This window comes from Croceivirga thetidis (genome assembly GCF_012272815.1).
Taxonomy (GTDB): Bacteria; Bacteroidota; Bacteroidia; order Flavobacteriales; family Flavobacteriaceae; genus Croceivirga; species Croceivirga thetidis.
Window position 1 is genome coordinate 908,339 of the sequence record NZ_JAAWWL010000002.1, and the last position, 115,343, is coordinate 1,023,681.

96 protein-coding genes and 1 riboswitch (2 of these 97 running past the window's edge) are annotated in these 115,343 nt (G+C 39.8%); of the genes, 65 read left to right on the forward strand and 31 right to left on the reverse strand.

Annotated elements, in window-relative coordinates; all coding sequences use genetic code 11:
• Both HCU67_RS11775 and HCU67_RS11780 read right to left on the reverse strand, forming a co-directional pair.
• Window positions 1-242, reverse strand: the 5' portion of a protein-coding gene (locus HCU67_RS11775; RefSeq protein WP_168552813.1) for a hypothetical protein. The gene continues 184 nt to the left of window position 1, outside the view; 242 of the gene's 426 nt are visible here — the first part of the coding sequence; its start codon is at window positions 240-242; the stop codon falls past the left edge of the window.
• Window positions 229-738 (reverse strand): RNA polymerase sigma factor, encoded by a 510-nt coding sequence (locus HCU67_RS11780; RefSeq protein ID WP_168552814.1) that lies wholly within the window; start codon window positions 736-738, stop codon window positions 229-231. The genes HCU67_RS11775 and HCU67_RS11780 overlap by 14 nt, the downstream gene beginning before the upstream one ends.
• Window positions 739-925: 187 nt before the next feature.
• Here HCU67_RS11780 and HCU67_RS11785 point away from each other — a divergent pair, with 187 nt between their 5' ends.
• The gene (locus tag HCU67_RS11785; RefSeq protein WP_168552815.1) at window positions 926-2,398 is read left to right on the forward strand and encodes a S41 family peptidase; all 1,473 of its coding nucleotides are present in this window, start codon (window positions 926-928) and stop codon (window positions 2,396-2,398) included.
• Between the two features lie 30 nt (window positions 2,399-2,428).
• On the opposite strand, the gene HCU67_RS11790 is transcribed toward HCU67_RS11785, so the two are convergent.
• Window positions 2,429-4,315 (reverse strand): TonB-dependent receptor plug domain-containing protein, encoded by a 1,887-nt coding sequence (locus tag HCU67_RS11790; RefSeq protein WP_168552816.1) that lies wholly within the window; start codon window positions 4,313-4,315, stop codon window positions 2,429-2,431.
• A gap of 65 nt (window positions 4,316-4,380) precedes the next feature.
• Window positions 4,381-4,597, reverse strand: a riboswitch (cobalamin riboswitch).
• A 49-nt stretch (window positions 4,598-4,646) separates the two neighbouring features.
• Between HCU67_RS11790 and HCU67_RS11795 the strand changes: the two genes are divergently transcribed.
• Genes HCU67_RS11795 through HCU67_RS11820 form a run of 6 tightly spaced genes read left to right on the forward strand, consistent with a single transcriptional unit; the run spans window position 4,647 to window position 9,896 of the window.
• The gene (locus HCU67_RS11795; RefSeq protein ID WP_168552817.1) at window positions 4,647-5,792 is read left to right on the forward strand and encodes an ABC transporter substrate-binding protein; all 1,146 of its coding nucleotides are present in this window, start codon (window positions 4,647-4,649) and stop codon (window positions 5,790-5,792) included.
• Window positions 5,792-6,811 (forward strand): FecCD family ABC transporter permease, encoded by a 1,020-nt coding sequence (locus tag HCU67_RS11800; protein ID WP_168552818.1) that lies wholly within the window; start codon window positions 5,792-5,794, stop codon window positions 6,809-6,811. Before HCU67_RS11795 ends, HCU67_RS11800 begins: the two co-directional genes overlap by 1 nt.
• Window positions 6,808-7,575 (forward strand): ABC transporter ATP-binding protein, encoded by a 768-nt coding sequence (locus HCU67_RS11805; RefSeq protein WP_246865772.1) that lies wholly within the window; start codon window positions 6,808-6,810, stop codon window positions 7,573-7,575. Before HCU67_RS11800 ends, HCU67_RS11805 begins: the two co-directional genes overlap by 4 nt.
• Window positions 7,576-7,624: 49 nt before the next feature.
• A complete protein-coding gene (locus HCU67_RS11810) occupies window positions 7,625-8,983 on the forward strand; it encodes a DNA recombination protein RmuC (protein WP_168552820.1) in 1,359 nt (452 codons plus the stop codon).
• On the forward strand, window positions 8,984-9,349 hold the full coding sequence (locus HCU67_RS11815) for a 6-phosphogluconate dehydrogenase (RefSeq protein ID WP_168552821.1): 366 nt from the start codon (window positions 8,984-8,986) through the stop codon (window positions 9,347-9,349).
• 1 nt (window position 9,350) lies between these two features.
• Window positions 9,351-9,896, forward strand: coding sequence for an acyl-CoA thioesterase (locus HCU67_RS11820; protein WP_168552822.1), 546 nt, complete (start codon window positions 9,351-9,353; stop codon window positions 9,894-9,896).
• On the opposite strand, the gene HCU67_RS11825 is transcribed toward HCU67_RS11820, so the two are convergent.
• A complete protein-coding gene (locus tag HCU67_RS11825; RefSeq protein WP_168552823.1) occupies window positions 9,893-10,228 on the reverse strand; it encodes a winged helix-turn-helix transcriptional regulator in 336 nt (111 codons plus the stop codon). The two genes, HCU67_RS11820 and HCU67_RS11825, sit on opposite strands and share 4 nt — an antisense overlap.
• Window positions 10,229-10,324: 96 nt before the next feature.
• Here HCU67_RS11825 and HCU67_RS11830 point away from each other — a divergent pair, with 96 nt between their 5' ends.
• Window positions 10,325-11,008, forward strand: a complete 684-nt coding sequence (locus tag HCU67_RS11830) for a hypothetical protein (protein ID WP_168552824.1) — start codon at window positions 10,325-10,327, stop codon at window positions 11,006-11,008.
• Window positions 11,009-11,052: 44 nt separating this feature from the next.
• Here HCU67_RS11830 and pgl read toward each other — a convergent pair whose 3' ends face one another.
• Window positions 11,053-11,763 carry a 6-phosphogluconolactonase gene (gene pgl, locus HCU67_RS11835; protein ID WP_168552825.1) on the reverse strand — a complete coding sequence of 237 codons (711 nt, stop codon included), beginning with the start codon at window positions 11,761-11,763 and terminating at the stop codon, window positions 11,053-11,055.
• A 37-nt stretch (window positions 11,764-11,800) separates the two neighbouring features.
• On the reverse strand, window positions 11,801-13,333 hold the full coding sequence (gene zwf / locus HCU67_RS11840; protein ID WP_168552826.1) for a glucose-6-phosphate dehydrogenase: 1,533 nt from the start codon (window positions 13,331-13,333) through the stop codon (window positions 11,801-11,803).
• 111 nt (window positions 13,334-13,444) lie between these two features.
• Between zwf and gndA the strand changes: the two genes are divergently transcribed.
• The 5 genes from gndA to HCU67_RS11865 all read left to right on the forward strand — a co-directional run bounded on the left by gndA (window position 13,445) and on the right by HCU67_RS11865 (window position 17,144).
• A complete protein-coding gene (gndA, locus tag HCU67_RS11845; RefSeq protein WP_168552827.1) occupies window positions 13,445-14,860 on the forward strand; it encodes an NADP-dependent phosphogluconate dehydrogenase in 1,416 nt (471 codons plus the stop codon).
• A 95-nt stretch (window positions 14,861-14,955) separates the two neighbouring features.
• On the forward strand, window positions 14,956-15,465 hold the full coding sequence (locus HCU67_RS11850) for a hypothetical protein (RefSeq protein WP_168552828.1): 510 nt from the start codon (window positions 14,956-14,958) through the stop codon (window positions 15,463-15,465).
• A gap of 12 nt (window positions 15,466-15,477) precedes the next feature.
• On the forward strand, window positions 15,478-15,843 hold the full coding sequence (locus HCU67_RS11855; RefSeq protein ID WP_168552829.1) for a TfoX/Sxy family protein: 366 nt from the start codon (window positions 15,478-15,480) through the stop codon (window positions 15,841-15,843).
• A gap of 106 nt (window positions 15,844-15,949) precedes the next feature.
• The gene (locus HCU67_RS16515) at window positions 15,950-16,726 is read left to right on the forward strand and encodes a hypothetical protein (protein ID WP_210423694.1); all 777 of its coding nucleotides are present in this window, start codon (window positions 15,950-15,952) and stop codon (window positions 16,724-16,726) included.
• A gap of 67 nt (window positions 16,727-16,793) precedes the next feature.
• Window positions 16,794-17,144: a ribose-5-phosphate isomerase gene (locus tag HCU67_RS11865; protein ID WP_168552830.1), complete on the forward strand. Its 351-nt coding sequence runs from the start codon at window positions 16,794-16,796 to the stop codon at window positions 17,142-17,144.
• Here the strand turns inward: HCU67_RS11865 and HCU67_RS11870 are convergent.
• The 3 genes from HCU67_RS11870 to rpmH form a co-directional block, all read right to left on the reverse strand.
• Entirely contained in the window at window positions 17,141-19,084 is a 1,944-nt protein-coding gene (locus HCU67_RS11870) for a hypothetical protein (RefSeq protein ID WP_210423695.1), read from the reverse strand. The two genes, HCU67_RS11865 and HCU67_RS11870, sit on opposite strands and share 4 nt — an antisense overlap.
• Before the next feature lie 1,071 nt (window positions 19,085-20,155).
• Window positions 20,156-23,008, reverse strand: coding sequence for a carbamoyl-phosphate synthase large subunit (gene carB, locus HCU67_RS11875; RefSeq protein WP_168552832.1), 2,853 nt, complete (start codon window positions 23,006-23,008; stop codon window positions 20,156-20,158).
• 100 nt (window positions 23,009-23,108) lie between these two features.
• Window positions 23,109-23,267: a 50S ribosomal protein L34 gene (rpmH, locus tag HCU67_RS11880; RefSeq protein WP_082433296.1), complete on the reverse strand. Its 159-nt coding sequence runs from the start codon at window positions 23,265-23,267 to the stop codon at window positions 23,109-23,111.
• A gap of 133 nt (window positions 23,268-23,400) precedes the next feature.
• On the opposite strand from rpmH, the gene HCU67_RS11885 reads away from it, so the two are divergent.
• A complete protein-coding gene (locus HCU67_RS11885; RefSeq protein WP_168552833.1) occupies window positions 23,401-24,294 on the forward strand; it encodes a DUF6263 family protein in 894 nt (297 codons plus the stop codon).
• A complete protein-coding gene (locus HCU67_RS11890; RefSeq protein WP_168552834.1) occupies window positions 24,295-24,840 on the forward strand; it encodes a DUF2892 domain-containing protein in 546 nt (181 codons plus the stop codon). It begins immediately after the preceding gene.
• Between the two features lie 2 nt (window positions 24,841-24,842).
• Here the strand turns inward: HCU67_RS11890 and HCU67_RS11895 are convergent, their stop codons facing one another.
• The gene (locus HCU67_RS11895) at window positions 24,843-25,799 is read right to left on the reverse strand and encodes a lytic transglycosylase domain-containing protein (RefSeq protein ID WP_168552835.1); all 957 of its coding nucleotides are present in this window, start codon (window positions 25,797-25,799) and stop codon (window positions 24,843-24,845) included.
• Between the two features lie 85 nt (window positions 25,800-25,884).
• The gene (locus HCU67_RS11900) at window positions 25,885-26,565 is read right to left on the reverse strand and encodes an alpha/beta fold hydrolase (RefSeq protein WP_168552836.1); all 681 of its coding nucleotides are present in this window, start codon (window positions 26,563-26,565) and stop codon (window positions 25,885-25,887) included.
• A gap of 145 nt (window positions 26,566-26,710) precedes the next feature.
• Here HCU67_RS11900 and HCU67_RS11905 point away from each other — a divergent pair, with 145 nt between their 5' ends.
• A complete protein-coding gene (locus HCU67_RS11905; protein ID WP_168553504.1) occupies window positions 26,711-27,007 on the forward strand; it encodes an N-acetyltransferase in 297 nt (98 codons plus the stop codon).
• A gap of 46 nt (window positions 27,008-27,053) precedes the next feature.
• On the opposite strand, the gene mtaB is transcribed toward HCU67_RS11905, so the two are convergent.
• Window positions 27,054-28,424, reverse strand: coding sequence for a tRNA (N(6)-L-threonylcarbamoyladenosine(37)-C(2))-methylthiotransferase MtaB (mtaB, locus tag HCU67_RS11910; protein ID WP_168552837.1), 1,371 nt, complete (start codon window positions 28,422-28,424; stop codon window positions 27,054-27,056).
• 372 nt (window positions 28,425-28,796) lie between these two features.
• Here mtaB and HCU67_RS11915 point away from each other — a divergent pair, with 372 nt between their 5' ends.
• From HCU67_RS11915 to HCU67_RS11925, 3 genes are read left to right on the forward strand one after another with little or no spacing between them, the layout of a single operon-like run.
• Window positions 28,797-29,255, forward strand: coding sequence for a MarR family winged helix-turn-helix transcriptional regulator (locus HCU67_RS11915; protein WP_168552838.1), 459 nt, complete (start codon window positions 28,797-28,799; stop codon window positions 29,253-29,255).
• A gap of 7 nt (window positions 29,256-29,262) precedes the next feature.
• Entirely contained in the window at window positions 29,263-31,197 is a 1,935-nt protein-coding gene (locus HCU67_RS11920) for a glycoside hydrolase family 3 protein (protein WP_168552839.1), read from the forward strand.
• A 9-nt stretch (window positions 31,198-31,206) separates the two neighbouring features.
• Complete coding sequence (locus HCU67_RS11925) at window positions 31,207-32,505, forward strand: DUF3500 domain-containing protein (RefSeq protein WP_168552840.1); 1,299 nt, start codon at window positions 31,207-31,209, stop codon at window positions 32,503-32,505.
• A 167-nt stretch (window positions 32,506-32,672) separates the two neighbouring features.
• Here the strand turns inward: HCU67_RS11925 and HCU67_RS16780 are convergent, their stop codons facing one another.
• From HCU67_RS16780 to HCU67_RS11940, 3 genes are all read right to left on the reverse strand, one after another.
• On the reverse strand, window positions 32,673-34,559 hold the full coding sequence (locus HCU67_RS16780; protein WP_168552841.1) for an ATP-binding protein: 1,887 nt from the start codon (window positions 34,557-34,559) through the stop codon (window positions 32,673-32,675).
• A 246-nt stretch (window positions 34,560-34,805) separates the two neighbouring features.
• Window positions 34,806-35,969 carry a GlmU family protein gene (locus HCU67_RS11935; RefSeq protein ID WP_168552842.1) on the reverse strand — a complete coding sequence of 388 codons (1,164 nt, stop codon included), beginning with the start codon at window positions 35,967-35,969 and terminating at the stop codon, window positions 34,806-34,808.
• Between the two features lie 162 nt (window positions 35,970-36,131).
• Complete coding sequence (locus tag HCU67_RS11940) at window positions 36,132-36,392, reverse strand: type B 50S ribosomal protein L31 (RefSeq protein WP_168552843.1); 261 nt, start codon at window positions 36,390-36,392, stop codon at window positions 36,132-36,134.
• Between the two features lie 153 nt (window positions 36,393-36,545).
• On the opposite strand from HCU67_RS11940, the gene HCU67_RS11945 reads away from it, so the two are divergent.
• The 9 genes from HCU67_RS11945 (at window position 36,546) to HCU67_RS11985 (ending at window position 44,533) form a co-directional block, all read left to right on the forward strand.
• Entirely contained in the window at window positions 36,546-37,064 is a 519-nt protein-coding gene (locus HCU67_RS11945) for a DUF4199 domain-containing protein (RefSeq protein WP_210423697.1), read from the forward strand.
• Window positions 37,065-37,106: 42 nt separating this feature from the next.
• Window positions 37,107-38,048, forward strand: a complete 942-nt coding sequence (locus HCU67_RS11950) for a glycosyltransferase family 2 protein (RefSeq protein WP_168552844.1) — start codon at window positions 37,107-37,109, stop codon at window positions 38,046-38,048.
• A gap of 54 nt (window positions 38,049-38,102) precedes the next feature.
• Entirely contained in the window at window positions 38,103-39,812 is a 1,710-nt protein-coding gene (locus HCU67_RS11955) for a phospho-sugar mutase (protein WP_168553506.1), read from the forward strand.
• On the forward strand, window positions 39,812-41,644 hold the full coding sequence (locus HCU67_RS11960; RefSeq protein ID WP_168552845.1) for an ABC transporter ATP-binding protein: 1,833 nt from the start codon (window positions 39,812-39,814) through the stop codon (window positions 41,642-41,644). The genes HCU67_RS11955 and HCU67_RS11960 overlap by 1 nt, the downstream gene beginning before the upstream one ends.
• A 184-nt stretch (window positions 41,645-41,828) precedes the next feature.
• The gene (locus tag HCU67_RS11965; protein WP_168552846.1) at window positions 41,829-42,371 is read left to right on the forward strand and encodes an RNA polymerase sigma factor; all 543 of its coding nucleotides are present in this window, start codon (window positions 41,829-41,831) and stop codon (window positions 42,369-42,371) included.
• An 80-nt stretch (window positions 42,372-42,451) separates the two neighbouring features.
• Complete coding sequence (locus tag HCU67_RS11970; RefSeq protein ID WP_168552847.1) at window positions 42,452-42,979, forward strand: hypothetical protein; 528 nt, start codon at window positions 42,452-42,454, stop codon at window positions 42,977-42,979.
• Entirely contained in the window at window positions 42,963-43,409 is a 447-nt protein-coding gene (locus HCU67_RS11975) for a hypothetical protein (protein ID WP_168552848.1), read from the forward strand. Before HCU67_RS11970 ends, HCU67_RS11975 begins: the two co-directional genes overlap by 17 nt.
• A gap of 109 nt (window positions 43,410-43,518) precedes the next feature.
• Window positions 43,519-43,869 (forward strand): DUF6515 family protein, encoded by a 351-nt coding sequence (locus HCU67_RS11980; RefSeq protein ID WP_168552849.1) that lies wholly within the window; start codon window positions 43,519-43,521, stop codon window positions 43,867-43,869.
• A 427-nt stretch (window positions 43,870-44,296) separates the two neighbouring features.
• Window positions 44,297-44,533: a hypothetical protein gene (locus tag HCU67_RS11985; protein WP_168552850.1), complete on the forward strand. Its 237-nt coding sequence runs from the start codon at window positions 44,297-44,299 to the stop codon at window positions 44,531-44,533.
• Between the two features lie 57 nt (window positions 44,534-44,590).
• Here HCU67_RS11985 and HCU67_RS11990 read toward each other — a convergent pair whose 3' ends face one another.
• Window positions 44,591-45,625, reverse strand: a complete 1,035-nt coding sequence (locus tag HCU67_RS11990; RefSeq protein ID WP_168552851.1) for a WD40/YVTN/BNR-like repeat-containing protein — start codon at window positions 45,623-45,625, stop codon at window positions 44,591-44,593.
• Between the two features lie 167 nt (window positions 45,626-45,792).
• Between HCU67_RS11990 and HCU67_RS11995 the strand changes: the two genes are divergently transcribed.
• Window positions 45,793-47,007: an RsmB/NOP family class I SAM-dependent RNA methyltransferase gene (locus HCU67_RS11995; RefSeq protein WP_168553507.1), complete on the forward strand. Its 1,215-nt coding sequence runs from the start codon at window positions 45,793-45,795 to the stop codon at window positions 47,005-47,007.
• Between the two features lie 44 nt (window positions 47,008-47,051).
• Here HCU67_RS11995 and HCU67_RS12000 read toward each other — a convergent pair whose 3' ends face one another.
• The 6 genes from HCU67_RS12000 to HCU67_RS12025 form a co-directional block, all read right to left on the reverse strand.
• Entirely contained in the window at window positions 47,052-47,825 is a 774-nt protein-coding gene (locus HCU67_RS12000; RefSeq protein ID WP_168552852.1) for a hypothetical protein, read from the reverse strand.
• A 67-nt stretch (window positions 47,826-47,892) separates the two neighbouring features.
• Window positions 47,893-49,476, reverse strand: coding sequence for a zinc-binding metallopeptidase family protein (locus HCU67_RS12005; RefSeq protein WP_168552853.1), 1,584 nt, complete (start codon window positions 49,474-49,476; stop codon window positions 47,893-47,895).
• A 156-nt stretch (window positions 49,477-49,632) separates the two neighbouring features.
• On the reverse strand, window positions 49,633-50,706 hold the full coding sequence (locus HCU67_RS12010) for a dipeptidase (protein WP_168552854.1): 1,074 nt from the start codon (window positions 50,704-50,706) through the stop codon (window positions 49,633-49,635).
• On the reverse strand, window positions 50,706-51,818 hold the full coding sequence (locus HCU67_RS12015; RefSeq protein ID WP_168552855.1) for a D-TA family PLP-dependent enzyme: 1,113 nt from the start codon (window positions 51,816-51,818) through the stop codon (window positions 50,706-50,708). The genes HCU67_RS12010 and HCU67_RS12015 overlap by 1 nt, the downstream gene beginning before the upstream one ends.
• Window positions 51,818-52,282: a RidA family protein gene (locus tag HCU67_RS12020; RefSeq protein ID WP_168552856.1), complete on the reverse strand. Its 465-nt coding sequence runs from the start codon at window positions 52,280-52,282 to the stop codon at window positions 51,818-51,820. The genes HCU67_RS12015 and HCU67_RS12020 overlap by 1 nt, the downstream gene beginning before the upstream one ends.
• Before the next feature lie 2 nt (window positions 52,283-52,284).
• Window positions 52,285-53,598, reverse strand: coding sequence for a gluconate:H+ symporter (locus HCU67_RS12025; protein WP_168552857.1), 1,314 nt, complete (start codon window positions 53,596-53,598; stop codon window positions 52,285-52,287).
• A gap of 98 nt (window positions 53,599-53,696) precedes the next feature.
• Here HCU67_RS12025 and HCU67_RS12030 point away from each other — a divergent pair, with 98 nt between their 5' ends.
• From HCU67_RS12030 to HCU67_RS12055, 6 genes are all read left to right on the forward strand, one after another.
• Window positions 53,697-55,346 (forward strand): SulP family inorganic anion transporter, encoded by a 1,650-nt coding sequence (locus HCU67_RS12030; RefSeq protein ID WP_168552858.1) that lies wholly within the window; start codon window positions 53,697-53,699, stop codon window positions 55,344-55,346.
• A 70-nt stretch (window positions 55,347-55,416) separates the two neighbouring features.
• Entirely contained in the window at window positions 55,417-56,121 is a 705-nt protein-coding gene (locus HCU67_RS12035) for a class I SAM-dependent methyltransferase (protein WP_168552859.1), read from the forward strand.
• A 50-nt stretch (window positions 56,122-56,171) separates the two neighbouring features.
• Window positions 56,172-56,666, forward strand: a complete 495-nt coding sequence (locus HCU67_RS12040) for a CIA30 family protein (protein WP_168552860.1) — start codon at window positions 56,172-56,174, stop codon at window positions 56,664-56,666.
• A gap of 66 nt (window positions 56,667-56,732) precedes the next feature.
• Window positions 56,733-58,955, forward strand: coding sequence for a carbohydrate binding family 9 domain-containing protein (locus HCU67_RS12045; RefSeq protein WP_168552861.1), 2,223 nt, complete (start codon window positions 56,733-56,735; stop codon window positions 58,953-58,955).
• Between the two features lie 102 nt (window positions 58,956-59,057).
• Window positions 59,058-62,816, forward strand: a complete 3,759-nt coding sequence (purL, locus tag HCU67_RS12050) for a phosphoribosylformylglycinamidine synthase (protein ID WP_168552862.1) — start codon at window positions 59,058-59,060, stop codon at window positions 62,814-62,816.
• A 76-nt stretch (window positions 62,817-62,892) separates the two neighbouring features.
• Window positions 62,893-63,537 carry a DinB family protein gene (locus HCU67_RS12055; protein WP_168552863.1) on the forward strand — a complete coding sequence of 215 codons (645 nt, stop codon included), beginning with the start codon at window positions 62,893-62,895 and terminating at the stop codon, window positions 63,535-63,537.
• 15 nt (window positions 63,538-63,552) lie between these two features.
• Here the strand turns inward: HCU67_RS12055 and HCU67_RS12060 are convergent, their stop codons facing one another.
• Entirely contained in the window at window positions 63,553-64,596 is a 1,044-nt protein-coding gene (locus HCU67_RS12060; protein WP_168552864.1) for an SMP-30/gluconolactonase/LRE family protein, read from the reverse strand.
• Window positions 64,597-64,669: 73 nt separating this feature from the next.
• On the opposite strand from HCU67_RS12060, the gene HCU67_RS12065 reads away from it, so the two are divergent.
• Complete coding sequence (locus HCU67_RS12065) at window positions 64,670-65,122, forward strand: GNAT family N-acetyltransferase (protein ID WP_168552865.1); 453 nt, start codon at window positions 64,670-64,672, stop codon at window positions 65,120-65,122.
• Here HCU67_RS12065 and HCU67_RS12070 read toward each other — a convergent pair.
• Window positions 65,119-66,348 carry a cytochrome-c peroxidase gene (locus HCU67_RS12070; protein WP_246865773.1) on the reverse strand — a complete coding sequence of 410 codons (1,230 nt, stop codon included), beginning with the start codon at window positions 66,346-66,348 and terminating at the stop codon, window positions 65,119-65,121. The genes HCU67_RS12065 and HCU67_RS12070 overlap by 4 nt on opposite strands.
• 201 nt (window positions 66,349-66,549) lie before the next feature.
• Between HCU67_RS12070 and HCU67_RS12075 the strand changes: the two genes are divergently transcribed.
• The 13 genes from HCU67_RS12075 to HCU67_RS12135 all read left to right on the forward strand — a co-directional run bounded on the left by HCU67_RS12075 (window position 66,550) and on the right by HCU67_RS12135 (window position 84,071).
• Entirely contained in the window at window positions 66,550-68,319 is a 1,770-nt protein-coding gene (locus HCU67_RS12075; RefSeq protein WP_168552866.1) for an AMP-dependent synthetase/ligase, read from the forward strand.
• Between the two features lie 30 nt (window positions 68,320-68,349).
• The gene (locus HCU67_RS12080) at window positions 68,350-68,604 is read left to right on the forward strand and encodes a hypothetical protein (RefSeq protein WP_168552867.1); all 255 of its coding nucleotides are present in this window, start codon (window positions 68,350-68,352) and stop codon (window positions 68,602-68,604) included.
• A gap of 103 nt (window positions 68,605-68,707) precedes the next feature.
• Window positions 68,708-69,157: a MarR family winged helix-turn-helix transcriptional regulator gene (locus HCU67_RS12085; protein WP_168552868.1), complete on the forward strand. Its 450-nt coding sequence runs from the start codon at window positions 68,708-68,710 to the stop codon at window positions 69,155-69,157.
• 15 nt (window positions 69,158-69,172) lie between these two features.
• Window positions 69,173-71,578, forward strand: coding sequence for a 3-hydroxyacyl-CoA dehydrogenase/enoyl-CoA hydratase family protein (locus HCU67_RS12090; RefSeq protein WP_168552869.1), 2,406 nt, complete (start codon window positions 69,173-69,175; stop codon window positions 71,576-71,578).
• Window positions 71,579-71,621: 43 nt separating this feature from the next.
• Window positions 71,622-72,812 carry an acetyl-CoA C-acyltransferase gene (locus tag HCU67_RS12095; protein WP_168552870.1) on the forward strand — a complete coding sequence of 397 codons (1,191 nt, stop codon included), beginning with the start codon at window positions 71,622-71,624 and terminating at the stop codon, window positions 72,810-72,812.
• Window positions 72,813-72,831: 19 nt separating this feature from the next.
• The gene (locus HCU67_RS12100; RefSeq protein WP_168552871.1) at window positions 72,832-74,643 is read left to right on the forward strand and encodes an acyl-CoA dehydrogenase family protein; all 1,812 of its coding nucleotides are present in this window, start codon (window positions 72,832-72,834) and stop codon (window positions 74,641-74,643) included.
• A gap of 87 nt (window positions 74,644-74,730) precedes the next feature.
• Window positions 74,731-76,158: a pyridoxal phosphate-dependent decarboxylase family protein gene (locus HCU67_RS12105; protein WP_168552872.1), complete on the forward strand. Its 1,428-nt coding sequence runs from the start codon at window positions 74,731-74,733 to the stop codon at window positions 76,156-76,158.
• Between the two features lie 101 nt (window positions 76,159-76,259).
• Entirely contained in the window at window positions 76,260-78,206 is a 1,947-nt protein-coding gene (locus tag HCU67_RS12110) for an ATP-binding protein (protein ID WP_168552873.1), read from the forward strand.
• Complete coding sequence (locus HCU67_RS12115; RefSeq protein WP_168552874.1) at window positions 78,203-78,838, forward strand: response regulator; 636 nt, start codon at window positions 78,203-78,205, stop codon at window positions 78,836-78,838. Before HCU67_RS12110 ends, HCU67_RS12115 begins: the two co-directional genes overlap by 4 nt.
• 107 nt (window positions 78,839-78,945) lie before the next feature.
• Window positions 78,946-80,721 carry a leucine-rich repeat domain-containing protein gene (locus tag HCU67_RS12120; protein ID WP_168552875.1) on the forward strand — a complete coding sequence of 592 codons (1,776 nt, stop codon included), beginning with the start codon at window positions 78,946-78,948 and terminating at the stop codon, window positions 80,719-80,721.
• A 53-nt stretch (window positions 80,722-80,774) separates the two neighbouring features.
• Window positions 80,775-81,194 carry a hypothetical protein gene (locus HCU67_RS12125; protein ID WP_168552876.1) on the forward strand — a complete coding sequence of 140 codons (420 nt, stop codon included), beginning with the start codon at window positions 80,775-80,777 and terminating at the stop codon, window positions 81,192-81,194.
• Between the two features lie 17 nt (window positions 81,195-81,211).
• Window positions 81,212-82,075 (forward strand): hypothetical protein, encoded by an 864-nt coding sequence (locus HCU67_RS12130; protein ID WP_168552877.1) that lies wholly within the window; start codon window positions 81,212-81,214, stop codon window positions 82,073-82,075.
• A 19-nt stretch (window positions 82,076-82,094) separates the two neighbouring features.
• A complete protein-coding gene (locus HCU67_RS12135) occupies window positions 82,095-84,071 on the forward strand; it encodes a leucine-rich repeat domain-containing protein (RefSeq protein WP_168552878.1) in 1,977 nt (658 codons plus the stop codon).
• A 4-nt stretch (window positions 84,072-84,075) separates the two neighbouring features.
• Here the strand turns inward: HCU67_RS12135 and HCU67_RS12140 are convergent, their stop codons facing one another.
• On the reverse strand, window positions 84,076-85,875 hold the full coding sequence (locus HCU67_RS12140; protein ID WP_168552879.1) for a glycoside hydrolase family 15 protein: 1,800 nt from the start codon (window positions 85,873-85,875) through the stop codon (window positions 84,076-84,078).
• 97 nt (window positions 85,876-85,972) lie between these two features.
• Between HCU67_RS12140 and HCU67_RS12145 the strand changes: the two genes are divergently transcribed.
• The 6 genes from HCU67_RS12145 to HCU67_RS12170 are packed head-to-tail and all read left to right on the forward strand — an operon-like array spanning window position 85,973 to window position 93,495.
• Window positions 85,973-88,186: a bifunctional alpha,alpha-trehalose-phosphate synthase (UDP-forming)/trehalose-phosphatase gene (locus HCU67_RS12145; RefSeq protein ID WP_168552880.1), complete on the forward strand. Its 2,214-nt coding sequence runs from the start codon at window positions 85,973-85,975 to the stop codon at window positions 88,184-88,186.
• A 3-nt stretch (window positions 88,187-88,189) separates the two neighbouring features.
• On the forward strand, window positions 88,190-89,371 hold the full coding sequence (locus HCU67_RS12150; RefSeq protein ID WP_168552881.1) for a nuclear transport factor 2 family protein: 1,182 nt from the start codon (window positions 88,190-88,192) through the stop codon (window positions 89,369-89,371).
• A 9-nt stretch (window positions 89,372-89,380) separates the two neighbouring features.
• Entirely contained in the window at window positions 89,381-90,004 is a 624-nt protein-coding gene (locus tag HCU67_RS12155) for a TMEM175 family protein (protein ID WP_168552882.1), read from the forward strand.
• On the forward strand, window positions 90,005-91,342 hold the full coding sequence (locus tag HCU67_RS12160; protein ID WP_168552883.1) for a M28 family peptidase: 1,338 nt from the start codon (window positions 90,005-90,007) through the stop codon (window positions 91,340-91,342).
• A gap of 2 nt (window positions 91,343-91,344) precedes the next feature.
• Window positions 91,345-92,970: a M1 family metallopeptidase gene (locus tag HCU67_RS12165; protein WP_168552884.1), complete on the forward strand. Its 1,626-nt coding sequence runs from the start codon at window positions 91,345-91,347 to the stop codon at window positions 92,968-92,970.
• Between the two features lie 3 nt (window positions 92,971-92,973).
• Window positions 92,974-93,495, forward strand: a complete 522-nt coding sequence (locus HCU67_RS12170) for a GNAT family N-acetyltransferase (protein WP_168552885.1) — start codon at window positions 92,974-92,976, stop codon at window positions 93,493-93,495.
• A gap of 2 nt (window positions 93,496-93,497) precedes the next feature.
• On the opposite strand, the gene HCU67_RS12175 is transcribed toward HCU67_RS12170, so the two are convergent.
• Window positions 93,498-96,878, reverse strand: a complete 3,381-nt coding sequence (locus HCU67_RS12175) for a ThuA domain-containing protein (protein ID WP_168552886.1) — start codon at window positions 96,876-96,878, stop codon at window positions 93,498-93,500.
• A 191-nt stretch (window positions 96,879-97,069) separates the two neighbouring features.
• On the opposite strand from HCU67_RS12175, the gene HCU67_RS12180 reads away from it, so the two are divergent.
• Window positions 97,070-97,642 carry a YdeI/OmpD-associated family protein gene (locus HCU67_RS12180; protein WP_168552887.1) on the forward strand — a complete coding sequence of 191 codons (573 nt, stop codon included), beginning with the start codon at window positions 97,070-97,072 and terminating at the stop codon, window positions 97,640-97,642.
• Here the strand turns inward: HCU67_RS12180 and HCU67_RS12185 are convergent, their stop codons facing one another.
• A complete protein-coding gene (locus HCU67_RS12185; protein ID WP_168552888.1) occupies window positions 97,643-100,882 on the reverse strand; it encodes a S41 family peptidase in 3,240 nt (1,079 codons plus the stop codon).
• A gap of 73 nt (window positions 100,883-100,955) precedes the next feature.
• Window positions 100,956-102,218 (reverse strand): MFS transporter, encoded by a 1,263-nt coding sequence (locus tag HCU67_RS12190; RefSeq protein WP_168553509.1) that lies wholly within the window; start codon window positions 102,216-102,218, stop codon window positions 100,956-100,958.
• 86 nt (window positions 102,219-102,304) lie between these two features.
• Between HCU67_RS12190 and HCU67_RS12195 the strand changes: the two genes are divergently transcribed.
• The gene (locus HCU67_RS12195) at window positions 102,305-103,270 is read left to right on the forward strand and encodes a sugar phosphate isomerase/epimerase family protein (RefSeq protein ID WP_210423700.1); all 966 of its coding nucleotides are present in this window, start codon (window positions 102,305-102,307) and stop codon (window positions 103,268-103,270) included.
• Between the two features lie 20 nt (window positions 103,271-103,290).
• Here the strand turns inward: HCU67_RS12195 and HCU67_RS12200 are convergent, their stop codons facing one another.
• The 3 genes from HCU67_RS12200 to HCU67_RS12210 all read right to left on the reverse strand — a co-directional run bounded on the left by HCU67_RS12200 (window position 103,291) and on the right by HCU67_RS12210 (window position 106,087).
• The gene (locus tag HCU67_RS12200; RefSeq protein WP_168552890.1) at window positions 103,291-103,806 is read right to left on the reverse strand and encodes a hypothetical protein; all 516 of its coding nucleotides are present in this window, start codon (window positions 103,804-103,806) and stop codon (window positions 103,291-103,293) included.
• Window positions 103,807-103,975: 169 nt separating this feature from the next.
• A complete protein-coding gene (locus tag HCU67_RS12205; protein ID WP_168552891.1) occupies window positions 103,976-105,592 on the reverse strand; it encodes a GMC family oxidoreductase in 1,617 nt (538 codons plus the stop codon).
• A gap of 33 nt (window positions 105,593-105,625) precedes the next feature.
• On the reverse strand, window positions 105,626-106,087 hold the full coding sequence (locus HCU67_RS12210) for a GNAT family N-acetyltransferase (protein WP_168552892.1): 462 nt from the start codon (window positions 106,085-106,087) through the stop codon (window positions 105,626-105,628).
• A gap of 137 nt (window positions 106,088-106,224) precedes the next feature.
• Here HCU67_RS12210 and HCU67_RS12215 point away from each other — a divergent pair, with 137 nt between their 5' ends.
• From HCU67_RS12215 to HCU67_RS12250, 8 genes are all read left to right on the forward strand, one after another.
• Window positions 106,225-109,455, forward strand: a complete 3,231-nt coding sequence (locus tag HCU67_RS12215) for a WD40/YVTN/BNR-like repeat-containing protein (protein ID WP_168552893.1) — start codon at window positions 106,225-106,227, stop codon at window positions 109,453-109,455.
• A 6-nt stretch (window positions 109,456-109,461) separates the two neighbouring features.
• The gene (locus HCU67_RS12220; RefSeq protein ID WP_168552894.1) at window positions 109,462-111,384 is read left to right on the forward strand and encodes an alpha/beta fold hydrolase; all 1,923 of its coding nucleotides are present in this window, start codon (window positions 109,462-109,464) and stop codon (window positions 111,382-111,384) included.
• Complete coding sequence (locus HCU67_RS12225) at window positions 111,385-112,095, forward strand: DUF2490 domain-containing protein (protein ID WP_168552895.1); 711 nt, start codon at window positions 111,385-111,387, stop codon at window positions 112,093-112,095.
• 44 nt (window positions 112,096-112,139) lie between these two features.
• Window positions 112,140-113,360, forward strand: a complete 1,221-nt coding sequence (locus HCU67_RS12230; protein ID WP_168552896.1) for a bifunctional alpha/beta hydrolase/OsmC family protein — start codon at window positions 112,140-112,142, stop codon at window positions 113,358-113,360.
• Window positions 113,357-113,845: a YdeI/OmpD-associated family protein gene (locus HCU67_RS12235; protein WP_168552897.1), complete on the forward strand. Its 489-nt coding sequence runs from the start codon at window positions 113,357-113,359 to the stop codon at window positions 113,843-113,845. Before HCU67_RS12230 ends, HCU67_RS12235 begins: the two co-directional genes overlap by 4 nt.
• Before the next feature lie 55 nt (window positions 113,846-113,900).
• Entirely contained in the window at window positions 113,901-114,710 is an 810-nt protein-coding gene (locus HCU67_RS12240) for a hypothetical protein (protein WP_168552898.1), read from the forward strand.
• A 94-nt stretch (window positions 114,711-114,804) separates the two neighbouring features.
• On the forward strand, window positions 114,805-115,335 hold the full coding sequence (locus tag HCU67_RS12245; protein ID WP_168552899.1) for an RNA polymerase sigma factor: 531 nt from the start codon (window positions 114,805-114,807) through the stop codon (window positions 115,333-115,335).
• A protein-coding gene (locus HCU67_RS12250) for an anti-sigma factor (protein WP_168552900.1) crosses the window boundary here: on the forward strand, window positions 115,336-115,343 show its start. Its footprint extends 778 nt past the window's final position; only the first 8 of its 786 coding nucleotides appear in the window; it begins with the start codon at window positions 115,336-115,338; its stop codon lies off the right edge, out of view.

Below are 115,343 nucleotides of genomic sequence, written 5' to 3' on the forward strand. Positions count from 1 at the left end.
ATAGATGCTGCCAAGGATAGCCTTCTAAAATTCACTTTTCTTCTAGGTGTTAATGGCTCCTGCGATGAATACCGCTCTTCTTTGGCTACAGAAAAGTAATGGAACATCGGACGGTATTGTTCTAAATGTGAAGCCACATTATCAGTGGCAAAATAAGCCCTAAGTTCTTGCTCTTCAGCTTCTGATGTAGTCGCTTCAAAGTACTTTTCCAATAGTTTTTCTATGTAATTATGCAATTCCATATGTATGCTTTTCTAGTAGTTTTTCTCTTACTGTTTTTCTAGCCCTTGATAAGGTTACCCTAATCGCTGTAGGCTTCATGTCCAACATTTCTCCAATTTCTTCATAGTCGTAATCCTCAATGTCCCTAAGCTGCAAGACCATTTTTTGTTGTTCGGGCAATTCATCCATAATTTTCTCTACCCAATTAACACTATCTTGAGCCTCAATCTTTTTCTGAACCGAAGTGCTTTCATCACGATAGTTACTATGTACTAACTTCAGGTTACCTGCTTGCTTCGATTTTAGACGGTCAAGACAAAAATTCTTTGTCATTGTCATCGCAAAGGCCTCAATACTTCTGTATTTGGAAATACTTTCATTGTTCGACCATAATTTCAATAAAACCTCTTGTACGGCGTCTTCAGCTTCTTCTCGCGATACCAATAACCTTTTGGCCATTCTGTAAAGCTTGTCCCTAAAGGGCATTACAAGATTTATAAATTCGTTCTGTTGCATTTTTTGATTGGTTCAACAAATCAACTTTTTAGCTGCTGTTATTAGGATGACGACATACATCGAAAATTGTTACACAAAGATTTTTATTTAGTTGGAATGTAAGTATTTTAGGGTTTTTTAAACTAAAGTTGTTCCAGTATAAACATATTGGAACGGTTCTTGACCCCAATAGAAAAAAATACTTGCAATGAAAAAATTATTCTATCTCCTTTTTGGTTCACTATTATTTTTGGCATCATGCAACAATGATGATGACGGCTTAAATATCGACGGCAACCCTGACCCAACAAATACTGATGTCACCGTTCAGAATTTTATCTGGCAAGCGATGAACTTGTGGTATTTCTGGCAGCAAGACGTTCCGGATTTAGCGGATAACAGATTTAGTACCGATGAAGAGTATACGACGTTCCTAGCTGGAACTTCTGACCCAGAAGATTTCATTCAAAGTATCCTTTTTCAAGAGGATAGGTTTACATTCTACAATTCAGATTATACCACTTTGGTTAATAATTTAAATGGGGTCTCAAAAAGTAATGGTCTAGAATTCTCGCTAAGGTTTACGGATGCTTCGCAAAACGAAATAGTGGGTATTGTTGAATATATAGTTGAAGGTTCTGATGCAGCCACCAAGGCAATACAACGTGGTGATATTTTCACTCGCGCCGAAGGGCAGGTTTTAACCATCAATAATTATATCGATTTGCTGTTCGAAGGTACCGACACCTATACCCTAACCTTGGCTGAATTTCAAAATGGAACCCTGGTTGAAACCGGTGAAGAGGTTACCTTAACAAAATTCGAAGGTTTGGAAGAGAATCCTATTTTGATAGCGGATACCTTTGATGTTAATGGAACTACAGTTGCCTATTTAATGTATAATCGTTTTAATCGAAACTTCAATTCAGAATTGAATGATGCTTTTGGCCAGTTTATAGCCGCTGGTGCTACCGAATTAATCGTAGATTTTAGATACAACCCTGGTGGATCGGTCAATACTTCAAGACTTCTTGCTAGTATGATTTATGGTACGAACACAAACGAACTATACATCAGACAACGATGGAATGATAAATTGCAAGAAGCATTTGAAGGCAATCTTGAAGATTTCTTTGCAAATAATGTTAACGGTCAAACCTTAAACTCAATGAATCTTTCTAAAGTCTATGTTATTACATCGAGCGGCACGGCTTCTGCAAGTGAATTGGTAATAAACGGTTTAGAACCTTATATAGATGTAGTTATTGTTGGTGAAACTACAAGGGGTAAAAACGAATTCTCGATAACATTGGTTGACGATCCAGAGAGAGAAGGTTCACCTTTTGTATATACAAGTTCGAGAGAAGACCAAATAAATCCTGATAACAGCTGGGCAATACAACCCTTAGTTGGTAGAAATGAAAATGCAGATGGGTTTTCGGATTACACGAATGGAATACAACCAGACATCGTACTGGAAGAGGACATTACAAACCTAGGTGTACTTGGTGATCCAACAGAACCATTATTAGCGCGTGCATTACAAGAATTTGATGGTGGTCTTGATAGTAAACAGAATTTTGAAGTTAAAGTATCCTCACGCTTTTTTACCTCTTCGAAAATGGAAGGCCCGTTGAAGGATAATATGTTCTACGATATTCCGAAAGCATTTTTTGAATAAATGAAAAGGGCCGCTAGTAGCGGCCCTTTTTTATAGATTAAGGTTGAGTCCAAAGTTGAAGTTTCGACCTCTTGTTGAATATCCTATTATCTCTTCATACGCAGTGTCAAATATATTGGTGACACCAGCAAATACTTTCAATTTTTTATTCTTGAATTCATGTGAAACATTTAAGTCCCATAATGAGTACGGATCAAGCACAACATCTTGAAAAGTGCTAAAATCGGTATCCATTCGGCTACCTACGTATTGATAGTTCAAAAGAACCATCGTTGATTTCAAGGCTTGAAAGGAAATATTGGCATTAGCTCTGTGCTTTGGTAAACGCACCCTATACCCCTCTTTGAATTCACTGAATGAATAATTGGCTTGCACAGTTAATCCTTCAAAAAACTGTGACGACAATTCTACTTCAGCACCCTGAATTTTCGCATCTTCTTCTGCATTTAAATATTGTGAGATAAAATTAACCGGGTCTACTAATGTGAATAAAACCGTATTTTCTTCATTTCTGTTAAAATAAAGGGCACTGAATCGAATTTTAGATCCCAAATTCCACTCAAATCCGGTTTCAAGCGTACTATTTTCCTCAGGCTCCAATTGGGGATTGCCGAATGTATTATCAAACAATTGAAATAAACTCGGAGCAATAAATGAGGTACTATAAGAACCAAAAAACTTCCCATATCCAGACCCTAACTGAAAAGTATAAGATGGATTGAAATTGTAAATAAACTGACTGCCGTATTCACTATGATTGTTCAAGCGCCCGCCAAGGTTTAGGTTCAAACCAAAATCGGTGATATAGACCATGTTGGCATATGGATCATTAGTGGTAAATGTCACCTCTTCAGAAAAATCAGTTTTACTGTTCTGATGGTTGAATCCAATAATTGTGTAAAACTTATCATTAAAAACATACTTGTTAAAAGCGTCTACAACGACCCCACTCGATTCAAACGAAGAAGGAAAATCAGAAACGGTTTCGCGTTTTATATTCAAATAACCTGCATTTATCTTGAAGCTTCCATTTTTATAGGTGAACTCTGGCGAGATAGCTACTCTCTTTTGATTTGAAGTTGACCTATCGTCCGTATCTGAAAAAAGAAACAATGGTGCCGGAAATCCGTCAATCGCCGTATTGAATTTACTTTGACTACCAAGAACATCAATTTTAAAATTCTCAGAAAATTGGTAGCCTAGTTTTACATCTGTAGTAATTCTAGAAAATGGGTCATTTTCTGAATTCTCGCCTGAAGCTGCTGACATACCATCGGCATATTGGCTTGCAAAGTTCACTACATAAGAGAATCGATTAACCGTTCCATTTAGGGAAACTGAATTTGTAAAGTTTGCAAGCGGTTTATTTTCCTGGTTCTGAACTGCATTGGTACTAAAGAAAGTGCTGGCCGATAACCTAATTCCATCTTTAGCTGCTTGCTTAGTAGCTATGTTGATAACTGCAGTAGCTGCAGAATTTCCATACAACGTACTCGCCGCGCCTTTAATGATTTCAATTGATTCAATGGTATTGATATCAAGTAACCGCAAATCAAAATCATTCGAAATTTGTGAGGGGTCATTGACTTGAATACCATCGATGAGCACTAATACCTGACGATTATTTCCCCCTCTAATAAAATAACCTAAGTTCTGACCTGCAACACTACGTGAACCGTTGATTTCTATACCACTTTTGGTATTTATGATATCAGCCACAGTCCTACCAATATTTTGCTGTAGTTCTTCACTGGTAATTTTGATGACGGTCTTACCAGAATTTTCGCGTTTTAATTGAAATCGCGAATCACTAAGTACGACTTCTTCAAGATTTTGAACTTGAATGGAGTCTTGTTGTGCAAAGCAATAAAGATTGCAAAGCAGCAGTACCAAAGGCACCAAAAAAGATTTTCTCATTAAAAATTAGTTGCTCGGAAAAGCCATATGTCTATCATATGCAAACTTCTATCCCGAAAGTTTAACACTGTTGTTTGAATGTGGCAGGTCTCCTGACTTTTCAACTTTTCTTTGTCTTCCCACGAATATGCAGTGACGTTGCAGCAAGAAAAGTCCCCTTTTTAAGAGGTACCAACAGAAGTCGGTATGAATTTACAGTTGCGGGAACAGTTCCAGATTTACACTGGATTCCCTTTTAATTCCATGAACAAAATCATGAAAACCAAATTCGGGGCGAAGCTACTCTTTTTGTTTAACTTTTGAAGCTTTTCTAAATAATTTACTTTTGAAGATGCCAAAAAATATTATACCAGTTTTTGCTTTCCTTTTTATCCTCCTGGGCTGCAAAAGAGAGGTCTCGAAGAACGAACAAGAAAATCCATCGGATACTTATACGATAGAATTCGCCAAAGGTTTTTCAGTTAAACAATTTGATAGCTATACGGTTATTGAAGTTTTAGAACCTTGGCCTAATTCCGATAAGACCTTAAAGTATCTGGTGGTTGAAAAAGAAAAATTAGCTGCATTAAGCTTTCCAAAAGATGCCTACGATGCCATTGTTACAACACCGATTTCTAAATTGGTGGTTACCTCAACGACCCATATTCCTGCCTTGGAATCCTTAGAATCGTTAGACAAATTGGTTGGTTTTCCGAATACCCAATACATCTCCTCCCTTCCAGCGCGTAAAGGAATCAAAGAAGGAAGAATCAAAGATTTGGGGCAAAATGAAAATTTGAATACGGAAATGACCTTGGCACTCCAACCTGATTTGGTTGTTGGTTTTGCGATTACAAATGAAAACCAAAGCTATGATGTACTTAAAAGGGCAAATATCCCTGTCGTTTTTAATGGCGATTGGGTAGAACGGACACCTTTGGGTAAAGCTGAATGGATTAAATTTTTTGGGGTTTTATTGAATAAGGAAAAAGAAGCAAGCGAGCTTTTTGAAACTATAAAAAGTGATTATCAGAACGCAAAAAGTCTAGCGTCACAAGCCACATCCAAGCCGAAAATTTTGAGTGGTGCCTTATACAAAGATGTCTGGTATGCTCCGGCAGGTGGTAGCTGGGCTGCCAGGTTTTTGAAGGATGCAAACACCGAATACCTTTATGAGTCAAGCGAAGGTGCTGGTAGCCTTTCATTAAGCTTAGAGACCGTTTTGGAAAATTCCGACGAAGCTGAAATATGGATTTCCCCCTCTCAGTTCACAAGCTACAATGAAATGGAAAATAGCAACGAACATTATACCCAATTTAGACCGTTCAAAAACAAAACCATCTTCACCTTTGCGGCCACCAAAGGACCCACTGGGGGTTTGCTATACTATGAATTGGCACCACAAAGGCCTGATTTGGTTTTAAAGGATTTGGTAAAAATCACCCATCCTGAATTACTTCCAGACTACAGTCCTTTCTTTTTTACACCTTTGCAATAATGCAAAGAAGGCTGTCTTTCGGAATTCTAACCACATTTCTGGTTTTGGCTTTGCTGAGCTGTTTGCTGGTGAACCTTTCATTAGGCTCTGTAACCATTCCTTTTAAAGAGACCATAAGCATACTTACCGGTGGGAATTCACTTAATGAATCATGGAATTACATCATATTAAACTATCGCTTACCTAAGGCGATTACCGCTATTCTAGTTGGCGGTGGGTTATCGGTTAGTGGTTTATTAATGCAAACACTATTTAGAAATCCGTTGGCAGGACCATTTGTTCTAGGCATTAGTTCAGGTGCCAGTTTGGGGGCTGCCCTTTTATTGATGGGTTCATCGTTTTTGGGTCTTGCCTTTATCGGTGATATATCATTGGTCATGGCGGCAAGTATTGGTGGTTTTCTGGTTTTGCTCATTGTGTTGGTAGTTGCTAACCGCGTTAGGGATACCATGGCCACCTTGATTATTGGTTTGATGTTTGGAAGTATTACTGCGGCTGTGGTAAGCCTATTGGCTTATTTTTCAGAAGCCGAACAACTACAACGTTTCATTTTTTGGTCGTACGGAAGCGTTGGAAACCTTTCTTGGAATCAAATTGGTTTACTCACCTTAATCATTTGTTTCGGATTGGTGGTAAGTCTTTTGAGTACTAAGGATTTGAATTCGCTATTACTAGGAGAACGCTACGCCCAAAGTCTTGGGGTCTCGTTGAAAAAAACAAAATACCTAATAATCATTGCCACAGGATTATTAGCTGGTAGTATAACGGCTTATGCCGGACCCATTGCTTTCATAGGCCTTGCGGTACCCCATTTGACCCGTCAAATTTTTGACACAACAAACCACAAAATCTTATTACCGACCGTGTTTTTGTATGGAGCCATTTTGCTTTTGATTTGTGATACCATTGCCCAACTACCTACTTCTGATAGTGTATTACCCATCAACGCCATTACCTCTTTGGTTGGAGCTCCGGTGGTAATATGGTTATTGGTACGAAAACGAAAAATGCTATTTTGAGCCAATTACTGCACATAGAGAATCTTAGTGTCGGTTATAAAAATAAAGCTATAATCGAGGCTGTTGAATTTCAACTTAATAAAGGTGAAATCTGTGCCATAGTCGGGGTGAATGGCATTGGTAAATCAACCTTATTACGCACTCTTGGCAAATTACAGCCAAAGATTAACGGGAGTATACAAATTGAAAATCGAGAACTGGAAGCTTATTCCCCTATTGATTTAGCAAAGCAAATCGCTTTAGTGCTAACAGATTCCATCGCTTCTAAAAATTTAAGGGTAAAAGAACTACTGGCTCTTGGTAGACAACCACATACGAATTGGATTGGAACGCTCTTAAAAGAAGACCAGGAAATTATACGGGAAACACTTCAAAATTTTCAGCTTGAAAACCTGAAAGACAAAAAATGTCATGAATTGAGTGATGGGCAATTACAGCGTGTATTAATTGCCCGAGCAATGGTGCAAGACACGCCTTTGATACTGTTAGATGAACCTACCACCCATTTAGACCTTTCCCATAAAGTTGGCATTTTTAAGTTACTTAAAGACTTGGCACACGTGCATAAAAGAACGGTTTTGTTGACTACGCACGAAATAGAATTGGCAATACAACTTGCAGATAAGATGTTGGTGTTAAATGGAAAGGAGAATCCTTTTGGAACACCCCAAGACCTAATTTCAAAGGGCTATTTTGATGAACTCTTTCCGAAAGATGTCGTACAATTTGACGCAAAGACAGGCACCTTTAGAGTAAAGAATTGATTAGAACTGGAAAGACAATTCGACTATCTTTACGTTTAGAATACACTTTATGAGCGCTGAATTAATTTATGTCTTCGTAGGATTGGGTTGCCTGGCAATTGGCACATTCTTAGGAATGTATATCCAGAAATTAAAAACGAAATCGAATGAAAGTGTTTGGATAGAACGTGAAAGTCAACTGAACCAATCCATGTCCTCACTGCGTGATAGCTTGAGCACAGAAACAGAGGACAAAAAGCAGCTGCAACAGGAAAAAGAACAATTGGGCAATCAAATTGTTCGTTACCAAGCAGATCTAGAAAACCTACAACGCCTTAATTCAGAACAAAAAGAAGAAGTTGAAAAGCTTCAAGAAAAATTCACCAAAGAGTTCGAAAATCTTGCAAACAAGATTTTGGATGAGAAAAGCGAAAAATTCACCAAGCAAAATAAGGTGAACATAGAAAATATACTGACCCCGCTCGATAAAAAAATAAAAGAGTTTGAAAAGAAGGTCGAAGAAAATCAAAAACAAAGTTTTGGTATCAATGCCGCTTTGAAAGAACAACTTCGATTGCTACAAGAACAAAACCTCAAGATTACCAAAGAAGCTGAAAACTTGACCAAAGCGTTGAAAGGCGACAGTAAGATGCAGGGTAATTGGGGCGAATTGGTACTTGAACGGGTCTTGGAAAAATCCGGTCTTGAAAAAGATCGCGAATACAGTGTGCAGCAAAGCTTTAAATTGGAAGATGGGTCTCGCGTAATGCCCGATGTTATCATTCATCTACCAGATGGCAAAAAAATGGTTGTCGATTCAAAAGTTAGCTTAACAGATTATGAGCGGTATACCAATGCCAAAGATGAAGACAAACCAAAATATCTGAAAGACCACATAAACTCCCTCAAAAAACATGTCGAGCAACTTTCTGCCAAGAAATATGAGGATTTGTATGAAATGGAAAGCCCCGATTTTGTTTTGTTATTCGTGCCTATAGAGCCTGCTTTCGCCATCGCCATTAATGAAGACAATGCGATTTACAACAAAGCCTTTGAACAAAATATTGTAATCGTTACCCCTTCAACGTTACTGGCTACCCTTCGCACCATTGATACGATGTGGAGCAATGAGAAACAACAACGCAACGCCATTGAAATTGCAAGACAAGCAGGAGCGCTTTACGACAAGTTTGAAGGTTTCGTTACTGATTTAACCAAGGTCGGCAAAAAAATGGATGAGGCTAAAACGGAATATCGCGGTGCCATGAACAAATTAGTTGAAGGGCGTGGTAATATCGTAACCAGTATCCAAAAATTGAAGAAAATGGGTGCTAAAGCAAAGAAGTCAATTCCAGAACCCATTTTGAAAAGAGCTGAAGAAGATGATGATTTGGAGTTGACGCAAGAACAATCAAAACTTAAGCTCTAAATGAAAAAAATATTCCTTTTAATCTTCGCCTTTTTCGTTTTAGGCCTAGCTGGCTATTTTGCATTCATCTATTATGTACCATTCAGTGAAGGGTATCGGTCTGGTGAACTCATTAAATTCAGTAACAAAGGTGTCTTGGTAAAAACTTGGGAAGGTGAAATCAGTCAAGGAATTTCAGGGGCGCAGATTTTTACATTTTCGGTGGAGGATGGTGAGCAAGAGGTCATCAAAAAATTAATCGAACTACAGGGTAAATACGTAAAATTGACCTACAAGGAACGTTATGCCACCTTTTTTTGGTTGGGCGATACAAAGTACTTTATTCAAGAAGTAGTCGAAGAAGAATCACCACATTTTGGCAATTAAGATGAAAAAGTATAAATCCGCCAAAGAATCTAGGGTTTCCATTACAGAATTAATGCTCCCCCAACACTCCAACTTTGGAGGGAAAGTACATGGTGGACATGTTCTAAATTTGATGGACCAAATTGCATTTGCTTGTGCGAGCAAACATTCTCAAACCTACTGCGTTACGGCCTCAGTCAATCGCGTAGATTTCTTGAATCCAATAGAAGTTGGTGAATTGGTTACACTAAAAGCAAGTGTAAACTATACAGGCAGAACAAGCATGGTGATTGGGGTACGTGTTGAAGCTGAGAACGTTACCACAGGAAAGCTACGTCACTGCAACTCTTCTTATTTTACCATGGTGGCCAAAAGTAAAGACGGCAAAAATGCAAAGGTGCCAGGTCTATTAATCAAAAACAAAGAAGAACTAAGGCGTTTTGCACGAAGTGTTGAACGTAAAATGGCAGTTTACAAAAGGGATTCGAAATACGATTCCAAAAAAATTAAGGCAGATGAATATCTTGAATATTTAGAAGGGGAAAATGTTAAGCTTAGTCTGGATTAACAAGCTAATTCCATATCCTTAAGTCCCCAATCCTGCATCGTGTCAATTACTGGCAACAATGTTTCGCCATATTTAGATATGCCATATTCTACCCTGGGAGGAACTTCCGCAAAAACCGTTCTATCCAAAATGCCATCAGCCTCCAACTCCCGTAATTGATTTACCAGCATTTGTTTACTAATATCTGGAATGGCTCTTTGCAGCATTGAAAATCGATTACAATCCTTTCGAATTAAATAAATAATTACAGGTTTCCATTTGCCTCCAATCTTATTTAGACAGTGAGTCACAGGGCAACCATTTGGATTAAAATCTTTGTTTTTCCTTACCATACTCAATAGTCTATTTTTTTATACTATAACTAATAATAATGACTAGTACTGCTAATTAGACAAAAGTCGACAATTTAGCCAATAAATTCAATGATAATGAATAAAACAATTTGGGTTTTGGCCATGACAGTCAGCATAATTGGTCTTCAATCCTTAAAATCACAAAACATGAAATCAATACGAGAAAAAGCAAAATGGATGGTGCAAGAACCCAAAACTTTGGAAGAGGTAAAGGAATATGCAATTGGAGAATGGAAAAGTATTTCTGTGGAACTACGCCCGACAGAAGATAGAACAGGTAGTGGCACCATTCAGCCGACTTACTTAAAAAGGCACTTTAAATATTTTGAGGATGACAAGTTCGTGGGCACAATAACTCTTTATGGGGATAACTACGGTCAAATGCCTCTTATGGAATTTGAATTCAAGGGAGATTTGGTCTGGGGAGTTGAGCATCCCATCGCTGAAGGGGCATGGAAAATTGACTATGTGCTGAATGAGGGTTTTGCCGTAACACCCTTAAATGAACAAACGGTACAAATGCTCAATACCGGGCTCCCTGAAGGTATGTCGCCTTTTGAAAACAATGTCAAAAAAGACATCTTGGGCAAGGCTTTTCCTATGTTTCATATTGAAGAAGGTCAGATTGTTTCCGATTATGACCTCATTTATTTTAAAAATGGTCTTTTGTTCATGGGGGCAAAGCATGTGGATGGAACTCCCTTTGACAAAGTGGAAAATAGACCTCATCAACTTCAGATTCCCCTGGAGCGGATTTAGTTTTTTAGATTGATGGATAAACCTCTTCTAAATGGAGAGGTTTTTTACAATTTGGAAGCTGCTGCCTCATCCATGAAAAAAACCAATTGTCCTGAATCTGGATTGACCAAAGAGGCTGGATACTTTTCAAAACCTGCTTTTTTATGGTGAATTTCATCTACTTTTTGTGCTTTTGATGACCCGGTGACCAAGAACACCACTTCTTTTGAGCAATTAATAACCTTACCGTTTATAGATACCCGTTTCTGTCCAGAATCAGGATGAGTGGCCACAACACAATGGTCGTTTGAATTCCAAAGAGCTATTTCATGTGGAAATATTGAGGCCGTATGACCATCATCACCCATACCCAAAATCACCAAATCAAATTGGGGAACACCCTCTACCCTATCCAGATTTATTTCCAGCAAATTGGCATAACGCATGGCTTCGCCCATCGGGTCAGCTTCACCAAGAACTCTATGGATGTTTTTTGACGGAACATCAATTTTCGAAAACAGATGTTCAACGGTCATTTTATAATTACTCTGGTCATCTGAAGGAGGAACGCAACGTTCATCACCCCAATAAAAATGAATTCTTGACCAGTCAATTTTATCGCCATAGTCAGCAGCAAGAACATCAAATACTATTTTGGGAGTACTGCCACCAGATAGGGCCACTTGAAAAATTTCTTTTCCTTTTACCAATTCTTTAAAGTATGCCGAAAATTTATGGGCAACTTCATTTTTATCCTTGAATACTTTTACTTCCATTTCAAAAACGTTTTTCTCTTTTTCCTATTCAATCATCCTAACAAATCACGCAGAACCCGGGGTCATCGGTAAGATTGTCTCCAGGATTTCTCCAGAACCCGACACCTTCAATTAAATCATCAGCGTTTTCAGGACCCCAAACACCAGCTGAGTAACCGTACATGCGAACATCTTTACCCGTATTCCAATATTGAAGTATGGGGTCTACAAATTCCCAGGCAGCCTCTACTTCGTCTGCTCGTGCATAAAGGGTGGCATCGCCCTGCATGGCATCCAATAATAACCGCTCGTAGGCCTCCATTACATGGGTCTCCACCAAATCTGAATAATAAAAATCCAAATTGGCGCGCTCTACCTTAAATCCTTGCCCAGGAACTTTAACACCGAACTTGACCAGAATTCCCTCATTGGGTTGTATCCGTATTACCAATTTATTGGCCTTTTCCCCCATTTGCTCATCTTGAAAAATCTGGTGATGTGGTTTTTTAAAATGAATCACCACCTCAGTAACCTTTGTTGGCATTCGTTTCGCAGTCCTTACATAGAATGGCACATCACGCCATCGCCAATTATCCACAAAGAATTTGATAGCGGCATAGGTTTCAGTTTTGGAATCCGGGTCCACACCATCTTCTTCTCGGTACCCGTTCACTTTTTTACCATCAATTGTTGATGACATATACTGCGCACGGATGGTATGGTCAAACAAGGTTTTGTCATCTTTCATGATTCGTAGAGACTTCAGCGCTTTGACCTTTTCATTACGAATCTCTTCGGGGGCATCACCAATCGGAGGCTCCATAACCACCAATGAAACAATTTGTAATAGGTGATTTTGGAACATATCTCGTAGCGCTCCAGATTTGTCATAATACCCACCTCTTTTTTCCACACCTACACTTTCAGCATTTGTGATTTCAACATGGTGTACGTAATTCCGATTCCACAAAGGCTCAAAGATGCTGTTTGCGAATCGCGTTACCAGAAGGTTCTGCACGGTTTCTTTACCGAGGTAGTGATCAATTCTAAAAATCTGGGGTTCCTCAAAATAATTCTGAAGGCCAACATTCAAATCTTTGGCCGTTTCAAGACTCGTACCAAAGGGCTTTTCAATTAGTAAACGTCTCCAACCTTCAAATTGTAGGTTCAAATTTTGTTCCGCCAATCTTGCTGCTATGGTCTCGTACAATTGAGGTGGCGTCGACAGGTAATAGATTTGATTGCCATCGGTTCGATACTTCTGGTCCAAATCCGCAATGCGTTTGGCCAACTTTCCGTAAAAGCTATCGTAGGAATCTCCTAAGTCTTGGTAAAAGAAGAGCTTCGCAAAATTATCGACATGTTCTTTTGATTTTTTTGCCAGTCTTTCCTTTAGATAATTGCTATTGTATACAATTCGATCACGAAATTGATTATCGGTAAGATTGCTTCTGCTCGCTCCGAGAACAACAAAATTATCGGGCAAATGTCCTTCAACATATAGATTGTAAAGGGCAGGCACCAATTTTCTTGCCGTTAAGTCACCTGAGGCTCCAAATATGACAAGCAATTGATTTTCCGTTTTTTTCATGTGATTCTCGGTATTAAATTTTTGAGCAAAACGAATATAACGTTTAAATTATCTGTATGCAGGTGAAATTCGATTACTTAGTACTATCTTAACCTGCCTAAATTGATTTTAATGGCTACAGAAAAGTACGATTTCGGTATGGTAGGGCTCGGTGTGATGGGTCGAAACTTTATCTTGAATGTTGTAGACAATGGCTTCTCTGCTTATGGTAATGATCTAGACCCTGAAAAAGTGAAGGCTTTGATTGATGAAGGCGGTGATCTCGATAAGGTTAATGCCAGTTCCGACGCCAAAACTTTTGTAGATGCTTTAAGTACTCCTAGAAAAATCATGCTTTTAGTACCAGCCGGGAAAATCGTGGATGCTGTTATTGAAAGTCTCATACCCTTGCTTGATGAAGGTGATATTATCATTGATGGTGGAAATTCTTTTTATACCGATACCGATAGACGTGAAGCCTATTTAAAACAGAAAGGGATAAACTTTTTTGGCTCTGGGGTATCCGGTGGTGCGAAAGGCGCTCGAAAGGGCCCTAGCATAATGCCCGGTGGTTCTCGAAAGGCCTACCAGCATGTTAAACCAATCTTTGAGGCTGTAGCGGCCAAATATAAAGGAGAGCCCTGTGTTACCTATTTGGGACCTAAATCAGCGGGAAATTATGTAAAAATGGTGCATAATGGCATTGAGTACAGCATGATGCAGCTGACCTCTGAAATCTATGATTTACTAAAAAAGGCAGGAAAGTTGACCAATGAAGAACTTCATCAAACCTACTCCAAATGGAATGATGGTCGTTTGCAATCCTTTTTGGTCGAAATTACGGCTGATATTTTTTCACAAAAGGATGAACTCACCGATGGTGATTTGGTCGATATGATATTGGATAAGGCCAAACAAAAAGGAACCGGAAAATGGACCTCGCAGAATGCAATGGATTTGGGTATACCCGTGCCAACCATCGATATTGCAGTAAGCATGCGCCAAATCTCCGCCTTAAAATCTGAGCGCATAAAAGCTGATGAACTTTACGATAGGCCCACACCTTCACCAATAGACAAAGAAGAACTGATTGAAAACTGTGAACAAGCATTGTTCTTTTCTTTCATTATGTCCTATGCCCAAGGTATGCACCAATTATCGGATGCCAGTGTGGAATATGGTTACGAATTGGACCTTGGGGAAATCGCTAAAATTTGGCGTGCGGGTTGTATTATACGCGCGGCCTTGTTGGCTGACATAACAGAGGCCTATCAAAATGAACCTGAATTGGAAAATCTGTTGCTTTCAAATTCTTTTGTTGGCAAGGTGCAAAGCACGGTTGGCGCTGCCCGAAAAGTGGTGGCTTATGGCGCTGCCAATGGAATTCCACTTCCAGGGCTATTTAATGCGCTCACCTATTTTGATGCGTACACTTCAGAAAGGCTGCCTTTAAATGTAATTCAGGCGCAACGCGATTACTTTGGCTCCCACACCTACGAGCGTATTGACCGTGAGGGTATCTTCCATACGGAGTGGGAAGAGGATTAACCGATATTCTGTTAAAAAGGAAGTCAGCATATTGGTCTGTTCAAAAATTGATTACCTTGAGGGGACACTACAGTTAACACAAAAATTCCTTCATCATGAAAATCGAAAAGCACTTTAGAAATCTCCGACACAATCTAGCCTTAACCTTGGTCATTGTTTTTTTAACCATTACCAGTTGCAGTTCTGACGAGACTGATAATCCAGTTGATGAAACTGAGCAAATGGGAGAAGAAGGGACTTTAGACTTCAATTTATTGGTTGATTCTTGGGAGGCCCAAAACTTTATTTTTGAGAGCCCAAACAACACAACACCTGACACTGATGTTAAGGCAATTGGCGGCTCCGTAGATTTGAACGTTATGGAAGATGGCACTTTTGTTTTTGACTTCACCTTTACAGATTTTCCGGCATTCATGAATTCAGGCGAATTTCGAATTGAGGACAATACACTACAAGCCCGGTTTGAAACCGATATGGATTTTCGTGATTTAGAAGCTGAATTAAATCAACAATTACTAAAAATCAAAGGCGAAGGCCGTTTTGATTTAAGTGGGGAAGGCTCCAATGTAACCAGTGGATTTGTGGCCTCCTTCGTTAGAAAATAAGTTGTCTTCGAAATGGCATACGACGAATACTTAGCCGATAGAATTCGAAATCAATTCCGTGACCTGAAACATCATTTTGAAGAAAAGAAAATGATGGGTGGCCTTTGTTTCATGGTGGATGACAAGATGTGCTGTGGAATCCTAATTGATAAGAATACCAATGATTCGCTATTAATGGCACGTGTCGGACTCTATTTTTATGAGGAAGCCTTAAGTAAAAAGGGGGCACTAACTATGGATTTTACGGGTAGGCCAATGAAGGGTTATGTGTTTGTTGGTTCAGAAGGCATTGATTCAGAACCAGAATTGCAATTCTGGATTCAGAAGTGTCTTGATTTTAACCCACTTGTCAAAACAAGTATAAGAAAGAAGAAATAGTATTTTCCAAATTCTACTTCATCAGCCAAGTTGCTGATAACGTTTGTTTTAAAACTTTTTATCTTAAATTTAGTAAAACTAAAAGTTAACCGTAAAAACTAACCAAATGACTAAATCTAAAAACTTCTTTTTTTTATTTCTATCTATTATTATCGCTTCTATTCACAGTCAGGACTTAAAAAACGTTAGACTGCAAAATCATAAACCTTATACAAGTCCGAATGGTAAATATGGATTGGTCATGCAGGACGATGGCAACCTAGTTATCTATAATCAAGGTCTTGGGACTTCAAGATGGGCATCTAATACCATGAATAAAGGTGGGAATTACGCTCAAATGCAAAATGATGGTAACCTTGTAATTTATAAAAACGACGGTACTCCAGTTTGGAGTACTGGTACTCATGGAAATACTGGTGCGACGCTTAAGATGCAAAATGATGGTAATCTCGTTATATATTCTTCAGAAAGCGTCCCACTGTGGAGTAGCAACTCTCAAGCAAGGCCCGGAAATTTCCCAATTCGAGTAGCACCAAACTGCAATCGAATTGCTGGAAAGTCATGGAGGTGTTGTGGACAAGCTACTTTAACGGAAGAAGGGGTATTGTCAGCAGATATTAAGACTTCCTCGAATAACCTGCGGGGGTTCACTGGCGGAATTAAATTTACATTTTACGACATAAAATATAGACCAATTTACTTTGTCTACAGCAATTCCTATGGCGTTAATGCCGAAAGTAGTAGGAATGATGCTTTCTCAATTAATGTCGAAAAGGGAATTTTACCATATGTAGCACAAATAGAAGCGGTTGGCGTTCATAATCAGTCATGCAAACTTTGCAAGCAAGTTCTTGAAGCTGGTCTTGAATATTTAAAGAATTAAAATTGATATTTACTACAGAATCCAATTAATTATAAGAATAGATTTTTCAGGATTTTGATTTCTTAAAATGGATAAGGTTAAATATCATATTTATGTTATTGAGTTATCGAAAAAGGTATTCACCGAAAATAGACGCTTTCGAGAAGCCAATCCCCAATTCAATGGGGTCTTGGAATGTCTTTACGTAGGTATGACAAGCAAAACTCCCAAGGAACGTTTTCTGCAGCATAAGAAGGGTGCGCTTAGCAAAAAGGGACATCGATTGTCCTCATCCATCGTAAAGAAATATGGTTCCTATTTAAGACCCAGCCTGTATAACCATCTAAAACCATTGACCAATAGAACCGATGCGCTAAAACTAGAAGAACAATTGGCCCTTGAGCTTCGTAGAAAACGCTATGCAGTTTGGTATAATTAAAGTTCTTTAGAAAGTTTTATCAATCGTAGCAGGAACTGAATTCGTAACTCATTAATTCTAAAAATATGTTGGTCTGACTGTTCTTTATTTAAAACTAGTGCTCCTGAATTGCTAAAATGGAGATGTTCCTTTTTGATTAAATATTCCTCTCTTACTTCATTCAATAAGGAGAAAATATTTTCTTTATAACCTGTAAAATTGGAATTCAAATCAATAAATTGATTTATATCACTGAATAATGAAATGGTTTGTTTCATCCACTTATTAATTGCTCTATTGGCTGTAACATTATTTATGAATTGGGATAATTCCCATGAAAAATTACTAAATGATAGTTCTTCAGAAAACTCTTTGGGATAAAGAGTAACGTGTTCTTCGCCTTCAAATCCATCCTTAATATTTACTATTCTTTGGACAATTCCATATCTAAGCATTCTTATTCTTAAGTTCTTTATTCCAATTTGATTTTTCTCTTTGAAGTCTAACTTTTTGGTGTTCATCAAAAATATTGACCAGTACCAAAAACCAAAGAGTTCTTTTTTCGCATCGAAGAAAAACCAATAATTAAACAAATCCATATAAACATGGTCTACAAAATCTTTATTTATCAAATCTAGAATTTGACTTTCTTTCAATTCTAGCCTTGCACCAATTTTGAAAAGAAATTCTACTTCAACAGCATTCTTAAATCGTATCAAAGCTTTTTCACCCATTCTCAATTGAGAATATTTAGTGAAAAGTGGATATTTTTTGAATTCTTCTCTATTACCTACTAAATAAAGGTTGAACATCTCTGCTCCAATAAGACCGCAAAACCGTTCTGGTTTTATCAAGTTATAAAGATTGAGATTCAACGATTGATCAGTAATTCTCATTTCACAATCATAGTCGAAATGGACAAAAAAACCAGGTACACCAAAAACTTGAGCGAAAGTACTGCACATTTTATTGTAGGCAGCCAATACTTCACTCATACTACACTTGGTTGTAATGAAAATATCGCTAGTCTTTTCATATACTGGAGAACTATGCAATATGTTTTCAATAGCCTGCTCCAAAGCTTTTGTAAAGGCCTTGAGTTTTCTGGAAATTAAATAAGGTGAATAATTATATTTTCTATCTCGATATTCACAATAAATATCATTTATGTCTGCAATAAAAGTTGTGATTGGTTCCTCAAGAGATAATATTCGATTCGCAATTGTTGGGTTGGCTAAGTATCTATTATAATTTTTGATAAGAAACATTAAAGCACTCCTTTCCGGGGTAGGAACCTTTAGTACTTTTAATTGATTATAAAAATCTTCTAATTGAGATTGTGATAAAGTCTGATTATTTTTTAATGAAGGGCTTTCTCTTTTCTTAATTTCACTCTCTTTCTGAACAAACCTCTTAAAAAAAGTTGTAGAAATTTCAATATTTATACCTTCAGAACTAACGTGGTTATAAATATGAATTAAATGCTTGACTAGATTTCTAGTTGAAAGTGTCTTAACCGAATTTGTAATTCTTGGTTGTATGAACAAATCAACTTTTCCAGCAACTCTGTAGGTATCTATTTTATTTACCAGTACTTGATTAAAATAATCTTCATAACTATATTCATTTGGGCTAATTCCACCCATGATAACATTTAATTCGTCTCTGTCATCCAAATTTTCAACCAGTTTTTCAAATCTCTTGGTAGGCCATTTTTGTTCTTCAACTTTTTTTGGCATTAATTCAACATTCAGTCCGAGGGTTGTTTCTGTTTTTGGAAACATGGACCCAGAATCACCTTCAAAATTCAAAGCTCGCAAAGCGTCTGTTACGAAAAAGACATTGGATATTGAGTTCGTTTTAACTAAAACTTGATATTCATCCCACGCATAACTCCTAAATAATCTAAATTTTAATGAGGGATATTTACTTAAAAGAAAAGAAATGATTTTTTTATTCAAGGACGAACTGTTCTCAGTTTCCAAATGAGGATTGACTTTAAGTCTTATCAAACCCAAAATTAGCTCAGAATTAGAATAGTTCTGGGAGGAGAAAACTAAATTGGACCAATTAGAATAAGTTAAAAAATTGTCAAATCCTTTGGTTGAAGTAACTTCTCTTGAAATATAAAAATTGGAAAATTTTCTGGCTAGTAAATCGAAATCGGAATTTAATGTTGTAATTGTCAATACATCATAATCCCCAAAAATCAAGTAATGTGAGATTTCATCTCTCGAAACAAAAAATCTGTTGAGGGAATCGAGATGATTTTGAAAATTACTTAGCCTGCTTGTAGAATAACCAAAGAAGTATCCCTCATGAATTAAACTCATTTAAAAAGTCTAAAACAATTATGTAGATAAATCATCGTCATATGCCCGGTCAAAGCCTATAACTTTTCTTTGTTTATTAGAATGCTTATGAAAATTTTGTGAATCATTAAAAAATGATAAACCGGTTTTTCCTTTACTTCTTAATTTTAAATCTAAAAAAGAAAGGAGAATTGCTAAAAAGCAAAAGAAGGAAAGTAAAATAAGAAAAAGACCCATTTTGTTGTGTAGGTAGTGTTTATAACGATAACAAATATATAATATTTTATTTTTTTTTAATTCATTGATAAACAGAAGTTTATAAAATAAGTGTAAAGAAAAAGGAATAAATATAAAATTATATATAATAATTCCTTATAAATATCATAATTACTTTTTATGGAATAACTGGTCGCAAAATATAAAAAAAACGAGGCCAGCAAGGCCAAAACGATTAGAAGCGAATCAAAAAACAATCTATTAGTTTGGTCTTCATATTTATCTCTTAAAACATAAATCGAATAAATATTCAGAACAGATTTTGTAGCCAAAACTGCTGACACTATGTTTATAAAGTCAATAAACAATGATAAATCAAATGAATATTCATTGTCAACAAATATCTTCTTAAATACTGCTAATAATATTGCGACTACAAAAGGAAGGGACATATTTATAATTCCCTTATTAGAAATTATTCTATTTAACTTCATTTTGGCGATTTTACTTACTCAAATACATCTTTCGTCTAGAGTACAAATTATAAAACTCGTCATCCTTTAAATCGTCAATAAACAAAATGCTTTCCCCTGTACTTTTCATTTCAGGACCAAGGTTCTTGTTTACATTCGGGAATTTATTGAAAGAGAATACCGGTTGCTTAATAGCAAAGCCTTCCAGCTGTGGATTGAACTTAAAGTCCTTGATTTTCTTTTCACCCAACATCACCTTAGTTGCAAAGTTTACGTAAGGTTCTCCATAGGCCTTAGCAATAAACGGTACCGTTCTAGAAGCACGCGGATTGGCCTCAATGATGTAAACCGTATCATCCTTTACCGCAAATTGAATATTGATAAGCCCTACCGTATTCAAGGCCAACGCTATTTTCTTGGTGTGGTCTTTAATCTGCTGTATTACAAACTCACCCAAATTAAATGGCGGTAAGGTCGCATTGGAGTCACCAGAATGGATACCACAAGGTTCAATATGCTCCATGATACCAATAATTTGAACCTCTTCCCCATCGCAGATGGAATCTGCTTCGGCTTCTATCGCTCCATCCAAATAGTGGTCGAGCAACAATTTGTTATTTGGAATCTTGCGAAGTAAGTCAACTACATGGGCCTCTAGGTCTTCTTTGTTGATGACGATTTTCATACCCTGCCCACCAAGTACATACGAAGGTCTTACCAATAATGGGAAGCCCAATTCGTCTGCCAAGGCCAAGGCCTCGTCAGCACTTTCTGCCACTCCGAATTTTGGGTAAGGAATGTCGTTCTCTTTTAAAAGTCGCGAGAAACTACCACGGTCTTCAGCCAAGTCGAGAGACTCAAAGCTGGTACCGATAATGTTGATTCCATAGCGGTCCAATTTCTCAGCAAGTTTCAAAGCGGTTTGCCCCCCAAGCTGAACAATAACCCCTTCAGGTTTTTCATGAAGGATAATATCGTAGATATGTTCCCAGAAAACAGGTTCAAAATAGAGCTTGTCGGCGGTATCAAAATCAGTTGAAACTGTTTCAGGGTTGCAGTTTATCATAATGGTCTCATAACCACACTCGGCAGCTGCTAAGACACCGTGCACGCAACAGTAATCAAATTCAATACCCTGCCCTATTCGGTTTGGCCCTGAACCTAAAACAACGATTTTCTTTCTATCGGTGACCTCACTATCGTTGGCTACAAAACGTTTGCCGTCAGCAGTTTCAATTTCTTCTTCAAAAGTGGAATAGTAGTATGGTGTCATCGCCTTAAACTCGGCGGCACAGGTATCCACCAATTTGTACACCCTATTGATATTCTGCTCTTGTCGCTTTTTATGCACCTCACTTTCATAGCAGTCCAACATATGCGCAATTTGACGGTCGGCGAAGCCTTTTTGCTTGGCCTCCAACATCAACGCCCGTGGTAAACTGGCTATGGTATGGGTTGAAATTTCTTGCTCTAGAAGATGCAGTTCTTCATACTGGCGCAAGAACCACATGTCTATTTTGGTGATTTCGTGAATACGACTTAACGGAATTCCCAACTGAATGGCATCATAAATTACAAAAACACGGTCCCAACTGGGTACCGTTAACTTTTGAATGATGGTGTCGTAGTCTTTGTAGCCTTTACCATCGGCTCCAAGACCGTTTCGTTTAATCTCTAAAGATTGTGTCGCCTTGTGCAGTGCTTCCTGAAAAGAACGACCTATTCCCATTACCTCACCAACAGCCTTCATTTGCAACCCTAGCGTACGGTCTGAACCTTCGAATTTATCAAAGTTCCATCTTGGAATCTTTACGATTACATAGTCCAATGTGGGCTCAAATAATGCCGAAGTTGATTGGGTGATTTGGTTTTGAAGTTCATCCAAACTATAACCAATGGCCAGCTTCGCGGCCACTTTTGCAATAGGATATCCAGTTGCTTTAGATGCCAAAGCAGAAGAACGTGACACCCTTGGATTGATTTCAATGGCGATAATCTCTTCTTCCTCATCGGGACTAACTGCAAACTGAACGTTGCATCCACCTGCAAAATCACCAATGCTACGCATCATATGAATGGCCATATCGCGCATACGCTGGAAAGTAGTATCCGACAAGGTCATCGCCGGTGCTACTGTTATTGAGTCACCAGTATGGATTCCCATAGGGTCCATATTTTCAATGGTACAGATAATTACAACATTATCATTCTTATCACGAAGAAGCTCCAATTCGTATTCCTTCCATCCCATCATCGCCTTATCGATCATCACTTCGTGAATGGGCGAAACTTCTAAACCGTGACTTAGCTGCTTATCAAAATTTTCTTCTTCGTAGACAATACCTGCTCCTGCTCCACCCAAGGTAAAAGAGGCTCGAATCACCAATGGAAAACCGAACTCTTGGGCAATTTCCTTTCCTTTCAAGAATGAGGTCGCCGTGGCCTGTGGCGCCATGCCCACCCCAATTTTTGTCATCAAGGCCCGGAACTGTTCCCGGTCTTCGGTGATGTTGATGGCATCAATATCAACACCTATAATTTCAACATCAAAATCCTCCCAAATTCCTTTTTCGTCTGCTTCAATACAAAGGTTCAATGCGGTTTGACCACCCATTGTGGGTAAAACGGCATCAACGTTGGGGTGTTTTTTGAGAATCTCAATAATCGATTTGGTGTTCAACGGCTTTAAATATACATGGTCTGCCATCGACGGATCCGTCATAATTGTTGCCGGATTGCTATTGATGAGAATGGTTTCAATACCATCTTCACGCAAGGAGCGAAGTGCTTGCGAACCGGAGTAATCAAATTCACACGCCTGGCCAATGATAATAGGGCCAGAGCCAATAATCAAAATCGATTTTAAGTCTTCTCTTTTTGGCATTCTCTTTCGAAATTTTTATTTCAATCGTTAAAAATAGGTCAAAAAAAAGGTGCTGATTTTAAATTCAGCACCTATTAATTAACGAGTTATTGACATTCATCTATTTCTTGTGTCTTGGTTCAGATGAAACTGTCAGTTTTTTTCTTCCTTTGGCACGTCTTCGAGCAAGAACCTTGCGTCCATTGGCTGTAGCCATGCGCTCTCTAAACCCATGCTTATTTCTTCTTTTTCGCTTCGATGGCTGATACGTTCTTTTCATTGTTATCTTGCTTTCAGGTTTTTACCTAGCCTTTTCAAAATCTGGGCGCAAATATACAAAGACTTTTTGCTCTGACAAGCACCTTGCAAAAAATGTTTGTGTTAGTTTTGTTCTCTGATAAATTGAACGCTAAATGAAACCTTCTATAAAGTCTATTTTACTGCTTTTGGCCCTTAGCTTAAGTACGTTCACTCAAGCCCAAGAACTACTTGGCTATAACCTTGAAACAGGACAAAATTTCATCATCAAGCAAAGTGCCCTGCAAGAAATGACCATGGATATTGAGAACACCCAACAAATCATTACCAATGATATGGAAAGTGTTTTCTCATTTACGGTAGCCGAAATCACCGAAAGCGGATACAACCTGACTTTTGAGTTCAAAGATTTTGCAATGAAATCTTCTTCGAACCTCCAAGGTACCATGATTGATGTTCGGGCCTCAGAACCAAAGGAAGGTGATATCATGTCTGCCATTTTCGCGGGCCTTTTGGGTTCGCAACTGCAAATTAGCCTATTAAAAACGGGTGAGATAAGCAGTGTCAGTGGAGCCGACCAATTAATCGAGAACATGCTCAATGCCGCGGGAGATTTAGATGAATTCACCAAAAATCTAATGCGAAAGTCCCTGGACAAGGATTTCAGCTCTGAGAGTTTGTCGAACAACTTTGAGCAGATGACCTTTATCTACAGTGATAAAGCGGTTGACAGCGACTCAAGCTGGACCACCAATTTTGAAGGTAAAATCAATTCGTTAAACGAATGGAAAATTGAAAAAATTGAAGGGGATACCGTTTCCCTTAGCGGTAATTCCGCAATTACGATGAATACACAGGAATCGAGCCTTTCTATGGACTTGTCAGGAAAGCAAGAAATTGTTCTTGAGGCTTCAAAAGAAACAGGGTTTTTAACAAAAATGATGGTCAAGGCCAATGGGGAAGGCAGTTCAACCATGTCTATGGCAGAGAATGTTGAGATTCCTACCAAACTGACGCAGACCATTACTTACGAATTAATAGAGGAATAAATGTTTAATAAGAACATCAAAATAGTTATTGCAGCCGCTATCATAGCGTATGCCGTTTACCAATTTATTGAAGGTTATATCGGGAATGGGATATTTCTAATCCTGCTTTCCTTAATCTTTGTTTTTCTGTATTTCAGAAATGAAATGATTTTAATGGCCTTTTTGCGTATGCGCAAACAGGATATGGAAGGAACCGAAAAGTGGCTCAACAAAATCAAGAATCCAGAATCGGCTTTGGTCAAAAAACAGCAGGGCTATTTCAACTACATGCACGGTATTCTGCAAAGTCAAAAGAACCTAACCAAGGCCGAAAAGTTCTTTCGAAAAGCGCTTCGCTTAGGTTTGAATATGGACTACGATAAGGCCATGGCCAAAATGAGCTTGGCGGGTATCGCCATGCAGAAAGGGAGAAAACGCGAGGCCACTACCCTACTGAACGAGGCAAAGAAACTGGACAAGAACGGTATGATGGCCGACCAGTTAAAGATGATGCAACAGCAACTAAAAAAAGGTCCCCAGCAAGTGCGCCGGGGTGGCTATCGTTAAGCCTACTTTGATTCTCGGTAATACCCTTTGTTCGGAATTTCTATCATGTACTTCTTGCGTGAAGCATTGTTCAAATGCGGTTCACGCAGCCAAGGGTTATGACGCTTTAAAATCTTGTAATTGATTTCGTAGGTTTCGGCAAAATCAGCCCAGTCACTTATCGGTTCATCAATTTCTACGGCAAAGGTGGGCACATCTTGATAGAGGTCATCCTTCTCCAATTCAAAACCGTATTTCTCTGGGTGTGATAATATCTCCTTAATGGCCAAAATACGGAACACATAGCGCCCTGTCTCCTGTCCCAAAAGCAAATCGTAGTAATCGTCTACCTTTTGAATGTTCATATACTTTTGAATTCCTGCAGGGCCTGCATTATAAGCAGCTGCTGTCGTAGTCCATGTGCCAAAACGCTTTTTCCATTTGTTCAAATAGTCACAGGCCACTTGGGTTGATTTGGCGAGGTGGTAACGCTCGTCCACATTATCGTTGACTTCAAGACCGTATTCACGACCCGTACCTTTCATGATTTGCCAAAAACCGGTAGCTCCGGCATGTGAAACCACGTTTTGAAGCCCACTTTCCGCTACGGCCAAATACTTGAAATCATCAGGAATACCGTTCTTGGCCAAAATAGGCTCAATGACCGGAAAATATTTGTTGGCGCGCTTCATGAGTAATAGCGCATTCGACTGCCAATATGTGTTGACCAAAAACTCGCGATCTACGCGCTCCATGATTTCCGGGTCTTCTTGCGGCACCATTTCGCCAGCAAAATTCAAATCTTCAGGTATGTCGATGGCGCTTATTCGGTACCCGTCGCTTACGTTCTTATCGCTTACCACTTCGTGGTTCTGTAAGACAATGTCGTTTTGGGTAGGTTCGTCTTGTGTCGCATAAATCAAACTCCCGATAACACAAATGAAGCCGATAACTGCCAATATATTCTTGATAACCTTCATGAACTCAATTTTTCCGCAATATACTATTAATACTATGGTGGTTTTAAAACTTGGAATTTCAAAACCTCATAAGTATACAACTCTGCTACTGCAAAATTAGTGTGGGCAGGTGTTCATTGAACCATCGGGCACGATGAATGATCATGGTGTGCGTGCCGTTTTTGACTTTTATGCAATTGTGTATGTTAACAATGGGGAACACCGCATCCTGCTCCCCATGAATATGAATGAGGTTTTCTGGAGGCGTCACCTGCTTCCAATTCACAATTTGGTCAATGGCCCAATCAATATAGGCCTTATCGCGAACCCCTAGGTACATCTCGTAGAGTTTAAGGCGTTTGGTGACCGATTCACCAAAGGCATATTTTGCCAACAGTTCTACATTATTGATGAGCCCGGTGGGCAATAGTTTGTGTACCTGGGTGTACTTTGCAAACCACATGCGTTTGGGCAGTTCTCGATTTGATTTTACCGCAGAGACCACAATGACTTTGCTTACCTTGATGAGCTTGGCCATCTCTTGAACCAGCATGCCCCCGAACGAAACCCCAAGCAAGACGGGGTTCTCATGAACGACCTGTTCGCACATTTTTTGGGCATAGGCTGAGAAGCTCATTTTTGGGGTTGGAACAAACCAATTCAACCGAATAATTTCAAACTGATTTTTATCAAATTGTAAATTATCAAAAATGGTTGGCGAGGCTGCCATACCCGGCATAAGATAGAGTGGTATTTTAACACCATTTACTGGCTGATTATCTGACATTTACTAGGTTTCTAGTGATATTTTCAGTACTTTTGTGGTCCTTATGCGGAAAACTTATCCCAACAAATTAGTGAATCTCTCGCACTCTATGCACCAAAACCAACCACTAATAGATAACGAATTCCTAAACTAAAACTAACGCTATATTAATAATATGGAAATTAAGGACAATAGCTTCTTGCGTCAATTTGAGACCACAGTTGACGGACATCTGGCCAAAATCGAATACTCTTCACAAGAGCGAAAAGTATTCTTAACCAAATTGATTATCCCCGAAGAAATTACTGAAGATGGCTTTAAAGAAACCTTCATAAAGTCGGTTTTAAACCATATTCAAGACCAAAATCTAAGGGTGGTACCAACTAGTCCGCACATCGCCGGTTTCTTGCGTAAGAACAGACATCAGTACAAAGAAATGTTGCCAGTAGGCATTCGTATCTGAGTCTAGATGTAACAATTAAAAAAAATCCCGCTTCGTCGGGATTTTTTTATGCCAGTACTTTTTCAGGAATAAACTCAAAACGCACCAAGCCGTCTTCATCAATCTTGGTCAGTTCAATTCGATGTAAGGTATTCACCAACTCAGGATTCCAAGGGGTTTTGACCTTGACATAGTTTTCGGTAAAGCCGTGAACGTAACCTTCTTTATTCTCCCCTTCGAACAAAACGGTACGCTCAGTACCCAATTGGCTTTCATAGAATGCCCTGCGTTTTTTGGCCGATAGCCCACGAAGCATTTTACTGCGCTTGGCCCGAACTTGCTTGGGCACTACCCCATCCATTTCGGCGGCCACGGTATTGTCGCGCTCCGAATAGGTAAACACATGCAGGTACGAGATATCGAGTTCGTTGAGGAAATTGTAGGTCTCCAAAAAGTCTTCGTCGGTTTCCCCGGGGAAGCCCACAATCACATCGACCCCAATACAGGCATGTGGCATGGTTTGTTTAATACGTGCCACACGGTCCACATAGAGATTGGACAGGTAACGGCGGCGCATCAATTTTAAAATCTTATCACTACCGCTTTGCAACGGAATATGAAAGTGCGGTACAAAAGCCTTGCTCTGTGCCACAAAATCAATGGTTTCATTTTTAAGCAAATTCGGCTCTATGGAGGAGATACGCAAACGGTGAATACCTTCAACCTCGTCCAAAGCCTGCACCAATTCAAAAAAGGTGTGCTCATGTTTTTTGTTGCCAAACTCCCCTTTGCCATAATCGCCAATATTGACCCCGGTCAATACAATCTCTTTGATGCCCTGCTGAGAAATCTCACGGGCATTGTTAAGTACGTTTGCTAGGGCATCACTACGTGAAATACCCCGTGCCAGGGGTATGGTACAATAGGTGCATTTGTAATCACAGCCGTCCTGAACCTTTAAAAAAGCACGAGTACGATCACCAATGGCATAGCTGCCCACATAAAAATCGGCCTCATCTATTTCACAAGCATGTATTTGAGCTACCCTCCCACTACTCGTGCCCTGAGCGGAGTCGAAGGGCTTTGGCCCCGTTTGTATTAAATCATTTATGTAAGAGGTTACCTTAAACTTTTCGGTGGCCCCCAACACCAAATCAACCCCATCAACTGCAGCCAGTTCTTCGGGTTTTAGTTGGGCGTAGCAGCCTACCGCTACCAAAAAGGCTTCAGGGTTTGCCTTTTGGGTCTGTTTTACAATGGTTTTAAAGCGCTTATCGGCGTTTTCGGTAACCGAACAGGTATTGATGACATAAATGTCTGCTTTCTCAGCAAAGTCAACCCGAGAAAAGCCCTCGTTTTCAAAGCTGCGTGCAATGGTCGAGGTCTCCGAAAAATTAAGCTTACAGCCTAGGGTATAAAATGCGACTTTACTTGACATTCACCTATTCGTATTGGGCTGCAAAGATAAAAATTGATTGTGGATAAGCTCATGAAAGAAGGGTTCAAAACACCGAAAAGCCAGTTTAATGTTAAGCTAACTTCTTTACAAGGCCGAACTTGTTTCAGAATCAACTGACAGAACTCCAGATATGGAGATTATATGTAAAAGTTCTAATCAAGTAGAAAAACCCAAAATAATCTAAAAGTTTGCTTTCAAAGAAACCTACTTTTTAATCCATAGCTACTTTGAAGTAATACTTGCAATAAAATTATTCGCATAATGTGATTTTTATTGTCGCGTATATTATATTTGCGACAACTTAATTTATTTTAATAGTCAATTTTTTGACTTCTCAAGAAAATTAAATGTATGAGTAGAGAAAACAAGCCATACAAACCAGATGAGGACTTAGGGTTTCTACTTTGGCATACGAATATGCTTTGGCAAAGAGAACAAAATAGAGCATTGGATAGCATTGGTTTAACACAAACTCAATTTGCCATCCTAGCTGCACTTAATTCTTTATTACAAAGGTCGAATAGTGTTACACAGAAAGCTATTGCTGAACGTAGCAATACAGATACCATGATGGTGTCGAAAGTACTCAGAACACTTGAAAAAAAAGTAATCATTGAAAGAAAACAACATAATACTGATACACGAGCAAAATGTGTATTTATAACAAATAAAGGGGTGAAAATTTTTCAGGACGCTTTCGAAGTTGCCACTAAATCAAACGCTACTTTTTTTAACAAATTATCAGATGAAAATCGTTTTCGTAAAGAGCTGCAGCGAATAATTCAATTAGACAAATCATTAATAAAATAATATAACCATGAATAAATCAATCATAGTCTTTTTAGCGCTTTTATTATTCTCCAGTTGTAATGAGCCAAAGCAAAAAGAAACAAATACTTCAAATTTTGAATTAGTCACGCAAAAATCAAAAGTCTTACTTGAAAAAGATGATTTAACATTCAGGGACTTAAACGGGAATGGACAATTAGATATATACGAAGATGTCAATCAACCTATCGAAGCGAGAGTTAATGATTTGCTGAGCCAAATGACTTTGGAAGAAAAAGCAGGTATGATGTTCATTAATGGAGCACCTGTTAGTGCTGATGGAAAACCGGATGGCAATGAAGGTCTTGAAGGTCCTGCATCACGAATGGCCTCCGTTGTTGAAAATATGAACGACCTAAAAATGACGCATTTTAATATTTGGAGTATTCCTGCCGACCCAAATGTGTTTGCAAAATGGTACAACAACTCACAACTATTCGCTGAAAAAACAAGATTAGGTATTCCAATTACTATCGCTTCTGACCCTAGGCATCATTTTAGTAATACGATTTTTTCACTGAGTGCTAAAGGTTTTGCTCAATTCTGTGAAATGCCGGGTTTTGCGGCTCTTGGTGATGAAAACTTGGTGGAAGAATTTGCAAATATCGTCCGTGAAGAATATTTGGCTGTTGGTATTAGAGAAGCATTACACCCTCAAATTGACTTGGCGACTGAACCACGTTGGTCAAGGATTAGTGGAAACTTTAGCGAAGATGCAGAGCTAACAGCTAGATTGGTCAAACCGTACATTCGTGGTTTGCAAGGAGAAAAACTAAGTAATGGCGTGGCTTGCATGACGAAACACTTCCCAGGAGGTGGTCCACAAAAAGAAGGCTTAGACCCACATTTTTCATTTCAAAAAGGACAAATATATCCAGGTGATAATTTTGACTATCATCTTATTCCTTTCGAGGCTGCTTTCGAAGTCAATACGGCTGCTATCATGCCTTATTATGGCGTTCCGACTGACCAAACGGACGAGAATGTAGCTATGGCTTATAACAAAACGATTATTACCACTTTATTGAGAGAAAAATATAAATATGATGGTGTTGTTTGTACCGATTGGGGCTTAATTACCGACCGACCTATGGGACCCGATGTGGTTTGGAAAGCAAGGGCTTGGGGCGTGGAAGATTTGAGTGCTGCTGACCGTGCACTTAAAATTATCGAAGCAGGTTGTGACCAATTTGGCGGCGAAAATAGACCTGAGTTGATTATTCAATTGGTCAATGAAGGAAAATTAACTGAAGAACGTATTGATGTTTCTATAAAGCGTTTATTGAAGCAAAAATTCGAGTTGGGTTTGTTTGATAATCCCTTTGTAGATGAAACAAAAGTCGATGAAATCGTTGGCTCAGAAGCATCAAGAGCTTTGGGAGAGAAAACGCAAAAAATCTCCATGACGCTTCTCAAAAATGATAACTCAACATTACCATTGGAACAAAAGAAATTCAAAGTATATATTGAAAATATAGATAGTTTGACGGTAGCGAATTATGCAGAAGTAGTTGCGGCGCCTGAAGCGGCTGATTTTGCTATTATCAGATTAAATACGCCGTGGTATCCTGCTGAAACTAATGTTCCTTTTGCAAAAGGTTTTCATCATGGTGATTTAGATTTTAAAAGCGATGAGAAACGGCGAATTTTAGATTTGTTAAATAAAGTGCCAACCATTGTTGATATTTATTTAGACAGACCTGCTGTCATTCCTGAAATCACGAATGCTGCAACGGCTTTAATTGCCAATTTTGGGGCAAGTGACAAATCGGTTTGTGAAGTGCTTTTCGGAAATACCGCTCCACAAGGCAAGTTACCTTTCGAGTTGCCTGTTTCTATGAAAGCGGTAGAAAATCAAAAAACAGATGTGCCATATGATAGCGAAAATCCATTATTCAAATTTGGATTTGGGCTAACGTATTAATAATTCAAAATGAAAAAAGTAATATTTATAATCGCCCCTTTGTTTGTGTTGGTTGCAATAATAGCTTGGAATAAAAGTGGCAATAATAATTCTGTCCCAAACACATTAATTGATTGTAGTGGCACTCCAAATACAGCGCCCCAATCTACAGATAGCACCATAGAAAGTTTTAGACAAGCTATGGTCGAATTTAGGGCATCTCTTTCTGATGAACTATTAAAAACAGCATCGGCATGCCTTGATGATAAACGATTGACGGAGTGGAGTAATGTGCCTCCAAAGTTTAATGCAAGAGATGGTATCAATTACGGGCAATTAACTCCATCACAATTGACTGCTTTTAAGGAATTATTGCAGCTATTTTTGAGTGCAGAAGGTTATCAAAAAGTAGATGAAATTACTGTTTTGGCAGAGGGGTTTTTAAATACAAAAAATCCAAAAATATTTGGACCTAACAAATATCATATTTCTTTATTTGGAGACCCAGTTAACAGTGGCTCTTGGGGTTTTCAATTGGATGGACATCATTGTGCTATAAATTTCTTAGTACATGGAGATAATGTATCCATAGTCCCTGCTTTTATGGGTGCAGAACCAATTGTTGGTGCTTTTAATAATATCAATTTTGATATTATTAAGGATGAAAGAGATATGGGATTATCTCTATATCATGGATTATCAGCTATTGAAAATAGAGCTGCGACTTCAAGTCAAGGTGTAGCCAAATTGCAAGTTGGACCTCCTTCAATTAAAGGTGTAGATGCTTTTGCAGGAAATTATGACTACTCTCAATTTTCCAATGGTTTGAAGTATTCAGATATGTCTGAAACCACCCAAGCAAATTTGATTCTATTGATGAAGGAATATGTGTATAATTTAAACACAAAATTTGCAGATATTTGGTGGGCTGATGTCATGGCTAATATTGATGAGACTTATTTTGTTTGGTTGGATAATGTAGAGTCACCGACTACTAAAACTCAATTTTACTATAGAATATACAATCCTTATTTATGGGCAGAGTTTAGTGTTGAGCCACCTGTTGAAAAATCTATAGAGTTATGGAATCATGCACATTCTATTACAAGAATTCCTAACAACCCTACGACTACTAAAGGAGGAGATTATGGACTATTTGCCCAAATCATCAATAATGGCGGTGTGAGAACAATGTACGAGCATTACATATCTGCCGAACACCACATGGAAAGTAAATTGTTTTTGGATTACAAAGTAGAACTCCATGGCTTCCATAATTACGATCATAATCATTCTCACGCTCATAACGAGAATCATACTCACAGCTAAGAAAACTTCTAAAAATGAAAAATGCATGCTAGCGCGAACAATGCCTAAAATAATAATAGGCGTTATGGAGCCCTAGTGCTTTTATACGAGACCAATCACTAAACCCTTATATTTAAAAAGCGCTACAGGGTTAATTCTAAATGGAGCTAAATCTATTTCTTGGTGATTTATGTTTTAAATTTTGGCAAAGAAAAAATTATTTTGGTTCCGGCCATAGAGGTGCTTTCTATCCATATTTCACCGTTGTTTTGTGTCACCAAATCTTTACAAATTTTAAGCCCCAAACCTGTTCCCTTCTCTTTATTTGTTCCTAAAGTAGAGATATAGCCATTCTCTTGAAAAACCTTATTCTGAATAGACCTTGGGATACCATGTCCTGAATCTTGAATACAGGTCTCTACTCTCTCATCGAGCTCTTCGGAATTTATATTAACCGAGCTACCAGAGGAAGAAAATTTTATGGCGTTACTCAGTAAATTTCTCAAAATAATCTCTACATGATATTCATCGGCATAAACCTTGATGTCTTTGGCGATTTCACATCTAACCCTAATTTGCTTCGCAGTAGCCATATAGTCTAAAAATGCTATCGCATTTGTAACCTTTTCAAAAAGGTTCACGGAAACTTTATTTAAAACAGCCCCATCCATTTCAGCAGAGCCCCAAGAAAGTAGATTGTTCAAGGCAAAAAGTATATGGTCAATTTTCGTTTTTACACTAGGCAAAACTTCTTGAAATTGCTCCTTTGAAATACCTTCAGCTATATATTGATTAAATAAGGTCTGAATATTACCAACCGGCCCTTTAAAATCATGACCCATGATAGAAAACAATCTGTCTTTTGTTTTATTGGCAGCGTCAAGTTTTATTGTTTTTTCTTCCAATTCCAATTGGCGGTCTGCAATCTTTTTGTTTAAAATCTTTAGTGCATTGGCATTCTTTTTTATCAAATAAATACCAGACGTTAGAAATAAAATAATCAAAGTTGAAATAATGATAATAGAACGTTGGTTGTCTTTGGATTTTTCAATTTTCAAAGAAAGTAACTCTTGTTCATTTTGAAAATCGTTTTCAATCAAGGCTATTCTTAGTTTGTTCTCGTTCTCACTAAAATTTATAGAATCTTTGAGTTCAATAAATTCTTTAATCAAAACATTTGATAGCTCATGTTGGCCAATTCTATTATTGATTTCTGATAATAGTCTGAGTGATGACTGTTGCCCATCAAAGTAGTTTGTTTTACGGGAAAAGATCAATGCATCGTCGGCATATTTTTTAGCCTCTTCAAAATTATCGGTATTGAATTCAAGGTTAGCCAAGGCCAGATTTAAGTTGATTCTATCTATATTGTTGCTCGACCCTTCAAGAATTTTTGCTGTCTTTTGCAGCAATTTTCTTGACCCGATGAATTCTTCCCCGGCAATTAGTAAACTAGCTTGAAGAATATCTTTTTTAATGTTTAATGCCTTGTTTTCAATTCTTGTAAGATGGGTTGTCGCTGCGCTTAGGTATTTTTCCGATTGGTCAAGTATGCCTTTTTTATAATAAGCCTCGGAAATTTCGATAAACACCTCAGCATATTTATAATCATCTGGGTTGCGATTAAGTAATTGAATACATTCTTCAAAAAACTCTATGGCTTTTTCGAATTCGTCTAAATCAACCATTAAAGAGGCCGCATTGGCAGTAAAAACATAAAGTTTGTCCCAATTTTTGAATGCTTTGGCATATTTACGCCCTAACGAGTTGTATTCATAAACTTTATCAATTCGCTTTATTCTATAATTGCCAAAACCCAAAACATTTATGGTTTCCAGTAAAATTGTGTCTGCCCCAACTTGTTTCGAATATTCAAATGCTTCGTTCGCCAATTCAAAACTAAGACTGTCGCTCTTCTTGAACATAGAAGCTCTAGCAATGGACTCTTTTGCCTTAGCTATTCCGATTTTATAATCAATTTGAGAACTTATGGTTAACATTTTATTTCCTAGCACAAGTGCACTATCAGGAAATTTTCTATACTGGTTACGGAATTGAATGTAAAGAGAGTCCACAAATTGTGGGTTTAATTCTTCAAAAGGAATATTTCTTTTAGAGGGGTTTTGAGCCAATAGGCCCACGAAAAAAATCTGGCAACCCAGGGAAATAATTAGATTAAAAACTGAAAATTTAATCAACAATGGATTTCTTTTATAAAAAATTATAAAACCTTATTATAAAGATAAAGAAGAACAACATTTGATTACACCCCCTCTAAGAACACAAAATTATTGGTTAGATAGCTTTAGAAAAGTTCGACATTAATAATTCCGCCATTGTTGGGTCAGCTCAAAAACGGTTTCCAAGAGTTCTTTTTCCACTGCATCAAACTCCACTTTACGTCTGGCCATCATTACCTGGGCCGCTTCAAAGGCCTTATTGGTGCGATAAGTCGTAAACCCTGAGGCTCCACCCCAAGAATAGCTGGGTATAAAATTGCGTGGGAAACCACTACCAAAAACATTGGCACAGACCCCAACAACCGTACCCGTATTGAACATGGTATTGATACCCGCCTTGCTATGGTCGCCCATCATAAGTCCACAAAATTGTAGTCCTGTTTGCGCAAAACCCTGGGTTTGGTAATTCCATAGTTTTACAGGAGCGTAATTGTTTTTGAGGTTCGAGGTATTGGTGTCCGCCCCTAGGTTGCACCACTCCCCTAAGACCGAGTTGCCCAAAAAGCCTTCGTGCCCCTTATTTGAGTAGGCGAACAGCACAGCATTGCTGACCTCTCCACCCACTTTGCAATGGGGTCCAAAAGTCGAAGCCCCATAAATCTTGGCGCCCATTTTTAATACGGAGTTGTTACACATGGCCAAAGGGCCACGCACGATACAGCCTTCCATAATTTCGGCATCCTTGCCCACATAGATTGGCCCAGTAGAGGCATTGAGTATGGAACAGGAGACTTTGGCCCCTTCTTCCAAAAATATATTTTCAGGGCTGATGACCGTATTGGTATCGGGTATGGGCTGACTTGTACGCCCCTTGGTCAAGAGTTCAAAATCGGCTTGCAGGGCTTCCCCATTTTTGGCGAAAATGTCCCACGGGTGTTCAATGGTGAGTACATCACCTGAAAATTCAACGGTTTCGAATCCACCGCCTGTATGAACCTCGGCCGTATGGCGGGCAATTTCTTTTCCATCAGCGACCAACTGCTGATTTTCCTTCAAAGCATTAATGGCTGCCACCATTTCTTGATTGGGCAAAAAAGAGGGATTAATGACCACATTTGCCGCCGCTACCTTTATAGGGAATTTTTTCGATAGATAGTCCTCCGTTAAATAACTCACCTCGGCAGTTAACCATTTTTCCCATTTTTCGGCTATGGTCAAAATACCCACACGAATATTGGCCACTGGTCGGGTAAAGGTAAATGGCAATAAACTATCTCGGTTCTGGTCGGCTAGTATGTAGTTCATTGATTGGTATTTTTTCAAAATTACGCTTTTGCTTTATTTGCAAAATGTTCAGGATTAATCGTAAACAAGTCCTCTCCCCTGGGAGAGGATTAAGGTGAGGGGACAAAAAAACGCCTCCGTTAAAAAACGAAGGCGCTTACTATATATTCTTTAAAGAGTGGTTTACTTCTCTTCTTTCTTGAATTTCTTGTATTTGTTCTTGAACTTATCGATACGACCTGCAGTATCAATAAGTTTGGTTTTACCAGTATAAAATGGATGTGAGGTTCTAGAAATCTCCAATTTAATCAATGGATATTCTGTACCGTCAACCGTAATGGTTTCTTTAGCCTCTGCAGTAGATTTGGTGATGAACACATCGTCATTTGACATGTCTTTAAAAGCGACCAATCTGTACTCTTCTGGGTGAATTCCTGCTTTCATTTTCGTTACATCAATTTTTCGGACTGCAAATTTAGTTATTTTTTCTTCCAGAACAAGCTTTCCCGATTAAAATAATAAAACTATGGTCGCATGTGTAACAAAAGTTTAACTTCGGCAACTAACCCACGGTAATCAACTTAAAAATTTATCATCATGGAAAACAAACCAAAATTAAGTAAGTACTCAATAAAGTTTGGCCTGATAGCCGGAATCATTGGATTGGTTTTTGGCCTAATGCTTTTCTTTCAAGGATTGCACTATGAGCAAAGCGCAGTAACCACTGTCATCAATATCTCGATTTTATTTGCAGTTGTTGCATTTTGTGTAAATCAGTACAAAAAAGACAATGAGGGCTTTTTAAAATTGGGTGATGCCCTTAAACTAGGTACCGGTGTAGCGCTTATCGCTGCTGTAATCGGTTTGGTGTGGTACTTTTTACTATCAAACGACATCATTGAGCCCGGTTATATGGACAAAGCGATGGATATCGCCAAGGAAAAGGCCATGGAGAATAATCCGCAAATGACCGATGAGCAATGGGACCAAGGTGTAGCCATGCAGAAGAAGTTCATGTGGATGGCCTACCCTATCGGATTAATATTTAATGCTATACTAGGTTTGGTTGCGGGATTGGTTTTTGGACTTATCCTAAGAAAAGACAGACCAGAATAAGCTTTAAAAGTTTACTTTTGAAGGAATTTCGACCGACAAGAAATGCAATTATCGCTAGTTATTCCTTTACTTAACGAAGCTGAATCGCTCAACGAATTACACGGTTGGATTGCAGAAGTCATGCAGTCCAACCGTTTTTCATATGAAATCATTTTTGTGGATGATGGCAGTACGGATGCCTCGTGGGACATCATCCAAAGCCTATCCAAAACAGATACCAACGTCAAGGGTATTCGTTTTCTAAAGAATTTTGGAAAATCGCAGGCCCTCAACGCCGGTTTTCATGCAGCCCAGGGTGACGTCATCATTACCATGGATGCCGACCTACAAGACAATCCTGAAGAAATTCCCGAACTCTACCAGTTGGTGACCAAAGAAGGATTTGATATTATTTCGGGCTGGAAAAAGAAACGCTACGACTCCGTTCTCGCCAAAAACCTGCCTTCGAAATTGTTCAATTGGGCGGCAAGGCGCACCTCTGGATTGAAGCTTCACGATTTTAACTGTGGCCTAAAAGCCTACCGAAACGATGTGGTCAAGGCCATTGATGTTTCTGGCGATATGCACCGTTACATTCCAGTATTGGCCAAGAATGCGGGCTACGATAAAATCGGTGAAAAGGTCGTTAAGCACCAAGCCCGTAAATACGGAAAGACCAAATTTGGTATGAGCCGCTTTATCGTTGGTTTCTTAGACCTGGCGACCATTTGGTTCATTTCAAAATTCGGGAAAGCACCCATGCACCTTTTTGGGGCTTTAGGCGTAGTTATGTTTTTTATAGGTTTTGCTTTTGCCTTATATTTAGGAGTGGACAAGCTGTTCATCAACAAGACTGGTAGGTTAATCACCAGTCGACCCCAATTTTACATAAGCTTAACAGCGATGATAATTGGAACACAGCTATTTTTGGCAGGATTTCTAGGTGAAATCCTCATCAGAAACCGTAAAAACGACGCGAGATATACAATAATAGACCAGATTTAGCATTTTAGTAAGTAAAAACTTACATATATGCTTGCTGAAAACACCACCAAAAACATGAATCCAATTGTAGCTTCTGCACAAAAATGGCTTACCGATTTTTTCGATGCCGATATCAAAGCACAAATCCAAAACCTAATTGATACCAACGAAGACGAATTAACGGACTCGTTCTACAAAGATTTAGAATTCGGTACCGGCGGTATGCGCGGTGTAATGGGCGTAGGCACCAACCGAATCAACAAATACACCTTGGGCAAGAATACCCAAGGCCTGAGCAATTACCTCAAAAAGAGCTATCCCGGTGAAGACCTTAAAGTGGTCATTGCCTACGATTGCCGTCATAACAGTGACACCTTATCACAGGTGGTTGCCGAAGTACTTTCCGCCAACGGAATTCATGTGTACCGATTCTCTGAGCTACGTACCACGCCTGAACTGTCTTTTGCGGTACGCCACTTAAAATGCCATGCAGGTATCGTATTGACTGCTTCGCACAACCCCCCGGAATACAATGGGTATAAAGTGTATTGGACGGATGGTGGTCAAATTGTACCACCTCAGGATGGAGAAATCATTGCCGAAATCAATGCGCTTGACTTTACAGACATCAATTTTGAAGCTAATGAGAGCTTAATCGAGTCCATAGACAAGGAAGTTGACGAGGCCTTTTTTGAAGAATCAGTTAAGGTGGGGAATTTCAATGCCGCTGGCAAAGATGATTTCCATATCGTATTTACCTCGATTCACGGTACCTCAATTACAGCGATACCCGAAGTACTGAAAAGGGCTGGATATAACAATGTTACCGTTATTGAAGAGCAGGCCACGCCTGACGGTAACTTCCCGACAGTGAAATCACCCAATCCAGAAGAACCGGAAGCCTTGGCCATGGCTATTGCCAAAGCCGAAGAAATTGGGGCCGATATGGTCGTGGGCACTGACCCTGATAGTGACCGCCTCGGTATTGCGGTGCGCAATCTTGACGGTGAAATGGAATTGCTGAACGGTAACCAGACCATGGTCTTGATGACCAAATTCTTATTGGACCAGTATAAGGCCAAAGGTTTCGCAGGTAATGAGTTTATCGCTACCACAATTGTTTCCACTCCGATGATGGAACAAATGGCAAATGCCTATGGTGTAGAATTCAAGACTGCCCTTACAGGCTTCAAGTGGATTGGCAAGATGATAAAAGACTTCCCGCAATCAGAATTTATTGGTGGTGGTGAAGAAAGTTTTGGGTATATGGTGGGCGATTTCGTGCGCGACAAAGATGCGGTGACCTCCACCCTACTCGCCTGTGAAATAGCCTCGCAAGCCAAGGCAAATGGGAGCTCGTTTTACAAAGACCTTATCGATTGCTACACCCAGTTCGGGTTCTATAAGGAGAAACTGATTTCATTGACCAAGAAAGGAATGACCGGTGCCGAGGAAATCAAGCAAATGTTGAAAGATTTCAAAGAAAATCCTGTTGAATCAGTGCAGGGCTCAAGACTCTTGTACATAGAAGATTACAATACCTCAACGGTTAAAAATGTGCAGACTGGCGAAGAAAAACCCATTGATATTCCGAAGTCAAACGTATTGATCTACGAAACCGAAGACGGCACGAGAATCGCTGCAAGACCTTCAGGTACAGAGCCTAAGGTGAAATTTTACATCAGTACTAACACAACTTTAGCAAATGCTTCAGATTTTAAAAGCGTAAATTCGCAGCTGGATTCCAAGTTAGACGGAATTCTAGCTGAATTGAATTTAGGTTAATGAACAACATACTTGGCAAAATCTTACGGTTTGCCAAACCGTACAAGCTTTATGGCATACTCAACATCATTTCAAATGTTTTGTATGCCTTTTTTAATGTGCTTTCGATTATCATCTTTATTCCCACATTGGGCATCCTCTTTGATAAGCAGGAGGAGGTCTATACCAAACCGGTATACGAGGGTTTCTCTAACCTTAAGACCTATGGGGAGGATTCATTGAATTACTTTTTGACCGAAAAAGTGAGCGCCGACGGCCCAATGGCCGCATTGGCCTTTATTTGTATAGCGAGTATCGTTATTTTCTTCTTGAAAAACCTGTTTCGTTATGCAGCCATGTATTTTCTGGCCTTTATGCGTACGGGTATGGTCAAGGACATTCAAGACGAGCTCTACCATAAAACTGTGGATTTACCCATTTCGTTTTTCTCAGAAAAACGTAAGGGCGATTTGTTGGCCCGAATGACCTCTGATGTAAAGGAAGTCGAAGGTTCCATTATTAATTCACTTGAAGCCTTGGTTCGCGAACCCATTACCATTGTCATCGTATTGGTCTCCATGTTGCTCATCAGTGCACAATTGACCTTATTTGTCTTTTTGTTTTTGCCCATTGCGGGATTTTTGATTTCCGCTGTTGGCAAACGACTTAAGGCCCAATCGGCTGAAGCCCAAAAAGAAACGGGCACCTTTCTCTCATTTTTAGAGGAAACCTTATCTGGATTAAAAGTGATTAAAGGATTTAATGCCGAAGCGAAGCTTGCACAGAAGTTTACCGATTCCACTTTGCGATTCAAGAATATTATGACGGCCGTGCTGCACCGTAAAGGTTTAGCATCGCCTTTCAGTGAATTTTTGGGCGTTGCAGTAGTCATCACGGTATTATGGTATGGAGGTAGTCTGGTCTTTGCCGAAGGCAGTACCCTTAAACCCCAAGATTTTATGGGGTATATCGGACTCTTCTACACCATCATCAATCCAGTAAAAGCAATTACGACCGTCAACTACAATATTAAAAAAGGGAACGCGGCTGCAGAACGGATTTTTGAGATTTTGGAATTGAAAAACCCAATAGTTGACAAACCCGACGCAAAACAATTGGACACAATCGAAGATGCCATAGCATTCGAGAACATCTCGTTTAAATATGAGGACGATTGGGTGATAAAGGACTTTCATCTTAAGGTCAATAAAGGTCATACAGTAGCCTTGGTCGGCCAATCCGGTAGTGGTAAGAGTACCATAGCCAATCTGATTACCCGATTTTACGATGTCAACGAGGGTCAAATTACCATTGACGGTATTGACATCAAGGATATCAGTAAAAAATCACTCCGAGGAATGATGGGACTTGTAACCCAAGATTCCATCTTGTTCAACGACTCTGTCAAAAACAACATTGCACTAAGCAAGGACAATGCGACCGATGAAGAAATTATGGAAGCAGCCAAGATTGCCAATGCCCATGACTTTATCATGGAATTGCCCAATGGCTACGAAACGAATATCGGCGATGGCGGAAATAAATTGAGTGGTGGTCAAAAACAACGACTTTCCATAGCACGTGCAGTTTTGAAAAACCCTCCTATTATGATCTTGGACGAGGCAACTTCGGCCTTGGATACTGAAAGTGAACGTTTGGTGCAAGATGCCTTGGAAAAGATGATGCAGAATCGAACCTCCATAGTTATTGCACACCGTCTATCAACCATCCAAAATGCCGATTCGATTGTACTTATGAAACAAGGTGAAATCGTGGAACAAGGTACCCATGAAGAATTGATGCAGTCTAAAAAAGGGTACAAGAAATTGGTCGAACTCCAGACACTGGCCTAAGGCTAAAATTTCAAAAAACAAATTCCAAATTTCAAAGGTTAGGTTTGTGCAAATCTCTTTTTCAGCGGATTCAATTCTACCATTTGCATCAAACTTTTAGCGTTTAACCAGGAGCATTCAACATCTAGAACCTAGAAAATTAAACCTTTCGCTACTTTTATAGTCAAAGAACAAAACGACCCTTTTGATTGCCGAAGAAACTTTAGTTTCAGACCTTAAGAACAAGGAAACCCAAGCAAAAGCCTTTGAAGTATTGGTAAATACCTACAAAGAGCGTTTGTATTGGCATATCAGAAGGATTGTGATGAACCATGATGATGCCGACGATGTGCTACAAAATACCTTTATTAAGGTGTATCGTAACATTGACGGGTTCAAGGGAGATAGTAAGTTGTATTCATGGATGTACAGAATCGCAACGAACGAGTCCTTAACCTTTTTAAAGCAAAAGTCTAAAAAGTTAGGGGTAAGTAATGAGGAGTACCAAGAATCCTTGGTTGAGAATTTAGAATCCGATGTTTATTTTGAGGGGGATGCGATTCAATTGAAATTGCAGCAAGCTTTGGCCACCCTTCCTGAAAAACAACGATTGGTGTTTAATATGAAGTATTTTCAAGAGATGAAGTATGAGGAAATCTCAGAAGTTTTGGAAACCTCGGTAGGCGGTTTAAAAGCTTCTTACCATCTTGCAGTAAAGAAATTAGAAGCCTATTTAAAAGAATCTTGAATCCCCTCCTCATATGGAGGGATTGAGGGAGGTGTAAAAACGATTAAACCTTTCACAACTATTGAAGTCATATTAGTGACATGAAGAAGAACCACAAAACTCAATTCAATACGCCAGAAGGCTACTTCGAGTCTTTTAATGAGCGGCTAATGGCCAGAATCAAGGAAGAGGAAGAAGAGGTCAACACCGACTTTCTTCCAAAAACCGATGGTTTTGGGGTTCCGCAAGGGTATTTTGATGATGTAGAAACAACGATTCTTCAAAATACTACCCAGAAAAAAAATAAGGTCATTCAACTGTTTCCGAAGCAGGTCTATTATGCCGCCGCCTCAATTGCTGCACTATTTTTTTTGGGAATCCTATTGTTCAGTCCTTCTGAAAACGAAATTAGTTTTGACGATTTGGCCAGTACTGAAATCGATGCCTATTTTGAGTCGAACGAATTGGGCTTGACCTCCTATGAATTGGCCGAATATGTTAATGTGGAGGAACTGACCCTTGCAGATATGACCGATTCCAATATTGAAGATGATAGCATTTTAGAATATTTGGACGAAAATGTAGAGGAAATAGAAGATTTAAATTTGGATTATGATGCGTTTGAATAAAATAGTAGTCTTTGCAGCATTAGTGTTTTGGGGAACAACTTTGGTTGCCCAAGGTCCTGCCCGAGACCGCATAAAAACATTGAAGGTTGCCTACATCACTGAACAATTGGCCCTGACCAGTAAGGAAGCCCAGCAATTTTGGCCCATTTACAATGAACATGAAGATGCCATGAATGCCATACGCCAAAACGAACGCCAAAAATTTGCAGGAAGGCTTGCTACCTTATCGGATGTATCGGAAGGTGAGGCTTCAACTATGCTTTCACAATACCTCAGCATACAAGAACAAAAACAAAAGGAGGACAAACGGTTTATTTCAGAATTGAAGAATGTTATTTCCGATAAAAAGATCATCCTGCTTTTGAGAGCTGAAGAAGGATTTAAGAAACAACTCTTAAAACAGTACCGACAACGACGCGGGAATCGATAAGCGTATAAATCGACAAAAAACATAAAAAAGAGGCTGAATGGCCTCTTTTTTAATTAAACCTTGTTCCAAAGCAAGAGTCAAAAGAATAGAAACCCAAAAATTAATCATTATGAAAAATTTGAAACTTATCCTTTTGACTGTTGCCCTAATGGGCGGATTATTGGCTACGAACGCTCAACGAACTGTTGTCAAGGTTTATCCAAGACACGGAACCGTAGTTACCACGGTTAAAAAACCAAGAGTTGTTGTACATAACAAAACCAATTTCTATTTCGCTGATGGGATATGGTACAAAGCTAGAGGTAGAAAATATGTAGTCGTTGGTGCTCCTGTTGGTGTAAAGGTTCGAAATCTGCCCAGGGGAAATAAAGTCGTTGTGGTAAATGGAAGAAAACTATACAAGTATAAAGGTATCTGGTATAAAAAATCTGGAAGGAACTATGTAGTCGTAAACGTCTAGATTGATTTGGATTGATGCATTTACAAGAAAAGGAGCGGTTGGTCACTGAGCGAAGTCGAAGTGTAACCGCTCCTTTTTTATAAGACGTTTGCAAAATTGATTTGGTAAAAAAATTCGACGCCCGAGGAAAATTTAAATGCCGCAGAAACCTTTTGGTTTTGAGGACTGAAAATTTTTGAAAAGAAAGAATTTTAAAGCGAAATCAAAATGCGCTCTATTCATCAAAAAAGATTGCAAAGGTCTTAGAAACCGATAAAATGCACATGCTTTCGGTGTAGTGCAATTCAGCCTAAAAACGTTCGTCGATGATAAAAAACACTTTAACCGATTAAATGTTTTTTAGCGAGTTTTTTGACTCGGTAAACGACCAAAATCCTTGCTAGGCTTGACTTGGAGGTAATTTTACATTGTAAGAAAAACCCAAGTCATGAAAGCAATCTTAACCTTAATCTTCGGAATCTTGATCAGCACTTCAGCAATGGCCAACACTCCTGCTAAAGAAGTTAAGGTAAGCACAATTTCTTACGGTGTTGAATTGAACATCGATATCAAGAAGTCTGATGTTAAAGAAACTGAAGTTGCTAGATTGTACATGTACAAAAATGCAAGAGTAAAGAAAGCATTGTCTTTCAAGACTAAAGCTAACAAAGCTAAAATGGCCTAATCCCCAAACCAAACTGCCGACATCCCACAAAGTCCCAAACCAAACAACTAAAGCAAACTATTTAAAGCGTAATTCCGCAATTCTATTCCTTCCTGCCGCAAAGGCAACCGAATCATTCAAAAATCGAAGCGTGTAAAAGCCTTCATCGCTAAGATGCTTCCATTGCATTCCACCATCTTTTGAATAGGATATTCCTGTGAAACCAATGGCAATCAAATCCATTCCGCCAGAATTGGGAATGTATTGCACACAACTCTTATAACCTGGTTCAATTCCATCGGCGACTACCTTCCAAGTTTGTCCACCGTCCACAGTTTTGATTTTATTCGAAAGATTTAAATCCGGTTTACTGAAATCCCCACCAACGCCATAGCCATTTAGGGCATCATAAAAGGCTATGGAATATATGCCTTGATAGGTTTCTTTGATTTGAATCGGTGTACGTATGGCATTCCATGAGTTACCCTTATCCGGGCTATACAATAAGATTTCATTTGAGGTCATCACCCATGTCTGGTCTCCCTTTATTTCAATATTGGTATTGCTAGCGGCATAGGCTCCTGTATCACCATCCAGCTTTGGAAGTTTATCACAGGAAAGTTTATTCCATGTTTGGCCCCCATCACGTGTGATTATAATTGAAAAACAACCGTTTACGGTATCCCCGATGGCAATACCTTCAGAACTATTCCAAAATTTCATGGCATCGTAAAATACGCCTTCACCTTCTTCTTTGTACACCAATTCCATTTGGCCTGCATCACCTGTCTTGTACAACAAAGCAGGGCTAGCAACTGATAGCATAAAAAAATCAATATCGCTATGGGCCGCTGCCCTAAACTCCGGTATAATGGAATCATAAGTCTGGACATTGGCACGCACCTTTCCTGAACTGACATCAATAGTTCCAAAAACCCCTCTACTTCCAGCAAAGGCAAGTGTCTGTGCATCAAGAAATTCTATAGCCCGAATACTTACTGAATCTTGATAAACCGTTTTGACTGTGACCGTTGTGTACTCGTGCGAGGTTTCTTTATCGGAACAACTAAAACAAATAACAAGTATTAAGAGCGGTAGAAGTAGTTTTTTCATGGATATGGTTTTTTTCAAAGATAAAGCTCATCCTGTCGAAGAAGCTAAAATCTTAGAAGGGATATGCCATAACTAACATTTCAAAATAAATGGCAATCGACATAAGGAAAAACACCTCCCTTCATCCCTCCAAACTTAATGTTACCTTTGCGCCTCTAAATAATACCATGCGTCTTCACCGAAATTTAGTCTTTGCAGTTATTGATGCCCTCAACATGATTTTTAATGAACGGAATTATGCGGATAAGGTCATTGAAAAGGTTTTGAAATATGACAAACGATGGGGCGCTAGGGACCGTGGTTTTATTGCTGAAACCACCTATGAGATAGTTCGCTACAAACGCCTCTATGCAGAAATAGCAGAAGTATATGAACCCTATTCAAGAGCGAATTTGTTTCGGTTATTCGCAGTCTGGGCGGTTCTAAGGGGCATTCCCTTACCCGATTGGAAGCAATTGGAAGAAACCCCCGTCAGGCGCATTAAAGGACGTTTTGACGAACTCTCAAAAACACGAAAGTTTCGAGAAAGCTTCCCGGATTGGTTGGATGAATTGGGTGAAAAGGCCTTGGGCAATGAATTATGGACCAAAGAAAGCGCTGCGTTGAATAAGCAAGCAGAGGTCATACTTAGAACCAATACTTTAAAAACTACAAAAGCATCACTCAAAAAAGCACTTGCACAAGAAGAAATTGAAACAACAACCTTAAACGAATTTCCACAGGCCCTAAAACTTTCGGTTCGAAAAAATGTGTTTGTGACGCAAGCCTTCAAAGATGGGTTGTTTGAAGTGCAGGATGCTTCTTCCCAACTGGTAGCCGATTATCTAGAGGTGCAACCAGGGCAACGTGTTGTAGATGCCTGCGCAGGAGCCGGTGGTAAAACACTACACCTAGCTGCCTTAATGCAAAACAAAGGTCAGCTTATTGCCATGGACATTTATGAGAGTAAACTGAAAAAACTGAAGATAAGGGCTCGAAGAAATGGTGTTCACAATATGGAGACCAGAGTCATTGACTCCACAAAAGTGATTAAAAAACTTCATGGCAAAGCGGACCGGGTATTGTTGGATGCCCCTTGCTCTGGCCTTGGGGTCATTAGAAGAAATCCGGATAGCAAATGGAAATTGGAACCGGAGTTTTTGGAGCGCATCAAAGGGATTCAAAAAGATATTCTTCGCGACTATTCCAAAATGGTCAAACCAGGCGGGAAGCTGGTATATGCCACATGCTCCATTTTACCGGAGGAAAACGCTGAACAAGTGGTCAACTTCTTAAATTCCGAAGCTGGCGAATCTTTTGAATTGGTCAAAGAGCAGAACATCTATGCCTCAAAAAGTGGTTTTGATGGGTTTTATATGGCGCTCCTTACCAAGAAAGCATAAAAAAACCCATCTAAAAGATGGGCTTTAAATCAGATTAAATATTTCTAATTACTGAATTCGGTATTGGCATAACCGTTTTGAGAATTGTTATAATCGTTTACCAATTTCAGTAGTGCTTCCATGAATGGTGTATCGCAGTTTGTCGCAAAAGATGAAGTTCTTTGCAATTGCGAACTAAACTCATAGTCACCATTTAAATATTTTTCATCGATTGCCTCTTTATCTCCTATATAGTTCTTTAAATTCACATTTTTTATGTTGCGTGGATTTTTAGCCTTGTCTTTTTGAACAAGTAACTCAAAGTTATTTGTAATAAAATCCAAATGTTGCTGCCCACCTTCAAGCCAAGAATCCATTACAGGTCTGTGGATGAAACCATTCTTTGTTCTATAAAATTTGCGGAATACAGTTATTTCACCATCAGCGATGACTTCTAAAAAGAACCTTTTTGGTAACATTCCGATTTTGGTAGTTGCAGAGAGGTCTAAGTATTTTACCTGTCGAAACTCCCTGCCGTTTTCAAGCACAAAACTTTGTATCTGCTTCACTTTAAACTTTTCAATGACTTTCTTTTTGATTTTTTTCCCCTTCTTGTATTTTTTGAAGGATTTCTCATCAATAATTCGTAACCCTGATTGAAACAAGTGAGGATTACAATTGTCGATAAAGATGTAGGCTTCTTTAGATTTTCCGTTCTTAAAGGTAATTGTCCCTTTGTAGTAGTCCGCACATTTTTGTGGCGTTGTTGAAGATGCAAAACCAATGGCTACAAAACCAATGAGCATCAAAATGGCAAGTGTAAAAGATCTGTAGGTCATAATTTTAAGTTTGGTTTCTAATTAGAACTTAAAATACTGCCTTTTAGTATTTTACACTTCTGAATATTTAACGTTCTGATTTCAAGGTGGGGTATTCAATGCCCAATTGTTCTAAATATGTATCGAATTTGGTTTCATCATAATAGAATTTCTCTAAATCAGCGCGAAACTGATCTTGTTTGTCCTTATTCATGTAAATAGGTGGTAAATCATCTGCAGAAATCATGGGTTCATAAGTGTCATCTTTGCTTTGAACGTCATTGAAATAAGTCCAAGCATCTTTTAAGAGTTGTGGTTTTAAAAGGAAATCCAAAATGGTCATTGCTTCTGCTTTAGCCCCTGCAACAACTCCTTTATGTGCAATAGGTGTTGCCATTGTTATGGCATTACTCCAGTGATGTCCTTGCAATCCCGGAATGTTTGACGGATACCGCATTGTTACTGTTGGTATCTTCCACGAAATATCACCAATGTCATCGGAGCCTCCGCTTATTGGCGTTACCATTGGCAAACCAAGGTCCATTAATTCAGTTGCCAAACCATCAACATTTAAAGAATTCACTTCTTTTTGAACGGCCTTGGCCAAAGTTTGGTCCGCTTCTGACCATTCTGGCAATCCAATTGTCTTTATGTTCTCATACATGGTCTCTGCAATCACTTTATTAAAATGACGCGGCCAAGCAGCGCCCAAAACCCTTGATGACATTTTTGTTCCTGTCATTAGGGCTGCTCCTTTTGCTATATCATTTGCTTCGGCATACATTTTCATGATGCCCCTGTATTTGATATCTCGAAAATAAAACCAAATGGCCGCCTTTGAGGGAACCACATTAGGTTGGTCACCAGCATCTGTAAAAATAGAATGTGAGCGCTTTAACGGGTGCAAATGTTCTCGCTTATAATTCCAGCCAATATTCATTAACTCCACTGCATCAAGAGCACTTCTACCGCGCCAGGGCGCTCCGGCGGAATGCGCTGCCTCACCTTCAAACATATACTCAACTGAAATCAACCCAGTACCTGTTGTCGGACCGTAGGAAACGCCAAGGTTACTGCTAACATGGGTGAAAATGCACATATCGATGTTATCAAATAGTCCGTCACGCACATACCAGGCTTTAGAACCTAATAGTTCTTCCGCAATACCCGGCCATACTAAAAGCGTACCACCAATATTTTCACGCTCCATAATTTTCTTGACGGCTAAAACTGCAGCAATATTCAAAGGAATACCCGAATTATGTCCTTCGCCATGCCCCGGGGCACCTTCAACCATAGGTTTGTGATAAGCAACACCTGGGTATTGGGATGCTTTCGGAATACAATCAACATCGCTACCAATTGCAATTGTTGGACCTTCACCATTACTCCACTCCGCAAACCATGCAGTAGGAATTCCTGAAATGGAATTTTCAATTTTAAAACCATTCGATTCTAAGATTCCAGTGAGATATTTCGAACTCTCCTGTTCTTGGAAACCAAGCTCTGCAAAGCTAAATACTTTGTCAACCATTACTTGAGCTAGTTTTTTGTCAGCCTCTACCAACGCTGCTACTTCGGTTTTTAATTTTTTGATTTTACCCTTGGAGAATTTTTGTGCCTGAATAGTTAGGGCACAAGAAAGAAGAGTCAATACGAATAGTGTTCTCATTTGATTGGTTTTGGATTTGCAGAATATTCTAAAATAAGAAACTTCTGAACCAATTGATTTACAGAACATGACTTTTTAATTCTTTGCGAAAAGTGCTAATGGTATTTGGAATAATTGGAATTTAAAGCCCTACAATTCTTGATATCATAAAAGGAGTTAAACCCAAGTCTGTTCTAAAAAGGACAAAAAATTACCATTTAGGATTTGCTGGATTTCCAATGTTGAATATCCTCGAGCACCCAATAGTTCTGGTAGCTTTTGCAAATCGGCAATGCTATCCAAGTCTTTGGGCGACTGTTCTTTACCAAAGGCGCCATCCAAATCGGTACCGATTCCAACATGGTTTGCATTACCCGCTAATTGACAAATATGGTCAATATGGTCTACTACATTTTGAAGTCCCACATTCATGCTTTGAGGTGTGGATACGCCTCGTTGCCAATTTGGAGTCAACATCCATGCATCCATAGCAACACCAATGACACCCTTTCGGTTGATGATTTCTTTGATTTGTTCATCTGAAAATTGCCGATTGTGGTTCACCAAGACCCTACAATTGTTGTGACTGGCCCAAAGCGGTCCTGAATACAAATCCATGGCTTCCCAAAAGCAGGTATCACTTAAATGGGTAACATCCAATATCAAACCCAACTCGCTTATTTTCTTAAGGAGCTCACGCCCTTTAGAGCCTAATGGTCCATCTGAATCCGTACCAAAAGCATAGGTCCCAGGGCCATAATGGGCAGGCCCAATTGCCCTTAACCCGTTTTGATAGGCCTTTTCGAGATAGTCCATATTAATAATGGAATCCGCTCCTTCAAGGCTTAAAATGTAACCGATTGGGGTTAAACCAGGGTCTTTATCCCAATTTGCCAAATGGGCCTGAAGTTGTTTTAGATTGGTTATTTGGACCATTTCCCCACACTGCTCCATAGTCCGATACCACTCAAATTGGGCTTGTGTTTGCGCCCATGCCTGTTCCGGAGAATACCAACCGGGTAACGTACTGCCTTTTTTTACATAGCGCGCAATTTGTGTGGCCACACAGATACCCACATTCCCTTCACGCAAAGCAGGTAAAGAAACCGTTCCTTGAGCACGGTCTGGCTTATCGCTCATACCAGATTCCCTTTCTCGTATTTCTTCTACTGAAAGCCGTAAATCGCGATTCCATTCCATCGCATTCATGGAAAGGTCTAGATGAGCGTCAAAGATTAATGGTGCGTCCATCAGAAATTAATTTTTCGGTCTCTTGCTGCGACCTTCCAACTACTTGAAATTCTTCCATCCTCAACCACATGAACGTTGGGATATTTAGCCACAGTCGGACATATATGCATTGGTATCGCATAGAATAGGTCTCCTATTTCATAATTCTCTGGATTACTGACTGAAAGCACAAAATGCTCCTCACTCTGCCCTAATTGCTCAAAATCATCTGAGTTTAAAAATTTGACCCGAGGAAATGGCATTTCAGAAGCCAAAGACTTGTGCCCCAAATCCAAACAGAACTGTTCCGATTGAGGCTTACTTATCAATCGGGTTACCAGCACCGCAGCATGTTGAAAGTTCATTTCGGGGAATTTGGAACCATACCCTTCGTCCCATAGTAGCGTCGTACCCGGAGATAACACAATATCATCTCTGTGGGCATGGGCTGGAAAAGTTGGTGAGCCACCAACTATGATTGATTCGACTTTATATCCATCGGCTTCAAGGGTATCGCGCATTTCCAATACGGGCTGCAGCGCTTCTGCACAGGCTTTTTTGCGTTCTTCAAAATCTTGAATCCGTAGGTGACCATCATACACATGAAATCCTCTTGCCACTAAATATTCATTCCCAGAAATCGATTTAAACAATTCAAGTACCGCAACACTTGGTGCGATGCCCGTGCGGTTCATACCATTGTTAATATCGATAAAGGCCCCTACACTTTGTTTCCGCTCTAAAGCCATTGCTTCAATGCGGTTGGCGATGCCAAGATTATCAACTAAACAGGCAAACATAGCATTCGGAAAGTTTGCCGCAACCTCAAAAAATCGTTTGATTTCTGGCCCAACGGGCTGCATCGCCAAAAGAATATCTTTGGCACCAGTGGAGGCCAGCAATTCCATTTCGGCAATGGTGGCACATTTAAATTTGTTGATGCCATGCTTTTGTTGCATTTGAATGACCTCGGCCATCTTATACGTCTTAATATGCGGCCTAAGTTTCTCTGCTGAACCTGCAATACGCAACATTTCTCTAATGTTGTGTTCAATACGGTCAGGATATAATAGTAACGAGGGAGTAGTTAGCGCCTCAATATTTTGAACCGTAAACCAATTGGAATCACTCATTATTCGTAAAGTTCAAAATGTGCTTCAATTTCAACTAGAATATTACTGGGAAGCATCATACCAACGGCACTTCGTACACCTATCCCGTTTTCCTTTCCGAAAACGTCGGCCATTAATTCACTAAAACCATTGATGACATACGGATGTTCTTTAAAATCAGGGGTGCAGTTGACCATTCCCAATACCTTCACCACACGCTTGATACGGTCTAAATCACCAAAGTGTTCTTGAATTGTGGAGAGCATCGTTAAACCAACCTGTCGTGCCCCTTCTTTTCCTTTATCCTTATCCGCATCGTCCCCAACACGTCCGGTCATTAGGCTTCCATCTACATTAACAGGGCCTTGCCCTGAAACATACAAGAATTTATCCACCACTAAGACAGGTCTGTATACGCCTGCAGGCGGTGGAGCTGGAGGTAACTCTAGCCCAAGGGCGGTAATTCGTTCTTTGATTGAATTCATGATTAGATAAATTGATTTAATACTAGCGTTCCTAAAAGTCCCATGATACCTACTAAGGTTTCCATCACCGTCCAAGTTCTAAGGGTTTGTTTCACTGAAAGGTTGAAATACTCCTTAAACAACCAAAACCCGGAATCATTCACATGGGAAAGCATTAAACTACCTGAACCAATGGCCAACACCAACAATTCAGCACTAACCCCAGCTGTTGAGGCCAATGGCAAAACGATACCTGCAGCGGTCAAACCGGCGACAGTAGCGGAACCCACACAAACCCGAATGGCTGTGGCAATCAACCAAGCCAAGATAATTGGGGAAAAATTAGAGTTTTCCAATAAGCCAGCGATATAATCGCTTACTCCACTATCGATTAAAATCTGTTTTAGTGCGCCGGCACCACCAATAACCAATAGAATCATGGTGATTCCAACAACGCCTTCAACAACGGTATCCATAACTTCTTTCATCTTTTTACCTTGGCGAAGACCCAAAGTGTAAATGGCCAAAAGCACGGCCAACAGCATGGCCATCACTGGATTCCCCAGAAAAACTAAAACTGTTCGCAAGGTTCCTTCTTCAAGAAACTGCTCTGCTGCAATAGCAATAAAAATTAAGATAATGGGAAACAATGCGGTAAAAAGACTAATGCCCGTTTTAGGCATTTCATGGTCTTCCAATACCTGCGGATTGTAAAATTTAGCCAAGGGCTTGGCCTCTATGTTTTTTAAGGTTCGTGCAAATAATGGTCCACCAACTATAATGGCAGGTATGGCCACTATCAAGCCATAAAGTAAGGTCTTCCCAAAATCGGCTTCAAACATAGTTGCGATTGCTGTTGGCGCAGGATGCGGTGGCAAATAGCCATGGGTAACCGAAAGTGAAGTCAACATCGGAAGGCCCACGTACAAAAGGGGTAATCTCGTGGTTGCGGCAACCGTAAATACCAAGGGCACCAAGATTACAAAACCGACCGAATAAAACATTGGGATTCCCACAATGAATCCGGTCAAAACCACGGCCCATTGCACGTATTTGATTCCAAAGGTGTCCACCAGTTTTGTGGTTATCCGTTGCGCTGCGCCGCTATCGGCAACGAGTTTGCCCAGCATTGCTCCAAGACCGAGGATGAGCACTAAAAAACCAAGTGTGCTTCCTATTCCCTTTTGTATGGAAGCAACAATGGCAAGGGGCTCCATGCCTTGTAATAATCCAACAAATAGACAAACGATGATAAAAGATAAAAAAGAGTTGAGCTTTAAACCGGCAATCAGGGCGAATAACAACAAGATTCCAGCAATAACAATTAGTAAGGTCATAAATTGGTTGAGTTTGTGCTAAAAGTAACGATTTTAAAACTTTGGAAAATTGTTGTTTTCCTTATCTTTCGAAGCCTAAGCGAATACCTTTTAAGACTATGAAAAAGTTCTACGATTTTAAAAATTTCAAAGGTGATTTAACCGGCGGTTTGGTCGCCGGGGTGATTGCACTTCCGTTGGCTTTGGCTTTCGGGGTTCAATCCGGAATGGGTGCTGCAGCTGGGCTCTATGGCGCAATTGCAGTGGGTATTTTTGCTGCGCTTTTCGGCGGCACGGAAACCCAAGCAAGTGGACCCACGGGCCCAATGACTGTCGTTTCAGCAGCATTGGTTGCTGGGGCAATCCAAATGAATGGAGACCTTGACAACGCCATGGGCATTATTCTGGTGACCTTTTTGTTGGGCGGATTGATTCAAATTGTATTCGGACTTTTAAATATAGCAGGCTATGTCAAGTACTTTCCCTATCCAGTCGTTTCCGGCTTTATGAGCGGTGTTGGACTGATAATCATCATCTTGCAATTATTCCCTTTGGTAGGACTTTCATCTCCTAAATCAACAGTCGCCGTAATTAAAGATTTACCTAGAATGTTTACCGAAGGTAACCTATATGCTTTGGCGCTGGGTGTATTGACCATAGTAGTCTACTATGTTTTTCCGAAAATTACCAAGGCGGTACCAAGTGCTTTGGTCGCACTTTTGGTGTCTTCCTTGGCGGCCTATTTTTTAAAATGGGATGTTCCAGTTATAGGTGAAATTCCCTCTGGGCTTCCTGCCCTGCAAATTGGAACGATGTGGCCCATTGATCCGGGAGCTTATAGTTTAATCATAGAATATGCAATCGTTTTAGCGGTTTTGGGTAGTATTGATTCGTTATTGACCTCTGTCATTGCCGATAATATGACCAAAACCAAACACAATAGTAACCGGGAACTGATTGGTCAAGGCCTTGGTAATATGTTAGCGGCTGTGATTGGGGGTATCCCTGGGGCCGGAGCTACCAAGGGCACGGTTGTGAATATTAACGCCGGTGGTAAAACCCGTCTTTCTGGAGCATTGCACGGTATATTTTTATTGACGGTCTTACTTGGACTGGGTACCCTAGCCGCACACATTCCTTTAGCCGTACTTGCAGGTCTATTGATTCCGGTGGGATTCAAGATTATTGATTTCAAGGGATTAAAACATTTAAAAGTAGTACCAAGGGCAGATGCAATCGTTTTGGTTATCGTATTGTTGATAACCACCTTTGGAAGTCTCATCAATGCCGTAGGTATCGGTGTGGCACTAGCATCCCTCCTATTTATGAAGCAGGCCAGTGATTTGGCAAAAAATGGTATGGAAGTCGGTTCCGTATCTGATTTTGATGGTTCCAAACCATGGCAAGATGAGCAGGAATTTTACGAAAAGTACAAGGATAAAGTCATTATCAAACACCTCTATGGTCCACTGTTCTTTGGATTTACCTCCTACTTTAAAGATGGTATTAAAGAATTGGGTGGAGATATCAAAGCGCTTATCATCCGAATGGACCGTGTTCCATATATAGACCAATCGGGTCTTTATGCCCTGGAGGAAGCAATTTTTGACCTTAGACAACAAGGCATTGAAGTCATCCTAACAGGCTTGAAAGAACAACCCAAAGACCAAATGTTGGCCATCGATTTAATCGATGATTTGGTTCCCCATGAGGATGTTTTTGAGACGGTCGATGAGGCATTCACTTATTTAAGAGGCAAATTGGGATAGGTAGGCAAGATTTTTGATATGTCTTTTCATCAATGGAAAGTAACGAACACGCCTTATCTTTATCCAGCAGATGAAAACAAAAACGTTTATAGCACTACTTTTTACGGCTTTTAGTTTTGTGTTAGGAGCACAAGAAACGACCTATACCTTCAAAAAAGGGGACTATAGCGGTATTGGCAAGTGGTATATGGGTCGAGAAATTGCCCATGTCATGGGGTATCAGGGCATGAGTTGGTTGGAACGCTCCCAACGTGAAGAAGAAGAAAACTCCGCACTCCTACTAAAAAATATGCGCATTCGCCCGGAAGATGATATTGCAGATATTGGTGCCGGTTCGGGATATCACGTATTTCAAATGGCTGAAATGGCCATTGATGGTACCATTTATGCGGTTGATATTCAAGAGGAAATGTTGTTGGCCATGAAAAAGAAGATGGAAACCAATGCCGTGAACAACGTAAAACTGGTAAGGGGTGATGAAAAAACCGTAAATCTTGAAGAGAACTCCGTAGATAAGATTTTGATTGTCGATGTCTACCATGAGATGAGCGACCCCGTTGCTATGATGCGTTCCATAAAAAAAGCCTTACGCCCAAGAGGGCAATTGTATTTGATTGAATACCGAGCTGAAGACCCTGAGGTGCCAATCAAACGCCTGCACAAAATGACCGAAGAACAAGCCGTTAAAGAAATGGCCACCTTCGGTTTTAGGCTAAAAGAAAACATCAATAATTTACCTTGGCAACATTGTATGGTTTTTGTAAAAGGCATCTAAGCCTTCGGTCACCCATTTATTATCTCCTTATTCTATTTTTTTCAGCAAGCATGAACGCACAAATCGTATTTGACTCCCAGAACAATCCAAAGGCCGACAATTGGTACGTTGTAGATGACGTTGTGATGGGTGGGCGCTCCAATGGGCATTTCGAATTAACGCCTGAAGGCCATGCTAAATTTTTTGGTGAGGTTTCCTTAGAAAACAACGGTGGTTTCTCTTCGGTTCGTTATGCCATTCCTGAAACAAAAGTAAGTCTGGAAGCCACCTTAAAAATTCGATTAAAAGGCGATGGCAATCGCTACCAATTGCGAATAAAGGATCAAGAAAGCACCTATCACAACTACATCACCTATTTTGAGACCAGTGGTGATTGGCAAACTTTGCAATTTAAAGTCAAAGATTTGTATCCAACCTTTCGGGGTCGTCGGTTAAACCTTCCCAACTTCAATCATCAAACCATTGGAGCCCTCGGTTTTTTAATTGGCAATAAAATTCCACAGCAATTCCAACTTACGATTGCAAAGATTGAAATCGTGAATTAAGGTATTTAGAACCACAATAAACTAATTAGCCTTGGGCCTTTTGAACCAAACTATGGTTTATCTTTCTTGTCCATTTTATTCAAGACTCAAACTGCAGTGCCAACCAAAAAACTATTTAACGCTCTAAGGTTATTCGTATTCGTTTTACTTGAACTGGTAATCAGTCCAGAAGGTTTTGGTCAGCAAATCCAGCGTCCAGAGTTTCGTTCAGGGGATTTAACTGATGCTTTCAATTTTGATGGTGCACTTAGCGAAAGTGACTGGGCAAACGCACCTACCCTTAACGAACTAAAGACCACGGTTCCTGAAGAAGGTGGCGTACCCTCGCAGTCCACGATACTACAATTTCTTACCGATACACGTACTGTTGTTATTGGTATTCGCTGTAACGACACTAATCCTGATGGGATAATTCGCTTTTCTAAACTACGGGATGCCGATATTTCGGAAGAAGACCATGTTAAGATTGTTATTGACCCTTTTCTTGACGGACAGTCTGGTTATATCTTGGCAGTGAATCCGTTGGCAGCACGTTACGATGCACTCGTATCAAATAGAGGGGAATCTGAAAATGAGGACTGGGATGCGGTTTGGGATGCCAAAACCCAAATCACTGAAGAAGGTTGGACAGCAGAAATTGTACTACCCATTCAAAGTATTGCCTTCAAAAAAGGCCTCACAAAGTGGGGTTTTAATGTAGAACGGAGAATTCAACGGAATTTAGAAACGATTCGTTGGGCAAATGTTAAGCGCGACCAGTTTTTTGCACAAACCAGTCGTGCGGGCCTGGTAACCGGACTGCCCAAATTCAATTATGGGGTTGGTCTGAACGTTAGACCTTCTTTGATTGCCAACGCCAATCAATTTGGTGCCAATGGGGCAATGGTGGTGGACCCAAATTATAGTTTGGATGCCAATCAACGTATCGGACCAAACGTATTGGCCACCTTTACGGTAAATACGGACTTTGGTGAAACCGAGGTCGATACACGTCAAACCAATTTAACACGCTTCCCTTTGTTCTTTCCAGAGAAACGGACCTTTTTTCTTGAAGGTTCCGACATTTTCGAATTTGGTTTTGGTACGGGTAGAAGCACCGTACTACCCTTTTTCAGCAGAAGAATTGGGCTTCGAAACAATGTTCAAATTCCGGTTATTGCCGGTACCAAGTTAAATGGCCGAATCGGCAAGACCGCCTTTGGGGCACTCGGTATTCGAACCAATGACTTTGATTTGAACAATGAAAATTTTGGCGCCACCAACATGGGTGTTGTTCGCGTTCGTAGAAATGTATTAAAGGAAAGTTCAGTTGGTATTATTGCCTCTTCAGGTGACCCTCTGGGCCGTGAGGGGAGCTTTATGACCGGTGCGGATTTTACATTTCAGACTACGCGATTTAATGGGGATAAGAACTTTTTGGTCGGAGGTTGGGCCCTATTTACCGACAGGGCCGATTTATCAGGTGATCGCTCCGCTGCGGGATTTAAGATTGATTACCCGAATGACCGATGGGATATCGCCCTGACCTATGCGCGAATAGGCGAGGATTTTGACCCTTCTTTAGGCTTTGTACCCCGTCGAGGTGTAAATAGCTATCGTATTGGTGGTACCTTCGCGCCACGCCCTAAAGCCCCTTGGCTGCGTCAAATGTTCAATCAGTTGTTCATTACCTACATCAACAACATTTCGGGACCCTGGCAATCATACAGTGTATTCACCGCCCCAATAAATTGGCGGTTGGAAAGTGGAGACCGTATTGAGGCGAATATTCGGCCTGTTGGTGAGAATATCGTACAGCCTTTTGAAATTTCTGATGGGGTAACCATTCCCGTTGGGGAGTATAATTTTATGCGCTATCGCTTAGAGGGTGAATTTGCCCGTAAACGGCGTTTAAGTGGTCAAGCAACCTGGTGGTTCGGAAGTTTTTATGATGGAAATCTAGACGAGTTTGAATTGACCCTAAACTGGAACCCGAGTGCCTTGTTGGCTTTTGAATTTAACGGCTTGCACAATCGGGCACGATTGCCCTTTGGCGACTTCAACCAGACCCTGGCAGGGCTACGAGTGCGCTTTAATGTGACCTCTAACCTACAGTTGAACAGCTATCTGCAATACGACACCGATAGCCGGGTATTGGGGTTAAATGCACGTATTCATTGGATATTCTCCCCCTTAGGTGATGTGTTCTTGGTATACAACAACAATACCTTCAACGGGTTAAACCAACAACCATGGACATTACAAAACCGTCAGCTACTTCTGAAAGTGCGGTATAATTTCCGATTGTAAAAGAATCATACACTATCAACAAACCTAGTTAACAACTCCAAATTTCCAGCTTCCAAATCACTGCACATTTTGATAACTTTGCGTCTTTCCAAAATGGCTGACATGATTCACTTTTTCGGAGACCCCTCTAGTAAGGTTTTCGCACTACAGACCAACCAAGAACTTTCACAAAAAGACCAAGAAAAACTTAGCTGGTTATTTGGCAACCAACCTCAACTAGAAGCGGCGTCACTCGACGCCTTTTTTGTTGGTCCTCGAGCAGCCATGGTCACCCCATGGAGCACCAATGCTACTGAGATTACCCAAAATATGGGGGTACAGGGAATTATACGAATCGAGGAATATATAGCGGTTGAAGAAGCCTTTACCGACTTTGACCCTATGCTTTTTCAAAAGTATGCTGAACTCAATCAAGACATTTTTACAATTGCCGTGAGTCCAGAGCCCATTTTAGAAATTGACGACATCGCTGCCTATAATCAACAAGAAGGGCTGGCCCTGAGCCCAGAAGAAGTTACCTACCTAGAAGAATTGGCCCAACGATTGGGTCGCAAGCTCACAGACTCCGAGGTTTTTGGGTTTAGCCAAGTGAACTCAGAACACTGCCGCCATAAAATCTTTAATGGCACTTTTGTCATAGATGGTAAGGAAAAACCAACATCTTTATTTAAACTCATCAAAAAAACTTCTCAGGAACATCCAAACGGCATTGTTTCGGCTTATAAAGACAATGTGGCCTTTATCAAAGGACCAAAAGCCGTGCAGTTTGCACCGAAGACTGCCGATAAACCTGATTTCTACGAAGAACAAGAATTTGACTCCGTTTTATCGCTCAAAGCAGAGACGCACAACTTTCCAACCACTGTTGAACCTTTCAATGGCGCCGCAACAGGTTCAGGAGGTGAAATTCGTGACCGTCTTGCAGGTGGTAAGGGTAGTTTACCCTTGGCGGGCACCGCAGTTTATATGACGTCGTATTCGCGTCTTGAGCGAGATTTCGACTCCGCTCAATCCACGAAGTCTTGGGAAAATGCGTTTCCAGAAAGGGATTGGTTGTACCAAACCCCAATGGATATCCTCATAAAAGCAAGTAATGGTGCATCAGATTTTGGAAATAAGTTCGGACAACCCTTGATTTCCGGTTCCTTGCTCACTTTTGAACATGCCGAGGTCATTGAGCGTAGTCGAAATGCCGAAGGAACGAATTCCAATGAAGTCACTTCGACTCCGTTCAGTGACCAAGTTCGCCTTGGCTTCGACAAGGTCATCATGCTAGCAGGGGGCATCGGATATGGCAAGGAAGAACAAGCCATAAAAGAAACACCCAACAAATCAGACAAAGTAGTGATTTTGGGTGGTGACAATTATCGTATTGGTATGGGTGGTGCTGCAGTTTCAAGTGCTGATACCGGTGAGTTTGAATCCGCGATAGAGTTGAATGCTGTACAACGAAGTAATCCTGAAATGCAAAAACGAGCGGCCAATGCCATTCGTGGTATGGTCGAATCAGAGGAGAACCCTATTGTTTCCATTCATGACCACGGAGCTGGCGGACATCTAAATTGCCTCTCAGAATTGGTCGAAGAAACTGGGGGTAAAATTGATTTGGACAAGTTGCCTATTGGTGACCCAACCCTTTCCAACAAAGAAATCATAGGCAACGAGAGCCAAGAACGCATGGGTCTTGTTATCGGACAAAAAGATATCGACCTCTTAAAAAAGATTGCAGACCGGGAGCGCTCTCCCCTATTTGAAGTTGGCGAAGTTACCGGTGACCACCGTTTTACTTTTGAAAGCAGCACTACAGGCAACAAACCCATGGATTTGGAACTGGCCGATATGTTTGGCAGTTCACCAAAGACCATAATGGAAGATTCGAAGCTTAATGTTCAGTATCGCGATGGTGAATACAGCCTTGAGCACTTTCATGATTATCTCGAAAACGTTTTACAATTGGAAGCCGTAGCTTGCAAAGATTGGCTGACCAACAAAGTTGACCGCTGTGTTGGTGGTCGTGTGGCCAAACAACAATGTGCTGGCCCACTTCAGCTACCATTGAACAACTGTGGAGTTATGGCTCTTGATTTTAAGGGAAAGGAAGGATTGGCAACCAGTATCGGTCACTCCCCTGTTTCAGGATTGATTGACCCCGTAGCCGGTAGTCGCAATAGTATCGCAGAAGCCTTGACCAATATCATCTGGGCACCCTTGGAAGAGGAATTGAAATCGGTTTCACTCTCCGCGAATTGGATGTGGCCGTGCAGAAACCCTGGCGAAGATGCGCGTTTGTACGATGCCGTAGAAGCCTGTTCAGAATTCGCAATCGAATTGGGCATCAACATTCCGACCGGTAAGGATTCTTTGAGTATGAAGCAGAAATACAAAGATCAAGAGGTCATTGCTCCAGGTACGGTGGTTATCTCAGCAGCAGGACATTGCTCAGATTTAAAACAGGTGGTAGAACCTGTCTTGCAAAAAGATGGTGGGGATGTCTTTTATCTCAACCTCAGCAAAGACCAACATAAATTGGGTGGGTCCAGTTTCAACCAGGTGTTAAATGCGGTGGGTAGCGAAGCGCCTTCCGTTATGGATTCTGCCTACTTCAAAAAAGCTTTTGATGCTATTCAAGCAGAAATCAAAGCTGGGAACATCATTTCAGGTCATGATATTGGTTCTGGTGGATTAATAACCACCCTTTTGGAAATCTGTTTTGCGGACAACGATTTGGGGGCAGAACTGGATTTGACTGCCATTGGAGAGCCCGATACCATTAAACTTTTATTCTCAGAAAATATTGGTCTGGTATTACAAATGAATGATACCACCTCAGAACGATTGATGTCTGCAGGCATTGATTTGGTGAGGCTCGGCAGTCCAATTAAAGAAGGGACCTTGAAGTTAAAAAATCATGGTGTTGAAATGGGATTGAACATCGCTTCACTTCGTGATACTTGGTTTAAGACGTCATATCTGTTGGATGACAAACAAACAGCCAATGGACTGGCCAAAGACCGATATGAAAACTATAAGAACCAGCCTTTAACATATACCTTTCCGGCTACGACTCCGCTCAGCCTCCCGGTCATTGAAGGTAGTCGAAATGAACGGCCTAAAGCGGCTATTCTCCGCGAAAAAGGAAGCAACTCGGAGCGGGAAATGGCTCACGCCATGTATCTGGCTGGGTTCGATGTGAAGGATGTACATATGACCGATTTGATTTCTGGCCGGGAAGATTTAAAGGACATTCAATTCTTAGGAGCCGTTGGCGGATTCTCCAATTCTGATGTTTTGGGTTCTGCAAAAGGATGGGCCGGTGCCATCAAATACAACGAACGCGCCAACAAGGCCATTATGGATTTCTTTGCACGACCTGATACACTCTCCGTTGGAATCTGTAACGGTTGCCAACTCTTTATGGAGTTGGATTTGATTAATCCAGAGCATGGAGCACAACATGGCAAAATGACCTATAACGATTCAGGTAAGCACGAAAGCAATTTTACATCGGTAAAGATTCAGGAAAACAATTCCGTAATGCTATCGAATTTGGAGGGAGCAACCTTAGGGGTCTGGATTAGCCATGGGGAAGGAAAATTCGCCTTACCAATGAGCGAGGACAACTATGAGGTCGTTGCAAAATATGGGTATGCAGCATATCCCGCCAATCCCAATGGCAGTGATTATAATATAGCCATGCTAACCGACAAAACCGGCCGCCATTTGGTAACCATGCCACATATTGAACGTAGCATTTTCCCTTGGAACTGGGCGCACTACCCAAAAGATAGGAACGATACCATTTCCCCATGGATTCAAGCCTTTATTAATGCAAGGGAATGGGTTGAAAAGACCAATGCCTAATTGATATCAACACGGTTTACTTGTCCACATGGTTTACAAGGTGTTTTCGATTACCTTTAAGGTAAAACGAGAACAAATGAAAACACCGCTCAACCGAAGAAAATTTATTCAGAACAGTTCACTATTGGCCATGGGAGCAGTTTCGGCACCACTCATGGGGGCTTCTTCATTACCGATTGCCAGTGCTTTACCAACTTTTGAGAACATGAATATTATCGGCCCGAGGGAGGGATTTTCTCCAAATATTGGAACCTTGGTTTCAATGATGAACTGGATGCGGGAAGTTATGCTTAGTCCGGTTCGAGGAATGAGCATTTCTGACCTTGACTATTTAATCGATGACAATGCCAATACAATTGGGGCAATGTTAATGCATTTGGCCGCTACTGAACGTTTTTATCAAATCAATACGTTTGACAATAAAAAATGGGGGGACTTTCCTGAAGCAGATTTAATAAAGTTTGGTGCAGCCTCTATGCTCGGTGACCGAGGCAGGGCCGAAATCAAAGGAAAACCATTGGATTACTACCTCGAAGAAATGACCACTATTCGTGAAAACACCCTGTCAGAATTCAAGAAAAGGGATGATGATTGGTTGTTCTCGGTGGATGGCGAATTTCCATGGGGTCCGACGAACAACTACTGTAAATGGTTTCATGTTTGCGAACATGAATCGAATCACAATGGGGTGTTCAAATTCTTAAAAAGTCGGATTGTTTAAATGTGGTAACCAAAATTAATTTTTCAGAATCAAAAAATGGTCATCCATAACATTACCGACAAGGATTAAGTCCTTGTAAGGAGCTGCTACAGAGGTGGCAGAAACCTTAGCACCATCATCTAAAAAGGTCGTTTCTACAGAATAATCACCTTGACCACGGTAGTCAATCTTAACAATTTCTGAGGGCGCATTAGGTAATTTTCCCTTTGCATATGCGGTAAAGGCCAAAAGATTTGGATGTGAACCCGACCAAATATTTCCGTCTTTGTCAAATTCAAGATTATCAACTCCTGTACCCGTATCAATGGTGTCCAAATAGTCTAACTTGCCATCTTCTAATCTGCTGAATACTATGATTTTAAATCCCCTTGGAGAGGCGACAAATAGTAAATTTCGATTTGCATCGTAGTTTATTCCGTTCGCATAGGCCAGCGAATTATCCACAACCGTATAATCAGACCCGTCAAAGTAAACAGTCTCGCATTTTGCCAAGCCCAAATAATTCTCTGCCAGCCTCCCTAGTGTGTTTTCGTAATAATGGTCGTTGGTGAAATAAAATTCGTTTTCTGATACCGCTACCAAATCGTTTATGGCATAAATCATTTCATCTTTAATTGTCTTTACATGAACCAAACTATCGGTATGAAACAAATCAAAGACCTCAACACTTTCCCCATCGGCATGATTGGCCACAAACAACTTGTGTTTTGTACTATCTACTTGAAATAGACTAATACCGTGAGGTAATAAATCCAAATCCATTTGTTCTGACAATGCAGTTACTGCAAGGTTTTCATCACCAAGGTCCATAGTGTAAATACCGCCCCGCTTAGGATTACCATCACGCTCTGCAGCCCGATCGTAGGAAATAAAAATGGCAAAATTGTCATCCTCATCTACAGTGATATCCTCCACCCCAGCAATTGGGATTTCTTTTAGAATTGAACCCTGCATCTTGTTTTCAATCTTTCTAAAATAGCCGGTGGAGTTAAAAATATACAGGATGTATAATCCCAGTACTAGAACTATCGCCAAAAGAACTATAAACCTCTTTCTCATTATTAGTTGGTTTGGATTTTTCTAAAGGTATTTGAATTTTCTTGGATTCGTTCTTTTAGCTACCTTCAGGCATATGAAAATTAGACCTGCAAACAAAAACGATGTAGCGGCCATTGTAGAGATGCTGGCGAATGATAAATTGGGTAGTCAACGTGAAGAGTTTCGAAACCCATTACCCAACGCCTATCTCAAAGCTTTTGAAAGCATAAACACCGACCCATACCAAGAACTGGTCGTCATGGAAGACGAATCAGAAATGGTCATCGGCACCTTACAACTTTCATTTATACAATATCTAACCTATCAAGGTGGTATACGTGCACAAATTGAACAGGTTCGCATACACGAAAGCCAACGAGGCAAAGGGCTTGGTAAAGTATTGTTCGAATGGGCCATCAATCGTTCTAAGGAAAGAGGCGCCCATTTGGTGCAATTGACCACGGACAAAAAAAGACCGGATGCCCTTCGGTTTTATGAAAGCTTGGGTTTTAAAGCTTCACATGAAGGCATGAAACTCAAATTCTAGTTGATAAACGGGTCTGAGAATTTCGGATCATTGATAAAGCTATTGTCCGTTAAGGTCTCCATAAAGTCAACCAAAGCCTGTTTGTCAGCATCGCTTAGATTTAATCGACGAACCATATTATTATTGTTACGAAGTCGATTATCTAAATCAGGGCTGTTTTGAACACCACTATTGTAATGTTCCACCACATCCATTAACGTTGCGAATCGCCCATCATGCATATAGGGTGCCGTCAATGCAATATTGCGTAAAGAATTTACCTTGAACTCCCCTCTATCATTATTGTTGCCGGTAACACCTGCGACTCCCAAATCAACCAATAAGGCATCAAGCCCATTGTTGCGCGCTGCATCTCCAACAAATGCGTTGGTATGGTGGCAATCCGAACATCGGGTCTGGTTACTAAAAAATAACTGCTTCCCACGGTTTTCAGAGGTCGAGAAATTCGGAAAATTATCTTCTTCATCATTTACTTGGGCAAGTCCTTCATCATAACGTGATTGGTAAGATACCATAGACCTGACAAACTGGGCTAATGCTAATGAAACACGGCTTGCGGTCACCTCTTCATCACCGTAAACCATTCGAAATAAGACCTGGTAATACTCCTCGGCTTGAAGCTTTTGCTCCATTTCATCAAGGGTCAGTCCCATTTCAATTTCATCTTGAATGGGTAACAAAACCTGTTCCTCTAAGGATGCAGCACGTTCATCCCAAAAGAAAGTGCCGTTTTCATAAAATCTTGCATTTGCTAGTCCCATTGAGTTTCTACCAGTGAGTCCTCCTTCAAAGCCAATGCTAAACTGCCCAGGGTCTGAAAAACCGTTTGCCTGCAAATGGCAAGAAGCACAAGAAATCGTGTTATTTGCCGATAACCGTTCGTCATAAAACAAAACGCGACCCAGGGTAGCCCCAATGTTTGAAACAGGATTATTGTTAGGGCTATTATCTTCATCTTGAAGCTGATTATCCAAAAAGTAATTTGGAAGGTTTACAACATATTGCTCAAGATTTTCGTCTAGACTGAGGGATTCATTAAGTATGGAATAATCAGTTGCAAGGAAATCTCCAATCATTTCGCCATTACCGTTGTCTTGGGGATTGTTTCCCTCAGTATCCGAATCTTCATCGGTAAATAAAATTTCAAGTTCATCGGACTCGTCTGAAGAACAAGAAATCAACAAAAAAGATACTAGAAGGAAAAAAGGCACAACGCTTACTTTCATAAATATTTGATTTAAAGGATTTTAAAGTAATTGTGTGCATATGTGTTTTAGTTTATAACAATTAAGATGCTGTTTACCCTAATAACTTGTGTCCAAAACTCCAATTATTAATCCCTCAAAAAAATTGCAGTTCAATCATTAAATCCATTTTATAAAACAGTTTTCTTTCCCTATTTTGCAATTTCCTTACAGAAACTTAATATGACTCAAGTAACCCGACTCTTCGATTTCCCGTATTACCAATTAGAAAAATATAATCTTGACAAAGCTTTGGTCACCAAGAAAAATGGCAAATGGGAAGCTACCTCAACCAAAGACTATTTGGCCAAGGCCAATGCAATAAGTCGTGGACTATTGCGAATGGGTGTTAAAAAAGGAGATAAAATCGCCATCATTTCGATGACGAACCGAACGGAGTGGAACATAATGGATATCGGTGCACTTCAAATTGGTGCCACGACAGTACCCATATATCCTACCATTTCAGAAGAAGATTATCAGTACGTACTGAACCATTCAGAAGCTAAGTACTGTTTTGTATCCTGTGAAGATGTATTGAAAAAAGTACTTGCAGTTAGTGGAAATACTAAAAAACTAGAAGATGTCTTTTCTTTTGATGAATTAAAAAATTGCAATCATTGGAGTGAAGTTCTGGATAAGGGTAAGGATGAATCAAATCAGAATGAGGTAGAGGAAAGAAAGGCAGAAATCAAACCAGATGATTTGGCGACCTTCATTTATACTTCAGGAACAACAGGGCGTCCAAAAGGGGTCATGTTATCGCATAACAATATTGTCTCAAATGTACTGGCAAGTGAAAAAAGGGTACCCCTACAGGGTGGTTCTTCTGCCCTAAGTTTTCTTCCTGTGTGTCACATTTTTGAACGCATGATACTGTATTTATACCAATACTGCGGAATTCAAATCTATTTTGCAGAAGGATTGGACAAAATATCTGAAAATGCCAAGGAAGTACATCCAAATGTGATGACAGTTGTTCCACGATTGTTGGAGAAAGTTTACGATGCCATTGTCAGTAAAGGGGAAGAATTGGAAGGTATTAAAAGGAAACTCTTCTTCTGGGCTGTAGACCTTGGGCTTAAGTTCGAGCCTTATGGAAAAAATGGCTGGTTTTACGAAAAGAAATTAGGGCTTGCCAGAAAACTGATTTTCAGTAAATGGAAAGATGCCCTTGGCGGTGAGATAGAAATGTTGGTCTCTGGTAGTGCTGCGCTACAACCTAGGCTCGGACGTGTGTTTGGTGCTGCGGGAATGCCCGTAATGGAAGGCTACGGCCTTACCGAAACTTCTCCTGTAATCTCAGTGAACCAACAAGAAGGTGGTGGCTGGAAAATTGGCAGTGTGGGTAGACCTATTGAAGGTGTGGAAGTTAAAATTGCCGATGACGGTGAGATTCTTTGTAAAGGACCAAACGTCATGCAAGGATACTACAAAGACCCAGATAAAACCGCCGAAGTTATCAAAGATGGTTATTTCCATACCGGGGATATTGGCGAAATAGACGCCAACGGAATATTAAAAATCACGGACCGTAAAAAAGAAATGTTCAAAACTTCGGGAGGTAAGTATGTGGCTCCACAGTTGCTGGAAAATCGATTTAAACAATCCCGATTCATTGAACAGATTATGGTTGTGGGAGAAGGAGAAAAAATGCCTGCTGCCCTTATTCAACCTAATTTTGAGTACCTGCAAACCTGGTGTGAGGAAAACAACATTACCATCGGTCAGAATTCTGATGTAGTTGTGAATGATAAGGTCATTGCGAAACTTCAAGAAGAGGTGGATGATGCCAATTCAGACTTTGCAAAATGGGAAAAGGTGAAACAGTTTCGATTGACACCGGATGTTTGGAGTGTTGATGATGGCCATATGACTCCAACCATGAAGTTGCGCCGTAAAATCATAAAAGAAATGTACATGGATTTGTACAACGACATCTACGGTCGATAATGCATTAATTCTACATTTAATTGCAGTAAGATGGGCTTTGAAAAGTACGACGATGAAAAATTGGTCAAAACCACCAAGGGCCTGAAAACGGTATTGATTGCCTTGGGAATTATTTGGATTGCACTCCTTGCTTTCTACGTAGGTACCCTACTCTATAGCGTTGAAAAAGGGAACTTTCAATTTGCGACAGCAGTACCCTTTATCGTTGGCCCAGTAACACTTCTGCCTGTTTTTTTAAACTACAAAAACTTCAAAAAAGAGATTGAGCGAAGGGGACTGAAGTAAGTTCGGTTTCCTTGAATCAAGAATATTTTCGGTGCTACAGCTTAACGAATTTATTATGCATGCATAATAAATTTTTTCTATATTTGGCATCGAAATTTGTTCTATGAGGGATTTGACAATCGACTGGGCCTTGCGTGCAACCTGGCAGGCCGTGACAAAATTGTACAATGAAGAAGCCAAAAACTATGGACTGACCATGGCCATAGGCTTCACCTTGTTGAGCATCGACTCTAAAAAAGGTACCCCTAGTACGGCCTTGGGCCCAAGAATGGGAATGGAAGCTACTAGTCTTTCTAGAATTTTAAACACTTTAGAAAGTCGTGGTTATATCGAAAGAAGACCAAACCCCAATGACGGCCGCGGTGTTCTAATCCATTTGACTGCCTTAGGTGTTGAAAAACGCAAAGACTCAAAAGAGGTGGTCATGCAGTTCAATGATGCGGTCAGGGAACAATTGAATGATGATAATCTTGACGGATTTTATAGAACCGTTGAAGTCATCAACAAACTTATTCAAGACAAGAAAATTTACACGAAAACAACAACTGAATAAAACTCAAAACTTAACATGAAAAGGCATATCAACAAAGTTGCCGTAATCGGTTCTGGTATAATGGGTAGTGGTATTGCATGCCACTTCGCCAATATTGGGGTCGAAGTATTATTACTGGATATCGTTCCTAGGGAACTAAATGATAAGGAAAAGGCTAAGGGCCTTTCTTTAAATGACAAAGTGGTTCGAAATCGTTTGGTGAACGAAGCACTGACTAAGGCTTTAAGATCAAAGCCCTCCCCTATTTATCATAAGAACTTTGCTAAGCGCATCAGCACAGGAAATCTTGAAGATGACATTGCCAAAGTGAAAAACGTCGACTGGATTATCGAAGTAGTGGTGGAACGGTTGGATATCAAAAAACAAGTTTTTGAAAACCTTGAAAAACACCGTACCCCAGGAACTTTGATTACTTCAAATACCTCGGGTATTCCCATCAAGTTTATGAGTGAAGGGCGTAGTGATGATTTTCAGAAACACTTCTGCGGAACACACTTCTTTAACCCTGCTCGCTATTTAAAACTCTTTGAAATCATTCCTGGTCCAAAAACGGATCAGTCCGTATTGGATTTCTTGAACGGTTACGGTGAGCAATACTTAGGCAAGACTTCTGTTGTTGCCAAAGACACCCCTGCCTTTATTGGAAACAGGATTGGAACATTCGGGATTTTCTCGCTGTTCCACGCCATGAAAGAATTGGGCATGACCATTGAAGAGGTTGATAAATTAACCGGTCCACTAATTGGTAGACCAAAATCGGCCACATTCAGAACGGTTGATGTCGTTGGTTTGGACACTTTGGTACATGTAGGTAACGGACTTTACGAGAACTGTAAAGATGATGAGCGTCGCGATGTCTTTAAAATGCCGGAATTCATCAATACCATGATGGAAAACAAGTGGTTGGGCAGTAAAACAGGCCAGGGGTTCTACAAGAAATCGGTAAATGCCGAAGGAAAAAAGGAAATACTTTCCCTTGATTTGGACACTTTGGAGTACCGTTCTAAAAAGAGCGCCAAATTCGCAACACTTGAATTGACCAAATCAATTGACAATGTTGCGGACAGATTCTCCGTATTGAGTGATGGAAAAGATAAGGCTGGTGAATTCTTTAGAAAAAGTTTTGGTGCATTGTTTTCCTATGCTTCACTCAGAATACCTGAAATCACGGATGAATTGTTCAAAATTGATGATGCGACCTGTGCTGGTTTCGGCTGGGAACATGGTCCATTCCAAATTTGGGATGCAGTAGGTCTTGATAAAGGGATTGAATTTGTTGAAGCTGAAGGGCTTAAGGTTGCTGATTGGGTAATGGATATGAAGGCAGCTGGTATTGAATCTTTCTACACTGTGAAGGATGGTGCCAGTTACTACTACGATATTCCATCCAAGAAAATGGAAAAAATTCCAGGGCAGGATTCCTTTATCATCTTGGATAACATTCGCAAATCGAATGAAGTATTCAAAAATGCTGGAGTTGTTGTAGAAGACCTTGGAGATGGCATTTTAAATGTCGAATTCCAATCTAAAATGAACACCATTGGTGCCGATGTCATTACTGGTTTGAACAAGGCCATTGATATTGCTGAAAAAGACTTTCAAGGTTTAGTGGTCGGTAATCAAGCTGCCAATTTCTCTGTTGGCGCAAACATTGGCATGATTTTCATGATGGCCGTTGAGCAAGAGTATGACGAGTTGAACATGGCCATTAAGATGTTCCAAGATACGGTAATGCGTTTGCGTTATTCGTCAATACCGACAGTTGCTGCGCCCCACGGTATGTCTTTAGGTGGCGGTTGTGAAATCACCATGCATGCTGATAAAGTTGTAGCAGCTGCTGAAAGCTACATCGGTTTGGTTGAATTTGGTGTTGGTGTCATCCCAGGCGGTGGTGGTTCTAAAGAGATGGCCATGAGGGCATCTGATTCTTTTAGGCCAGGTGACGTGGAGCTTAACATCCTTCAAGAATATTTCTTGACCATTGGTATGGCCAAAGTTTCGACTTCAGCTTATGAAGCCTTTGATTTGGGAATCCTTCAAAAAGGAAAAGACGTAATTGTTGTCAATAAAGACCGACAAATTGCAACGGCCAAAGCCTACGCGAAGTTGATGGCGGAACAAGGGTATACCCAACCACCAGCGCGACGTGACGTTAAGGTTCTTGGTAAACAAGCTTTAGGTATGTTCTTGGTTGGTACGGATTCAATGGAAGCCAGTAACTATATCAGTGAACACGATAAAAAGATTGCCAATAAATTGGCGTATGTCATGGCCGGTGGTGATTTATCAGAACCAAGCTATGTAAGTGAACAATACTTATTGGACATCGAACGCGAAGCTTTCCTATCGCTTTGCGGAGAACGTAAAACACTGGAGCGTATCGAACATATGCTCAAGACCGGAAAACCTTTAAGAAATTAATATTTCGCTGTAAGCCATGGGCTTATAGCCAAAAGCTAATAAAATGAAAACTGCATATATAGTTAAAGGCTACAGAACTGCTGTAGGTAAATCAAAAAGAGGTGGCTTCCGTTTTAAGAGAGCGGACGAATTGGCTGCTGAGACAATTGAACATTTGGTTGCGCAATTACCAGATTTCGACAAATCAAGAATTGATGATGTAATCGTTGGTAATGCAATGCCAGAAGGATCACAAGGACTTAATATGGCGCGATTGATTTCACTTATGGGATTGAATATCGTTGATGTGCCCGGTGTTACAGTTAATCGTTTTTGTTCTTCAGGACTGGAAACCATTGGAATTGCCTCTGCTAAAATTCAAGCAGGTATGGCCGATTGTATTATCGCTGGTGGTGTTGAAAGTATGAGTTCCGTACCAATGACCGGTTACAAATCAGAATTGAACTACGATTTGGTGAATTCTGGTCACGAAGATTACTACTGGGGTATGGGTAATACTGCAGAAGCGGTTGCCAAAGAATTCAAGGTCTCAAGAGAAGATCAAGATGAATTCTCCTATCATTCGCATATGAAAGCCTTAAAGGCCCTTGCAGAGGATAGGTTCCAAGAGCAAATTGTTCCTATTGAAGTTGAGGAAACCTACGTGGATGCAAGTGGTAAAAAAGCCACCAAAAAGTTTACGGTCAGTAAAGATGAAGGTCCTAGGGCAGGAACATCAATCGAGGCCTTGGCCAAATTGCGTCCGGTATTCGCCGCTAATGGTACTGTTACTGCAGGTAACTCATCTCAAACCAGTGATGGAGCTGCATTTGTGATGGTCATGAGCGAAGAGATGGTCAAAGAACTTAACCTTGAACCAGAAGCTCGTTTGGTCAGTTATGCCGCTGCAGGTGTAGAGCCAAGAATAATGGGTATCGGCCCCGTTAAGGCGGTGCCAAAAGCCTTGGCACAAGCTGGACTTTCACAAGACGCTATTGAACTGATTGAATTGAACGAAGCCTTTGCTTCGCAATCCCTTGCGGTGATACGAGAATTGGGATTAAATCCTGAAATCGTAAATCCGAATGGAGGAGCCATTGCACTTGGGCACCCACTAGGATGTACAGGAGCCAAGCTTTCAGTTCAACTATTTGATGAGATGAGAAAACGAAATATGAAAGGAAAACACGGTTTGGTAACCATGTGTGTGGGTACTGGCCAAGGTGCAGCTGGAGTCTTTGAATTTTTAAATTAATAGAAACAAAATAATTGCAATGAGTACAGATACTTTAAATAAAGAAATATTACGTGGTGGGCAGTTCATCGTTAAGGAAACTGACTGTGAGGATGTTTTTACACCAGAAGATTTTTCTGAGGAGCAGCAAATGATGCGCGAATCGGTGAAGGAATTTAATGACCGAGAGATTGTTGCCCATAGAAATCGATTTGAGTCCAAAGATTACGGCTACACTGAAGAGTGCATGAGAAAAGCTGGAGAACTTGGATTCTTAAGCGTTTCGGTACCTGAGGAATACGGTGGCCTGAATATGGGATTTGTTTCTACCATGTTGGTCTGTGAATTTATTTCAAGTGGTTCTGGTTCATTCTCAACTGCTTTTGGAGCACATACTGGTATCGGTACAATGCCGATTACCCTTTATGGTTCTGAAGAGCAGAAGAAAAAATACGTGCCACAATTAGCCTCTGGTGAATGGTTTGGCGCCTATTGTTTGACGGAGCCTGGTGCAGGTAGTGATGCCAATTCAGGAAAAACCACTGCTACCCTATCTGAAGATGGAACCCATTATAAAATCAATGGGCAGAAAATGTGGATTTCAAATGCAGGGTTCTGTAAGCTTTTCATCGTTTTCGCTCGAATTGAAGATGATAAGAATATTACAGGTTTCATTGTAGAAAATGACCCAGAAAATGGAATCACCTTAGGTGAGGAAGAGCACAAATTAGGTATTCGTGCTTCTTCAACAAGACAAGTTTTCTTCAATGACACCAAAGTTCCGGTTGAAAACATGCTTTCTGAGCGTGGAAATGGATTCAAGATTGCAATGAACGCCTTAAACGTTGGGCGTATTAAACTAGCGGCTGCTTGTTTGGATTCCCAAAGAAGGGTAATCGATACGGCTATCAATTATGCCAATGAGCGTCGTCAGTTCAAGACTCCAATTATCAACTTTGGCGCAATCAAATCAAAGATTGCCGAAATGGCAACAAATTGTTATGCCGGGGTTTCCGCCTCATATAGAGCAGCCAAAAATATAGAGGATAGAATCGAAGCTAGGATTGCAAACGGAAATACACATCAAGAAGCAGAGCTCAAAGGTGTGGAAGAATATGCCGTTGAATGCTCAATTCTTAAAGTAGCGGTTTCTGAAGATATTCAAAATTGTTCCGATGAAGGAATCCAAATCTTTGGTGGTATGGGCTTCTCAGAAGAAACGCCAATGGAATCAGCTTGGAGAGACGCTAGAATTGCTCGTATTTACGAGGGTACGAACGAAATCAATAGAATGTTGGCTGTTGGTATGTTGGTTAAAAAAGCAATGAAAGGTCATGTTGATTTGTTGAATCCTGCGAAAGCTGTTGCTGATGAATTGATGGGTGTTCCTTCTTTTGGCAGTATGGATTTCTCTGAATTGTTTTCTGAAGAAAAGGACCTTATCGCTAGATTGAAGAAAGTATTTTTAATGGTCGCTGGTTCAGCTGCACAGAAATTTGGTGCCGATTTGGAAAGCCATCAACAATTGTTGACCGCTGCCTCAGATATCTTAATTGAGATATACATGGCAGAGTCTACGATTTTAAGAACAGAGAAAAACGTAAAACGATTTGGAGCAGCTTCCCAAACAACACAGATTGCCATGGCTAAGTTGTATCTGTTCAACGCTGTGGAATTGATAAATAGCAAGGGCCGTGAAGCTATCATCTCATTTGCCGAAGGTGATGAGCAAAAAATGATGTTGATGGGCTTAAAACGCTTTACCAAATACACGAACTATCCTAATGTTGTTGCACTCCGAACTCAAATTGCGGAAAAAGTTGCAGCTGACAACGGGTATACTTTTGACTAATTCAAATAACTTCATTGAAGTTGGAGACCGCCCCATTTTGGGGCGGTTTTTTTTGTTTCCTTTTTTAGGAGCATTTACTTTTAGCAGATGGAGAATGATTTAATCAAAAAACTCTACTCTGAGGTAGCATTTGAAGAATTAAGCACCGAAGTTGTAAAAGAACTTGCCAATCATATTTCGAATACCACAAATGGCAAGAATGAAAAGACCATTAGATGGAATACCCCTGAAAAAGAGCTTAAGTTTTGGCTGGACTTTCTAGAAAATGGAAGAAACGATGAGTTCATCTCCGAAATATTAAAACGGACTACCCATACACATCACCCGAAATATGTAGGTCACCAAGTGGCTGCCCCCTCACCTATTACCGCATTGACTTCCATGGTCAGTTCCATATTGAACAATGGCATGGCTGTATATGAGATGGGCATGTCACCATCGGCTATCGAACGCATTGTTACGGACAAAGTTTGCGCCAAAATTGGTTATGGTTCAAATTCGGGAGGTTTTCTCACTTCAGGAGGTACATTGGCCAATCTCACCGCCTTGCTTTCCGCTCGCAAAGCCATCGTTAAACACGATGTTTGGAACGAAGGGCATAAAGGGCAATTGGGAATCATGGTATGCGAGGAGGCCCATTATTGTGTTGACCGTGCAGCGAGAATAATGGGATTGGGAGAGCAGGGTATTATAAAAGTCCCTGCGGGGGAAGACTACAGCTTGAATACCGATTTGTTGAATACCTGCTTTCAGCAGGCCAAGGCCAAAGGCATTGAAATCTTTGCTATTATAGGCTCTGCCCCTTCTACGGCAACCGGTGCTTATGATAATTTACATGCCATTGCCCAGTTCGCTGAATCAAAACAGATTTGGTTTCATGTTGATGGCGCCCATGGCGGAGCTGCGATTTATTCGAAAAAATACAAGCATTTGGTCACGGGTATCGATAAAGCTGACTCAGTGGTGATTGACGGCCATAAAATGATGCTCATGCCAACCATAACCACTGCGCTGCTATTTAAGGACAAAAGGCATGCCCAACATACCTTTAGTCAAAAAGCGGATTATCTACTAAATGATACGGCGGAGGACCAATGGTACCAAAGCGGTAAAAAGACCTTTGAATGCACCAAAACCATGATGAGTCTACACTGGTACGTATTACTGAAATTTTATGGTGAGGCTATTTTTGATGAATTTGTGACCCGGCAGTACGATTTGGCCCAAGAATTTGCTGAAATGGTTCAGGAACATCCAAGTTTTGAATTGGCCACATGGCCCCAATCGAATATTCTGTGTTTTAGGGTTATTGAGGATTCTAAATCCAATGAGGAATTGAACGATTTGAATGCCCGAATCCGACAATTGTTGTTGGAAGATGGTGAATTTTATCTGGTGCAAACTAAACTCCGGGGAGTGCTTTATTTACGTACAACCTTGATGAACGCCTTTACTACAAAAAGTCACCTCAGCGATTTATTGGAAAAAATCGTAGCTGTGAAAACTACCGTTTAAGAAAAGCCTAGGGTAAACCCTGAATTTCATTTTAGCCATTAACCCTCAAAAGTGTATCTTTTAAGAACCATACTTTTGAAAAACAACCCAATATTCCAAGTGTGATAACAAGACAACTACTTTTTGTGGTGCTTTTAATATCAATGGTGGACATTGCTAATTCTCAACAGCGGGAAATTGACAGTGTAAAGCAACTTTTAAATAAAGGGTTGCCGGGAAAAGAAGAAGTTGATGCGTTATTATCCGTTTCTGAATGGTACCAAACGATTAATTTGGATTCATTTCTTTTCTATTCAAAAAAAACAACTAAGGCATCACGTTTAAACGAAAATGCCTTTTTGGCTAAAGCTTACAACAATTACGGCTTAGCGCTATATTATAATTCCAATTTGGATTCGGCCGAATACTATTTTAAGGAGTCCTTAAGCATATTCCAGACAAATCCCGATTCCATATCCATGGCTAGCATTTATTCCAATCTTGCATTGATTTATGGGAATTCAACCAATATGGAAAAGGAAATTGAGTATAATCTATTAGCAATAAATTATGTTGAGAACAATTATAACGAAGTCAGCAGACTATACTTTAATCTTGCATATTCTTATCTCAATGCGGGTTTACGCGATGAAGCCCTTAATTACCTGAACAAAGCTTATTCAACAAGTAAAAAATCGAATAACACAATGGTACTGGGAGCTGCCATGGTTAATCTAGCAGAATTTTACTTAAAAGAAGAGGAATTCTCAAAAGCGAAGAAATATTTAAAGGAGGCCGATTCATTATGTCAAGCAACAAACAATATTCAAAGTTGTTATTTGGTCAACGTTCTTTGGGGTTACTTTAACTCAGAGCAAAAAGAATTTAATAAGGCCAGAAAGGACTTTGAAATGGCCAACCAATTGGCAAAAGAAATCAACAATAATTATTTTTTGATAGAAAGTTATGGTCTACTAGGAAGAAATGAATTGTTACAAAAGAACTATTATCGAGCAAACAAGAATTTTAAATCCTTTGACAGTTTATACAAAAAAAACCCGATACCTTCCTTAGGGGTCGAATTCTTAAAGGACTGGTCCAGAACTGAAGCAGCTCTTCAAAATTTCAATAGGTCTTACGAATTATTAAACTCATATCATGCTTTGAAAGACTCTTTTTATATGAAAGAAAAAAGAGAAGTATTAGTCAATGCTGAGAAAAAGTATGAAGCCGAAAAGAAGGAAAGGGAAATAGCTGAGCAAGAAGTTACCATTAAAGAACAAGAATTAACCTTAGCCAAAAAACAACGCCAATTAGCGCTATGGGGCGGATTAGGTGGCGTATTAGCAATCTTATTGACGGTAAGTTTTTGGTTGAACAAAGAGCGCCAAAAACGAAAAGAACAAGAAATCACCAATCTCAAGAACCAACAAGAAATCATTCGGTTGGAATCATTGGTTTCTGGTGAAGAGAAAGAACGGGTGCGTTTGGCGCAGGACTTGCATGACGGTATCAATGGCGATTTATCCGTAATCAAGTTTAAGGTAGATTCATTAAATCGTAAGAAACTAAATAAGAGTGAATCAGAGACTGTTGAGAATACTTTGGGAATGCTTGACAATGCCATTGACCAAGTACGTCGTATATCCCATAATTTGGCACCACCCTCCCTTCAAAACTTTAACTTAAATGAGGCCATAACCCAACATTTGGGTAAAATTCAATTGGCAAATAAGGTAACAATCGACTTTCAGACGTTTGGTGAACAGCCCAGCTTTTCTGTTGAACAAGAGACTGCTATTTACCGTATCGTTCAAGAATTACTGAACAATATTGTTAAGCATGCAGAAGCCACCGAAACATTGGTACAACTAAACCATACCGCTGACTTTACAGAATTGGTGATTGAAGACAATGGAAAAGGGTTTGATACCAAAATTTCAAAGAGTGGAATTGGCCTTCAAAACATTGCCTCACGCGTGGCCTTCTTAAAAGGAGATTTGAAAATTGAGTCCTCTGGTGAAGGAAGCACCTTTACCATCACCCTTCCTAAATCCAGTTTCGCATGATAACCGTGGGTATTCTTGATGACCACCAAATGATTTTAGAAGGTTTGGCCACGATGCTGTCAGAATTCAATGACATAGAAGTAGCTGGTAGTTGGTCCAATCCCGTATTATGTGAAGAAGACCTGAAAACCGAGCAACCAAATGTGCTGTTGTTGGATATCAACCTAAAAACGGCAAATGGCATAGAACTCTGTTCGGAATGGTCCAAGTCCTATCCTGAAATGAAGATAATTGCAGTTTCCAATTACAACGAGTCAGGTTTTATCAAGAATATGTTGCGCAATGGTGCTAAAAGTTATTTGCTAAAAAATACCAATAAGAACGAATTGGCCGAGACCATCAGATTGGTTGATAAAGGCAATCAATACTTACCTCGAGCAATTGAAACCATCTTATTGCAAGACTCTTTGGGTACCCCAAAACCGAAAGGCTCCATTCCCAAACTCACGCGTCGCGAAAAAGAAATACTACAGCATATCTCTGAAGAATTTACCAATGCAGAGATTGCCAATAAACTTTTTGTAAGTATTAAAACGGTCGAAAGTCACCGCACCAATCTGCTTTCCAAATTTGGGGTAAAAAATACGGCAGGTCTTATCAAGGCAGCAATGAATGCCGGTCTTATATCCTAATTTCCAAAAACCTAGGGTTTACCCTAATTCACTGAAATACACTATTCAACTGATTTTTTGAGGTTGCGCAATACTGACCTTGCAGGAGTATTTAAAACCTATCAAAAATGAAAAAATCAGTATTGCTTTTCGCCCTTTTTATGGCACTAAGCTGTGCCAAGGAAGAGAATATGGAGCCTTTAATCGTTCAAGAAGAACCTGAGGAAGAAATCATAGATCAGGTTGATGATGAAGATAATAACGCTCCAGAAAAAGCCATCCTAATTGCCCCTTTGAATGGAGAGACCGTAAATCAATTCTTAGATGTTGTACTCAAGTGGGAAGGTAGGGATTCGGATGAAGATGATCTTACCTATGACGTTTTTTTAGGAACTGACCCAACAAATCTAGAACAGGTTGGCGAGAGTATTGAAGTTGACAGCTTGGTAATAGACCGTCTTGACACAGGGATAGAGTATTTCTGGGAAATTGTATCGAAAGATGCTGACGAAACTGAAAGCACTTCTGAATTATCGGGCTTTACAATCTATGAAAAAGTGTTTGAGGGTTCTTTAAATTTTAGCGAACAATCTGATATTGAAACTTTTATAAACGAAGGTTTTACCAAAATCAATGGTGCTCTAGAAATTAAAGAATTGGTAGATATTACCAATCTTACGAATCTCAATCGTATCACTGGACTCCTAGCCATTCAATATACCTCTTTGACTAATTTGGATGGTTTACAGAACCTGATTGAAATTGGGGGATTACTTTCAATAGAAGGAAATTCCCTATTAACCAGTATATCAGAACTTTCATCTGTTAGAGGAATAAATGAGCAGGTATCTATACTATCTAATGAAAGGTTAGAAAGCTTAATCGGCCTAGAAGGGGTTGGTTCTCTACAGTTAAATCTTGAAATCATTGGAAATAACCGACTTCAAAACCTTGAAGGATTGGAGAATGTTGTTTCGCTTGGAGGTGAACTAATTATCAATGACAATGCCAATTTGTTGACTATAGCTTCCTTAGGTCAATTAGAATCAGCAGACGCAATTTCGGTTGAGGACAATCAGCGTTTGGTAAGTTTGGATGGTTTGCAAAATATAAGTGATATAGCCTATCAACTAAGCATTGAATCAAATCCAAACTTGCAAGAAGTCAATGTCTTTGATAATCTAGTTCAAGTTGGGGAGGAACTGAGTATTTTCCAAAACACTAACCTAAAGGAGCTATCTGGCTTCAATCAATTAAAATCAGTTCCAAGAATCGCCATAATCGCAAATAATAATTTAGAAACAGTATCTGGATTTGATCAACTGAACGGCGAAAATAGTGAGGTCATTTTTGAATCCGTTAGTGCTGTTCAAACCTTTGAAGGGTTTTCTGGAATTGATAGGATGCGACATTTAAGACTGAATGGTATTCGAAACTTAATTGATTTTGAAGCTTTTGCGAATCTTAATTCGGTTACAAATCTTTCTATTGGAAATACCAATTTCAAATCACTAGAGTTTTTTAAACACCTGGAAGGAATTGAAAATCTTACCGTTGATCAGAACAGTGATTTGATCGAAATTTCATTTGAGAATTTAACTTCACTAAAAAATCTCAAACTTGCTGAAAATTCGAAGCTTGATATACTCCGTTTTCCCCAATTAGAACAGATTAATGAAGACCTAAAACTCACTTCTAACCCTGCATTGAAAACCCTAGATGGTTTCACTTCTCTAAGCCAGGTTGGAGGCGAATTAAGTTTTCAAGGCAATGGACTTATTGATTATTGTACCCTACAAAACGTTGCCCGAGAACATTTAGAAAATCAAAAAGAAGCGATAATAGTCAATAACGGATTCAATCCTACTATCAAAATGATTGCCGCTGGGCAATGCAAGCAATAATTAACCCTTAAAATATTAACCAGTCAGTTTTTGCTGACACAAAATTCAATACAATGAAAAATACAATTCTATTCAGTCTGTTTCTAATCTTAAGTATAAACATGGGTTTGGCCCAACAAAACGGGATCAACAAAATTCGTAGTGCACCATTACACTCAGGTGAATCGAGAACCTATCAGGCACCTTATAAAGACCTCGTAAAATACGCCAGACAATCTGTTACTGAATCGGGCCTAATCATTGAATCTTCTGAAAAAATAGATGATACCACCTATATGATCATTGGCAAAGCGAAGACTTCTGCTTTTAGTTGGGGAGAATTGGTTCGCGTGGTTTTAATCGATAATGTTGAAAAAGTAACTGTGCGGGTTTACAGTAAAAGACGCTTAAAACTGAATCTGGCTGCTAAAGGGAATTATACCCAGACCATTCTATCCAACATTGAAGCGAAACTCGATTTTGAGCTGGAGTAATTGTAAATGCTACTAAAATGAAAAAGTTATTAAATGTATTATTCATATTGACGACTTTAAACAGTATTTCTCAATTTACAGGCCAAGTAGACTACCAACAATATGGTATTTCGTTTACCATACCCCATAATTGGATTGGCCAAGAGACCGAAGACATTTTTGTAATGAGCTCGTCAAAAGAAGCGGGGCTATTGATTCTAATGTTCCATCCTGAAAAAAACCAAGAAGAGTTGTTGAATAAAATGAATTTAGGCCTGCAAGATGGAGCTGTAAACCTACGACCTTCGGGACCCTTGCAAATGGTTGGAGAAAATCAAGTCGAAGGAATGTATAGCGGAATGTTGGACGGGCAAAACGTAAAAGGTAAAGTGATTGCTTTAATTAATGCGCATGGTAGGGGAATAGCAGTTTTTTCATTGGTAAACGAAACCAGATATACCAAACGAACCAATGAATTGGCAAAACTTGTTGCTTCATCAGTAGCTTTTAAAAAAGCGAATCCGAATGTAGTATTGTCCTCACCATATTTAGAAGAAGCAAAGGCCGAGTTGGTCGGTTACAAACTGACGTACATGGAGAGCTATTATTCAAATACGCCTGGCGGTGGCGGATATGAGCGAAAACGGGTACTCAACCTATGCTCAAATGGACTGTTTACTTTTTATGGAGGCAGCTATTTGAACTTTCCCGACCCGAACTGGGACCCCATGCACCAAAATGCCAAAGGACATGGCACTTATGAAATCCTTGAAGATAATGGGGATATCTATCTACAACTCAACTATAATGACGGTGAGTACGAAAGTCTTAAATGCACCTATGACGACGGTGTCTATTTGAATGGCGGACGTTACTACCGTGGTGAAGTTGACTGTTTTTAACCAATAAATTTAGAATGTTATGAAACTTAAATATATATGTTTTTTCGTCCTTATCGGAATTTTAGGATGTTCCAAAGAAGAATATAAAGAAAATGAAAATGATTCGACATCAAATCAAGTTGAACGTTTTGAAGTTACTATTGATTTGCCAAATAATTCGAGCTTTCAATTCAATGAGCTAAGCATTGCAACTCCTTTCCAATCTATAAACTTAGACTCCGGGACAGCTTCAATAAAATCGCCTCAGGTCACTTATTACACTTCCTTTGTGAGCACCAACGAACAAATTGTTCTTATGGGATACCATGGCCCTGGCAGTGAAGGCACTACAATTGATTGCAATTCGACCCTTTTATCACTTGTCATGGGTTCAATGTCACTATTTAGTTTTCCAATAGACATGAAAAAAGAATTAATTCCTATCATTCTAGAAAAACCTTCATTTGTTGTTTTAAGTAACTATATGCAAACTAGGCTTGAAAATGGTAGCCTACCCATCGAAGAATCGAACCCTGAGTTTACTAACTTGTACCATCAACTCTTAGCAAGCCTTTTTTCTGATGAGCAAATTAGCAACAAAATAGCAAGAAGCCTCAGTGATAATCCTCCACTTGAGTATAGGACCATTAATAACCAAGTTACTTTAGTCAACCCTGGATTTAGTTTTGCTACAGTAGTTGGATTATATAAAGATGGTAACAAAATAGGGTTAGATAAAATACTGGGAGGTGTAAACTTTGTTCCTACCAATTTAGGTTCGATTTTATCTCAAGGTTCAAGTGCCATTGGTTTTACTGATTTACCAATAGCATTAAATGACGTTGAAGAATCATTTACATTTCAGAGTGATGGTATCTACGAATTAAGGGTAAGAACCGGTTGCCCGAAAGATTTTGAATCACTCCAAAATGATGAAGAAGCGTTAAATGCCCTACGGGAGAATTTAGCTTCTTGGGCGTATACGATTCTACTCGAGATAATACCTTGGGATGAATTGATTGAAAATGGTTTGCAAATCAGCAATTTTGCACAATGTCTTTTAGGTATTATCCCAGAGGTGGTGGAGGGTTACGGTAATCTATCAAATCTTGAACCGGGCATAACAGCCGCAGATATGTTTGGTGTTTGCATGAATATCGTTGGAGAAGTAATTGGAATTTCTTTAACCTTAGCAGAAAACTGTCTTGCATTCGTTGAAGGTTCAGGTAGCTCGTACACAGATAGTTTAGACCGTTTTACCAGAATATTGGGTCGTATAGGGTTAATAGGCAATACCTTAAACCTTGGTGTTGGCCTAGGGCAATGGTTTTATAAAGATGCGCGCATAGATCTTTGCTTTAATGTCGAGGGCGGTGTACTTAACGAATGTGAAGAAGATCAGGCGCAAATTTTCCGTGAAATTCAAGACTTTTCTGATAGATCTTTAGTCTTTACAAGAATGAATAGGGCAGTTACTATAGTTAATACCGTTTCAGACGGAGATATAGGAGGTAATGCGGTATTCGACAATGAAGGCAATATCATTAGTATTGATTTGAAAGAACTTGGCTTAACAGGTCTTCCTGCAAGATTTTCAGAACTATCAAAACTCCAGTCTATTTCAATTGAAGGAAATCCGTTGGTTGGGTTTCCAAACCAAATAAATGCACCAGAAACATTAGAATTTGTAAGGATAATCCATACATGCAATAATGATTATTATGTTTTCCCTGAAATATCCAATCTACCCACAACATTCTTAGAACGTCACTCCAAGATAAAAGTCTTTGCCTTGGCTGGAACCATTTCCTCAATCCCATTGGAACTAGCTCTTCATCCATCTTTAGAAAATATCGGGGTGGAGAGTTTAGGTTCTTTTGTGCCTGTACCCCCTGAAATCTGTGATTCGGGAATCTTTGTAAGCACAAGGAGTTGGTCAGAAACTATATCGTCGAAAAAGGGTTCTAAAAGTGATTGTCTTCTTGAAGAAATAGGAAATGACAGGTGTGATGATTAAAAAATTATGAAATAGACTCCAAAATCTTCTCCTCGCTCTGTTTTCTTGAGAAATTAATAGCACATTCAATCAAGGCCAAATGCGAATATGCCTGCGGGAAGTTACCCAACAACCGTTTGGTCTCAAAGTGAATGTCTTCACTAAACAGGCCAAGGTGGTTACTATAACTCAATACCTGCTCGAACATTTCTTCGGCTTTATCATGTTCCCCAATTTTGAATAGGGCATTGATAAACCAGAAGGTGCAAATTGTAAATGATGAAGACGGCAAACCAAAGTCGTCTTCATTTTTATAGCGATACAACAAACCGTTGTTGTTCAAATCTTTATCAATAGCATGCACTGTACTCATAAATTTTGGGTCTTTGGCGTCAATGAATCCATAAGACTCCATCAACAATACAGAGGCATCTAAATAATAAGACCCGTATGATTGCGTAAAGGCCTGTACATCTTCATTCCAAGCATTTTCATGAATGTCTAATCGAATTTGTTCTTCAAGCTCTTTCCATTCGTTAAGCTTTCTGGTCTTCTTAAATATTTTGGCAACTTTAATGGCCCTGTCGATAGCCACCCAGCATAGAATCTTTGAAAAGGTAAAGTGCCTATCTTCTTCTCGGAATTCCCAAATTCCTTTATCGGGTTCTTGCCAGTGTTTGGCAACAATCCAAACAATACCCTTTGTAATTCCCCATAGTTCCTCGCTATTTTCAATATCGGAACCGAATTTGGCCAGTTGCTCATATATGACATCCATTAAGATTCCATAAATATCATTTTGCGTCTGCTGGTAAGCGGCATTACCTACTCTTACTGGTTTTGAACCATGATAACCATCAAGATGTTCTAATGTAATTTCAGTTAATTTTTTCTCTTTGTTAATGCCATACATGATTTGCAACTTCTCATCTTTCTTCGGCATTAAGTCAATTATAAACTGCAAATACCTTTTTGCAGAATTCTTATGACCCAATTCTGACATTACTTTGATTACCATAGAGGCATCACGGATCCAACAGAAACGATAGTCCCAATTACGAACTTCACCAATCGTTTCTGGTAGTGAAGTTGTTGCAGCAGCTAAAACGGCACCTGTTTTTTGATAGGTGAGCATTTTTAAGGTCAAGGCACTACGCAAAATTTGCTTGTCAAATTTCTTATAGCTGGGCGTTCGTTCCGACCAATCCAACCAATAGACCTTGGTACGCTCTAGCTCTAAATAGGTTTTTTGAAGAGTTGGCGCCAATAATTTCTCATTATAAGAAATTAAAAAGTAGCCATCCAAACCTAAAAAGAGTTCGTCACCATTCAAGACTTTTTCTTGGTCAAATGATGTATATAAAAAGATGGTATCGTACTTCTCACTATCGGTTAAACTAACAATGAAGTTCTTTTTGGTAAATGAAGTGGTTTCGCCGTAAGCGTATTCCAATTTAGGGTTGTATCTAACCCGAAAGGAGGGCCTACCGAATTTATGTTTTAAATACCGGACGATTTCTGGTGGATTATGATATTCTTGGCCTTTCTTGTGATATCTGGGCATAAAATCGTGAACCTCGAAAGCATCGACCCCATTATTAAAAGTGGTAATCAGAATATTTGTGCGATCTTCATATTCCTGTGAAATTGCGTAAGTATCATCGACAATAAACTCAAAGCTTCCGCCTTTTTTATCATCTAAAAGTTTTGCAAAAGCCGATGGCGAATCGAATTGTGGTAGGCAACACCAATCCAAAGAACCCTTGTCAGAAATTAAGGCTGAACTTCGGCAATTTCCTATTATTCCGTAATTTAGATTATCCATAGTAGGTCACTAATTAACTGTCTATTATTGTAAGATTTTTCCTTCTTATAAACCGAAAAAATCAAATTTTATTACATCACTTACCTAAAAACCATTTATGAGTAAAACTATAATTATTTCCAATAGGCTCCCAGTACAATTAAAAATAAGTGAAGGAAAATTAACAGCAGAGCCTAGTGTTGGTGGTTTGGCAACTGGCTTGAAGTCAGTTCATAGGGATGGTGATGGCCTTTGGATTGGTTGGACAGGTCTCATGGAAGAAGATACCCCCGAAGAAATGGAGCCGGAAATTGACAAGGCTTTAGCTAAATTGAATTGCGCAAAAGTCAATTTAAATATCAGTGAAATTGAGGGATATTATTTTGGTTTCAGTAATAGAACCATCTGGCCTCTCTACCATTATTTCTTGGAGTACACTGAGTTTGAACTCAAGTTTTGGGAATCGTACAAATCTGTAAATCAAAAATTTGCCGATGCGATATTGGCCAATGCCAATGAAGAAGACACCATCTGGGTGCACGATTACCAGCTAATGTTAGTTCCACAAATGATTCGCGAGGTTTGGCCAAATGCCAATATTGGTTTCTTTTTACATATACCTTTTCCTTCTTACGAGATATTCAGGACCATGCCTTGGCGTGAGGAAGTGCTGGAAGGACTTCTGGGTTCTGACTTGATTGGGTTTCACACCTATGATTACGAAAGGCATTTTCTCAGTTCGGTTCGTCGTTTGTTAAACCTCGACGTTAGCTTCAATGATATTTATCTTGAAAATCGTGTTATAAAGGTGGATTCTTTTCCCATGGGAATTGACTATCAAAAGTTTGAAAATGCAGCGAAGGAAAATGCTGCCAACTCTGAAGCAGAAAAGTCAGATTTTCAGAAAAAATTGGACGAACATAAAAAATCTGCCCCCGACACTAAACTGATTATATCAATTGACCGGCTTGATTACAGTAAGGGAATTGCCAAGCGTATCAATGCCTTTGAATATTTTCTAAATAAATATCCCCAGTTTAAAGAAAAGGTAAGGCTCATTATACTTGCCGTGCCTTCACGTTCTAATGTACCGCAATACCAATTGTTGAAAAAAGAAATTGATGAATTGGTAGGTCGAATCAATGGGGAACTTTCAACTGTGAATTGGACACCCATATGGTATTTCTATCGTTCACTGCCATTTGAAAACCTAATTGATCTATATACCTCAAGTGACATTGCCTGGTTGACACCACTTCGTGACGGTATGAATTTGGTTGCAAAAGAATACATCGCTACACGAACAGATAAGACGGGAGTTTTAATCCTGAGTGAAATGGCCGGTTCTGCATACGAGATGAATGAAGCCCTGCTCATTAATCCAAATAATTTTGAACAACAGGCTGACACCCTTAAGAAAGCTATAGAAATGCCCAAAGAACAGCAAATGGCCCGTAATATGTTCTTACAAAATCGATTAAAGCGTTATACCGTAGAGATTTGGGCTAACGAATTTATGCAGGCACTATTGGCACAAAAAGAAGGTTCACTGGCGACTTTCGTTTCCCAAAAATTGACCAAACCTATCCTCGAGAACATTTTGGAAAAATATCGTTCAGCAAACAAAAGACTACTGTTTCTGGATTATGACGGTACCTTGGCCGGTTTTCACAAAGACCCCCAAAAGGCATCGCCGGATGAGGAATTGTACGAGTTATTGGATAAGTTGAACAACCAAGAAGGGACAACCCTTTTTCTTATAAGTGGTCGTGACAAAGACACCTTTTCAAGATGGTTTCTACACAAGAAATACAATATGATCGTGGAACATGGCGTTTGGATTTCGCGAAATGGTGAGGAATTCTCTATGATGGAACAAGTTAAGGGAGAATGGATGGAAAAGGTTAGACCAGTTCTTGATTCATTTGTAGATCGAACACCAGGTTCCTTTATTGAGGAGAAAAATTACTCCCTTGCTTGGCATTATCGAAATACCGACCCCGACTTTGGTGAGAAACGAGCCACGGAATTGAATACGGTTCTCACAAGTCTTATCGGCAACGATGACATTAGCGTTCTCAATGGTAATAAGGTGATGGAGGTTAAAAGTAGTAATGTAAATAAAGGACGCGCATCAGTGCGCATTACTGGGGAAGACGACTATAAATTTGTTTTCGCAATTGGTGATGACTGGACCGATGAATTCATGTTTCAAGAACTACCTGATTCGGCGATAACCGTTAAGGTTGGTTTAAAAAAGACAAGCGCTAAATATCACATTGAGGGCACTAAGAAAGTTCGAGAACTTTTAAAAAATTTTACTGACATATAAATTATGAAGAGAATTTTACCATTCTTGGTTTGCGTTGCATTCCTTAACCAACTTAAAGCACAAACAAATTCCGAAATCTATTTGTTTGACCTCACACAAACCGAATCCGGTATTGAACTAAGCAATAAAATTAATATTTCAAAAAATCCGGGTTACGACAACCAGCCTTCATTTTATGATGACAATACCGTCATTTTTTCTTCGACAAGAAATAACCAAACCGACATCAGAAAATACGATATAAAAACTGGAGAAAGTACTTGGCTAACAGATACTCCGGTCGGAAGTGAATATTCACCTACTAGAATTCCAAATAGTGTTGATATTTCTGCAATTAGACTTGATACCACAGGCTTTCAACGCTTGTACGAATACAAAGTGAAATCCGGAAAATCCAAAATGATATTGAAAGAAGCTAAAGTGGGATATCATTTATGGATGGACAAGGACCTGTTGGTCACAACGGTTCTTGAAGGTGATGGTATGGATTTAAAGGTTTTCAATCTTGACAACGGCTTGACGTATACTTTTCAAAAAGGAGTTGGCCGTTCATTGGGGAAAGTACCAGAGACAGGTAATTTCAGCTATACAACTACAAATGACAACGGAACCAGAATCTGGTCAGTGAATGCTGCAACCGGCCAAGGTAGTGGAATTACAACGTTCAGAGGCTCCGAAGATTACTGCTGGTTGCCGGATAAGACATTAATTACGGGAAATGGAAATCGTTTAATGGGTTACAACCCATCAAAAGATAATGACTGGAGGATTCTTCATAACTTCTTTGATAATGATATCTACTACATTTCAAGAATGGCCGTAAACCCGTCAGGAACCAAACTTGCAATAGTTTCAGGCGTATCGCCAGAGGGTATTGTTCAAAAACAACTGGACGCCTATAATTCTAGAAATATTAATGCATTTGCAGCTACTTATTCAGATGATGTAAAGCTCTATAATTTTCCAAATGAATTGATATCAGAAGGTATAGATTCCCTTCGTGAATCTTACAAAGGTTTCTTTAAATCAACACCCGATTTAAATTGCAAAATCACAAAGAGAATTGTAACAGGGAATAAAGTTATCGATGAGGAGTACCTTACCATGAATGGTCAAAATTTCTCAGCGGTTGCAGTTTACGAGGTCGAAAACGGTAAAATTGCCAAAGTCACTTTTATTCGATAATTTCCCGTAATGGGAAAACCACATAATATTGGTCGTATTGAGGCCTTTAGTGATGCTGTTTTTGCATTTGCTGCCACATTAATGGTCGTGAACTTTGATATGGCCGATAACCTTGCCATTACCAAATCAAATACCACAAGCTTTCTCAGTTTTTTTGTCAGTTTTTTTGTCCTGGTCGCCATTTGGTGGGTTCATTACAATTTCTTCCGCCGAACGAACTATATGGATAATGTATTGATTGCTTTGAATGCAATTCTTCTCTTTGTCGCGCTGTATTACGTTTTTCCTCTAAAAACCATGGTCCAGTCCTGGATGGGCGAAGGTGTGCGAAGTTTCGAAGATTTGGCCAATCTCTTTGTTCTTTATGGTGTCGGCTTCCTTCTCATTTTTCTATGCTTGTCTTTAATGTACTATTGGGCATTCAAAAAAACAGAACAGAATGCGGATTCATTGGTGCTCTTCTTCTACGCTAGACATTTTGCAATTTTCGTAGTTGTAGCCCTAATTTCGGTTGTAATCGCCTTTTCTGGGATTGGCTTAAAATTTGGATTTCCTGGTTTTGTTTATGGTCTAATTGGACCCTTATGCTATTGGCAATCAAAACACTTTACTAAAACTTACGAATCACTATAAATGAAAAAAATACTACTACTACTTATTGTAACAAGTGTTTGGAAGACACATGCTCAAACAGACTTACGATTATATGACATTATTGATTCCATCTCAGCAGAACGAATCGGACAAGATGTAGCGACCCTAGCAAATTTTGGAACAAGACATACATTAAGTGACACTATTTCTAAAACTAGGGGAATCGGTGCCGCCAGAAGATGGATAAAAGCTGAATTCGATAAAATATCCTCAGAATGTGGGAATTGTTTAGAGGTTTTCTATCAAAAAGACCTGGTAAAGGCAGGGGATGAAAATCGAAGGATTACCAAAGACGTTTGGGTGGTCAATGTTGTTGCTATTAAAAGGGGAACGAAACACCCGAATAGATTCATCATCATGAGCGGTGATATTGATTCTCGGGTAAGTGACCCTAATGACTTCACCTCAGATTCACCAGGAGCCAATGATAATGCAAGTGGTATGGCCGGGACTATTGAGGCGGCCAGGGTGCTTTCAAAATATAACTTTGAAAGTAGTATCATTTTTGTTGGGTTATCAGGAGAGGAGCAAGGTTTGTTCGGAGGCAAAGGCCTTGCCGCTTATGCTAAAAAAGAAGGTTGGGATATCGTTGGTATTTTAAACAATGATATGATAGGGAATATCAAAGGAGTCGATGGGGTAATAAGTAATCGCGATTTTAGAATTTTTTCCGAACCAGTTCCTCCAACCGAAACAGAACAGCAGCGTAGACTTAGAAGGTTTTATGGTGGAGAGGTTGACGGTATATCAAGGCAACTCGCTAGATATATTTACAAAACAACAAAAACCTATATGCCAGAAATGAACCCTATGTTGATTTATCGATTGGATAGATTCGGACGTGGAGGACATCATAGACCATTTAATGATGCGGGCTTTGCAGGGGTGCGAATAATGGAAGCCCATGAGAACTATACCCAACAGCATCAAGATATTCGCGTTGAGGATGGCATTGCCTATGGCGATGTTTTAGAGCACGTAAATTTCGACTACGCCAAAAAGTTGACCGCTGTAAATGCAATTTCGCTAGCCTCAATTGCTTGGGCCCCTCCCGCTCCCACCGAAGTCAAAATCGGAGGTATTGTAAGACCTTCGGCAGCACTACGATGGCAAAAAGCTGAAGGAGCTAAAGGATATAAAGTATACTGGCGAGATACCACCAGTCCAACTTGGGATAACTTTATCTATGTTGGTGATTTTTCTGGTAAGACTTTAGATGGTATTGTTATTGATAACTACTTTTTCGGAGTAGCTTCTGTGGGACCTGACGGACATGAAAGTCCAGTAGTATTTCCATCGGGCGTTTTTAGAAATTAACTATGAGATATCTACTTTTCATTGGTTTTGTTTTAAGCCTAAACATAGCCACCGCGCAGTTCGCAAGAAAAGACACCCTTCGAGGCAGTATCACCCCAGAACGCGAGTGGTGGGATTTAAACTATTACCATCTCGATATAAAAGTCGACCCGGACAACAAATATATTTCTGGGAAAAATACGATTCGATATAAGGTTTTAAAGAAAAACCAAGTACTCCAAATCGATTTACAAAAACCACTGCTTATTGAAAAAGTGGTTCAGGACGGAAAAACGCTGGAATTCGATTCTGAGGGACCAGCACATTTTGTAAAACTTACCAACGCACAGAACATTGGCGAGTTTAATGAAATCGTAGTTCATTATTCAGGCAAACCGAAAGAGGCTGTTCGTGCTCCTTGGGATGGAGGATTCTCATGGAAAAAAGACATGAATGACAAGCACTTTGTCGCTACTTCGTGCCAAGGTCTCGGAGCTAGTGTTTGGTGGCCGAATAAGGACCATATGTACGATGAAGTGGATAGTATGCTCATCAGTGTGACTTTTCCCAAGGATTTAATGAATGTTTCCAATGGAAAATTGCGAAAAGTAGAAGAAAATGGAGATTGGAAAACTACCCATTGGTTCGTGGCAAACCCCATAAACAATTACGGGGTAAATGTCAATATTGGAGACTACGTGCACTACTTTGAGAAATATAAAGGAGAAAAAGGCAGCCTTGACCTGGACTATTGGGTTTTACGTGACAACTTGACAAAAGCCAAAGAACAATTCAAACAAACACCTATGATGATGGATGCCTTCGAGCATTGGTTTGGGCCCTATCCTTTTTATGAAGATGGTTTTAAGCTAGTTGAGGTTCCTTATTTAGGAATGGAACATCAAAGTTCGGTAACCTACGGCAATCAATATCAAAACGGTTATTTAGGGCGTGATCTGTCTGGTTCCGGATGGGGCCTAAAGTTTGATTTCATTATAATCCATGAGGCTGGTCATGAGTGGTTTGCCAACAATATAACATATAAGGATATCGCTGATATGTGGATTCATGAGAGTTTCACGGCTTATTCCGAGAACCTGTACCTCGACTACCATTTTGGCATTAAGGCTTCCAAAGATTATGTGATTGGTACACGTAAAAATATTCAGAATGATAAGCCCATTATAGGGCCCTATGGGGTTAATCAACGTGGTTCGGGAGACATGTATTACAAAGGGGCGAATATGCTGCATACCCTTCGTCAATTGATTGAAGATGATGTGCTTTGGCGAGAAATTTTAAGAGGTTTGAATAAAAAGTACTATCATCAAACGGTGACCAGTAAGCAAATTGAGAATTATATCTCTCAGAAATCAGGAAAAGACCTCACTGCATTTTTCAATCAATATTTACGGTCTACCAAAATACCGATTTTGGAATTTGAACGTAATGGAGGCAAACTACGTTACCGATATACCAACGTTGTCGACGATTTTGACATGCCTGTTTTAGGTTTCAGTGATGGTAAACCCTTGTGGCTGTTCCCGGCAAAAAATGGCGAATGGAAAACTGAAATGCTGGAATTAAATAATTCAGGATTTGTGGTATCTAGAGATTTCTATATTGAAACGAAAGAAATTGGGCAATAACCAATGGCCTTTAGTCTCCAACCTACTCTTGAAAATGAATTAATTATCCTAAGACCCTTGGTCACCAATGATTTTGAAGAACTTTACCAAGTTGCTAAAGACCCATTAATTTGGGAACAGCACCAAAATCCAGATCGTTGGAAAAAAATGGTCTTCAAGGAATTCTTCAAAGGGGCTATTGATTCAAAAGCGGCATTCGCAGTAATTGATAAATCAACCAATGTAATTATCGGAAGCACGCGTTTTAAACTTTCTGAAAAGAGTTCAAGTGCAATAGAAATTGGTTGGACATTCCTTTCTAGAAATTACTGGGGTGGAACATACAACCGATCTTTTAAAACCTTGTTGATAACCTATGCACTGCAGTATTTTGATAACGTATTGTTTCTGGTCAACGAAAACAATTTTCGCTCTCAAAAGGCAGTACGCAAGTTGGGCGGTAAACTTGCTCATGAACTAGATACCGACCTCAGTTATCTTGAAGACGAAAGAAAAGGTGCTTTGACTTTTATTCTGAGAAAATAACGCTAGTTGAATTGCACTTGCATCAATGCAAAAATGCCTATTTCCTGTCCTTCGGCTTTATAAGTCAAATACAGCTTTTCTTGAATACCATCTGTCTTTTGAATTGGAATTGGAATGGCTGAACCTTGTGGACCAAGTCCTTCCGGATTAAGCTTCCCACTGCCAAGTAATTTCCCATCTGGTGATCCCGAACGAAGTTCCATCGTATAAGGTATAGAAGGTGGTTCTTGCCATCCTACAATCGCCAGAAGCATTGACACCCCCGTTAAGTCAACATTACTTATCTCAAGCCATCCTGCTGCTCCGCTCATTAATTGTAGTTGCATACCATTAAAGGACACAGCTTGCATATCTTTTGTTGGTGTTCCTTCAGGGAAAATCATAGAATTACTGGCCAAAACAACGGTCTTCGAACCGGTTAAGGGCATTGCCGAATCGGTACCCTTATCTGTGTAACTGGCAGTCAAAAGAAATACTTCACCGTTTTGTTTTGCCTCAGGATTTACCGTTCCTGCTAAAGGAAGTGAGGGTTTCTTATTGTCTACTCCGGAAAGTGATTGAATGTATTGGGCCAGTTGCCTGGCTTCTAGTTGCGACACATTCGGATGTGCTGGCATAACTACTTCACCCCAAACACCTGAACCACCATTCATGATCTTTGAAATCAAATAGTTTTCAGCTCCTGATTCGTTTTTGTATTTCTCAGCTATAGCAAGATAACTTGGGCCAATTGAGGCTTCGTTTGCTTTGTGACAGGACTTACAGTCCATGCTTTTGGCCAAAGCTTCACCCATTACGGCACCAGAAACTTGTTGATGGCCAAGGTTCATATCGACCTCATCCATTCCGGAACGATAATCAACAGATACATAAACATTATCCAAATCTACCTCACCATCACTATCTGAGACTGAGACTTTATACGCTATTGGTTGTCCTGGGACATAAAAAGACTTGTTAGGTTGTTCTATGTCAACTGTTACAACTGGTCTCTGGTTACCAGCAACGATGTTCTTTTCTACACTGGAAACCTTTTCTCCATCAGTATCCATTGTTGTAACACTAAGTTTGAAAGATCCGGCACTAGTGTAGGTATGACTTAATTTTGGTTCTGAAGTTTCTTTCGTGGTACCGTCACCTAAGTTCCAAACATAGCTAATCGCATCGCCTTCCCTATCATGAGCCTCGACCGAAGCATTAATCGTTAACGGAAGGGAACCTGAATCATTATCAACTATAAAGCTGTCGATTACCGGCGGACGATTACCTCCATTGTATTCTATATAACCCAATCCACTATCTGGGTTTGCTGAAAACCAGCCACCACCATATTCCAACAGGTAGAGTCGGCCATCAGGGCCCAATTCCATATCAATCAAACTACTAACTTGAACACCTGGAGCAAAAGGTTCCATTTTATTGATTGAACCATCTTCAAACAAATGAACCGCTTTCATCCAACCACGCATCCAGTCATAGATAATTACTTTGCCATCATAATAATCGGGAAGACCACCACCATCAGGAAAAAGGTCTGACCAATATGTTGGCCCTGCCATCGCATTTCTTCCACCTGTTCCCAGTTGCGGAAATTGTCCGGATTCTGCATAAGGATAATAGGCATAGGCTGGTTGCGCCGGAGGTAATTCGGTAAGACCGGTATTATGTCTTGAGTCGTTTATTGGTTTTTCAGGATCAAAAGCGGGTCCACTTTCTCCCGTTTCATAATCGTAATCATGATAGGCATAGTTATCCCCAATAAATAGTGGCCAGCCAAAATTTCCGGCTTCTCTCGCTTGGTTCATTTCATCGTAGCCACGGGGTCCCCGCGTTTCTAGACTATCTACCCGAGCGTCAGGGCCAACATCGCCCCAATAGACATAGCCACGTTTTTTATCAACCGAGATTCGGTATGGATTACGATGGCCCATTGTATAAATTTCAGGCCTAGTTTTCTCTGTTCCGACCGGAAACAAGTTGCCTTCTGGAATAGCATAACTACCATCTTCATTTACTTTTATACGCAGAATCTTTCCGCGCAAATCATTCGTGTTTCCTGAAGAACGTCTCGCATCATATTGTTTCTTTTCTGTGAAATCATTGATTGGTCCATAACCGTGATGCACATATTTTACATCAGGTTCGTCGAATGGTGTGGTATTATCCCCTGTTGATAAGTATAACAAACCGTCTGAATCAAAAGCAATGGAACCTCCTGTATGACAGCATATTTGACGTTCTGTTGGTAATTTAAGGATTAGCTGTTCAGAATCCATATCAAACTCACCATTAGCATATTTAAAACGAGAAAGGTGGTTGACCCATTCTTCTCCAGTTGGCGAATAGTAGAGGTATATCCATTTGTTATCTGCATAGTTCGGATCCTTTTGCAAACCCATTAAACCCTCTTCGGCATTTACCCCTGGAACACCTGATTGGTGGTAGACATCTAGCAAAGCTACTTGAGAGATTTCCTTACTTTCTGCCGAATACAGAAGTATCTCCCCTCTTCTTTGAGCTATAAGTACATCGTTATTCGGTAAGACTGTCATTTCGGTAGGTTCAAAAAACTCACCAACAGATAATGCAACTTTACTAAATCTATCTGCTTCAGGAGGAGTAACGGATGTGGCTTTTGCATAATCCAAAACAAGATTGTCACCAATTGCGTATTGAATTCCGCCAAGCAAGTGCTTGAGAAAAAGCTCCTCTGAAAAGCTTTCATCGGTATGTCCGCCAGCTGTGTAGAACGCTCTGCCACCATCAAATTCGTGATACCATGCCATGGGGTGGTTATCCCCATTTTCCCCACCTTCATACGTAGACTCGTCAATGGTGATCACTACATTGACATCATCATAGATATTCTTATAGTTATACATTTCATCAGTACGATTCCAAATTGTATCTGTAAAAAATGTAGTTGAGGGATGGTTTTTATCTTTTATTATAAAGTCTGCGTTTGGTGTTCCTGTCGGGTGGCTTAAAAATTGGGCTCCGGCCAATTTGTTGTACCAACCCCAATCGTACTCGGTATCGGCAGCTGCATGAATTCCAACATAACCCCCTCCGGCTTGAATATAACGTTCAAATGCCGCTTCCTGTCGCGCATCTAATACATCTCCAGTGGTACTTAAAAAAATAACAGCCGAATATTCCTTAAGAAAATCATCAGTAAATAAATCGGCATTCTTTGTCGTATCTATTTGAAAACCATTCTCTTGACCTAACTTCTCTAAGGCTCCAATTCCTGCGGGTATTGAGGCATGTTTAAAGCCCATGGTTTTGGAGAAAACCAAGAGTTTGGGTTCACCTTCTCTTTTCTTTTCACAACTTGCAAGGATAAAAATAAGTCCTAGCACTCCTAAAACTAGTTTTTTCATAATACGACAAGAATAGACTTTTGTTTTTTAAAATTGATTAGTAAATGAAAATACGTACTCTATAAATATAACTAATCATCAAATATCTGAACCACCTAAAGAACATGTTCAACGACAATTTTATACCCTTTTAAAGGATTTCTGCCCAGACAACTTTTATGTATTTTCATCATATCCAATATTAGGTAAATATGGAAAGCCCACAATTCTATTTTAAAAATGATGATGAATGGCGGACTTGGCTTCTAGAAAATCATGATACGTCTGAAGGAGTTTATTTGATTTTCTACAAGATTGACCATGAAATGCCGAGTATGCGCTGGGAAGAGGCCGTACGAGTAGCACTTTGTTTTGGATGGATAGATAGCACCGTTAAAAGCCTTGGAAATGGTAAACGCAGGCAATACTTCTGCCCAAGGAAACCCAAGAGTGTCTGGAGCAAGGTCAATAAAGAACATTTACAAGACCTTGAGGAGAAAGAGTTAATTCATGAAAGTGGTTTTAGAGCAATTGAAATAGCCAAACAAAATGGCTCGTGGACTGCCCTTGATGCCGTTGAGAATGGCGTTATCCCTGATGATTTACAGAAAGCGTTCAATAGAAACAAAAAAGCCTTTGCCAATTATCAAAGTTTTACCAAGGGGCAACGAAAGAGTTATCTGTATTGGCTAAATCAAGCCAAACGTGATGAAACCCGACAAAAACGAATTCAAGAAATCATTTCGTTGTGCAAAAAAGGAGTAAAATCAAGAAATGTGCGATAACTATTCCTCTACTTCAGCTAACAATTCTTGAATTGAGCGCTCCAACTGTTGGTCAATTCCCTTGTCAATAACATCTGGATCATTCTTAACCATAATCATCGGTTCAGTTTGATTGTTTTCCATCCATTCACCGGCCTTGTTTTTGGCACTAACGGGCACTACCCCCCAACGGCTTCCGTCAGGTAAACTTTCCCATCCAGCAAAACTACAGGTGCCTGGCACAGGCATGCCAACAGATTTTCCGATTTTTAAATCGGTATATCCACTTGCAAAACAATGTCCATCACTGTACATAGACTCATTGAAAATTGCCAATGTGGGCTTAGTCCATCGAGCAGTGGGCTCACCCCCTACCCTTCTGTCTTCCGTTTCATAACTGATAAAAGGCTCCCCAGTAAAAAACATTGCCAAATCTGCTACTAAATCACCACCTCCATTAAATCGCGTATCTACAATTACAGCTTCTTTGTCGGCATACTTTCCAAGCATTTGATCGTAGATATTTCGATATGGTGCATCACTCATGCCAGGTATATGCACATAACCCAACTTACCTTTGCTTTTTTCTTCTACTTCTTTTTCATTGATTTTAACCCATCTTTTGTACAACAAGCGGTTTTCTTCTTGCATTGTTATGGGTTTTACCGTTAATTGTTGTCTCCTTTGTGTATTGGGATCAAAGACATCCAATAAAGTGAACTCGCCGGCCATACGGTTAAAGTACTTTGCAACGTCAGTATTCGCAGAAATGGTTTCTCCGTTTACCTTTTCAATAATACTTCCGGTTGCTATTGAAAACGAAGCCTTATCCAAAGGTCCCCCTTTGATGACCTCAGCGACCTTGATTCCATTGCCTTCATGACCATAATCCATAAAGATTCCCAAACTGGCTGTGGCATCCCCGTTGGAAATATTACCGTTGTATCGGCCACCTGCATGGCTAACGTTAAGCTCTCCTAAAAGCTCAGAAACCATTTCGGCAAACTCGTAAGAATTACCTAGGTGCGGTACATATTTCTCATATTCTTTTCGAAGCATATCCCAATCGATTCCATGAAAATTGGAATGGTAAAATATGCCCTTAGTCCTCAACCAAACATGTTCAAACATGTGCTCTCGTTCTGCATCAGTATCCAACTGCATTTCAGATTTCATTTTGATTGGTTTGGTGGATGCCCCACTTAAATCAACTTTTGAGATACGACCATCACTAAGTAGAAAAAGATTTTCTTTTTTGGAGTCCCATCGTAAACTGGCCCTTCTCGCACCTATGGAAATCAACATTTTGGTCTTTTTAGTGCGTAATTCCGTCTCCCATAAGTTCATGTTCTTTTCAAATCTGGCCAGGTAATACAGCTTCTCCCCATCTTTGGATAGAACGGCATCTCCCAAGCTTGAAGAATGAATCGTCAAACGTGATTTACGTTCGCGGATATCTTCCCAATCAAATTTTATAGGATTGCTTTTCTTTTCTGATTTGTCGTCCTTTTTGTCTTTCTTTTTTTTAGAATCATCCTCCTTGTCACCCTTTTTCTCGGTATCAGACTCTTTCAACAATTTTAGCAGTTCGAAATCATCTTTTGACATATTAAACTTATCCCAACATTCTTGAGTCAAGAACATACCATAAACGTCTGCTTGGGTTCGACCACTTGTGGCATAACTTTTTAGTCCATCACGATTGCTAAACCATAGCAACAACTTACCGTCATCAAACCATTTTGGGAAATAATCCCTATAGCCGCTTTGGGTTAAATTTTCTTTACGCGATCCATCAGCAGAAATCAATAGAATTTCCCCATTGCTCAAAGTCTTTCTCCAAGAAACAGCCAACCATTTGCTATCTGGACTCCATTTAAAATATTTATCCCCATCCCTCATATGATATAATTCATCAGGAGTAAGAAGGGTTTTCTCTTCTTTTGTTTTTAGGTTGAGAACCTTCAAATTACGTCTATCTTCAATATATGCCATTAGATTACCATCTGCTGAGAATTCCGGCAAATAACAGTCCACGGTCTTTTCAAGAACCAATTCTTCCTTTAGAAGGGTAGCTGCAAAAAAATAGGGCTCTTCATTTCTCACCTTGGTAGTCTTAAAAATTTGCCATCTGCCATCACGTTCGCTTGCGTATGCCACGGCTTTTCCGTCTGCGGTGAATTGCAAAAAACGCTCCTGTTCAGGGGTATTGGTCAATCGTTTGGTAAGTCCACCTTCAACGGCGGTCACGAAAACCTCTCCACGGGCAATAAAAGCTATCTCTTTACCATTTGGAGAAACAACCATTTCACGAACTCCTGAATTGATGGATACATACTCATCTGAATTTATACCGTCTTGGGTTCTTATCAGAATATTGACCTTCTTGGGTTCTTCGCCATCTTTTAAAGTAAATATTTCACCATCATAGCTAAATGCCATCAAACCATTACCTTGGGAAAGGGAACGCACAGGGTGTGTTTTCAGGGAGGTTAACTGTTGGGTTTCTTCAGGATTATCTAGGTTAAATCGATGAACATTGAAACTTCCACTTTCCTCACTTAAATAATACACTGTTTTTCCATCTTTAGAAAGTATTGGATTCCTATCTTCACCTTTAAAACTGGTAAGTTTTACGTGCTTGTCTAGTTCAAAGTTATATTGCCAAATATCTCGTGCGATAGCTGAGACATGGTGTTTTCTGAATTCGTTTTCATATCCCTTAAGGTCATGGTACAATAAAAAAGAACCATCACTACTTAATTGTACATCTTCTGTTGGAACGGTTAGTACTTGATTGACCCTTCCACCATTAGAGGGAACCTCATAAAGTTCTGGTTGTACCCTTGTCGGATATTGGCGGTGATTAACAGCATCCTGTCTTACGGCGCCGAACAGCACATTTTTGTCATCATTTGAAAATGTGTAGGGTTTCTCATCGTTGCTATGGAAAGTCAAACGAGTTGCCTCACCCCCCAAGGCCTCCATTTTAAAGATGTCAAAGTTACCGTATCGGTCAGACGCAAAGGCGATATACTTGCTGTCGTTGCTCCAAATGGCACGATGGTCATGAGCTTTGTGAAAGGTAAGTTGGGTAGCTGTTCCCCCACTAGAAGGGACTCGATATAAATCGCCTTTATATGTAAAAACAATGGTTGAACCATCTGGTGAAATTGATGGGTAACGTGCCCATTGTGGATTAACTTGTGCTGTTAAAAAGCATGTAAAGGAAAGCATTGTAAAAAGGAAGAAACCTTTCATATTTATGTGGTTTGATTCAATCTCGGAATATACCAAAAACTAGTGTTTTCATGACCCGAAATCACACCGTGCTCTAGTTCTTTAAGTATTTTTTATGATACACCCATGCGGTCAAAGCACCAATTGCAGAAAAAGCGGTTAGCATCCAAAAAACATATTGATGTCCTTGTTCACCTGGGTATTTATCTAAAAAGTAACCATAAGCTGGGCCAGCGAAAATATCAGGGGTATATCCCACGAGTGATATCATGCCCACAGCAGTGCCTGTAAGTATTAATGGGATTCTTCCCACCTTCATCACCCCAAAATAAAGCGCTCTGGCAGCATAGACTCCCACAGCAATTATAACCACTGATATAAAGAAGAGCGCAGTAGTATTTGGAGCGATTATCCCAGATGCAAACAAAATACCTCCGATAACACACAACACCAAACTAAGAAACAACCAAAAAGTAATTTTGAACCGATCTACCAATACGCCTACCAAGATTCCTGTGGTGGGGCGCAAAAACTGAAGAAAGGTTCCGACTTGTGCAGATTTTACCTGATCATAAATCATCACCTCATTGGCATATTGAGAAATGACATCTGTTATTTTGTAACCCACATACGCACAAAGAATAATTACCATCAAAAGCCAAACGGAGGGCAACTTTAATACCTCTTTTATTTCATTTAGTGAAATCCGCTCAACAAGTATTTCCCTTTCGTCAACTCCAGATTTCATAAAAAACCAAACTAGTAGTCCAATCAAAATGATAATTATTGAAGCTGCGTAAATGACATAGGTAAAAGCCTTTTGCCGGTCTTGCAAGGAAGCTTCTAAAATATCAATTCCTAAAAAAGCCGAAAAGACAAAAACTCCCAATACTCCGAATAAAGCTCCCGTCAAACCTCTACCGCCATCCAATAATCCAAAAGCCTTCCCCTGTGAGGTATTACCACCCCAAACCCGCGTTGCCTTAATCATCGGTGCCCAGAACAAAAAAATGGTTGTAAACCCCCAATAACCGTATAGCAGCTGAAGTGTACTTACCGAAGGATACTGTGCATACAATAGTCCACCCAATGCAGTTAGCCACAATGCAATTGCCATTAACTTTCGAGGTGCAAATTTATCTGCGAGCGGACCTCCAAAAGGATACGATATCATCGCAACTGCACCGTAAACGGAGAAACAAAGACCCAATTGCACGTTATCCAGTGCAAATACGTCCAAAACCGTCGGTCGAAAAATTCGGGGCAATACAAATGGAAGAACAAAAACTGCTTCTCCTGCTAAAATGAGTAGAAGAAGGTATATCCACGAAACCTGTTCTTTATCTTTAGTTGTTATAGTATTGCGTTTTCGCTAAAATACAGAATTGTGTTTCAAGTACTAATGGAAGTTTGGTATCTTTAAAAGAGTAACTTTCAATGAACATGAAAAGATCAACATTTTTAAAAACTTCTGCAGCTGCAAGTTTGGGAACAGCTCTTTTACCAAATAGCATTATGGCAAAAAATCTTCTTGAGGACGGCTTGGTCGACTCAATCGGTATTCAACTTTTTTCATTGCCCAAAACCTTAGAAACCGACTTTGAATCTGGCATGAAAATGTTGGCAGATATGGGATATTCTGAAATAGAATTGTACGGTCCTTTTTCTTTTAGCTCACAAGCGGCAAAAGATGGGTGGAAAGCTGTAACTCCGATGCTTGGTTTCAGTGGGAGTGGTTTTTTTGGCCGTGAGGCCATTGAAGTGAAAGCGCTTTTTAATGATTTGGGCCTCAGTATTCCTTCAGTACATACGGACTTGGATACACTCGAAAACCATATGGAAAATTTCGCCGAGTCAGCGGAGACCTTAGGTTTTGAATATGTTGTTTTACCAGCAATACCTGACGATCGCCGAAAGACAATGGACGATTATAAAAAAATGGCAGATACATTCAATACCATAGGGGCCAATGCAAAAAAATTAGGCTTGAAGTTTGGTTATCACAACCATGGTTATGGCTTAAATATGGTTGATGATAGTATTCCATTTGAGGTGATGATGGATAATACAGACCCAGAATCCGTTTTTCTAGAAATGGATATTTTCTGGACAATGGCCGGGAAGGCTGACCCAATACATTATTTGGAAAAATATTCAGGGCGTTACCACTGTATGCACCTAAAAGACATGAAAGAGAACAAAACCTTCTCGGGTGATGGTGGAGATGCCAGTCAATGGGTTGCCCTATTTCCTAACATGGCCTCTGCTGGTGATGGCGTGGTTGACTTCAAAGCCCTTTTAGAAGTAGCAAAAGCGAATGGTGTAAAACACTTTTTCGTTGAACAAGATATGGTACAAAACCCTGAGGTAGCCTTGAAAAAGAGTTTTAACCATTTAATTGGGTTATAAGCTAGCCATAAAGAAATAGACTATCTAAAAAACCTTAATGTGATTACCCTTATTTGAAAAAATAAGTAAAACACCCCGGCTAGCACTACTGCAAAAAGCATTGGAATCATAGCTCCAAAAGTGTAGGATGTGCCCAATACCCAGCCCAGCAAAAATTCAGATTTGTAAAGTGGGAAAATAAATGCTTGTGCGAAAATGGAAAGCAATAGCAAACCAGGAATCTCTATGCCGTTTTCAAAACATACCGAAATGGCCAGCGATACAGCGAAAGCGGACAAAAAACGCATAAAGACCAATTTCAAGCTGTCTTTGTCATCATGATTATTTACCCTTTTAGCAATACGCGCTAAAAGAACCCAACAAAAAAATGGCAAGATAATGGCACCCAACCAATTGGGAAAAGGGGGCATGTTCTTATCCATAAAAAGATAATGGACAGGGATGCCATCGTGAAAGTAGTCCCACAACACATGTGCCCAAACTAAAACGGTTACCAAAGCGGTACAAATAATTCGTGATTGCAGATTAAATTTCATTTAGCGTTAGGTTTGAAGTTGATGAGAATCCATAATTGGACTAGCCAATATTCAATTTGTTACAATCCTAAAAATTAATTGGAGTTTCATAAACCCAGCAGAATAGAACAACATTTAAGTGCCTAGAGTTCTGGATAACCAAAATGTTATAGGTTTATTTGAGAAGAAATTAATTCGATAAAATCATATCAGCACCTTTCTCCGCAATCATATAAACAGGAGCATTTGTGTTACCAGAAACAATTTTGGGCATTATAGAGGCATCAACGACACGAATCCCTTCCAGACCATGCACTTTTAATTCGTTATCAACCACAGCCATTGCATCATTACCCATTTTACAGGTGCCTACCGGATGGTAAATTGTTTCTACACTCTTTCGTATATGGGCTTTCCAATCCGCATCTGATGTTGGAATAGTATTTGGCATTAATAGTTCATCCCGATAGGTATCAAAATCTGATTGCCTTAAGAGTTCCAAGGCCAGTTTTCCTCCTTTTACTAAAGCAGCCATATCTTCACTTTCAGAAAGAAAATTTGGGTCAATTTTTGGCGCTTCAAAAGGGTCTTTACTTTTCAAAGAAACCTCTCCTTTGCTTCTTGGATGCAGTAATGATGGTAAAATGGTATATCCATCTTTTGGATGCACGAAGGTCTTTATGTCATATGCATCACCCCCATAAACATCTCCCATATGCATTGGCGCGAAATGAAATTGAAAATTGGTGGACTCCCCTAATTTATCAATATTGAAAAACGCTACAGCCTCTAATGGACCGATAGTAAACGGGCCTTTCTTTCTGGTGAGATAGGACCAAATTGCCTTGAGTTGGCCCCATTGCGAGGCTCCATGATTTAATCCGACCCGTTGTTTGGCAGAAAACGAAACAGGATAAAACAAATGATCTTGTAAATTCCTTCCTACACCTTTTAAGTCGTGCTTTACGGGAATACCGATTTTTGAAAGCTCATCACCATCTCCTATGCCAGATAGCATCAAAAGTTGTGGAGAACCAAAAGCCCCACTGGAAAGAATAATTTCTCGATTCGCATAAAAAGTCTGTTCTTTTTTGCCATTTAGTGTTTTAACTCCAATGGCCTTGTATCCTTGAAAAAGTATATTGCTTACTGTTGTTTTGGTCTTTATCGTCAAGTTGGGGTTTTCCAAAACAGGTTTCAGAAATGCGTTAGCGGCACTATGCCGTTTTGCATTTTTAATGGTGAATTGAAAATGTCCAATTCCTTCTTGTTTTCTTCCATTGTAGTCCGTGTTAATTGGAATTCCCAACTTCTGCCCAGCAGCAATGAAAGCTTCCGCGAAAGGGGTTTTGTAATGTTGGGGGAGCGTCACGTTCAACTCTCCACTTGAACCATGAAATCCTTTGTCCATTGTCCCAGCTTGTTCGTGATGCTCGGACTTCATAAAATACTGCTTGACGGATTCGAAGTCCCAACCTTCATTGCCAAAAGAAGCCCAATGGTCGTAATCGTTTTTATTACCTCTAACGTAAGCCATGGCATTGGTCGAACTACTGCCACCTAGGGTTTTGCCTCTGGGTAGGTAAATCTTTCTATTATCGACATGGGGTTGTGGTTCGGTCCAAAATTGCCAATCGTATTTTTGACGAAACAACTTCACATAGGCCCCTGGAATCGAAATCAAAGGGTTAGAGTCTTTTCCACCAGCTTCCAATAATAATACCGTATGCTCCTTGCATAATCGGTTAGCCAAAACGCAACCGGCCGAACCTGCACCTATGATTATATAATCGTAGTTCTTGGACATGTCTAAATATAAATTTTAATACTTAACGATGCACTAGATGAATTTCAATTCCAAAATTTCATCACCATACTTATCATAAGTATTGGTCGATTTCCACCCCAAATGCCTATAGAATCCGTAGGCCCTAAATTTAGGCTCTGGAGTGGCTGCTAGCCATATTTTTTGAAACCCATGACCTTTGAGCTTTTCAGAGGTTTTTTGCAACAGTTCCTTTCCAAACCCAAGTCCGTCGAAGTCCTTTTCAACTGCCAAGACCAATACTTCACCAGAGTGAATATCTGCAAAACAAAAGCCGACTATCACCCCTTCGCACAAGCCTACAAAACCTATGATTTGGTTATTGGCCAATAATTCTGACCAAGATTTAAGAGTTATCCCCATTGATTGGAGTCTTGTTGCAGAAATTGGGTTGTCCTTGGTTTGGCCTCTTATCTGAATGCATCGGGGCAGGTCTTCTATTTCTGCCTGTCTAATTTTTTTTAATTCTGATATCATCGGATATAGCTCTACAATGTTTTTTGCGAATTTTTAAGGTGTTTTACCAAGGTACAAAACTCAACTTTCCTTAACACCACTTTAAGAATTACCCCCTTTTGATTAAGTTATCTTTAGCCGACTAATTAACTACCAAAATGAAACATCTTTTTTCCCTTTTGATGCTCTTCGCATCAATTTCCATTTTCGCACAAGAATTTTCTATGGATTTGGTTCAAGACATGAAACCAAGAAATATTGGTCCTGCCGGGATGAGCGGTCGGGTAACCGCTATTGACGTTCAACTTTCGAATCCAGATGTAATGTATGTTGGAACTGCCTCAGGTGGGCTATGGAAATCCACTTCAGGAGGCATTAAATGGGAACCCATTTTCGATAAAGAAGTTACCGCTTCAATTGGTGCTGTAGCAATTCAACAATCCAATCCATCAGTGATTTGGGTGGGTACAGGAGAAGGTAATCCGAGAAACAGTTTAAATGGTGGCTATGGTGTTTACAAATCGCTTGACGGTGGTAAAAACTGGACGGCAATGGGATTGGAAAAAACTAGACATATCCATCGTATCATCGTAGACCCAACTGACCCCAACACTGTTTATGTTGGAGCAATTGGTTCTCCATGGGGTATTCATCCGGAGCGAGGTGTTTTCAAAACAACCGATGGCGGCAAGACATGGTCTAAGGTTCTATTTGTAAACAATAAAACTGGGGTTGCCGATATGGTTATGGACCCTACAAATCCAAATAAATTGATAGTTGCCATGTGGGAACACAAACGCGACCCATGGTTCTTTAAATCAGGTGGTGAAGGCAGTGGACTTTACATGACCCACGATGGTGGAAATTCATGGAAGGAACTATCAGAAGAAGATGGTTTACCAAAAGGTGAATTAGGAAGAATTGGTGTTGCAATAGCACATAACAAACCTAACGTGGTTTATGCTTTGGTAGAGGCCAAAAAGAATGCATTGTATAAGTCAGAAGATGGCGGTTTTAAATGGAAAAAGGTCAATGATAAAAATGATATTGGAAATCGGCCTTTTTATTACTCTGATATATTCGTTGATTCAGAAAATGAAAATAGAGTCTATTCAGTATTCACCTATGTAAATGTATCTGAAGATGGAGGTAAAAACTTTAAACAACTGATGCCTGCCTACGGTGTTGACAATGGGGTGCACCCTGACCATCATGCTTGGTGGATACACCCAGAAAATGGCCAATTCATGATTGATGGTAATGATGGGGGAATGAACATTACCAAAGATGGTGGCAAAACTTGGCGCTTTATTGGCAATCTACCTGTTGCACAATTCTATCACATTAATGTTGATGAAGAATACCCGTATAACGTTTATGGAGGAATGCAAGACAATGGGTCGTGGCGAGGACCTGCATACGTTTGGAGGGCACAAGGAATTCGCAACAGTTACTGGCAAGAAATTGCGTTTGGCGATGGTTTTGACGTGGTTCCTGATAAGGATGACAATCAATTTGGCTACGCCATGAGCCAACAAGGTTTTGTAAGTCGTTACGACTGGAAAACGGGTAACAACTTCACGGTAAGGCCAACCCCTCCAGATGCCGACACCAAACTTCGATTCAATTGGAATGCGGCCATTGGACAAGACCCTTTTGATAATTCAACAGTATATTTTGGAAGCCAGTTTGTACACAAATCCACAAATAAAGGGCAAACATGGGAGGTGATTTCTCCTGACATGACCACCAATGACCCTGAAAAGCAAAAACAAAGTGAGAGCGGTGGTTTGACAATGGATGCAACCGGGGCCGAGAACCATTGTACTATTTTGGTTATCGAGCCATCTCCTGTTGAAAAAGACATGCTTTGGGTTGGTACCGATGACGGCCGGGTTCATTACACCCAAAATGGAGGCACATCATGGACTGACGTTACAGCCAATATAAAAGGTTTACCAAAAGGTAGTTGGATTCCCCAAATAAAAGCATCCCAGAAAAACAAAGGGGAGGCTTTATTGATTGCCAACGATTACCGTCGATTCAACTATACTCCGTATGCTTATCGCACTAAAGACTATGGAAAAACATGGACGCGTATTGTTGATGGCAATGATGTTGAAAGTTACACCTTGTCAATTGTTGAAGACGCTGAGAACCCGAATCTGATGTTTTTAGGAACGGATGATGGGCTTTATGTTTCTTTTGATGCCGGTAACAAATGGCAAAAATGGACCGAAGGCTATCCAACGGTTTCGACAAAAGACTTGGTCATTCACCCTAGGGAACAAGATTTGGTAATTGGAACCTTTGGCCGTGCAGCCTGGGTCTTGGATGATATCCGCCCGCTTCGGGAACTTGCACAAAGTACAAATGCTTTAAATCAAGATATCGCTTTGTTCGATAGTCCAGATGCTTATTTATCTGCCTACCAACAAGGTACTGGTAGTCGTTTTGGTGGTGACGCCCTATACCAAGGGGAGAATCGTAAACGAGGTGCCATGATCACCTATTACTTAAAAGAAGGTAAGAAGGATATGGCCAAAACTAAAAAGGACAAAACAGAAGAAAAGAAAGAAGAATCTGAAGAAAATTCAGCCTCCAAAAAAGAAATGACAGGAGTGCAAAAGAAGGATTCCATTCAGTTTGATTTTTATGATGGAGATAGATTGATACGAACTTTGAAATATAAAACTCCAGATAAGAAAGGCTTTCACAGAGTGTATTGGGGCTTGAATGAAAAAGGTCCTGACCGTCCTGCTCGAAAAATCAGTAAACGTAAAAACGAACCTGGAGGAGTTACCGTCAAACCAGGAACCTACAAAGTAAAAGCTCATTTCGGTGATACCGCAGATTCTACAATGGTAACTGTTAAAACCGACCCCCGATTAAACGTATCCATGGCTAGTATTAATGAAGTTTATACAAGCAGAAAACAACTGGAGCAACAAATTCAAACAGCAGCTGATGCCGTAAAGCAGTTGGTGGAAAGCAAGGATTTGGCCAACAAATACAGTAAGGAACTCAAAGAGTTGGATAAAGAAAAATTTAAAGCACAAATCGATGCTTCGAAGGATATCGTAAAGAAAATTGATTCGGTAGTGGCGCTTTATATTGGCAAAGAGGACAAGAGACAGGGCATAACCCGAAATCCGGAAATTACGGTTATGCAGCGTTTGAATACAGCCAATTTTTATTCAGCGACCCGTAAAAATGGTATTACGGAAACTGAGAAAAGATTAATTCGTTTTGCCGAGGATGAACTAAAAAGCGCTTTGGATAAAACCAATGCCTTTTTCAATGAAAATTGGAAGGCATATAGAACTGATATTGAAAGATTGGATTTATCTCCTTTCAAAGAGACCGAAACATTCACAATTGATAAATAACAAGTCATGAGAAAAATGAGTTTACTCGCAGCTCTTGTAATATTCTGGAGTTGCAAAGAAGAAAAAAAGGAGCCCTCTATTGCTGAGACCATGAAAACTTACTCCATTGCCCAAATGATGGACAATGAGGCCATTGGTGGTGGTAGCTTTTCATCAAATAGCGACAAACTTTTGGTGCATAGTAATCGAACTGGAATTTACAATGCCTATGCACTTTCTGTCGAAGATGGAACCATGGAGGCACTTACGGCATCTGACAGCTCTTCAGTATTCACGACGAGTTATTTTCCTAATGACGATAGAATTCTATTGAGTAAAGACAATAATGGCGACGAAATCTATCAAATCTATCTAAGGGATACTACCGGAACTGTAACAAACCTTACTCCATTTGAAGGAGCAAGAGCTAATTTTTATGGTTGGAGCAAAGACGAAAAGAGTTTTTATTTCGGTTCAAATAAGCGTAATCCACAGTTCACTGACGTTTACAAAATGAACTTGGAGGATTTTAGCCATACGCTACTTTATGAGAACGAAGAAGGTCTAGACGTAGGTGAAATTTCTGATGATGAGAAGTATTTGGCCTTGGTTAAACCTGTCAATACGAACGACATTGATTTATTCCTGTATTCTATGGAGGATGGAAGCATGACCAAAATCAATGAAAACCAAAGCGCTAACTCACCTGAAGATTTCTCAAAAGATGGCAAGTATTTGTATTACACCACTGATGATGGAGGTGAATTCAGTTACCTAAAGCGTTACAATCTCGCTGATGGCTCTTCTGAAAAAGTACTCGAAAAAGAATGGGATATTATGGGCTCTTACTTTACCCGTTCGGGCAAGTATAGAGTAACATACGTGAACGAAGATGGCCGAAACGTAATTGAGGTTTTTGATACCGAAAGCGAAAAGAATATTGACCTTCCAACTTTTGAAGGAGGTGCCATTACAAGTGTTGGTTTTTCGAAAGACGATTCAGCAATGCGGTTCTATTTAGGCGGTTCTGATACCCCTTCAAATTTGTATCACCTAGATTTGGAAACTGGTGATTATAAAAAGCTTACCAACGTTTTGAATCCTGAGATACAAGCTCAGGACATGGTAACTGCAGAAGTCATTCGTTATCCTTCTTTCGACGGCGTGGAGATTCCAGCTATCTATTACAAGCCCCATCAAGCTTCTGCAGAAAATCCTGTTCCGGCATTGGTTTGGGTTCATGGTGGTCCTGGTGGGCAATCAAGACAAAATTTCAACTCTATTATTCAATATTTGGTGAATCATGGTTATGCCGTACTGGCAGTTAACAACCGAGGCAGTAGTGGTTATGGCAAGACCTTTTTTCAAATGGATGATTTAAATCATGGTGATAAAGATTTAAAGGATTGTGTGGAAGGAAAAAACTGGTTGGCTGCACAGACCGAAATTGATGGAGAAAAAATTGGAATTATCGGTGGTTCCTATGGGGGTTATATGACCATGGCCGCTTTAACCTTTACCCCTGAAGAATTCGATGTTGGAGTCAACATATTTGGAGTGACCAATTGGATGCGAACCTTAAAGAGTATTCCACCATGGTGGGAGTCGTTCAAAGATGCTCTCTATAAAGAATTGGGAGACCCGTACAGTGCAGATTCGGTACGACTAAAGAAAATTTCACCTCTTTTTCATGCGGATAACGTGACCAAACCATTGATTGTACTGCAAGGGGCGCAAGATCCAAGGGTGCTACAGGTAGAATCGGATGAAATTGTGGCCAGCGTACGGAAAAATGACGTTCCGGTTGAATATGTCTTATTTGAAGACGAAGGACATGGCTTTGTCAAAAAGGAGAACCAAATTGAAGCGTACAGCAAAATATTGGAGTTTCTCGATCTTCATTTGAAAAAAGACATTGAGGAACCTATAAAAGACGGAGGTGATATTTAAATGAAGCGATTACTATATGTTTTTTTGTTGTTGGGTACTACCCTAATCGCCCAACAACCTGGCGAAGAAGAAAATGGTATTTGGTATATGTATTTCGGAATGAACAAAATCTCCGAAAAGTTTAGCATTCATACCGAAGCACAATTTCGTTATTACGAGACAAGTGCCAACTTTAACCAATTGTTATTGCGAACAGGGTTGAATTACCATATCAATCCTAATGCAATTGCGACTTTGGGGTATGCATATATCGATACCGACCCATCTTTTGATAGCAACGAAACTTTAGTTAATGACATTGGTGAAAATCGAATATTTCAACAATTCATACTCAAGAACAAAGTTTGGGAGTTTTTATTCGAACATCGGTATCGATTGGAACAACGATTTATAAAAGTTGAAGATGAGAATAGTCCATTTTTCGATGACAGAACCGAACATAGGGCACGTTATCGAATTCAAATGACCTTACCATTGACTGATACCTTTTTCCTTAATTTCTATGACGAACTATTCATCAACTTGCAGGACAACTTGTTTGGTCAAAATCGTTTGTATGGTGCGGTTGGTGTGAACCTTACCGATAATAGTAGTTTGCAATTTGGTTGGCTTAGAAACCAATTCTCAAATACAGTTTTTAATCGGTTTCAGATAGCTTTCTTTTATAATCCCGACCTAAGTGGAGTATTCAAGGAAAAAGCTAAGAATTGATTTTATCATTTTAAGCTCTTATTCTTTAACCATTATTGTAAACGATGAACACAGAAAAAGTAGCTTTTCAGAACAGTGAAGGACAACAATTGGTAGGACGCTTAGAATTACCAGTCGACCGACATCCACACAATTTTGTTCTATTTGCCCACTGTTTCACTTGTACCAAAAATCTCTCAGCGGTACGGAATATCTCAAAAACATTGACGTCAAATGGGTTTGGTGTATTGCGTTTTGACTTTACCGGTCTTGGTGAAAGTGAAGGAGATTTTGCAGACACAAATTTTTCTGGCAATGTTCAAGACTTGGTAGCCGCGGCAATGTATCTTAAAGAAACCCATGAATCCCCTACGCTTTTAGTTGGACATTCCTTGGGTGGAGCTGCAGTCATATTTGCGGCAACTGAAATTGAATCAGTTAAAGCAGTTGCCACTGTCGGCGCACCTTCGAATCCGGTTCATGTCAAACACCTTCTGAAAAGCGGCATTGACGAAATCAATAAGACTGGTAAGGCTGTGGTAAATCTAAGCGGTCGGGATTTTACCATCAAAAAGCAGTTTTTGGATGACTTGCAGCAAAAATCATTGCCCGAGACAGTGAAAGCACTGCGAAAGCCCTTATTATTACTGCACTCACCGCAAGATGATACGGTTGGAATCAAGAATGCCGAAGAAATATATATTGCAGCACACCATCCAAAAAGCTTTGTTTCCCTTGATGGCGCTGACCATCTGTTATTCAATAAAAAAGATTCTATTTATGTTGGAGAGGTTGTCTCTGGCTGGGCTAAAAGGTATCTTGACATATTGGATAGGGTAGTTGAAGATTTAAAAACAAAAAGTCAGGTTGCGGCCAGTCTTTCTTCTGAAGATGTATTTACAACCCAAATGAAGGTTGGCAGTCATTACCTTTTAGCTGACGAGCCAACAAGTTATGGAGGAAATGACTTTGGGCCTTCACCCTACGAATTCGTATCAGCAGGTTTATCAGCATGTACGGCAATGACCATTCAAATGTACGCCAAGCGCAAAGGTTGGGATGTTCAAAATGTTGAAGTACATACCTCATATGATAAGAGACATGCGATAGATTGTGAGGAATGTGAAAGGGATACTGCCAAAATTGACACTTTTGATCGGGAAATCAGATTAACTGGAGAGCTAGATGAGAAGCAAAAGACCAGAATACTACAGATTGCTGACAAATGCCCTGTACATAAAACGCTTCACAGTGAAACCCAGGTTATCACTAAATTGGTTGAATGATCCAAAGTAAAGTTTTTGAAGTGGTGGTTTCTGGCACGCATTCAATTGTGATACCGAATGAAATTGCTTCAGGCTTTTATGATGCTGGTCATAAACGCATTAAAGTCCATGCCTCATTTCAAACTAAGACCATTGAATTTTATGCAGCTTTGAACCGATGGAAGGACAACTCGTTTTCCATAATGTTCAGTAAAAACAAACAAAAGGAGCTCGACATTTTACCAAACGACTATTTTCAACTTCAGTTTTTTGAAGACACTTCAAAATACGGGGTTGAGGTTCCCGAAGAATTCGAAGCGGTAATGCTTTCTGATTATGATGCCTATCAAATCTTTGAATCATTAACCAAAGGCAAGCAAAGAGGTTTGATTTACATGATTAATCGTTTCAAATCCTCACAAAAACGAATTGACAAAACCTTGATTCTTTGCGAAAACTTAAAACGTGGCATTCGAGATAATAAAGAAATCTTAAAGCCGCTTTAGTTGCCTCCCCTTTGATTATTCCATAATTTTAAGGACGAATCTAAAAACACTAGAAATGAAAAAACTCATTGTCTTACCAATGGCTTTGATATTAATCACTGCTTTTAGTTGTAAACAAGCAAAAAAGGAAGCAGAAGAAGCCTCGGAGGAAGTAGAAGAGATGGTAGATGAAATGAAATCAACCATCACCCTCACAAAACTAGAAGGTTCTCCCGCCTATTCAGATGCAGAATTAGTTCTGAATTCGCCAGAAAACACGACTATCGCAGAAAGTGGAGCGGTTGATTTTAATTTTGCCGTTAATAATTATGAGCTAGGCGCGCAAACGGAAAGTGAAAATGCTACCATGTTGGCCAATTCAGGAAAAGGACAGCACATTCATTTTATTTTGAATAATCAACCTTATTCAGCCCACTACGAACCCACTTTCGCTAAAGAGTTACCTGATGGTGTGCACCATTTGGTGGCGTTTTTGAGTCGATCTTACCATGAATCAGTCAAAAACGAAAATTCTGTAGTGGTTAAAAAAATGGAGATTGGCGCTGACCCACAAGATACCCAAGGACTTGACATGGAGGCTCCGACCCTTATCTACAGCCGACCTAAAGGCGAATATGCAGGTAAGGATACTGAAAATCTAATGCTTGATTTCTTCGTACTGAATACAACACTTTCTGCCGACGGAAATAAAGTCAAGGCCACAATCAATGGCGAAGAATTCATGATAGATGAATGGGCGCCACATGTGATTAAAGGACTACCTATGGGAGAGGTTACTATTCAATTGGAACTTATTGATGGAGAAGGCAATGCAATTGACGGGCCTTTTAACAAAGTGACAAGAACCGTTACTTTAAAACCTTAAAAGCACAACACTCATTAGAAAGCTGTCTTTGCGACAGCTTTTTTTTGCACTTGTTTTATCACAATTCAAGGAGCCTTATCTTTGGTAGAACACTATGAATCTTGATACACTAATCGAAAAGTTCAAACAAAAAGACATGGCTGCTTTTGAAAAACTGTATGCCATGTATGCTGAGAATATTCATGGTGTTATCAATACGATTATTCGAGACCCAGAACGGTCAGAAGAATTGTGCCAAGATGTCTTTATAAAGGTCTGGAACAATGCTGAAAGCTATAATTCATCCAAAGGACGATTTTTTACATGGATTTTAAATATTGCGCGCAACACGGCAATTGATGAATTGCGTTCAAAAACGTATAAAAACCAGAAAAAGAACCTTAGGGCAGATTACATCGTAGGTATTCTTGAACAGCCAGATGAAAATGCCAATAAGTATGATATCATTGGTCTCGAAAAATTGCTAAAAGGGTTAAAAAAAAAGTGTTCCCAAATCATAGAACTTCTTTATTTTAAAGGCTTTACCCAAAAAGAAGCTGCTAAACAACTAGACATCCCCTTAGGAACAGTAAAAACACGGAATAGAAATTGTATTTCCAAAATCCGTGAAAACATGAATGTGTGAATGGATAT

Excerpts from the sequence above, each read along its gene's own strand:
- HCU67_RS11780 (WP_168552814.1), bottom strand. The coding sequence starts at position 738 with ATGCAACAGAACGAATTTATAAATCTTGTAATGCCCTTTAGGGACAAG.
- HCU67_RS11785 (WP_168552815.1), top strand. The coding sequence starts at position 926 with ATGAAAAAATTATTCTATCTCCTTTTTGGTTCACTATTATTTTTGGCA.
- HCU67_RS11790 (WP_168552816.1), bottom strand. The coding sequence starts at position 4,315 with ATGAGAAAATCTTTTTTGGTGCCTTTGGTACTGCTGCTTTGCAATCTT.
- HCU67_RS11795 (WP_168552817.1), top strand. The coding sequence starts at position 4,647 with ATGCCAAAAAATATTATACCAGTTTTTGCTTTCCTTTTTATCCTCCTG.
- HCU67_RS11800 (WP_168552818.1), top strand. The coding sequence starts at position 5,792 with ATGCAAAGAAGGCTGTCTTTCGGAATTCTAACCACATTTCTGGTTTTG.
- HCU67_RS11810 (WP_168552820.1), top strand. The coding sequence starts at position 7,625 with ATGAGCGCTGAATTAATTTATGTCTTCGTAGGATTGGGTTGCCTGGCA.
- HCU67_RS11815 (WP_168552821.1), top strand. The coding sequence starts at position 8,984 with ATGAAAAAAATATTCCTTTTAATCTTCGCCTTTTTCGTTTTAGGCCTA.
- HCU67_RS11820 (WP_168552822.1), top strand. The coding sequence starts at position 9,351 with ATGAAAAAGTATAAATCCGCCAAAGAATCTAGGGTTTCCATTACAGAA.
- HCU67_RS11825 (WP_168552823.1), bottom strand. The coding sequence starts at position 10,228 with ATGGTAAGGAAAAACAAAGATTTTAATCCAAATGGTTGCCCTGTGACT.
- HCU67_RS11830 (WP_168552824.1), top strand. The coding sequence starts at position 10,325 with ATGAATAAAACAATTTGGGTTTTGGCCATGACAGTCAGCATAATTGGT.
- pgl (WP_168552825.1), bottom strand. The coding sequence starts at position 11,763 with ATGGAAGTAAAAGTATTCAAGGATAAAAATGAAGTTGCCCATAAATTT.
- zwf (WP_168552826.1), bottom strand. The coding sequence starts at position 13,333 with ATGAAAAAAACGGAAAATCAATTGCTTGTCATATTTGGAGCCTCAGGT.
- gndA (WP_168552827.1), top strand. The coding sequence starts at position 13,445 with ATGGCTACAGAAAAGTACGATTTCGGTATGGTAGGGCTCGGTGTGATG.
- HCU67_RS11850 (WP_168552828.1), top strand. The coding sequence starts at position 14,956 with ATGAAAATCGAAAAGCACTTTAGAAATCTCCGACACAATCTAGCCTTA.
- HCU67_RS11855 (WP_168552829.1), top strand. The coding sequence starts at position 15,478 with ATGGCATACGACGAATACTTAGCCGATAGAATTCGAAATCAATTCCGT.
- HCU67_RS16515 (WP_210423694.1), top strand. The coding sequence starts at position 15,950 with ATGACTAAATCTAAAAACTTCTTTTTTTTATTTCTATCTATTATTATC.
- HCU67_RS11865 (WP_168552830.1), top strand. The coding sequence starts at position 16,794 with ATGGATAAGGTTAAATATCATATTTATGTTATTGAGTTATCGAAAAAG.
- carB (WP_168552832.1), bottom strand. The coding sequence starts at position 23,008 with ATGCCAAAAAGAGAAGACTTAAAATCGATTTTGATTATTGGCTCTGGC.
- rpmH (WP_082433296.1), bottom strand. The coding sequence starts at position 23,267 with ATGAAAAGAACGTATCAGCCATCGAAGCGAAAAAGAAGAAATAAGCAT.
- HCU67_RS11885 (WP_168552833.1), top strand. The coding sequence starts at position 23,401 with ATGAAACCTTCTATAAAGTCTATTTTACTGCTTTTGGCCCTTAGCTTA.
- HCU67_RS11890 (WP_168552834.1), top strand. The coding sequence starts at position 24,295 with ATGTTTAATAAGAACATCAAAATAGTTATTGCAGCCGCTATCATAGCG.
- HCU67_RS11895 (WP_168552835.1), bottom strand. The coding sequence starts at position 25,799 with ATGAAGGTTATCAAGAATATATTGGCAGTTATCGGCTTCATTTGTGTT.
- HCU67_RS11900 (WP_168552836.1), bottom strand. The coding sequence starts at position 26,565 with ATGTCAGATAATCAGCCAGTAAATGGTGTTAAAATACCACTCTATCTT.
- mtaB (WP_168552837.1), bottom strand. The coding sequence starts at position 28,424 with ATGTCAAGTAAAGTCGCATTTTATACCCTAGGCTGTAAGCTTAATTTT.
- HCU67_RS11915 (WP_168552838.1), top strand. The coding sequence starts at position 28,797 with ATGAGTAGAGAAAACAAGCCATACAAACCAGATGAGGACTTAGGGTTT.
- HCU67_RS11920 (WP_168552839.1), top strand. The coding sequence starts at position 29,263 with ATGAATAAATCAATCATAGTCTTTTTAGCGCTTTTATTATTCTCCAGT.
- HCU67_RS11925 (WP_168552840.1), top strand. The coding sequence starts at position 31,207 with ATGAAAAAAGTAATATTTATAATCGCCCCTTTGTTTGTGTTGGTTGCA.
- HCU67_RS11935 (WP_168552842.1), bottom strand. The coding sequence starts at position 35,969 with ATGAACTACATACTAGCCGACCAGAACCGAGATAGTTTATTGCCATTT.
- HCU67_RS11940 (WP_168552843.1), bottom strand. The coding sequence starts at position 36,392 with ATGAAAGCAGGAATTCACCCAGAAGAGTACAGATTGGTCGCTTTTAAA.
- HCU67_RS11945 (WP_210423697.1), top strand. The coding sequence starts at position 36,546 with ATGGAAAACAAACCAAAATTAAGTAAGTACTCAATAAAGTTTGGCCTG.
- HCU67_RS11950 (WP_168552844.1), top strand. The coding sequence starts at position 37,107 with ATGCAATTATCGCTAGTTATTCCTTTACTTAACGAAGCTGAATCGCTC.
- HCU67_RS11955 (WP_168553506.1), top strand. The coding sequence starts at position 38,103 with ATGAATCCAATTGTAGCTTCTGCACAAAAATGGCTTACCGATTTTTTC.
- HCU67_RS11960 (WP_168552845.1), top strand. The coding sequence starts at position 39,812 with ATGAACAACATACTTGGCAAAATCTTACGGTTTGCCAAACCGTACAAG.
- HCU67_RS11970 (WP_168552847.1), top strand. The coding sequence starts at position 42,452 with ATGAAGAAGAACCACAAAACTCAATTCAATACGCCAGAAGGCTACTTC.
- HCU67_RS11975 (WP_168552848.1), top strand. The coding sequence starts at position 42,963 with ATGATGCGTTTGAATAAAATAGTAGTCTTTGCAGCATTAGTGTTTTGG.
- HCU67_RS11980 (WP_168552849.1), top strand. The coding sequence starts at position 43,519 with ATGAAAAATTTGAAACTTATCCTTTTGACTGTTGCCCTAATGGGCGGA.
- HCU67_RS11985 (WP_168552850.1), top strand. The coding sequence starts at position 44,297 with ATGAAAGCAATCTTAACCTTAATCTTCGGAATCTTGATCAGCACTTCA.
- HCU67_RS11990 (WP_168552851.1), bottom strand. The coding sequence starts at position 45,625 with ATGAAAAAACTACTTCTACCGCTCTTAATACTTGTTATTTGTTTTAGT.
- HCU67_RS11995 (WP_168553507.1), top strand. The coding sequence starts at position 45,793 with ATGCGTCTTCACCGAAATTTAGTCTTTGCAGTTATTGATGCCCTCAAC.
- HCU67_RS12000 (WP_168552852.1), bottom strand. The coding sequence starts at position 47,825 with ATGACCTACAGATCTTTTACACTTGCCATTTTGATGCTCATTGGTTTT.
- HCU67_RS12005 (WP_168552853.1), bottom strand. The coding sequence starts at position 49,476 with ATGAGAACACTATTCGTATTGACTCTTCTTTCTTGTGCCCTAACTATT.
- HCU67_RS12010 (WP_168552854.1), bottom strand. The coding sequence starts at position 50,706 with ATGGACGCACCATTAATCTTTGACGCTCATCTAGACCTTTCCATGAAT.
- HCU67_RS12015 (WP_168552855.1), bottom strand. The coding sequence starts at position 51,818 with ATGAGTGATTCCAATTGGTTTACGGTTCAAAATATTGAGGCGCTAACT.
- HCU67_RS12020 (WP_168552856.1), bottom strand. The coding sequence starts at position 52,282 with ATGAATTCAATCAAAGAACGAATTACCGCCCTTGGGCTAGAGTTACCT.
- HCU67_RS12025 (WP_168552857.1), bottom strand. The coding sequence starts at position 53,598 with ATGACCTTACTAATTGTTATTGCTGGAATCTTGTTGTTATTCGCCCTG.
- HCU67_RS12030 (WP_168552858.1), top strand. The coding sequence starts at position 53,697 with ATGAAAAAGTTCTACGATTTTAAAAATTTCAAAGGTGATTTAACCGGC.
- HCU67_RS12035 (WP_168552859.1), top strand. The coding sequence starts at position 55,417 with ATGAAAACAAAAACGTTTATAGCACTACTTTTTACGGCTTTTAGTTTT.
- HCU67_RS12040 (WP_168552860.1), top strand. The coding sequence starts at position 56,172 with ATGAACGCACAAATCGTATTTGACTCCCAGAACAATCCAAAGGCCGAC.
- purL (WP_168552862.1), top strand. The coding sequence starts at position 59,058 with ATGATTCACTTTTTCGGAGACCCCTCTAGTAAGGTTTTCGCACTACAG.
- HCU67_RS12055 (WP_168552863.1), top strand. The coding sequence starts at position 62,893 with ATGAAAACACCGCTCAACCGAAGAAAATTTATTCAGAACAGTTCACTA.
- HCU67_RS12060 (WP_168552864.1), bottom strand. The coding sequence starts at position 64,596 with ATGAGAAAGAGGTTTATAGTTCTTTTGGCGATAGTTCTAGTACTGGGA.
- HCU67_RS12065 (WP_168552865.1), top strand. The coding sequence starts at position 64,670 with ATGAAAATTAGACCTGCAAACAAAAACGATGTAGCGGCCATTGTAGAG.
- HCU67_RS12070 (WP_246865773.1), bottom strand. The coding sequence starts at position 66,348 with ATGAAAGTAAGCGTTGTGCCTTTTTTCCTTCTAGTATCTTTTTTGTTG.
- HCU67_RS12075 (WP_168552866.1), top strand. The coding sequence starts at position 66,550 with ATGACTCAAGTAACCCGACTCTTCGATTTCCCGTATTACCAATTAGAA.
- HCU67_RS12080 (WP_168552867.1), top strand. The coding sequence starts at position 68,350 with ATGGGCTTTGAAAAGTACGACGATGAAAAATTGGTCAAAACCACCAAG.
- HCU67_RS12085 (WP_168552868.1), top strand. The coding sequence starts at position 68,708 with ATGAGGGATTTGACAATCGACTGGGCCTTGCGTGCAACCTGGCAGGCC.
- HCU67_RS12090 (WP_168552869.1), top strand. The coding sequence starts at position 69,173 with ATGAAAAGGCATATCAACAAAGTTGCCGTAATCGGTTCTGGTATAATG.
- HCU67_RS12095 (WP_168552870.1), top strand. The coding sequence starts at position 71,622 with ATGAAAACTGCATATATAGTTAAAGGCTACAGAACTGCTGTAGGTAAA.
- HCU67_RS12100 (WP_168552871.1), top strand. The coding sequence starts at position 72,832 with ATGAGTACAGATACTTTAAATAAAGAAATATTACGTGGTGGGCAGTTC.
- HCU67_RS12105 (WP_168552872.1), top strand. The coding sequence starts at position 74,731 with ATGGAGAATGATTTAATCAAAAAACTCTACTCTGAGGTAGCATTTGAA.
- HCU67_RS12115 (WP_168552874.1), top strand. The coding sequence starts at position 78,203 with ATGATAACCGTGGGTATTCTTGATGACCACCAAATGATTTTAGAAGGT.
- HCU67_RS12120 (WP_168552875.1), top strand. The coding sequence starts at position 78,946 with ATGAAAAAATCAGTATTGCTTTTCGCCCTTTTTATGGCACTAAGCTGT.
- HCU67_RS12125 (WP_168552876.1), top strand. The coding sequence starts at position 80,775 with ATGAAAAATACAATTCTATTCAGTCTGTTTCTAATCTTAAGTATAAAC.
- HCU67_RS12130 (WP_168552877.1), top strand. The coding sequence starts at position 81,212 with ATGAAAAAGTTATTAAATGTATTATTCATATTGACGACTTTAAACAGT.
- HCU67_RS12135 (WP_168552878.1), top strand. The coding sequence starts at position 82,095 with ATGAAACTTAAATATATATGTTTTTTCGTCCTTATCGGAATTTTAGGA.
- HCU67_RS12140 (WP_168552879.1), bottom strand. The coding sequence starts at position 85,875 with ATGGATAATCTAAATTACGGAATAATAGGAAATTGCCGAAGTTCAGCC.
- HCU67_RS12145 (WP_168552880.1), top strand. The coding sequence starts at position 85,973 with ATGAGTAAAACTATAATTATTTCCAATAGGCTCCCAGTACAATTAAAA.
- HCU67_RS12150 (WP_168552881.1), top strand. The coding sequence starts at position 88,190 with ATGAAGAGAATTTTACCATTCTTGGTTTGCGTTGCATTCCTTAACCAA.
- HCU67_RS12155 (WP_168552882.1), top strand. The coding sequence starts at position 89,381 with ATGGGAAAACCACATAATATTGGTCGTATTGAGGCCTTTAGTGATGCT.
- HCU67_RS12160 (WP_168552883.1), top strand. The coding sequence starts at position 90,005 with ATGAAAAAAATACTACTACTACTTATTGTAACAAGTGTTTGGAAGACA.
- HCU67_RS12165 (WP_168552884.1), top strand. The coding sequence starts at position 91,345 with ATGAGATATCTACTTTTCATTGGTTTTGTTTTAAGCCTAAACATAGCC.
- HCU67_RS12170 (WP_168552885.1), top strand. The coding sequence starts at position 92,974 with ATGGCCTTTAGTCTCCAACCTACTCTTGAAAATGAATTAATTATCCTA.
- HCU67_RS12175 (WP_168552886.1), bottom strand. The coding sequence starts at position 96,878 with ATGAAAAAACTAGTTTTAGGAGTGCTAGGACTTATTTTTATCCTTGCA.
- HCU67_RS12180 (WP_168552887.1), top strand. The coding sequence starts at position 97,070 with ATGGAAAGCCCACAATTCTATTTTAAAAATGATGATGAATGGCGGACT.
- HCU67_RS12185 (WP_168552888.1), bottom strand. The coding sequence starts at position 100,882 with ATGAAAGGTTTCTTCCTTTTTACAATGCTTTCCTTTACATGCTTTTTA.
- HCU67_RS12195 (WP_210423700.1), top strand. The coding sequence starts at position 102,305 with ATGAAAAGATCAACATTTTTAAAAACTTCTGCAGCTGCAAGTTTGGGA.
- HCU67_RS12200 (WP_168552890.1), bottom strand. The coding sequence starts at position 103,806 with ATGAAATTTAATCTGCAATCACGAATTATTTGTACCGCTTTGGTAACC.
- HCU67_RS12205 (WP_168552891.1), bottom strand. The coding sequence starts at position 105,592 with ATGTCCAAGAACTACGATTATATAATCATAGGTGCAGGTTCGGCCGGT.
- HCU67_RS12210 (WP_168552892.1), bottom strand. The coding sequence starts at position 106,087 with ATGATATCAGAATTAAAAAAAATTAGACAGGCAGAAATAGAAGACCTG.
- HCU67_RS12215 (WP_168552893.1), top strand. The coding sequence starts at position 106,225 with ATGAAACATCTTTTTTCCCTTTTGATGCTCTTCGCATCAATTTCCATT.
- HCU67_RS12220 (WP_168552894.1), top strand. The coding sequence starts at position 109,462 with ATGAGAAAAATGAGTTTACTCGCAGCTCTTGTAATATTCTGGAGTTGC.
- HCU67_RS12225 (WP_168552895.1), top strand. The coding sequence starts at position 111,385 with ATGAAGCGATTACTATATGTTTTTTTGTTGTTGGGTACTACCCTAATC.
- HCU67_RS12230 (WP_168552896.1), top strand. The coding sequence starts at position 112,140 with ATGAACACAGAAAAAGTAGCTTTTCAGAACAGTGAAGGACAACAATTG.
- HCU67_RS12235 (WP_168552897.1), top strand. The coding sequence starts at position 113,357 with ATGATCCAAAGTAAAGTTTTTGAAGTGGTGGTTTCTGGCACGCATTCA.
- HCU67_RS12240 (WP_168552898.1), top strand. The coding sequence starts at position 113,901 with ATGAAAAAACTCATTGTCTTACCAATGGCTTTGATATTAATCACTGCT.
- HCU67_RS12245 (WP_168552899.1), top strand. The coding sequence starts at position 114,805 with ATGAATCTTGATACACTAATCGAAAAGTTCAAACAAAAAGACATGGCT.